This window comes from Arthrobacter sp. 10L430, from assembly GCF_056395245.1.
In genome coordinates this window covers 57,042-171,612 of sequence record NZ_JBFTJD010000005.1, presented here as the reverse complement: position 1 = coordinate 171,612, position 114,571 = coordinate 57,042, and the positions used below count along the sequence as shown (strand labels likewise).

General features: G+C 65.2%; 111 protein-coding genes and 3 pseudogenes (2 of these 114 only partly in view). 71 read left to right on the top strand and 43 right to left on the bottom strand.

Annotated elements, in window-relative coordinates; translation table 11 throughout:
• The 6 genes and pseudogenes from aroC to nusB form a co-directional block, all read left to right on the top strand.
• On the top strand, positions 1–891 hold the 3' portion of the coding sequence (aroC, locus tag AC1DDG_RS07280) for a chorismate synthase (RefSeq protein WP_230118002.1). 309 nt of this gene lie to the left of the window's left edge; only the last 891 of its 1,200 coding nucleotides appear in the window; its start codon lies beyond the left edge, outside the window; it ends in the stop codon at positions 889–891.
• 59 nt (positions 892–950) lie between these two features.
• Positions 951–1,445, top strand: a pseudogene (locus tag AC1DDG_RS07275) (shikimate kinase); the annotation flags it as partial.
• Positions 1,446–1,555: 110 nt separating this feature from the next.
• Complete coding sequence (aroB, locus tag AC1DDG_RS07270) at positions 1,556–2,644, top strand: 3-dehydroquinate synthase (protein ID WP_476875510.1); 1,089 nt, start codon at positions 1,556–1,558, stop codon at positions 2,642–2,644.
• Positions 2,644–3,162 (top strand): tetratricopeptide repeat protein, encoded by a 519-nt coding sequence (locus AC1DDG_RS07265; RefSeq protein WP_230118000.1) that lies wholly within the window; start codon positions 2,644–2,646, stop codon positions 3,160–3,162. The genes aroB and AC1DDG_RS07265 overlap by 1 nt, the downstream gene beginning before the upstream one ends.
• A 157-nt stretch (positions 3,163–3,319) precedes the next feature.
• A complete protein-coding gene (gene efp / locus AC1DDG_RS07260) occupies positions 3,320–3,883 on the top strand; it encodes an elongation factor P (RefSeq protein WP_230117999.1) in 564 nt (187 codons plus the stop codon).
• Complete coding sequence (gene nusB / locus AC1DDG_RS07255) at positions 3,883–4,293, top strand: transcription antitermination factor NusB (protein ID WP_056635239.1); 411 nt, start codon at positions 3,883–3,885, stop codon at positions 4,291–4,293. Before efp ends, nusB begins: the two co-directional genes overlap by 1 nt.
• A 96-nt stretch (positions 4,294–4,389) precedes the next feature.
• Here nusB and AC1DDG_RS07250 read toward each other — a convergent pair whose 3' ends face one another.
• Positions 4,390–5,658, bottom strand: a complete 1,269-nt coding sequence (locus AC1DDG_RS07250) for a PrsW family intramembrane metalloprotease (protein ID WP_230117998.1) — start codon at positions 5,656–5,658, stop codon at positions 4,390–4,392.
• A gap of 168 nt (positions 5,659–5,826) precedes the next feature.
• Here AC1DDG_RS07250 and pyrR point away from each other — a divergent pair, with 168 nt between their 5' ends.
• The 13 genes from pyrR to AC1DDG_RS07185 all read left to right on the top strand — a co-directional run bounded on the left by pyrR (position 5,827) and on the right by AC1DDG_RS07185 (position 21,005).
• Positions 5,827–6,411, top strand: a complete 585-nt coding sequence (gene pyrR / locus AC1DDG_RS07245) for a bifunctional pyr operon transcriptional regulator/uracil phosphoribosyltransferase PyrR (RefSeq protein ID WP_230117997.1) — start codon at positions 5,827–5,829, stop codon at positions 6,409–6,411.
• Entirely contained in the window at positions 6,408–7,403 is a 996-nt protein-coding gene (locus tag AC1DDG_RS07240; protein ID WP_476875509.1) for an aspartate carbamoyltransferase catalytic subunit, read from the top strand. Before pyrR ends, AC1DDG_RS07240 begins: the two co-directional genes overlap by 4 nt.
• Entirely contained in the window at positions 7,403–8,806 is a 1,404-nt protein-coding gene (locus AC1DDG_RS07235) for a dihydroorotase (RefSeq protein WP_230119687.1), read from the top strand. The genes AC1DDG_RS07240 and AC1DDG_RS07235 overlap by 1 nt, the downstream gene beginning before the upstream one ends.
• Complete coding sequence (locus AC1DDG_RS07230) at positions 8,806–9,327, top strand: PH-like domain-containing protein (protein ID WP_230119686.1); 522 nt, start codon at positions 8,806–8,808, stop codon at positions 9,325–9,327. The genes AC1DDG_RS07235 and AC1DDG_RS07230 overlap by 1 nt, the downstream gene beginning before the upstream one ends.
• On the top strand, positions 9,308–10,627 hold the full coding sequence (gene carA, locus AC1DDG_RS07225) for a glutamine-hydrolyzing carbamoyl-phosphate synthase small subunit (protein ID WP_230119685.1): 1,320 nt from the start codon (positions 9,308–9,310) through the stop codon (positions 10,625–10,627). The genes AC1DDG_RS07230 and carA overlap by 20 nt, the downstream gene beginning before the upstream one ends.
• The gene (carB, locus tag AC1DDG_RS07220; protein ID WP_230119684.1) at positions 10,627–13,941 is read left to right on the top strand and encodes a carbamoyl-phosphate synthase large subunit; all 3,315 of its coding nucleotides are present in this window, start codon (positions 10,627–10,629) and stop codon (positions 13,939–13,941) included. The genes carA and carB overlap by 1 nt, the downstream gene beginning before the upstream one ends.
• Positions 13,934–14,800: an orotidine-5'-phosphate decarboxylase gene (gene pyrF / locus AC1DDG_RS07215; protein WP_230119683.1), complete on the top strand. Its 867-nt coding sequence runs from the start codon at positions 13,934–13,936 to the stop codon at positions 14,798–14,800. The genes carB and pyrF overlap by 8 nt, the downstream gene beginning before the upstream one ends.
• Positions 14,801–14,898: 98 nt before the next feature.
• Positions 14,899–15,210: an integration host factor, actinobacterial type gene (gene mihF / locus AC1DDG_RS07210; RefSeq protein WP_476875672.1), complete on the top strand. Its 312-nt coding sequence runs from the start codon at positions 14,899–14,901 to the stop codon at positions 15,208–15,210.
• A 44-nt stretch (positions 15,211–15,254) separates the two neighbouring features.
• Positions 15,255–15,827 carry a guanylate kinase gene (gmk, locus tag AC1DDG_RS07205; protein WP_230119681.1) on the top strand — a complete coding sequence of 191 codons (573 nt, stop codon included), beginning with the start codon at positions 15,255–15,257 and terminating at the stop codon, positions 15,825–15,827.
• A gap of 39 nt (positions 15,828–15,866) precedes the next feature.
• The gene (gene rpoZ, locus AC1DDG_RS07200) at positions 15,867–16,127 is read left to right on the top strand and encodes a DNA-directed RNA polymerase subunit omega (protein WP_090581074.1); all 261 of its coding nucleotides are present in this window, start codon (positions 15,867–15,869) and stop codon (positions 16,125–16,127) included.
• 41 nt (positions 16,128–16,168) lie between these two features.
• Positions 16,169–17,431, top strand: coding sequence for a bifunctional phosphopantothenoylcysteine decarboxylase/phosphopantothenate--cysteine ligase CoaBC (gene coaBC / locus AC1DDG_RS07195; protein WP_230119680.1), 1,263 nt, complete (start codon positions 16,169–16,171; stop codon positions 17,429–17,431).
• A gap of 76 nt (positions 17,432–17,507) precedes the next feature.
• A complete protein-coding gene (gene metK, locus AC1DDG_RS07190) occupies positions 17,508–18,743 on the top strand; it encodes a methionine adenosyltransferase (protein WP_230119679.1) in 1,236 nt (411 codons plus the stop codon).
• Between the two features lie 114 nt (positions 18,744–18,857).
• Positions 18,858–21,005 (top strand): primosomal protein N', encoded by a 2,148-nt coding sequence (locus AC1DDG_RS07185; RefSeq protein WP_476875671.1) that lies wholly within the window; start codon positions 18,858–18,860, stop codon positions 21,003–21,005.
• On the opposite strand, the gene AC1DDG_RS07180 is transcribed toward AC1DDG_RS07185, so the two are convergent.
• The 4 genes from AC1DDG_RS07180 to AC1DDG_RS07165 form a co-directional block, all read right to left on the bottom strand.
• On the bottom strand, positions 21,002–22,087 hold the full coding sequence (locus tag AC1DDG_RS07180) for a glycosyltransferase family 4 protein (protein ID WP_476875508.1): 1,086 nt from the start codon (positions 22,085–22,087) through the stop codon (positions 21,002–21,004). The two genes, AC1DDG_RS07185 and AC1DDG_RS07180, sit on opposite strands and share 4 nt — an antisense overlap.
• Positions 22,084–23,013, bottom strand: coding sequence for an alpha/beta fold hydrolase (locus AC1DDG_RS07175; RefSeq protein WP_476875507.1), 930 nt, complete (start codon positions 23,011–23,013; stop codon positions 22,084–22,086). The genes AC1DDG_RS07180 and AC1DDG_RS07175 overlap by 4 nt, the downstream gene beginning before the upstream one ends.
• 14 nt (positions 23,014–23,027) lie before the next feature.
• A complete protein-coding gene (locus AC1DDG_RS07170; RefSeq protein WP_476875506.1) occupies positions 23,028–23,897 on the bottom strand; it encodes an aldo/keto reductase in 870 nt (289 codons plus the stop codon).
• Between the two features lie 70 nt (positions 23,898–23,967).
• Positions 23,968–24,930, bottom strand: a complete 963-nt coding sequence (locus tag AC1DDG_RS07165) for a sugar-binding transcriptional regulator (RefSeq protein ID WP_230119674.1) — start codon at positions 24,928–24,930, stop codon at positions 23,968–23,970.
• Positions 24,931–25,067: 137 nt separating this feature from the next.
• Here AC1DDG_RS07165 and AC1DDG_RS07160 point away from each other — a divergent pair, with 137 nt between their 5' ends.
• The 5 genes from AC1DDG_RS07160 to AC1DDG_RS07140 all read left to right on the top strand — a co-directional run bounded on the left by AC1DDG_RS07160 (position 25,068) and on the right by AC1DDG_RS07140 (position 33,358).
• Positions 25,068–26,858, top strand: coding sequence for a glycerol-3-phosphate dehydrogenase/oxidase (locus tag AC1DDG_RS07160; RefSeq protein ID WP_476875505.1), 1,791 nt, complete (start codon positions 25,068–25,070; stop codon positions 26,856–26,858).
• A 154-nt stretch (positions 26,859–27,012) separates the two neighbouring features.
• Positions 27,013–27,759 carry an MIP/aquaporin family protein gene (locus tag AC1DDG_RS07155; RefSeq protein WP_230119673.1) on the top strand — a complete coding sequence of 249 codons (747 nt, stop codon included), beginning with the start codon at positions 27,013–27,015 and terminating at the stop codon, positions 27,757–27,759.
• Between the two features lie 62 nt (positions 27,760–27,821).
• Positions 27,822–29,336 (top strand): glycerol kinase GlpK, encoded by a 1,515-nt coding sequence (glpK, locus tag AC1DDG_RS07150; protein WP_476875504.1) that lies wholly within the window; start codon positions 27,822–27,824, stop codon positions 29,334–29,336.
• Between the two features lie 333 nt (positions 29,337–29,669).
• Entirely contained in the window at positions 29,670–32,195 is a 2,526-nt protein-coding gene (leuS, locus tag AC1DDG_RS07145) for a leucine--tRNA ligase (RefSeq protein ID WP_230119688.1), read from the top strand.
• A 56-nt stretch (positions 32,196–32,251) separates the two neighbouring features.
• Positions 32,252–33,358 (top strand): DegV family protein, encoded by a 1,107-nt coding sequence (locus AC1DDG_RS07140; protein WP_230119671.1) that lies wholly within the window; start codon positions 32,252–32,254, stop codon positions 33,356–33,358.
• A gap of 24 nt (positions 33,359–33,382) precedes the next feature.
• On the opposite strand, the gene AC1DDG_RS07135 is transcribed toward AC1DDG_RS07140, so the two are convergent.
• Positions 33,383–33,868 (bottom strand): hypothetical protein, encoded by a 486-nt coding sequence (locus AC1DDG_RS07135; protein ID WP_230119670.1) that lies wholly within the window; start codon positions 33,866–33,868, stop codon positions 33,383–33,385.
• Positions 33,869–34,073: 205 nt separating this feature from the next.
• Between AC1DDG_RS07135 and AC1DDG_RS07130 the strand changes: the two genes are divergently transcribed.
• From AC1DDG_RS07130 to holA, 3 genes are all read left to right on the top strand, one after another.
• Entirely contained in the window at positions 34,074–35,105 is a 1,032-nt protein-coding gene (locus AC1DDG_RS07130) for a ComEA family DNA-binding protein (RefSeq protein WP_230119669.1), read from the top strand.
• 157 nt (positions 35,106–35,262) lie between these two features.
• The gene (locus AC1DDG_RS07125) at positions 35,263–37,140 is read left to right on the top strand and encodes a ComEC/Rec2 family competence protein (protein ID WP_476875503.1); all 1,878 of its coding nucleotides are present in this window, start codon (positions 35,263–35,265) and stop codon (positions 37,138–37,140) included.
• On the top strand, positions 37,074–38,090 hold the full coding sequence (gene holA / locus AC1DDG_RS07120) for a DNA polymerase III subunit delta (RefSeq protein WP_230119667.1): 1,017 nt from the start codon (positions 37,074–37,076) through the stop codon (positions 38,088–38,090). Before AC1DDG_RS07125 ends, holA begins: the two co-directional genes overlap by 67 nt.
• Before the next feature lie 112 nt (positions 38,091–38,202).
• Here holA and rpsT read toward each other — a convergent pair whose 3' ends face one another.
• Both rpsT and AC1DDG_RS07110 read right to left on the bottom strand, forming a co-directional pair.
• Positions 38,203–38,463, bottom strand: a complete 261-nt coding sequence (gene rpsT / locus AC1DDG_RS07115) for a 30S ribosomal protein S20 (protein WP_230119666.1) — start codon at positions 38,461–38,463, stop codon at positions 38,203–38,205.
• Positions 38,464–38,664: 201 nt separating this feature from the next.
• Positions 38,665–39,228 (bottom strand): type II toxin-antitoxin system PemK/MazF family toxin, encoded by a 564-nt coding sequence (locus AC1DDG_RS07110; RefSeq protein WP_230119665.1) that lies wholly within the window; start codon positions 39,226–39,228, stop codon positions 38,665–38,667.
• A gap of 180 nt (positions 39,229–39,408) precedes the next feature.
• On the opposite strand from AC1DDG_RS07110, the gene lepA reads away from it, so the two are divergent.
• Both lepA and hemW read left to right on the top strand, forming a co-directional pair.
• Positions 39,409–41,262 (top strand): translation elongation factor 4, encoded by a 1,854-nt coding sequence (gene lepA / locus AC1DDG_RS07105; protein WP_230119664.1) that lies wholly within the window; start codon positions 39,409–39,411, stop codon positions 41,260–41,262.
• 36 nt (positions 41,263–41,298) lie between these two features.
• Positions 41,299–42,528 (top strand): radical SAM family heme chaperone HemW, encoded by a 1,230-nt coding sequence (gene hemW, locus AC1DDG_RS07100; RefSeq protein WP_476875502.1) that lies wholly within the window; start codon positions 41,299–41,301, stop codon positions 42,526–42,528.
• Between the two features lie 96 nt (positions 42,529–42,624).
• Here the strand turns inward: hemW and AC1DDG_RS07095 are convergent, their stop codons facing one another.
• Together AC1DDG_RS07095 and AC1DDG_RS07090 are read right to left on the bottom strand one after the other, a co-directional pair.
• Positions 42,625–43,044, bottom strand: coding sequence for a DUF4870 domain-containing protein (locus AC1DDG_RS07095; protein WP_230119662.1), 420 nt, complete (start codon positions 43,042–43,044; stop codon positions 42,625–42,627).
• Positions 43,045–43,221: 177 nt separating this feature from the next.
• Positions 43,222–43,731 (bottom strand): mycothiol transferase, encoded by a 510-nt coding sequence (locus AC1DDG_RS07090; protein WP_230119661.1) that lies wholly within the window; start codon positions 43,729–43,731, stop codon positions 43,222–43,224.
• A 207-nt stretch (positions 43,732–43,938) separates the two neighbouring features.
• Here AC1DDG_RS07090 and AC1DDG_RS07085 point away from each other — a divergent pair, with 207 nt between their 5' ends.
• Complete coding sequence (locus AC1DDG_RS07085) at positions 43,939–44,214, top strand: helix-turn-helix domain-containing protein (RefSeq protein ID WP_476875501.1); 276 nt, start codon at positions 43,939–43,941, stop codon at positions 44,212–44,214.
• A gap of 198 nt (positions 44,215–44,412) precedes the next feature.
• Here the strand turns inward: AC1DDG_RS07085 and AC1DDG_RS07080 are convergent, their stop codons facing one another.
• The 4 genes from AC1DDG_RS07080 to AC1DDG_RS07065 form a co-directional block, all read right to left on the bottom strand.
• Entirely contained in the window at positions 44,413–44,814 is a 402-nt protein-coding gene (locus tag AC1DDG_RS07080; RefSeq protein WP_230119658.1) for a VOC family protein, read from the bottom strand.
• Positions 44,815–44,824: 10 nt separating this feature from the next.
• The gene (locus AC1DDG_RS07075; RefSeq protein ID WP_476875500.1) at positions 44,825–45,262 is read right to left on the bottom strand and encodes a helix-turn-helix transcriptional regulator; all 438 of its coding nucleotides are present in this window, start codon (positions 45,260–45,262) and stop codon (positions 44,825–44,827) included.
• Between the two features lie 335 nt (positions 45,263–45,597).
• Positions 45,598–46,107 carry a hypothetical protein gene (locus tag AC1DDG_RS07070; RefSeq protein WP_476875499.1) on the bottom strand — a complete coding sequence of 170 codons (510 nt, stop codon included), beginning with the start codon at positions 46,105–46,107 and terminating at the stop codon, positions 45,598–45,600.
• 93 nt (positions 46,108–46,200) lie between these two features.
• On the bottom strand, positions 46,201–47,025 hold the full coding sequence (locus AC1DDG_RS07065) for an SDR family NAD(P)-dependent oxidoreductase (RefSeq protein WP_476875498.1): 825 nt from the start codon (positions 47,023–47,025) through the stop codon (positions 46,201–46,203).
• A gap of 137 nt (positions 47,026–47,162) precedes the next feature.
• Between AC1DDG_RS07065 and AC1DDG_RS07060 the strand changes: the two genes are divergently transcribed.
• Complete coding sequence (locus AC1DDG_RS07060; RefSeq protein ID WP_476875497.1) at positions 47,163–48,110, top strand: alpha/beta fold hydrolase; 948 nt, start codon at positions 47,163–47,165, stop codon at positions 48,108–48,110.
• 50 nt (positions 48,111–48,160) lie between these two features.
• Here the strand turns inward: AC1DDG_RS07060 and AC1DDG_RS07055 are convergent, their stop codons facing one another.
• Positions 48,161–49,015 carry a DUF3097 domain-containing protein gene (locus AC1DDG_RS07055; RefSeq protein WP_476875496.1) on the bottom strand — a complete coding sequence of 285 codons (855 nt, stop codon included), beginning with the start codon at positions 49,013–49,015 and terminating at the stop codon, positions 48,161–48,163.
• 212 nt (positions 49,016–49,227) lie between these two features.
• Here AC1DDG_RS07055 and hrcA point away from each other — a divergent pair, with 212 nt between their 5' ends.
• From hrcA to AC1DDG_RS07040, 3 genes are read left to right on the top strand one after another with little or no spacing between them, the layout of a single operon-like run.
• On the top strand, positions 49,228–50,241 hold the full coding sequence (gene hrcA / locus AC1DDG_RS07050) for a heat-inducible transcriptional repressor HrcA (RefSeq protein WP_476875495.1): 1,014 nt from the start codon (positions 49,228–49,230) through the stop codon (positions 50,239–50,241).
• 58 nt (positions 50,242–50,299) lie between these two features.
• Positions 50,300–51,427: a molecular chaperone DnaJ gene (dnaJ, locus tag AC1DDG_RS07045; protein WP_476875494.1), complete on the top strand. Its 1,128-nt coding sequence runs from the start codon at positions 50,300–50,302 to the stop codon at positions 51,425–51,427.
• A gap of 2 nt (positions 51,428–51,429) precedes the next feature.
• Positions 51,430–52,200, top strand: coding sequence for a 16S rRNA (uracil(1498)-N(3))-methyltransferase (locus AC1DDG_RS07040; protein WP_476875493.1), 771 nt, complete (start codon positions 51,430–51,432; stop codon positions 52,198–52,200).
• A gap of 54 nt (positions 52,201–52,254) precedes the next feature.
• On the opposite strand, the gene AC1DDG_RS07035 is transcribed toward AC1DDG_RS07040, so the two are convergent.
• The gene (locus AC1DDG_RS07035; RefSeq protein ID WP_476875492.1) at positions 52,255–53,169 is read right to left on the bottom strand and encodes a GerMN domain-containing protein; all 915 of its coding nucleotides are present in this window, start codon (positions 53,167–53,169) and stop codon (positions 52,255–52,257) included.
• Between the two features lie 387 nt (positions 53,170–53,556).
• On the opposite strand from AC1DDG_RS07035, the gene AC1DDG_RS07030 reads away from it, so the two are divergent.
• From AC1DDG_RS07030 to AC1DDG_RS07010, 5 genes are all read left to right on the top strand, one after another.
• A complete protein-coding gene (locus AC1DDG_RS07030; protein ID WP_476875491.1) occupies positions 53,557–54,645 on the top strand; it encodes a PhoH family protein in 1,089 nt (362 codons plus the stop codon).
• A complete protein-coding gene (gene ybeY / locus AC1DDG_RS07025) occupies positions 54,642–55,115 on the top strand; it encodes an rRNA maturation RNase YbeY (RefSeq protein WP_230119647.1) in 474 nt (157 codons plus the stop codon). The genes AC1DDG_RS07030 and ybeY overlap by 4 nt, the downstream gene beginning before the upstream one ends.
• On the top strand, positions 55,112–56,455 hold the full coding sequence (locus AC1DDG_RS07020; protein WP_230119646.1) for a hemolysin family protein: 1,344 nt from the start codon (positions 55,112–55,114) through the stop codon (positions 56,453–56,455). Before ybeY ends, AC1DDG_RS07020 begins: the two co-directional genes overlap by 4 nt.
• Entirely contained in the window at positions 56,439–57,398 is a 960-nt protein-coding gene (era, locus tag AC1DDG_RS07015) for a GTPase Era (RefSeq protein WP_476875490.1), read from the top strand. Before AC1DDG_RS07020 ends, era begins: the two co-directional genes overlap by 17 nt.
• A gap of 137 nt (positions 57,399–57,535) precedes the next feature.
• Complete coding sequence (locus AC1DDG_RS07010; protein ID WP_476875489.1) at positions 57,536–59,116, top strand: LCP family protein; 1,581 nt, start codon at positions 57,536–57,538, stop codon at positions 59,114–59,116.
• Between the two features lie 84 nt (positions 59,117–59,200).
• On the opposite strand, the gene AC1DDG_RS07005 is transcribed toward AC1DDG_RS07010, so the two are convergent.
• Positions 59,201–61,153, bottom strand: a complete 1,953-nt coding sequence (locus AC1DDG_RS07005; RefSeq protein WP_476875488.1) for a M13 family metallopeptidase — start codon at positions 61,151–61,153, stop codon at positions 59,201–59,203.
• Between the two features lie 254 nt (positions 61,154–61,407).
• On the opposite strand from AC1DDG_RS07005, the gene leuA reads away from it, so the two are divergent.
• The 3 genes from leuA (at position 61,408) to AC1DDG_RS06990 (ending at position 64,839) form a co-directional block, all read left to right on the top strand.
• Positions 61,408–63,147 carry a 2-isopropylmalate synthase gene (gene leuA, locus AC1DDG_RS07000; protein ID WP_476875487.1) on the top strand — a complete coding sequence of 580 codons (1,740 nt, stop codon included), beginning with the start codon at positions 61,408–61,410 and terminating at the stop codon, positions 63,145–63,147.
• Between the two features lie 91 nt (positions 63,148–63,238).
• A complete protein-coding gene (gene recO, locus AC1DDG_RS06995; RefSeq protein ID WP_476875486.1) occupies positions 63,239–63,991 on the top strand; it encodes a DNA repair protein RecO in 753 nt (250 codons plus the stop codon).
• Positions 63,992–63,993: 2 nt separating this feature from the next.
• On the top strand, positions 63,994–64,839 hold the full coding sequence (locus AC1DDG_RS06990; protein ID WP_476875485.1) for an isoprenyl transferase: 846 nt from the start codon (positions 63,994–63,996) through the stop codon (positions 64,837–64,839).
• Between the two features lie 51 nt (positions 64,840–64,890).
• Here the strand turns inward: AC1DDG_RS06990 and AC1DDG_RS06985 are convergent, their stop codons facing one another.
• Positions 64,891–65,898: an alpha/beta hydrolase gene (locus AC1DDG_RS06985; protein WP_476875484.1), complete on the bottom strand. Its 1,008-nt coding sequence runs from the start codon at positions 65,896–65,898 to the stop codon at positions 64,891–64,893.
• 131 nt (positions 65,899–66,029) lie between these two features.
• Here AC1DDG_RS06985 and AC1DDG_RS06980 point away from each other — a divergent pair, with 131 nt between their 5' ends.
• Complete coding sequence (locus AC1DDG_RS06980; RefSeq protein WP_476875483.1) at positions 66,030–67,103, top strand: quinone-dependent dihydroorotate dehydrogenase; 1,074 nt, start codon at positions 66,030–66,032, stop codon at positions 67,101–67,103.
• Between the two features lie 186 nt (positions 67,104–67,289).
• Here the strand turns inward: AC1DDG_RS06980 and AC1DDG_RS06975 are convergent, their stop codons facing one another.
• A complete protein-coding gene (locus AC1DDG_RS06975) occupies positions 67,290–67,892 on the bottom strand; it encodes a DUF3043 domain-containing protein (protein ID WP_476875482.1) in 603 nt (200 codons plus the stop codon).
• A gap of 129 nt (positions 67,893–68,021) precedes the next feature.
• Between AC1DDG_RS06975 and AC1DDG_RS06970 the strand changes: the two genes are divergently transcribed.
• The 5 genes from AC1DDG_RS06970 (at position 68,022) to AC1DDG_RS06950 (ending at position 73,135) form a co-directional block, all read left to right on the top strand.
• Positions 68,022–69,452, top strand: a complete 1,431-nt coding sequence (locus AC1DDG_RS06970; protein WP_476875481.1) for a M20/M25/M40 family metallo-hydrolase — start codon at positions 68,022–68,024, stop codon at positions 69,450–69,452.
• Positions 69,453–69,638: 186 nt separating this feature from the next.
• Positions 69,639–70,058 carry a HesB/IscA family protein gene (locus tag AC1DDG_RS06965; protein WP_476875480.1) on the top strand — a complete coding sequence of 140 codons (420 nt, stop codon included), beginning with the start codon at positions 69,639–69,641 and terminating at the stop codon, positions 70,056–70,058.
• Between the two features lie 68 nt (positions 70,059–70,126).
• Complete coding sequence (gene ctaC, locus AC1DDG_RS06960; protein ID WP_476875479.1) at positions 70,127–70,999, top strand: aa3-type cytochrome oxidase subunit II; 873 nt, start codon at positions 70,127–70,129, stop codon at positions 70,997–70,999.
• 10 nt (positions 71,000–71,009) lie between these two features.
• Positions 71,010–72,737 (top strand): aa3-type cytochrome oxidase subunit I, encoded by a 1,728-nt coding sequence (gene ctaD, locus AC1DDG_RS06955; RefSeq protein WP_230119434.1) that lies wholly within the window; start codon positions 71,010–71,012, stop codon positions 72,735–72,737.
• On the top strand, positions 72,734–73,135 hold the full coding sequence (locus tag AC1DDG_RS06950) for a cytochrome c oxidase subunit 4 (RefSeq protein ID WP_230119433.1): 402 nt from the start codon (positions 72,734–72,736) through the stop codon (positions 73,133–73,135). Before ctaD ends, AC1DDG_RS06950 begins: the two co-directional genes overlap by 4 nt.
• A gap of 88 nt (positions 73,136–73,223) precedes the next feature.
• On the opposite strand, the gene AC1DDG_RS06945 is transcribed toward AC1DDG_RS06950, so the two are convergent.
• A complete protein-coding gene (locus AC1DDG_RS06945) occupies positions 73,224–73,526 on the bottom strand; it encodes an HPr family phosphocarrier protein (RefSeq protein WP_476875478.1) in 303 nt (100 codons plus the stop codon).
• A 163-nt stretch (positions 73,527–73,689) separates the two neighbouring features.
• Here AC1DDG_RS06945 and AC1DDG_RS06940 point away from each other — a divergent pair, with 163 nt between their 5' ends.
• On the top strand, positions 73,690–74,481 hold the full coding sequence (locus tag AC1DDG_RS06940) for a GntR family transcriptional regulator (RefSeq protein WP_476875477.1): 792 nt from the start codon (positions 73,690–73,692) through the stop codon (positions 74,479–74,481).
• A 146-nt stretch (positions 74,482–74,627) separates the two neighbouring features.
• On the opposite strand, the gene qcrB is transcribed toward AC1DDG_RS06940, so the two are convergent.
• The 4 genes from qcrB to ctaE form a co-directional block, all read right to left on the bottom strand.
• A complete protein-coding gene (qcrB, locus tag AC1DDG_RS06935) occupies positions 74,628–76,298 on the bottom strand; it encodes a cytochrome bc1 complex cytochrome b subunit (protein WP_476875476.1) in 1,671 nt (556 codons plus the stop codon).
• Complete coding sequence (gene qcrA / locus AC1DDG_RS06930) at positions 76,276–77,346, bottom strand: cytochrome bc1 complex Rieske iron-sulfur subunit (RefSeq protein WP_230119429.1); 1,071 nt, start codon at positions 77,344–77,346, stop codon at positions 76,276–76,278. Before qcrA ends, qcrB begins: the two co-directional genes overlap by 23 nt.
• Before the next feature lie 101 nt (positions 77,347–77,447).
• Positions 77,448–78,236, bottom strand: coding sequence for a cytochrome bc1 complex diheme cytochrome c subunit (gene qcrC, locus AC1DDG_RS06925; RefSeq protein WP_230119428.1), 789 nt, complete (start codon positions 78,234–78,236; stop codon positions 77,448–77,450).
• Between the two features lie 87 nt (positions 78,237–78,323).
• Positions 78,324–78,962 carry an aa3-type cytochrome oxidase subunit III gene (ctaE, locus tag AC1DDG_RS06920; RefSeq protein ID WP_230119427.1) on the bottom strand — a complete coding sequence of 213 codons (639 nt, stop codon included), beginning with the start codon at positions 78,960–78,962 and terminating at the stop codon, positions 78,324–78,326.
• A 148-nt stretch (positions 78,963–79,110) separates the two neighbouring features.
• On the opposite strand from ctaE, the gene trpD reads away from it, so the two are divergent.
• A complete protein-coding gene (gene trpD, locus AC1DDG_RS06915) occupies positions 79,111–80,169 on the top strand; it encodes an anthranilate phosphoribosyltransferase (protein ID WP_476875475.1) in 1,059 nt (352 codons plus the stop codon).
• Positions 80,170–80,249: 80 nt separating this feature from the next.
• Here trpD and AC1DDG_RS06910 read toward each other — a convergent pair whose 3' ends face one another.
• Both AC1DDG_RS06910 and AC1DDG_RS06905 read right to left on the bottom strand, forming a co-directional pair.
• Positions 80,250–80,531 carry an Lrp/AsnC family transcriptional regulator gene (locus AC1DDG_RS06910; RefSeq protein ID WP_230119425.1) on the bottom strand — a complete coding sequence of 94 codons (282 nt, stop codon included), beginning with the start codon at positions 80,529–80,531 and terminating at the stop codon, positions 80,250–80,252.
• Positions 80,532–80,602: 71 nt separating this feature from the next.
• Positions 80,603–81,019 (bottom strand): DUF3054 domain-containing protein, encoded by a 417-nt coding sequence (locus AC1DDG_RS06905; protein ID WP_476875474.1) that lies wholly within the window; start codon positions 81,017–81,019, stop codon positions 80,603–80,605.
• Positions 81,020–81,119: 100 nt separating this feature from the next.
• Between AC1DDG_RS06905 and AC1DDG_RS06900 the strand changes: the two genes are divergently transcribed.
• Positions 81,120–81,518 (top strand): VOC family protein, encoded by a 399-nt coding sequence (locus AC1DDG_RS06900; RefSeq protein WP_476875473.1) that lies wholly within the window; start codon positions 81,120–81,122, stop codon positions 81,516–81,518.
• 4 nt (positions 81,519–81,522) lie between these two features.
• Here AC1DDG_RS06900 and AC1DDG_RS06895 read toward each other — a convergent pair whose 3' ends face one another.
• Both AC1DDG_RS06895 and AC1DDG_RS06890 read right to left on the bottom strand, forming a co-directional pair.
• Positions 81,523–82,410 (bottom strand): universal stress protein, encoded by an 888-nt coding sequence (locus AC1DDG_RS06895; RefSeq protein ID WP_476875472.1) that lies wholly within the window; start codon positions 82,408–82,410, stop codon positions 81,523–81,525.
• Positions 82,403–82,912, bottom strand: coding sequence for a universal stress protein (locus tag AC1DDG_RS06890; protein ID WP_476875471.1), 510 nt, complete (start codon positions 82,910–82,912; stop codon positions 82,403–82,405). Before AC1DDG_RS06890 ends, AC1DDG_RS06895 begins: the two co-directional genes overlap by 8 nt.
• A gap of 364 nt (positions 82,913–83,276) precedes the next feature.
• On the opposite strand from AC1DDG_RS06890, the gene AC1DDG_RS06885 reads away from it, so the two are divergent.
• The 3 genes from AC1DDG_RS06885 to AC1DDG_RS06875 all read left to right on the top strand — a co-directional run bounded on the left by AC1DDG_RS06885 (position 83,277) and on the right by AC1DDG_RS06875 (position 84,964).
• Positions 83,277–83,831, top strand: a complete 555-nt coding sequence (locus AC1DDG_RS06885) for an isochorismatase family protein (protein WP_476875470.1) — start codon at positions 83,277–83,279, stop codon at positions 83,829–83,831.
• A 462-nt stretch (positions 83,832–84,293) separates the two neighbouring features.
• A complete protein-coding gene (locus tag AC1DDG_RS06880) occupies positions 84,294–84,497 on the top strand; it encodes a helix-turn-helix domain-containing protein (RefSeq protein WP_476875469.1) in 204 nt (67 codons plus the stop codon).
• An 8-nt stretch (positions 84,498–84,505) separates the two neighbouring features.
• Positions 84,506–84,964, top strand: a complete 459-nt coding sequence (locus AC1DDG_RS06875) for a Clp protease N-terminal domain-containing protein (protein WP_476875468.1) — start codon at positions 84,506–84,508, stop codon at positions 84,962–84,964.
• A gap of 25 nt (positions 84,965–84,989) precedes the next feature.
• Here AC1DDG_RS06875 and AC1DDG_RS06870 read toward each other — a convergent pair whose 3' ends face one another.
• Entirely contained in the window at positions 84,990–85,421 is a 432-nt protein-coding gene (locus AC1DDG_RS06870; RefSeq protein WP_476875670.1) for a DUF6596 domain-containing protein, read from the bottom strand.
• Between the two features lie 85 nt (positions 85,422–85,506).
• Between AC1DDG_RS06870 and AC1DDG_RS06865 the strand changes: the two genes are divergently transcribed.
• Entirely contained in the window at positions 85,507–85,809 is a 303-nt protein-coding gene (locus AC1DDG_RS06865) for a DUF4193 domain-containing protein (protein WP_230119415.1), read from the top strand.
• A gap of 408 nt (positions 85,810–86,217) precedes the next feature.
• On the opposite strand, the gene AC1DDG_RS06860 is transcribed toward AC1DDG_RS06865, so the two are convergent.
• Positions 86,218–86,463 (bottom strand): hypothetical protein, encoded by a 246-nt coding sequence (locus tag AC1DDG_RS06860; RefSeq protein ID WP_476875467.1) that lies wholly within the window; start codon positions 86,461–86,463, stop codon positions 86,218–86,220.
• A gap of 139 nt (positions 86,464–86,602) precedes the next feature.
• The gene (locus AC1DDG_RS06855; protein ID WP_476875466.1) at positions 86,603–87,517 is read right to left on the bottom strand and encodes a sugar phosphate isomerase/epimerase family protein; all 915 of its coding nucleotides are present in this window, start codon (positions 87,515–87,517) and stop codon (positions 86,603–86,605) included.
• Between the two features lie 247 nt (positions 87,518–87,764).
• On the opposite strand from AC1DDG_RS06855, the gene AC1DDG_RS06850 reads away from it, so the two are divergent.
• From AC1DDG_RS06850 to AC1DDG_RS06785, 14 genes are all read left to right on the top strand, one after another.
• Positions 87,765–88,757 (top strand): substrate-binding domain-containing protein, encoded by a 993-nt coding sequence (locus AC1DDG_RS06850; RefSeq protein WP_476875465.1) that lies wholly within the window; start codon positions 87,765–87,767, stop codon positions 88,755–88,757.
• A 70-nt stretch (positions 88,758–88,827) separates the two neighbouring features.
• A complete protein-coding gene (locus AC1DDG_RS06845) occupies positions 88,828–89,877 on the top strand; it encodes an ABC transporter permease (protein ID WP_476875464.1) in 1,050 nt (349 codons plus the stop codon).
• 12 nt (positions 89,878–89,889) lie between these two features.
• The gene (locus AC1DDG_RS06840) at positions 89,890–90,816 is read left to right on the top strand and encodes an ATP-binding cassette domain-containing protein (RefSeq protein ID WP_476875463.1); all 927 of its coding nucleotides are present in this window, start codon (positions 89,890–89,892) and stop codon (positions 90,814–90,816) included.
• Positions 90,817–90,847: 31 nt separating this feature from the next.
• Positions 90,848–92,278, top strand: a complete 1,431-nt coding sequence (locus AC1DDG_RS06835; RefSeq protein ID WP_476875462.1) for an aldehyde dehydrogenase family protein — start codon at positions 90,848–90,850, stop codon at positions 92,276–92,278.
• A 25-nt stretch (positions 92,279–92,303) separates the two neighbouring features.
• Complete coding sequence (iolD, locus tag AC1DDG_RS06830) at positions 92,304–94,253, top strand: 3D-(3,5/4)-trihydroxycyclohexane-1,2-dione acylhydrolase (decyclizing) (RefSeq protein WP_476875461.1); 1,950 nt, start codon at positions 92,304–92,306, stop codon at positions 94,251–94,253.
• Complete coding sequence (locus AC1DDG_RS06825; protein ID WP_476875460.1) at positions 94,250–95,023, top strand: HpcH/HpaI aldolase family protein; 774 nt, start codon at positions 94,250–94,252, stop codon at positions 95,021–95,023. The genes iolD and AC1DDG_RS06825 overlap by 4 nt, the downstream gene beginning before the upstream one ends.
• Before the next feature lie 26 nt (positions 95,024–95,049).
• Complete coding sequence (locus AC1DDG_RS06820) at positions 95,050–96,261, top strand: Gfo/Idh/MocA family protein (RefSeq protein ID WP_476875459.1); 1,212 nt, start codon at positions 95,050–95,052, stop codon at positions 96,259–96,261.
• Between the two features lie 2 nt (positions 96,262–96,263).
• Entirely contained in the window at positions 96,264–97,292 is a 1,029-nt protein-coding gene (locus AC1DDG_RS06815) for a LacI family DNA-binding transcriptional regulator (protein WP_476875458.1), read from the top strand.
• A 78-nt stretch (positions 97,293–97,370) separates the two neighbouring features.
• Complete coding sequence (locus AC1DDG_RS06810) at positions 97,371–98,303, top strand: NAD(P)-dependent oxidoreductase (protein WP_476875457.1); 933 nt, start codon at positions 97,371–97,373, stop codon at positions 98,301–98,303.
• A gap of 90 nt (positions 98,304–98,393) precedes the next feature.
• A complete protein-coding gene (gene iolG, locus AC1DDG_RS06805) occupies positions 98,394–99,407 on the top strand; it encodes an inositol 2-dehydrogenase (protein WP_476875456.1) in 1,014 nt (337 codons plus the stop codon).
• Positions 99,408–99,409: 2 nt separating this feature from the next.
• Complete coding sequence (locus AC1DDG_RS06800) at positions 99,410–100,195, top strand: SDR family oxidoreductase (protein WP_476875455.1); 786 nt, start codon at positions 99,410–99,412, stop codon at positions 100,193–100,195.
• A complete protein-coding gene (locus AC1DDG_RS06795) occupies positions 100,192–101,079 on the top strand; it encodes a sugar phosphate isomerase/epimerase family protein (protein ID WP_476875454.1) in 888 nt (295 codons plus the stop codon). The genes AC1DDG_RS06800 and AC1DDG_RS06795 overlap by 4 nt, the downstream gene beginning before the upstream one ends.
• Positions 101,076–102,101 (top strand): Gfo/Idh/MocA family protein, encoded by a 1,026-nt coding sequence (locus tag AC1DDG_RS06790; RefSeq protein WP_476875453.1) that lies wholly within the window; start codon positions 101,076–101,078, stop codon positions 102,099–102,101. Before AC1DDG_RS06795 ends, AC1DDG_RS06790 begins: the two co-directional genes overlap by 4 nt.
• A gap of 2 nt (positions 102,102–102,103) precedes the next feature.
• The gene (locus tag AC1DDG_RS06785) at positions 102,104–103,597 is read left to right on the top strand and encodes a CoA-acylating methylmalonate-semialdehyde dehydrogenase (RefSeq protein ID WP_476875452.1); all 1,494 of its coding nucleotides are present in this window, start codon (positions 102,104–102,106) and stop codon (positions 103,595–103,597) included.
• 291 nt (positions 103,598–103,888) lie between these two features.
• On the opposite strand, the gene AC1DDG_RS06780 is transcribed toward AC1DDG_RS06785, so the two are convergent.
• The 7 genes from AC1DDG_RS06780 to AC1DDG_RS06750 form a co-directional block, all read right to left on the bottom strand.
• Complete coding sequence (locus tag AC1DDG_RS06780) at positions 103,889–105,256, bottom strand: ferredoxin reductase family protein (protein WP_476875451.1); 1,368 nt, start codon at positions 105,254–105,256, stop codon at positions 103,889–103,891.
• Between the two features lie 358 nt (positions 105,257–105,614).
• Complete coding sequence (locus tag AC1DDG_RS06775) at positions 105,615–105,809, bottom strand: hypothetical protein (protein WP_476875450.1); 195 nt, start codon at positions 105,807–105,809, stop codon at positions 105,615–105,617.
• Between the two features lie 320 nt (positions 105,810–106,129).
• Complete coding sequence (locus AC1DDG_RS06770; RefSeq protein WP_476875449.1) at positions 106,130–106,486, bottom strand: hypothetical protein; 357 nt, start codon at positions 106,484–106,486, stop codon at positions 106,130–106,132.
• Positions 106,487–107,045: 559 nt separating this feature from the next.
• Positions 107,046–107,276 carry an aquaporin gene (locus AC1DDG_RS06765; RefSeq protein WP_476875669.1) on the bottom strand — a complete coding sequence of 77 codons (231 nt, stop codon included), beginning with the start codon at positions 107,274–107,276 and terminating at the stop codon, positions 107,046–107,048.
• Entirely contained in the window at positions 107,249–107,683 is a 435-nt protein-coding gene (locus AC1DDG_RS06760; protein WP_476875682.1) for a hypothetical protein, read from the bottom strand. The genes AC1DDG_RS06765 and AC1DDG_RS06760 overlap by 28 nt, the downstream gene beginning before the upstream one ends.
• Entirely contained in the window at positions 107,680–107,868 is a 189-nt protein-coding gene (locus AC1DDG_RS06755) for an HAD hydrolase family protein (RefSeq protein WP_476875448.1), read from the bottom strand. Before AC1DDG_RS06755 ends, AC1DDG_RS06760 begins: the two co-directional genes overlap by 4 nt.
• Positions 107,869–108,187: 319 nt before the next feature.
• Positions 108,188–108,403 carry a hypothetical protein gene (locus tag AC1DDG_RS06750; RefSeq protein WP_476875447.1) on the bottom strand — a complete coding sequence of 72 codons (216 nt, stop codon included), beginning with the start codon at positions 108,401–108,403 and terminating at the stop codon, positions 108,188–108,190.
• Between the two features lie 262 nt (positions 108,404–108,665).
• Here AC1DDG_RS06750 and AC1DDG_RS06745 point away from each other — a divergent pair, with 262 nt between their 5' ends.
• Positions 108,666–109,280, top strand: a complete 615-nt coding sequence (locus tag AC1DDG_RS06745) for a dihydrofolate reductase family protein (RefSeq protein WP_476875446.1) — start codon at positions 108,666–108,668, stop codon at positions 109,278–109,280.
• A 306-nt stretch (positions 109,281–109,586) separates the two neighbouring features.
• Positions 109,587–109,718 (top strand): annotated as a pseudogene (locus AC1DDG_RS06740) (histidine phosphatase family protein); the annotation flags it as partial.
• Between the two features lie 319 nt (positions 109,719–110,037).
• Here the strand turns inward: AC1DDG_RS06740 and AC1DDG_RS06735 are convergent.
• The 5 genes and pseudogenes from AC1DDG_RS06735 to AC1DDG_RS06715 form a co-directional block, all read right to left on the bottom strand.
• Complete coding sequence (locus AC1DDG_RS06735) at positions 110,038–111,543, bottom strand: glycoside hydrolase family 32 protein (RefSeq protein ID WP_476875445.1); 1,506 nt, start codon at positions 111,541–111,543, stop codon at positions 110,038–110,040.
• 157 nt (positions 111,544–111,700) lie between these two features.
• Positions 111,701–111,790, bottom strand: a pseudogene (locus AC1DDG_RS06730) (carbohydrate kinase); the annotation flags it as partial.
• A gap of 19 nt (positions 111,791–111,809) precedes the next feature.
• Positions 111,810–112,760: an ABC transporter ATP-binding protein gene (locus AC1DDG_RS06725; RefSeq protein WP_476875444.1), complete on the bottom strand. Its 951-nt coding sequence runs from the start codon at positions 112,758–112,760 to the stop codon at positions 111,810–111,812.
• Positions 112,757–113,794: an ABC transporter ATP-binding protein gene (locus AC1DDG_RS06720; protein ID WP_476875443.1), complete on the bottom strand. Its 1,038-nt coding sequence runs from the start codon at positions 113,792–113,794 to the stop codon at positions 112,757–112,759. Before AC1DDG_RS06720 ends, AC1DDG_RS06725 begins: the two co-directional genes overlap by 4 nt.
• A 3-nt stretch (positions 113,795–113,797) precedes the next feature.
• Positions 113,798–114,571: the 3' portion of an ABC transporter permease gene (locus AC1DDG_RS06715; RefSeq protein WP_230119409.1), read on the bottom strand. Its footprint extends 165 nt past the window's final position; 774 of the gene's 939 nt are visible here — the last part of the coding sequence; its start codon lies off the right edge, out of view — the gene reads right to left on this strand; its stop codon occupies positions 113,798–113,800.

Genomic DNA, 114,571 nt, shown 5'->3' with positions numbered 1-114,571 from the left:
CGCAATGCTCCGTTGACGCGGCCGCGTCCGGGCCATGCAGACTTCACCGGGATGCAGAAATACGGATTCGACGAGGCCCGGCCGGTGCTTGAGCGTGCCAGCGCCCGCGAGACGGCGACGCGCGTCGCCATGGGAACCGTTGCTGCGCAGTTCCTGAAGCAGCTGGGTATCGAACTCGTGAGCCACACTGTGTCCATCGCCAGCGTCACGGTGCCCGAGGGCAGGCCCCTGCCCCTTCCCGGAAACGTGATTGCGCTCGACGCCGATCCTCTCCGCTGCTTCGACCGCGAGACCTCCGACGCCATGGTCGCAGAGGTGGATGCCGCGCACAAGGAAGGCGAAACCCTCGGCGGAGTGGTGGAGGTGCTCGCCTACGGTCTTCCGCCGGGCCTCGGCAGCTACGTGCACTGGGACCGCAGGCTTGATTCGCGCCTAGCCGCTGCTCTCATGGGCATCCAAGCCATCAAGGGCGTGGAAGTGGGGGACGGATTCCTGACCGCTGCCCGCCGAGGATCGGCGGCCCACGACGAAATCGTCAAGGACGCCGACGGCCGGATCATCCGCACCAGCAACCGCGCCGGCGGCATTGAAGGCGGCATGAGCATCGGCGACGTCCTGCGCGTGCGGGCGGCCATGAAGCCGATCGCTACGGTGCCCCGCGCCCTGAAAACCATTGACGTCAGCACCGGCGAGGCCGCCAAGGCCCACCACCAGCGCTCGGACGTCTGTGCCGTCCCTGCCGCCGGCGTCGTGGCCGAGGCCATGGTTGCCCTGGTTTTGGCCGAAGCCGTCACCGAAAAGTTCGGCGGCGATTCCGTGGCCGAGACCGCCCGCAACATCAGGGGCTACCTCGAGAACATTCCGGCGTCGCTGGACTCGATCGGACGCTAGTGCCCGTCAGCAATACACCCTGTGCCGCGGGGGAGCGGCCAATTGTGCTCATTGGACCCATGGCGGTTGGCAAGTCGGCGATCGGGCAGCAGCTGGCACAGCAGCTTGGCGCCCCCTTTGTGGACACGGACGCCGTCATCGTTGAGAACCATGGTTCCATCGCTGACATCTTCGCGGGCCGCGGCGAGCGGGCGTTCCGGGAAATTGAGGCGCGGACGGTTGCCCGCGTGGTCGAGGAAGCGGCCGGCACAGCCACGGTGATTTCACTTGGCGGCGGCTCGGTGCTGGACTCCGGAACCCAGCAGCTGCTGGGGCGGTGCACGGTGGTCTACCTCGAATGCGACGCCGAGACCGTGGCCGCGAGGATCGCCAGAAACTCTGTCCGCCCACTTCTCGCCGGCGACGGAATCCACCGCTGGAAGGTGCTGTTTGCCACCAGGAAGCCCGTCTATGAGCGCCTTGCAAACATTGTCCTGGACGTCCGGCGCGGTTCAGTGCCTGAGCTGGGACGCCGGCTGGAAGCGGCCTTGCGTGCCTTCGCCGAAGGGGCCCAAACAGAAGATCCGGCTGCGGAAAACCCCGCCCCGGAGAACATAACCGCGGCGGACGCAGCCGCGACGACGGCGGCCGGCGACACCGCGGCCGCGAAACAGGAAGTTGAAAAGTGAGCGAATCAACGGTCATCAAGGTCACCGGCGAATCGGCCGGGGACAACTACGACGTCGTAGTCGGCCGCGGCCTGCTCGGCACCCTTCCGGAACTGCTCGGTGAGCGGGTACGGCGGGTCCTGGTCATCCACCCCCGGGCCCTGCGGCTCACGGGAGACACCGTCCGCGACGAGCTGGCGGCAGCGGGATTCACGGCCCTGACAGCTGAAATCCCCGATGCCGAGGAAGGCAAGCACATCCAGGTGGCCGCGTTCTGCTGGCAGGTGCTGGGACAGAACGACTTCACCCGCTCGGACGCCGTTGTATCGGTGGGCGGAGGGGCGGTTACCGACGTCGCAGGCTTCGTTGCCGCGACGTGGCTCCGGGGCGTCAAGGTCATCCACATGCCCACCAGCCTGCTGGGCATGGTTGACGCCTCCGTGGGCGGCAAGACCGGCATCAACACGGCCGAAGGAAAGAATCTTGTGGGTGCTTTCCACCCGCCGGCAGCCGTCCTTGCCGATCTGGACACCCTGAACACGCTGCCGAAGAACGAGATCATTTCCGGCATGGCGGAGGTCATCAAATGCGGCTTCATCGCTGATCCGGCCATCCTGGACCTCGTGGAGCAGCACCCCGAAGCCGTCACGGACCCACAGTCGGACACGCTGCGAGAACTCATTGAACGCGCCATCACCGTCAAGGCCCGTGTCGTGTCCGAGGACCTGAAGGAATCCGGGCTGCGCGAAATCCTGAACTACGGCCATACCCTGGGCCACGCCATCGAACTCGTGGAGCGGTATTCCTGGCGCCACGGCGCCGCGGTGTCGGTGGGCATGATGTTCGCCGCTGAGCTGTCCCGCAGCGTGGGAAGGCTGAGCGATGCCGACGCCGACCGGCACCGGACCATCCTCGAGTCCCTCGGGCTGCCCGTGACGTACCGCCGGGACCGCTGGCAGGGCCTGCTGGACGGCATGCGCCGCGACAAAAAGTCACGCGGCGACCTGCTCCGCTTCGTGGTGCTCGACGGCGTCGGAAAGCCCGGCATCCTCGACGTCCCGGACACGTCCCTGCTCTTTGCCGCCTACCAGGAGATTGCGTCCTGATGGGCGACATCAGCGGCGGAACCATTGAATGGCCGGACGGGGGCTTCCCTGGAATCAGGATCAACCCGGAATCCCTCATTCCGGAGATCACCAGCCCCGAGGCGTGCGCGGCAGCGCTTGAGGCGTCCACCGATCCCGCAGACCGTGTCTTCGTCCTGCTTGTGGAGGGCCATGCCGCCGACGCCGCCGAGCTGCTGGCCGAGGCGCGGTACAAGGACCCCGAATCGTTCCGGCTCCGGGCCTTCGAGGCTGAAGTATTACGCGTCTCGCACCGTCATGACCGGGCCGTTGAGCTGTTCAAACAGCTTCTGGCGGAAGTGCACGGAACGCCCAACGAGGCACTCGTGCACCAGTACCTCGGCAGGACCCACTTCGTCTCCGGCCATGTCGGGGCGGCCGTGGAGTCATTCGCCCGGGCACTGGACCTGCGGGTCGCGGAGTCGGCCGACGCGGCGCTCATCTATTCGTCGACTGTGGCGCTGCAGAGGGCGCGGGACGTCCTTGAACTGGCCTCCTGACGGACGCCCGAAGACCGGACCGAACGAGCCCGCCCGCAATTCCGCTAGAATGGTTCTTGGATTTTTGATAAATACACGCTGGCGGGCCGTTCGGCATGCCTGCTTGGCATAACCGGCTGGCAGCAAGAAGCAGTCACATAGAAACCAGAGGAAACCAGTGGCAACCACAAACGACATCAAGAACGGAACCGTCCTGAAGCTTGAGGGCCAGCTCTGGAACATCATCGAGTTCCAGCACGTCAAGCCGGGCAAGGGCGGGGCGTTCGTGCGCACCAAGATGCGGAACGTCATGTCCGGCAAGGTGGTCGACAAGACCTTCAACGCGGGCCTCAAGATCGAAACCGCCACGGTGGACCGCCGCGACTACCAGTACCTGTACCAGGACGGTGCGGACTTCGTCTTCATGGACACCCAGGACTACGACCAGATCACAGTCTCCGGCGCGACGGTGGGCGACGCCACCAACTTCATGCTGGAAAACCAGATGGTCAACATCGCCATCCACGAAGGCAACCCGCTCTACATCGAACTGCCGCCGAGCGTTGTCCTCGAAATCACCTACACCGAGCCGGGCCTGCAGGGCGACCGCTCCTCCGCCGGAACCAAGCCGGCCACCCTCGAAACCGGCTACGAGATCCAGGTGCCGCTGTTCGTCGAGAACAACACCAAGGTCAAGGTCGACACCCGTGACGGCAGCTACCTGGGCAGGGTCAGCGAGTAGTGAGCGCACGCGGTAAAGCCCGTAACAGGGCCCTTGATGTCCTCTTCGAGGCGGAACAGCGATCCGTCTCCGCCTTCGACGTGCTTCGCGCGCGGCGCGAGAGGACCGACCAGATCGTCAACCCCTACACGCTTGAAATCGTCGAAGGCGTGGTTTCGCTTCAGCCTGCCATCGATGAATTCCTCGAAACGTACTCGCAGGGCTGGACCCTGGAGCGCATGCCGTCCGTGGACCGCATCATCCTGCGGATCGGCACCTGGGAGCTGCTGTACAACGACGACGTCCCCGACGGCGTAGCCGTCAGCGAAGCGGTCGCACTGGCCAAAACGCTCTCAACGGACGAGTCGCCGTCGTTCATCAACGGCCTTCTCGGACGCCTCCAGCAGCTGAAGCCCTCGCTGCTGGCCTGACCCGACGCGCGGTCCGCAGACAGCAAGAGCCCCGGCCATTTGGCCGGGGCTTTTTTGCTCCCCGTCGCGGTGCGGTCTTATTGCCGGGCCGTTTTCTTACTGCCCGACGGCGGCGCGCAACGCGACCAGTTCGCGCAGCTGCTGCAGTTCGTCCTGCTGGTGGGCCAGGACATCCCTGCCGCTGAGGATCCGCTGGCGGGTGAAGGCGAGCCGTGTTGCGGCTTTAACGAAGTCCTTCATCTGGGGACCGCGGTTGTATGAGCCGGCCCAACGCACCGCCTGGCGCCTGCCTCCGGCGGTGGCCAGCATCCCCACTTCGGCCGGGGTGAACCAGCCTGCGGCGGAATACTCGAGCAGGCGCTGCCGGGTGAGGCGCGTCTCGGCGACCCGCAGCATCACGATGCACGCCACCGCCAGCAGGAAGATCGGGACCTGCACCAGCACATATTGGGCCAGGAAGTCCTGCCCCATGCTGTTCCAGCGGTTGTGCAGCACCATGGCCGGAATCAGGCCCACCACGAAGGCGGCTACGGAGACGCCAGGATGCCAGCGGCGGGCGGCGAAGCCCATGATCAGGCCGGTGGTGCCAGTAAAGATGGCGTGGGCGAAGGGCGACATGACGCCGCGAAGGAAGAAGATCTGGGCGAGGTCCGTCCCGGGCGTACTGGATTCGGCAATGGCCCGGCCGAAGTAGAGGATGTTCTCGGTGAAGGCGAAGCCCCCGGCGATGGTGAAGGCGAAAACCACGCCGTCCACGGGACCGTCGAAGTTCTTGCGTGCCAGCAGGAGCAGGAGCAGCAGGCCAAGGGATTTGGCGAATTCCTCCACAATCGGCGCCTGGACGGTGGTCATGAAGTCGCGGAAGGATGCTTCATCGGAGTACGGGGCCGCAAGCGCGAAGACCGGCTGGATCAGCAGTGTGACTGCGATGGACACGGCGGCGCCCCACGTAAACGCAAAAAGGAGCAGCCGCTTAGGTTCCGGTTCCCAGCGGTCGATGAGGTACACGGAAAACAGCACTGCGCCGAGCGGAATCAGTGAAGCGACGAACCCGGTCACGAAGCCGGTGACTCCCGTGTTGGCCAGCAGGAAAGGTACAACCAGGAAAAGGCTGACGAAGGCGAGGACCCCTCCGCCCAGGACCAGGGCGAGAACCCCTGACGACGGGCGGGCGGCGACGGTGGATGCCGCCTCCGGGATGACCTGGACCACTGACCCGCCGCTGTGCCCGGGCGCGGGCCTGTAGTTCTGCTGGTGCACGTGCCCCATCCAGCTGGGGTTGGTCTGCTCGTGGAACTGCCACTCCGGGTCGCCGGGGCGGGCACCTGACGGTCCGGGAGCAGGCTGCTGCGGGTTCATCGACATAGTCATGAGCCTAAATGGCGGCGCCCGCCTCGCCAAAGGCCCCTGCGCCGGATGTGACCGAAGACGCCCTCTGCCCGGGCAATGCTGGAACGCCCGTGTGGTAATTTTGGAAGGCAAATGTTCCTTTTTTAATTCCGTCCCGTGAGGCGGGGAAAGGGGAGACGAGCGTTGACTCCTGTCACACAGGCACCGGTACCGGCCAGGGTTGTACTCAACCAGGCGGACATTGACCGTGCACTCACTCGTATCGCCCATGAGATCCTCGAGGCCAACAAAGGTTCGCAGGACCTGGTGCTGCTGGGCATCCCGCGCCGCGGCTATCCGCTGGCAGTCCGGCTCGCCGAAAAGATCGCCGCCGCGGATCCGGCTGTGGACGCTTCCGCGATCGTCGGACAGCTCGACGTCACCATGTTCCGCGACGACCTCTCCCACCAGCCCACCAGGCCGCCGCACCATACGCAACTGCCGCGGACCGGCATCGACAACAAGGTCGTAGTCCTGATCGATGACGTTCTGTACTCGGGCCGCACCATCCGCGCCGCCCTGGACGCCCTGGTTGACCTGGGCCGGCCCCGCATTGTGCGCCTGGCCGTGCTGATCGACCGAGGGCACCGGGAGCTTCCCATCCGGGCTGACCACGTGGGAAAGAACCTGCCCACCTCCTCCGCCGAAAAAGTCCGGGTCCGCCTCGAGGAAACCGACGTCATTGACGGCCAGGCTGTCAATGAAGTGGTCATCGAGGCCGGCGCATGAAGCACCTGCTGTCCACCGAGGACCTGAGCCTCTCCAACGCCGTCCGCATCCTCGACACCGCCGAGGAGATGGCGGCCGTCGGCGACCGCGAGGTCAAGAAACTTCCTGCCCTGCGTGGCCGCACCGTGGTCAACCTCTTCTTCGAGGACTCCACGCGCACCCGCATTTCGTTTGAGGCAGCCGCCAAACGGCTTTCCGCGGACGTCATCAACTTCGCCGCCAAGGGATCGTCGGTGTCCAAGGGGGAGTCCCTCAAGGACACCGCCCAGACGCTGTCCGCGATGGGCGCTGACGCCGTCGTAATCCGCCACTGGGCCTCAGGCGCGCCGCACCGGCTCGCTGCAACCGACTGGATCGACGCTGCCGTCATCAACGCCGGTGACGGCACGCATGAACACCCCACGCAGGCGCTGCTGGACGCCTTCACCATGCGCCGGCACTGGGCAAAACTCGCCGGGCTGCCGTCCGCCGGCGCGGACCTCAAGGGCATGCGCGTGGCCATCGCAGGAGACGTCCTGCACTCCCGTGTCGCGCGCTCCAACGTCTGGCTGCTGCGCACGCTCGGCGCCGAGGTGACGCTCGTTGCCCCGCCCACCCTGCTGCCCATCGGCGTCGACAAGTGGCCGTGCAAGGTCAGCTACAACCTGGACGAAACGCTCGAAAAGGGCGTTGACGCCGTGATGATGCTCCGGGTCCAGGGCGAACGGATGAATGCGTCGTTCTTCCCCTCCACCCGCGAGTACTCGCGCCGCTGGGGCTTTGACGACAACCGGCTCCGCGCGCTGGACAGCCTGGGCCTCAAGGACACCATCATCATGCACCCCGGTCCCATGAACCGCGGGCTGGAAATTTCCGCCGCCGCCGCCGACTCGCCACGTTCCACCGTCCTCGCCCAGGTCCGGAACGGCGTGTCCATCCGCATGGCCGCCCTGTATCTGCTGCTCTCCGGGGACACCCGCGAACCAGCCGCCACCCTGAAAGAGAGCAAGTAATGGCTGAACAATCTGCCGACAACGGCGCCAACAGCAACGCCACCGCCGGAAGCAGCGAAACCTACCTCATCCGCGGAGCGGCCATCCTCGGAGCCGGAGCCGAGGACCTGCTCATCCGCGACGGCGTCATCACCGCGCGCGGCACGGACCTGTCGGAGACAGACACTGCCGACGGCGCCACCGTCATCGATGCCGACGGCCTCATCGCGCTGCCGGGCATGGTCGACGTCCACACTCACCTCCGCGAACCCGGCCGCGAAGACGCCGAAACCGTCGAGACCGGAACCCGGGCGGCGGCACTGGGCGGTTTCACCGCCGTACATGCCATGGCCAACAGCACCCCCGTTGCCGACACGGCCGGAGTGGTGGAGCAGGTCCACAGCCTGGGCCGCGCCGCCGGCTGGGTGGACGTCCGTCCGGTCGGCGCCGTCACAGTTGGCCTTGCCGGGGAGCAGCTGGCCGAACTCGGCGCCATGGCGGACTCCCGCGCCCAGGTCCGCATGTTCTCCGACGACGGCATCTGCGTCCATGATCCCGTCCTGATGCGCCGCGCCCTGGAATACGTCAAGGCGTTCGACGGCGTGGTGGCCCAGCACGCGCAGGAACCCCGCCTCACCGCCGGCGCCCAGATGAACGAAGGCGAAGTCTCCGCCGTCCTCGGGCTGACGGGCTGGCCGGCGGTCGCCGAGGAAAGCATCATCGCCCGAGACGTCCTGCTCGCCCAGCACGTGGGCTCCCGCCTCCACGTCTGCCACGTGTCCACCGCTGGGTCCGTGGAGATCATCCGCTGGGCCAAGGGCCGGGGCATCAACGTCACCGCCGAAGTGACCCCGCACCACCTCCTGCTCACCGACGAGCTGGTCCGCAGCTACGACCCCGTGTACAAGGTCAACCCGCCGCTGCGGACCGACGCCGACGTCCAGGCCCTGCGCGCCGCCCTCGCCGACGGGACCATCGACGTGGTGGGCACCGACCATGCTCCGCACCCGAGCGAACACAAGGAATGCGAGTGGGCGCAGGCGGCAATGGGCATGACCGGGCTGGAGACCGCCCTGTCCGTCGTCCAGCACGCCATGATCGAGACCGGCCTCATGACCTGGGCTGATTTCGCCAGGGCGACCTCCATTGCGCCGGCCGGGATCGGCCGCCTGGCGGACCAGGGCCGCCCCCTGGAGGAAGGCGAGCCCGCCAACATCATCCTGGTGGACCCGGCCGCGCGCTGGACCGTGGACCCGTCCGCCATGGCCACCATGGGACGCAACTCGCCGTTCCGCGGCATGGAGCTCCCGGGCAAGGTCGTGGCCACGTTCTTCAAGGGCCACCCCACCGTCCTGGACGGCAAGCTCAACACCCCCTACCGCTACCCGGCCGACGCCGCCACAGCGCCGGTGGGCGCGTACTGATGGACAATAAGACCCTGACGCTGGTCACCACGCTGCCGCTCATCGCCCTTGTGCTGGTCCTGATCGGCATCGGGTGGCGGAACCGTTTGCGGCGCCAGTCCGACGTCGAACAGCTGCCCCCCGTTCCGGCCGACCTGAGCATGCCGCTTGCAGCCGCGGACGGCCAGTACGTCGCGTCCACCACGGCCGGCGACTGGCTGGACCGGATCGCCGTGCACGGACTCGGCATCCGCACGAACGCGGAACTCACCGTCCACCCGGAGGGTGTGCTCTTTGAGCGGTCCGGAGCCGGGCCGCTGTTCATCCCCGCGGCCAGTCTGTCAGGCGTCCGCCAGGACAGCGGCATGGCCGGCAAGTTCGTCGAGAAAGACGGGCTGCTGGTGCTGAGCTGGACGCTCGGACAGCACGAACTGGACACCGGCTTCCGCACCCGGAGGGCCGCGGACAAACCGGCCCTCCTCCAAACACTTCAGGAATTGATCTCCGCAGGCCCTCAGGCAGATGCCCATAGTGGAAAGTAATACAGTGACGGACACCAACAAAGTGACAGCAAACGCAGGTACTGCGCCTCAAGCAGCAAGTTCCACCCCGGCCGCCCTGGTCCTCGAAGACGGCCGCATCTTCCGCGGCACGAGCTACGGCGCCCAGGGCACCGCCCTCGGCGAGGCGGTGTTTGCCACCGGCATGACCGGCTACCAGGAGACCATCACGGACCCGTCCTACGCCCGGCAGCTGGTGGTGCAGACGGCGCCGCACATCGGCAACACCGGTGTGAACAGCGAAGACGCCGAGTCGCGCCGGATCTGGGTGGCCGGCTACATCGTCCGCGACGCCGCGCGACGCCCGTCCAACTGGCGCTCTGAGCGCAGCCTGGACGATGAACTCGTGGAGCAGGGCATCGTCGGCATCCAGGGTGTGGACACCCGCGCCATCACCCGCCACCTGCGCGAACACAAGACCATGCGCGCCGGCATCTTCTCTGGCGGCGCAGCGCAGGCCACCGACAAGGAACTGGTCGACGCCGTGCTCGCCAGCGCGCCGATGGAAGGCGCCCGGCTGGCCGAAGAGGTCAGCATCGACGAGGCCTACGTCGTCGAGCCCAAGGACCACGGCTGGGACGGCGACCCCCGGTTCAGCATCGCGGCGATCGACCTCGGCATCAAAGCCATGACGCCGATCCGCTTCGCCGAGCGCGGCGTCCGCGTCCATGTCCTGCCCGCCACCGCCACCATGGAGGACGTCAAAGCCGTCAACCCGGACGGCTTCTTCATGTCCAACGGCCCGGGCGACCCCGCGACGGCAGACAACCAGGTGAAGCTGCTCCGCTCGGTGCTGGACGAGAAGCTGCCCTACTTCGGCATCTGCTTCGGCAACCAGATCCTGGGGCGGGCCCTTGGCTTCGGCACGTACAAACTCCGCTACGGCCACCGCGGCATCAACCAGCCGGTCATGGACCGCCGCACCGGAAAAGTGGAAATCACCTCGCAGAACCACGGCTTCGCCGTCGACGCGCCGCTCGACGGTCCCACCGCGGCGCCCGAAGAGCGCTACGGCCGGGTCGAGGTCAGCCACATCAGCCTGAACGACGACGTCGTGGAAGGGCTCGCGTGCCTCGACATCCCGGCGTTCTCGGTCCAGTACCACCCGGAGGCAGCAGCCGGCCCGCACGACGCCGCCTACCTGTTCGACCGCTTCATTGACCTGATGGAAGGCACACGGGACGGCAAGACCGCCGGACTCTCCGGTGAACCCGTGGACGCCGCGCACCCCGCCCAGGGACAGCACAACCCGATCGACAACAACACTGAGGACAAGAAGTAATGCCTAAGAGAACTGACCTTAAGAGCGTCCTGGTCATCGGTTCCGGCCCGATCGTCATCGGCCAGGCCGCCGAATTCGACTACTCCGGCACCCAGGCCCTTCGCGTCCTCAAGGAGGAGGGCCTGCGCGTCATCCTCGTCAACTCCAACCCGGCCACCATCATGACGGACCCCGAGTTCGCCGACGCCACGTACATTGAGCCGATCACCCCCGAGGTGGTCGAGAAGATCATCGCCAAGGAGCGGCCCGACGCCGTGCTGCCCACCCTGGGCGGCCAGACGGCCCTCAACACGGCCATTGCGCTCGACAAGAACGGCGTTCTCGAGAAGTACAACGTGGAACTGATCGGTGCGAACATCGCGGCGATCGAACTCGGCGAGGACCGCGAGAAGTTCAAGGGCGTGGTGGAGCGCTGCGGCGCCGAGTCCGCCCGCAGCCACATCATCCACTCCATGGACGAGGCACTGAAGGCAGCCGAAGACCTGGGCTACCCGATGGTGGTCCGCCCGTCCTTTACCATGGGCGGCTTGGGATCCGGCCTCGCCTACAACGAAGACGACCTGCGCCGGATCGTCGGCCAGGGCCTGCAGTACAGCCCTACCAGCGAGGTGCTGCTCGAGGAGAGCATCCTCGGCTGGAAGGAATACGAACTCGAAATGATGCGGGACAAGAACGACAACGTGGTTGTCGTCTGCTCCATCGAGAACTTCGATCCCGTAGGCGTCCACACCGGCGACTCCATCACCGTGGCCCCCGCACTGACCCTCACGGACCGTGAATACCAGCGGCTGCGCGACATCTCCATCGCCGTCATCCGCGAAGTGGGCGTAGACACCGGCGGCTGCAACATCCAGTTCGCCATCGAACCGGACACCGGCCGCGTGGTGGTCATCGAGATGAACCCGCGCGTGTCCCGCTCCTCGGCCCTGGCCTCCAAGGCCACCGGCTTCGCCATCGCCAAGATCGCCACCAAGCTGTCCCTCGGCTACACGCTGGATGAGATCCCCAACGACATCACGCAGAAGACGCCCGCGTCCTTCGAACCCACCCTGGACTACGTGGTGGTCAAGGTTCCGCGGTTCGCCTTCGAGAAGTTCCCGGCCGCCGACAACACGCTGACCACCACCATGAAATCCGTGGGCGAGGCCATGGCCATGGGCCGCAACTTCACCGAGGCCCTCCAGAAGGCGCTGCGGTCGCTGGAGCAGAAGGGCTCGCAGCTTGACTTCAGCTCCGTCCCGGAATGGGAAATCCCGGAGCTCATCGAAAAGGCCAAGCGCCCCACCACGGACCGCCTGCACCAGGTCCAGCGCGCCATGCTCGGCGGGGCCAGCGTCGAGGAACTCTACGAGGCCACCAAGATCGATCCCTGGTTCCTGGACCAGCTCCAGCTGCTGAACGAGATCTCCCGCGAGATCCGCCAGTCCGGTGCCCTGACCGTGGAGATGCTCCAGCGGGCCAAGCGCCACGGCTTCTCGGACGAGCAGATCGGCGCCCTCACGCACAACTCCGAAGCCGTGGTCCGCGGAGTCCGCCAGGCCCTGGGCATCCGCCCGGTCTACAAGACCGTGGACACCTGCGCCGCCGAGTTCGCCGCCTACACCCCGTACCACTATTCGTCCTACGACGAGGAGGACGAGGTTGCGCTGCACGCCAAGCCGTCCATCCTGATCCTCGGCTCCGGCCCCAACCGCATCGGCCAGGGCATCGAGTTCGACTACTCCTGCGTCCACGCCTCGATGGCGCTGCGCAAAGCCGGCTACGAGACCGTCATGGTCAACTGCAACCCGGAAACCGTCTCCACCGACTACGACGTCTCCACCCGCCTGTACTTCGAGCCGCTGACCCTGGAAGACGTCCTTGAGGTCATCGCCGCAGAGGAGCGCACCGGCGGCGTGATGGGCGTGTTCGTGCAGCTCGGCGGACAGACCCCGCTGAAGCTGGCCCAGCAGCTGGCGGACGCGGGCGTGCCCATCCTTGGCACTTCGCCGGAAGCGATCGACCTTGCCGAGCACCGCGGCGCCTTCGCCCGGGTACTGGACGAAGCCGGGCTCATTTCCCCGAAGAACGGCACGGCCGTGTCCTTCGAGGACGCCAAGAAGATCGCAGACGAAATCGGCTACCCCGTGCTGGTCCGTCCGTCGTACGTCCTGGGCGGCCGCGGCATGGAGATCGTCTATGACGAGCCCAACCTGTCCCGGTACATCGCCAACGCCACGGAGATCACCCCGGACCACCCGGTGCTGATCGACAGGTTCCTGGAAGACGCCGTTGAAATCGACGTCGACGCCTTGTTCGACGGCAAGGACATGTACCTTGGCGGCATCATGGAGCATATCGAGGAGGCCGGCATCCACTCCGGCGACTCAGCCTGCGTCCTGCCGCCGATTACCCTCGGCAACAACGTGCTGGAACGCGTCCGCACGGCCACCCGCGCCATCGCTGAAGGCGTCGGCGTCCGCGGCCTCATCAACATCCAGTTCGCGCTGGCGTCGGACGTCCTGTACGTGCTGGAAGCCAACCCGCGCGCCTCGCGGACCGTGCCGTTCGTGTCCAAGGCCACCGGCGTGCAGATGGCCAAGGCCGCAGCCCTCATCGGCACCGGCGTCACCATTAACCAGCTCCGCAGTGCCTACAAGATGCTGCCGGAAACCGGTGACGGCTCCACCCTGCCGCTGGACGCGCCCGTCTCGGTCAAGGAGGCAGTCCTGCCGTTCAGCCGCTTCCGCACCCCCGAAGGCAAGGTCGTGGACTCCCTGCTCGGCCCGGAAATGCGCTCCACTGGCGAAGTCATGGGCATCGACAAGCACTTCGACACCGCCTTCGCCAAAAGCCAGGCAGCCGCGAACAACGCGTTGCCCACGGAAGGCAAGATCTTCGTCTCCGTGGCCAACCGGGACAAGCGTTCGGTGATAATGGGCGTCAAGCGCCTGTCCGACCTCGGCTTCGAGATCGTCTCCACCGGCGGAACGGCCGACGTGCTGCGCCGCAACGGCATCCAGGCCACCCCGGTGCGCAAGGTTGCCGAGGGCAGCAGCGCCGAGGGCGAAGGCACCATCGCCGACCTCGTCATCGCCGGCGAAATCGACATGGTGTTCAACACCCCGTCCGGCGGCGAAGCCCGCAGCGACGGCTACGAACTCCGTGCCGCGGCCACGTCCATCGGCATCCCGTGCATCACCACGGTGGCCGAATTCAACGCGGCCGTCCAGGCCATCGAGGCGCTGCGCACCTACGAATGGTCCGTAACCAGCCTGCAGGAGCACGCCGCCGCCCTGGTGGCTTCACAGAACGCGGCAGCGCAGAATGCCTGAGCCAGAGGCAGCAGCCACGCCCGGCCGGGAGTCCTTCGGCTCCCGGCTGGGCCAGGCCATGGCCGACCGCGGGCCCCTGTGCGTCGGCATCGATCCGCACCCGGCGCTGTTGCAGGCCTGGGGACTGAACGACGACGCCGCGGGCCTGGAGCGCTTTTCACTGACAGTCCTGGAGGCCGTGGGTTCCCTCGCTGCCGCGGTGAAGCCGCAGGTGGCGCTCTACGAGCGACACGGCTCCGCCGGGATGGCCGCCCTGGAGCGGACGCTGGAGGCAGCGGCGGGGGCCGACGTGCTGAGCATCGCTGATGCCAAGCGCGGCGATATCGGCTCCACCATGGCCGCATACGCCGACGCCTGGCTTCGGGACGGCTCGTCCCTCGCCGCGGACTCCGTGACGTTGAGTCCGTACCTCGGGTTCGAGTCACTCCGCCCCGCCCTGGACCTCGCGGCGGAGTACGGCCGCGGCGTGTTTGTCCTGGCCCTGACCTCCAACCCGGAGGGGGCCTCGGTCCAGCACGTGGGCGGCAGCGACTCCGTCGCCCGCAGGATCGTGCAGGCAGCCGCCGCCGAAAATACGCGGTATGGGGCAACGCTTGGTTCCGTCGGCCTCGTAGTGGGCGCCACGGTGGGATCGGCCCTCACGGACCTCGGTCTTGACCTCGGAGCAGTCCGTGGACCCATTCTGGCCCCGGGCCTGGGTGCCCAGGGTGCCACGCCTGCAGATCTCCGGAAGACCTTCGGCACCGCCTATCCGCAGGTGTTGGGGACGTCCAGCCGGGACATCCTCAAGGCGGGTCCCGGTGTCCGGGATCTGGCTGATGCTGCCGCCCGCACGCTGGACGGTCTCCGCGCCGCATAGTCCATTGATTTCTGCAGCCGCCGAGGAGTAGGTTCAAGGACAAGTCCAACGGCCTCGGCCGTGGATCCATTGGCTACCCCCGGGGGATCACCGTGACCTTGCGACCCTTGTCAGCCCAGGAACGCGCTGATGCGCTGAAAAAAGCCGCCGCAGCGAGGGCCGCCCGGGCCGCTGCCAAGGAGAGGCTGAAAACCGGTGACCTGTCCATCGCAGAGGTGCTGGACTCGGGAGGCAGCGAGGAGGCCATTGCCCGGATGCGTGTCTCCGAGCTGCTCGAGGCCCTGCCCGGGATCGGAAAGGTCCGGGCAGCGGCGATCATGGAGGCCGTAGGCATCGCGGCTTCGAGGCGGGTGCGGGGACTGGGCGTGCACCAGCGCCGGGCGCTGGTAGATTTTATGAACGAGAAATAGATCCATCCGAACAGAGTCATCTGAAGACCGCCCAAAAGGAATACGTGAGCAAGAAACCCGGACTGACAGTCCTCGCAGGTCCTACGGCTGTTGGCAAAGGCACCGTGTCCACCTATATCCGCGACAACTACCCCGGGGTCTGGCTGTCCGTTTCAGCCACCACCCGCGCTCCGCGGCCCGGAGAGGTCGATGGGGTGCACTACTTCTTCAAGTCGAAGGAGGAGTTCGAGTCCCTGGTGGCCGCCGGCGAATTCCTGGAATGGGCAGTCGTGCATGGACAGAATACCTATGGCACGCTGAAGAGCACGGTAGACCAGGCAATCGCCGAAGGACGTTCAGTCCTGCTCGAAATCGACCTGCAGGGCGCACGCCAGGTCAAGGAAGCCGTTCCGGACGCACAGTTCGTCTTCCTGGCACCCCCCACGTGGGACGAAATGGTGCGCCGCCTGGTGGGCCGCGGCACCGAAAGCGCCGAGGAACAGCAGCGCAGGCTGGAAACCGCTAAACTAGAACTTGCCGCTGAGCCGGAGTTCGATCACACGGTCATCAATGATGACGTTCGACGGGCAGCGGACGAGCTTGTTTCACTCATGGGGCTGACCCCGAACCAGCGCTAGGCGCCGGATCGTGCCAGCCCGTTAGAATTTGGAGAATTCGTGTCCACGAACCTTGAAGGCATCATCAACCCGCCGATCGACGAGCTGCTGAAGGCTGCCGATTCCAAGTACGGTCTGGTGATCTTCGGTGCCAAGCGTGCACGTCAGATCAACGCTTACTACGCCCAGCTGCACGAGGGCCTGTTTGAGTACGTCGGCCCCCTCGTTGACACCAAGCTGAACGAGAAGTCGCTGTCCATCGCGCTGCGCGAGATCAACGAAGGCAAGCTGGTCTCCACACCGATCGAAGCTGCCGAGTAACTTCCGCAGAGTAAAACAGACTGCCTGTTGACGGAGGTCACGTGCGCATAGTCCTCGGAGTCGGGGGAGGGATTGCCGCCTACAAGGTGGCATCGCTCCTCCGGCTTTTTACTGAAGCCGGCCATGACGTCACCGTCATCCCCACCGAGTCGGCCACCCGTTTTGTCGGTGTGGCCACCTGGGAGGCGCTCTCCGGAAATCCGGTCAGCAACAGCGTCTTTGACGACGTCCATCTGGTGAACCATGTCAGGCTCGGCCATGAGGCGGACATGATCGTCGTAGCCCCGGCCACCGCCGACCTTCTGGCCCGCGCCGCAACCGGACAGGCCAACGACCTCCTCACCAACACGCTGCTGATGGCTGGCGGGCCCGTGCTCTTCGCCCCGGCCATGCACACGGAAATGTGGCAGCACGCCGCCACGCAGGCCAACGTGGAAACCCTGCGCAGCAGAGGCGTCACCGTCCTGGAGCCGGCCAGCGGCAGGCTGACAGGTTCCGACTCAGGCCCCGGCCGCCTGCCGGAACCGGAGGCAATCTTCGAAGCGGCCATGGCCTTGGCGCACGGACTGCACGAAGCCCCCCACGGCACTGGCGTGGCTGACGCTCCGCTCTTCCCCCTCGCCGGGCGGACAGTGACCATCAGCGCCGGCGGCACCCGTGAACCCCTGGACCCCGTGCGGTTCCTGGGCAACCGTTCCTCCGGAAAGCAGGGCGTCGCGCTGGCCGCTGCAGCCCGGGACGCCGGAGCCGCCGTGCGGCTGATAGCCGCCCACATGGAAGTGCCTGCTCCGGCGGGCGTGGAACTGGTGGAGGTCGAAACGGCCCTTCAACTCCGGGAAGCCGTGCTGTCGGCGGCGGTCGATTCCGACGTCGTCATCATGGCCGCGGCGGTAGCGGACTTCCGCCCCGCGGACATTTCCGGAACCAAAATCAAGAAACGGGACGATCAGGCAGACCCCGTCATCACACTGGTCCGGAACCCCGACATCCTCCACGAACTCGTCGCGGTCCGCGACGCCGGCGGAAGCAGCCAGCTCGTCGTGGGGTTCGCCGCCGAAACCGGGGATGCCCACGGCGACGTCCTCGAATACGCGGAGGCGAAGCTCAAGCGCAAGGGGTGCGACCTCCTGGTGGTCAACCATGTGGGTTCGGACAAGGTTTTCGGCCAGGACCACAACTCAGTAGTCATCCTGTCCCGGACCGGCTCCGAACCCCAGTCGGCGTCCGGCTCCAAGCAGGACGTCGCCGCCGTCGTCATTGACCGCGTCAGCGCCGAGCTGAGCAAGGTCTTCCCGCGAACCTGACAGGCGTAAGCAACGTCTCCTTAGCATGGGGACACACGCTGCCGCAGGCCCGTTTGCCAACAAGTAAGGTAGTTGAGTGACTTTACCGCTGCACATTCCTGAATCCCACGGGTCCGTACCCGCCCCGCTCCGGCTCTTCACGTCCGAGTCGGTGACTGAAGGCCACCCGGACAAGATCTGTGACCAGATCAGCGATGCGATCCTTGACGCCCTGCTGGCCAAGGATCCGGAGTCCCGTGTCGCCGTGGAAACCATGGCCACCACAGGCCTGGTCCACGTTGCCGGTGAGGTGACCACGGACGCCTATGTTGAAATTCCACAGATCGTCCGGGAAACCATCCTGGGGATCGGCTACGACTCATCCGCCAACGGATTCGACGGCGCCCGCTGCGGCGTGTCCGTGTCCATCGGCCAGCAGTCAAACGACATCGCCGGCGGAGTTTTCAATTCGCTGGAAGCCCGGGAAGGCCGTCAGGAAGACGACTACGACCTCCAGGGCGCCGGGGACCAGGGCCTCATGTTCGGCTACGCCAGCGACGAGACGCCGTCCTACATGCCCACGCCGATCTGGATCGCCCACCGGCTGTCCGAACGGCTTACCGAAGTCCGCAAGAGCGGCGAGCTCTCGTACCTCCGGCCCGACGGCAAGACCCAGGCAACGATCGGCTACGACGGCGACCGCCCGGTTTCTGTTGAGACCATCGTGATCTCCAGCCAGCACGCCGATGGATTCAGCCTCGACCAGCTCCGGGCCGACCTCGCGTCGCACGTGATTGATCCGGTGCTGGCCCTTGCGGACCTGGACATCTCCCGCACGGTCAACATTCTCAACCCTGCCGGCGCCTTCGTTATCGGCGGCCCCGTCGGCGATGCAGGCCTCACGGGCCGGAAGATCATCGTCGACACCTACGGCGGCATGGCTCGCCACGGCGGTGGCGCCTTCTCGGGCAAGGATCCGTCCAAGGTTGACCGCTCGGCCGCTTACGCCATGCGCTGGGTGGCGAAGAACGTCGTGGCCGCAGGGCTGGCCAAGCGCGCAGAGATCCAGATCGCCTACGCGATCGGCCAGGCCCGGCCGGTGGGCACTTACGTGGAGACGTTTGGAACCGAAACCGTTGATCCGGCCAAGATCAGCGCAGCGATCGCGGAGATTTTCGATCTCCGTCCCCGCGCCATCATCGACGCCCTCGACCTCAAGCGCCCCATCTATGCCAAGACGGCCGCGCACGGTCACTTCGGCCGCGACGATCCGGACTTCACGTGGGAGCGCCTGGACCGCGTGGACGACCTCAAGGCGTACTTCAACGCCTGAGCCGTTGGCCCGAAGCCGCCGGTGGCCTGAAATGTCGCACCCACGTGCTTGGCTGGTGGTTGATACAGGACGGAGGTAGGCGCCATGGCTTCGAAAGCAGCGGCTTCCAACAGCATGTCGTTCAACGCCGTCCAACCCGCGGCGGACGAGCCGCAGCAGCTGTCCCTGCTGCAGGGATTTCCGGCCAGTTCCAGAACTGCCACCGGACCGCCACTGGCGGCCAGCCTTCCGGTGGCCCGCGTCCTCATTGAATCGTCGCTGCCCCATCTGGACCGGCCCTTCGACTACAGCGTCCCCGCGGAACTGGATGATGCAGCCACGCCAGGCGTGCGGGTCAAGGTGAAGTTCAGCGGCCAGGAACTCAGCGGCTATATTCTCGAGCGGACCGCGGACTCCGACGCCGGCCATGATCTGGTAACGCTGCACAAGGTGGTGTCATCCGTTGCCGTGCTGACGCCCGGCCTGCAGGAACTCGCCGGCCGGGTCGCGGCACGGTATGCGGGGACGGTCAGCGACGTCCTGCGGGTAGCCATACCGCCCCGCGTGGTCAAAGTGGAGAAGGAGATTGCCGCCGGAGAGCCCCCTGCGCCGCAATCCGCTCCCGGGCCAGAAACCGGGTCACTGCCGCCATCACCCGCCCCCGGTCGGGGGTGGGTGGACTACCGGAACGGCAGTGCGTTCCTCCGCCACCTGAACGCCGGCGGCTCGCCGCGAGCGGCGCTCAGCGCCCTGCAGGGCTTCGGACCCCACGGCTGGCCGCGGCTCATCGCCGAGGCCGTGGTGGCTGTCCGGCAATCCGGACGCGGCGCGGTGGTTGTGCTTCCCGATTACCGGGACCTCGACAGGGTCCAGGCCGCCCTGGAGGAGCTCCTTCCTGCCGGTGACATCGCGCGGCTGACGGCGGACGACGGCCAGACGCCCCGCTACCGCAGCTACCTGCGCGTCCTCAACGGAACCGCCGGGGTCGCGGTGGGCACGCGCTCGGCGGCCTACGCGCCCGTCCGGAACCTGGGCCTCGTCGTGTGCTGGGACGATGGAGACGACCTCCACATCGAGCAGCGTTCTCCGTATGCCCACACCCGGGAAGTGCTCCTGCTCCGGGCGGAGCAGGACGCCGCCGCTTGCCTGCTGGCAGGGCACACGCGCAGCACCGAGGCGCAGCGCCTCGTGGAAGCAGGCTGGGCCATGCCCGTGGAAGCCGAACGCTCTGTGGTCCGACGCACTGTTCCGCGTGTCCTCAATACTGCCGACAGCTTTGAGCAGGAGCGCGACCCCCTGGCCCGGATCGCACGGCTGCCCGGAGCGGCGTGGCGGACGGCCAAGGAAGGCCTGGAACGCGGGCCCGTCCTGGTCCAGGTCGCCCGCTCCGGCTACGCGCCGTCCCTTGTGTGCGACACCTGCCGTGAGCCGGCCCGCTGCCAGTCCTGCCAGGGACCTCTGGCGATTGCCGGAGCCTCCGGCAGTTCCGCCGTGCCGCAGTGCCGGTGGTGTTCGACTCCGGCACCAGCCTGGCGCTGCAGCCATTGCAACAACACGAGGCTGCGCCGCGGTGCCACCGGAGTTCTCCGCACGGCGGAGGAGCTGGGCAGGGCTTTCCCCGGCAAAGCGGTCGTGACGTCGTCGGGTGACCACGTCAAAGCGACCGTTCCCGATACCGGGTCACTCGTGGTGGCCACCGTGGGCGCCGAGCCGGTTGCGGCCGGAGGCTACGCCGCCGCCCTGCTGCTCGACGGCGACTCCCTCCTCAGGCGCGAAAACCTCCGGGCCGGGGAAGACGCCGTCAGGCGCTGGTTCAACGCCGCGGCCCTGGTGCGCCCTGCGACGGAGGGCGGCATCGTGGTCATCACCGCCGACGACACCGCCGCCGTGGGGGCGCTGCTGCGGTGGGACGCCTCCGGCTATGCGCAGCGGGAACTGGCGCTGCGCACCGAACTTCTGCTTCCCCCGGCGGTCAGGGTCGCTTCCGTGACAGGCGGGCGCACCGCCGTAAGGCATTTCACGTCTTCAGTCACCGCGCTTCTGGCGGCGGAAGGGGTGGAGTTGCGCGTTGCCGGTCCTGCGCCGCTGCTGCCTGGACAGCAGCCGGCAGCGGGGAAGACCGCGGCGAACGCCGCCAGCGAGGACGTCCGCACCCTCCTCTTCATTCCCTACAGCCAGGCCGGCACAGTGACCCGCCTCCTCAGATCAGTAAAGGCCGCCAGCGCGGCAAAGCGCACTGACGATCCCGTGCAGCTGCGGCTCGACGGCGTGGACGTCCTCTAACGGGTACGCCTGCCGCGAAGAGCCATGACCTCCGCGGCCACGTCCACGAGCTGCCGCGCGGAGGCGTCCCAGCTGAAATCGTTGGCCCGTTCCACCGAGCGCCGTGACACCTCCTGCCAGTGCCGGTCGTCGTCGAGGCCGCGGGCCGCGGCGGCAAATGCAGCAGCCGAATCCGGATCCACATACGTTGCAACGTCGGCACCCACCTCGCGGAAGATCGGAATGTCGCTGGCAATGACCGGCGTGCCCAGAGACATGGCCTCAACCAGCGGCAGGCCGTACCCCTCCGCCTTCGAGAGGCTGACGAGGGCGGTGGTCCGTTTGAGCAGTCCGGTGTATTCGTCGTCGGTCACGCCATTGTGAAAGACCACCTTCGCGCCCGCCGGGATGAGGGCCTCCAGCTCGGCCCGGCGCTGCGGAGTGACCCGGCTCAGCAAGTGCAGCGTGTACTCAGGAAGTTCGGCCATGCCGGCCAGCATGGTCTCAACGTTCTTGTACGGCATGAACGAGCCCATGTAGAGCAGCGTCTTCTCAGCCCCCGCCGTCGGGTCGCGGGGATCTTGGGCCGGCTGCGGCGCGTTGCTGACAATCCGCACCGGGCGGCTGGTCAGCCGGTACTTGGCCATGAGGGCTTCTGTGGTGCGGCTGATGGTGGCCACCACGTCCGCCCGGTTGAGCAGGAGCCGCTGGGGCCAAAATGCCTTGTGGTAGAGCCGCCACAGGATCCGGACCGGAGCGGGCAGGAAGCCGGGCGGCGCCGGGTGCTCGTAATAGATCATGTCGTGCAACGTGAGCACCAGCCCGTACTTGCGGCCCCACGTGCCCATGGTCTGCATGGGGCATACCACCACGTCGGCGCCCAGCTCGTTGACCTTGCTGGCCACAAAGAGTTCAGCGGGGGAAAGCGGGCTGTTGATCAGTGTGTACGGCACGTCCGGCAGCAGGGCCAGCTGCTTGGGATCGCTGATGAGCATGGAAACGTCCGCGATTTTCGAGGCAGCGGCGATGAGGCTGGCGCCGTAGCGGCTGATGCCGTCATGGTGGTCCGTACGCGTGAAGCGGGCGTCGATGACAATTTTCACGCGGCGTGGTCCTTAAGGAAACGGCGGATGAATCCTGCGGCGGGCTCCGGGGTTTCGTAGTGGATCAGATGCCCGACGCCGGGGATCACCTCCAGCGTTCCGTCCGGAAGGAGAGCGGCGAGTTTGTTCTGGTCACGGAGCAGGGCGATTTCGTCCTTTTCTCCGGCCACGAGAAGTACGGGCAGCGTCAGCTTTGCGGCCACCTCTGAAACGTTGCTGCTGACGGACGCCGTAAAGGATTCCAGCAGACTCTCGCGGTTGGCGAACGCGCTGAAGTAGGCATGGTGCTGGCCGTGGATGAACCGCAGGAGTTCCTTGTCCTTGGTTTTCGCCATGGCCACGCTCATGACCCTGACGATGAGCCGGCTGCGCAGCAGGAGCAGCCCCAGGGTATGGGGGAGCCGGGCAGAGACACGGTAGTACAGCACCGCCAGCCGGGTCATGAGGCCCTTGGGCCCCTCCAGGGCTGGTGCTGCAATGGGATTGACCAGTATCAGCGGGCGGACCGCCTGCGGGTGATCGGCTACAAAGTGGGCAGCGATGATGGAACCGAATGAGTGCCCCAGCAAGACGGTGTCCGGCCCCAGGCCGAGAGCCTCCATGAAATCGCCGATGAACTGTCCGTAGCGGCGGACACTGTGTTCGCCGTCGACAAACGCCTCAGAGCTGCCGAACCCGGGCAGGTCCGGCATGATCAGGCGCATGTCGGGCAGCTGGTCGGCCACCCGCAGCAGCCCGTGGTGATCGCCGCGGAAGCCGTGGATGACCAGAATGCTGCGTGTTTCCGGTGTTGTCCGCACCGGCTCGTAGGTCCAGTACGCCACAGTGCCGCCGCGGAGACCGACGTCCGATGCCCTGGTCCGGGCAGCAAGGCTACTGCTGAAGAAGGACGGCGTGGTTGACGGCTCGGAGTCTGCTGTTCTCATGTGCTGGAGTGATCCTAGTTGACGTTGTCGGGGTGGGAGCCGGTGCGGTGGCCGCGGTCCAGGCCGGCGATGTCCGCCATGTCCAGCGCGGACAGTTCGAACCTGTAGATATCGAGGTTCTCCCTGATCCGGTCCCAGGAGCTTGCCTTGGGGATGGCGATGTTGCCCAGCTGCAGGTGCCACCGCAGAATGATCTGGGCCGCCGACACCTTGTGTTCGGCTGCGAGCGCCAGGATGTCGGGATCCTCCAGGACCTGCCCGCGGCCCAGCGGGCTCCATGCTTCCGTAAGAATGCCCAGCTCGCGGTGCTTTTCCCTCAGTTCTCCCTGCTGAAGCCATGGATGAAGCTCAATCTGGTTGACTGCGGGCACCACCTCTGCTGTCTCCAGCAGCCGGTCCAGATGCTGCGGCTGGAAGTTGGAAACGCCGATCGCGCGCACCTTGCCCTCGCGGTAGAGCGTTTCCAGCGCTCGGTACGTTTCCTGGAACAGTCCCCGCTTGGGGCAGGGCCAGTGGATGAGGTACATGTCCACGTATTCAAGGCCCAGGTTGATCATTGAGGTGTCGAAGGCCCGCAGGGTGGCATCGTAGCCCTGATCATCGTTCCAGACCTTCGTGGTGATAAACAGGTCTTCCCTGGAGGTTGGCGGAGCGGATTCGCCTGATCCGCCCGGGGCAGCCTCCACCCCGTACAGCGAAACGATTCCGCGTGCCACACCGGATTCATTGCCGTACATCGCCGCGGTGTCGAAATGCCGGTATCCCGCTTCGAGGGCCGTGGCCACCAGCCTCGCAGTGTCCTCCCGCGGGACCTTGTAGAGCCCGTAGCCCAACTGGTCGATCAGCACGCCGTTGTTCAGGCTGAGCCGGGGTGAGGTATTCATGGCTATGACTCTACCGATATGGCTCCGGATGACAGCAGAGGAGGCGAAATTCAGGCGTGCCACGTGCGGGTCAGTTCCCGCTGTCGAAACTGACAAGCCGGCGGGCTGACGCCTCGTCGAGGATCAGGTCGGTGGCGAGGCCGGCGGCCAGGGCGCCGCGGAGCCCGTTGATTTTGGATGCGCCGGACACCACACAGATCCGCCGGCGCACCTGGCGCAGCTGGTCGAGCGAGGGCCCGGTGGACCGTTCGTTCAGCGTGATGCCGTCCGAGGAACCGTCGGCCCGGAAGAAGACGGTGGCAACGTCGCCCACCACGTCGGAGCTGGCGAGGACGTTCAGGTCGTCCTCGTCGAGGTAGCCTCCGGCGTAAACATGGCTGGGATAGTCCGCGTCCACGGATCCGACACCGAAAATGGCGATGCTCATGCGTGCCTGCAGGTCAAGGATGCGCTGCACGCTCCGTTCATTCCACATGGCCGTCTTGGTGGCTGCGTGGTCGAAAAAAGCCGGTACCGGAAACTGTTCCACCCGGGCGCCGTAGGCACTGCCGAAGCGGCGCATGATGTCGCTGGCATAAGTGATGCCTGTGGTTTGCATGTTGCCGGCCCCGTTCAGCTGCACGACGACGGTGTCGTGCGTGATCTTTCGGGTCAGGTGCCTGCTCACGGCGCTCAGCGTGCTGCCCCAGGCGACGCCAATGATCGCATTTGAATCCACGAGTGGACCGATGGTCCGGGCGGCCTGCATGGCCACGCGGTCCAGTGTTTCCGCCTCATTCAGTGTGTCCAGCACGGGCACCACGTGCACATCCACCCTGTACTGGGACCGGATCAGCCGCTCCAATTCCGGCCCGGTGTCCAGCGGGCTGCGGATCTGGATCTGGACCAGTCCCGTGTCGCGGGCTGTTGAAAGGAGCCTCGACACCGTGGACCGGGACGTCCGAAGTTCCCGCGCGATGGCGTCCATGGTGAGGTCCTGGAGGTAATAGAGCTGGGCAGCCCGGAGGGCTTCGGAATGGCGGGGACGCGGCATGTCACTTTCCGTTCTGCACGTTTGTGCATAGTGCTTGACTCCATTTTCCATTACTTCGAAGAATAGTGGTGAAAGGCGGCGCGCCCTTACGGCGTGCCGCTTAGATCAGCCCAAGGACCAAACCCAAAGGAGCAGTTTTGGGACTCAAGGATTCACCCGGCCATCCGTTCAAATCCAGCGGAGGGGGCACTGAAGCACGTGCCTCTGTGGCAAGCCTCCGGCAGCGGCCCAACGCCCGCGTTCTGATCGTCGGCGGCGGCATCAACGGCGTTGGCACCTTCCGCGATCTCGCCCTTCAGGGTGTGGACGTGGCGCTGGTGGAACGCGGCGACTACTGCCAGGGCGCCAGTGGCGCATCCTCGCACATGATCCACGGCGGCATTCGCTACCTCGAAAACGGCGAGTTCCGTCTCGTGAAGGAATCCGTGGTGGAGCGCAACCGCCTTCTGCGGATCGCGCCCCACTACGTCAAGCCGCTGCAGACCACCATTCCGATATTCAGCACCTTCTCCGGAGTTCTCGCCGCACCCCTGCGCTTCCTCACCCACAAGCAGCAGGGCAAACCGAAGGAGCGCGGTGCTTTCCTCATCAAGCTTGGGCTCAGCCTGTACGACTCCTTTTCCCGCGACGGAGGCAGCGTCCCCCGCCACCAGTTCCGCGGGCGCAAGAAAGCGCTGGCCGAACTTCCCCTGCTGCACCCCGGCGTCAAATACACGGCCACCTACTTCGACGCCTCCGTCCACAACCCCGAACGCCTCACTCTCGACGTCCTCCAGGACGGCGAGAAAGCTGGCGCAGCGGAGGCGGCGGGCAGCGCCCGTGCCAGCAACTACCTCTCCCTGGCATCGGTCAAGGGCAACGCCCCCGGGTCCAGCACGGTGGAGCTGCGCGACGAGCTGACCGGGGAAGTCTTCGACTTCACCGCGGACGTCATCATCAACACCACGGGGGCCTGGGTCGACCTCACCAACCAGGCGATGGGCGCCGCGTCATCCTTCATGGGCGGCACCAAGGGATCACATATCGTCCTTGACCACCCGGGCCTGCTGGCGGCATGCAACGGCCGCGAAATCTTCTTTGAACACACGGACGGCCGGATTGTGCTGATCTACCCCATGGGAGACCGCGTCCTGGTGGGCACTACCGACGTCGACGCCGACATGTCCGAGGATGCCGTCTGCACTGAAGCCGAGATTGACTACTTCTTCGACCTCATAGGCCATGTCTTCCCGGACATCGCGGTGAACCGGGACCAGATCGTCTACACCTTCTCGGGGGTCCGCCCCCTGCCGAAGCACGACGCCACCCAGCCCGGCTTCGTTTCCCGCGATTACCGCATCGAACGGCGGACGCCGGAAGCCGGCGGCAGCGGCGCCGTCGTACTCAGTCTTGTGGGCGGCAAATGGACCACGTTCCGGGCGCTGGCCGAGCACCTGAGCAACGATGTCCTCGCCGAACTGGGCATGGAACGGAAGGTCTCGACGGCGAAACTCGCCATCGGAGGCGGCGCCGGCTTCCCGGACACGGACGCGGGAATCCAGCAGTGGATCAAGGCCCATATGAACGGCTCACGCGACGCCGACAGGGTGTCCGGACTCCTCACCAGGTACGGCACGCGTGCCGGGGAAGTCATCCGCCACCTCGACGCCGGCCCGGACAGCCTGCTGCATTCCACCCGCGAGCTCAGCGTCCGCGAACTGGAATTCATGGCAGCCAACGAGCAGATTGGCCACCTCGTGGATGTCTTGATCCGGCGGACCTCCCTCGCGTTCCGCGGACTGGTCACCGGTGAGCTTTTGAACGAGGTCGCAGACCTGCTGGCCGAGCCGCTCGGCTGGGATGCGGCGGACCGCGCCGCGGAGATCCACCACGCGCAGGAGGTGCTCAAGCGAAACCACGGCGTCGAGGTCCACAGCCTGGTCGCCTAAGACCTGGTGTCCGGGCAGGGCAGCCCGGGCGCAAGGGCAGGGACGGGTCCCGTGGCGGACCTGTCCCGGCCGCCGCCGTCAAGGCCAAAGCATTGGCGGCACAACCGTCCTTCAAACTCGCGAAGGACTGACAACAGAAAACAAGGAGTCAAAGATGTCTCTTGGATTGGTTTTTCTTTCCGAAGTCTTCGGAACCGGCATGCTGACCCTCCTGGGTTGCGGCGTCGTGGCCAACGTCGCACTCAAGGGCACAAAGGGCAACAATGGCGGGTTCCTCATGGTCACGTGGGGATGGGGCATCGCCGTTTTCTGCGGCGTGTACGTCGCCGCCCACTCCGGCGCCCACCTGAACCCGGCCGTCACCCTGGGCCAGCTCGTTCACCGCAACGCCGAATACGCCCCCGGCGTCCCGGTAGACGCTGCCTCCACCTTCACCTACTTCGGCGGGGAGCTCCTCGGGGCCTTCCTGGGCGCCGTGGTCACCTGGCTGGCGCACAAGCAGCACTTCGACGTCGAACCTGAGCCAGCCAGCAAGCTCGCGGTATTTTCCACCGGCCCGGCCATCCGCTCGACGCTCTGGAACCTGATCACCGAAATCATCGGCACCTTCGTGCTGGTCTTCGTGATCCTCACCTTCGGCGGGACCCCCTCGGGGCTTGGCCCGCTGGCTGTAGCCCTTCTGGTGGTCGGCATCGGCGTGTCCCTCGGCGGCCCCACGGGTTATGCGATCAACCCGGCCCGTGACCTCGGACCGCGCATCGCCCACGCCATCCTGCCCATCAAGGGCAAGGGCTCCAGCGACTGGAGCTACTCCTGGATTCCGGTGGTCGGCCCCCTGATCGGCGGAACGCTGGCAGGCCTGGCCGGTCTGCTCCCGATTGTGTTCAACGCCGCCACCTGATCCGAATGACAGCAGCCCCCTGATTCACAGCACTTTTCCTTCACAACGACAAGGACGTCATCATGAGCCAATACGTAATCGCCATCGACCAGGGCACCACCAGCACCCGCGCCATCGTGTTTGACCACAGCGGCAACATCGTGTCTTCGGGCCAGATGGAGCATGAGCAGATTTTCCCGCAGGCGGGCTGGGTGGAGCACGATCCCGCCGAGATCTGGAACAACACCCGCGAGGTGATTGGATCCGCGCTCTCCAAGGCGAACCTGACCCGGCACGACATCGCCGCAGTCGGCATCACCAACCAGCGTGAAACCGCAGTGGTCTGGGACAAGACCACCGGCGAGGCCGTCTACAACGCCATCGTTTGGCAGGACACGCGGACCCAGCCGATCGTGGATGAACTCGCGAAGGAAGGCGGAGCCGAGCGCTTCAAGCAAAAGGTGGGCCTGCCGCTGGCAACCTACTTCTCGGGCACGAAGATCAAGTGGATCCTGGACAACGTCGAAGGCGCCCGGGAAAAGGCCGAGGCCGGAAACCTGGTCTTTGGAAACACGGACTGCTGGGTGCTGTGGAACCTGACCGGCGGCGTGGACGGCGGCGTGCACGTCACCGACGTCACGAATGCTTCCCGGACGCTGTTCATGGACCTGGAATCGCTGCAGTGGGACCAAGAGATCCTGCGCATCTTCGGTGTTCCGGCGTCCATGATGCCGGCCATCAAGTCCTCCTCCGAGGTCTACGGCACCGTCCACACCTCGCAGCTGCTGCGGGAAGTTCCCGTGGCGGGCATCCTGGGCGACCAGCAGGCTGCCACGTTCGGTCAGGCCGCGTTCCAGACTGGTGAGGCCAAGAACACGTACGGCACCGGCTGCTTCCTCATCTTCAACACCGGCGAGGAGATCGTCCACTCCAAGAACGGACTGCTCACCACCGTGGGGTACAAACTGGGGGACGCAGCGCCGCACTACGCGCTGGAAGGGTCCATCGCCGTCACCGGCTCGCTCATTCAGTGGCTGCGCGACAACCTCGGCATGATCAGCACGGCGCCGGAGGTGGAGACCCTCGCTGCCTCGGTGAAGGACAACGGCGGCGTGTACATCGTTCCGGCCTTCTCGGGCCTGTTCGCGCCGTACTGGCGGTCAGACGCCCGTGGCGCCATTGTGGGTCTGACTCGGTTCGTCAACAAGAGCCACATCGCCAGGGCGGCCCTGGAGGCCACCGCCTTCCAGACCAGGGAGGTGCTGGATGCGGTCAACGCCGATTCCGGCGTTCCGCTCACCGAGCTGAAGGTCGACGGCGGCATGGTCGCCAACGATGCGCTCATGCAGTTCCAAGCGGACATCCTGGGCGTCCCCGTTATCCGTCCGAAGGTGGTGGAGACCACCGCACTCGGCGCGGCCTACGCGGCCGGCCTTGCCGTCGGGTTCTGGAAGGATCTCGACGAGCTGTCGGCTAACTGGTCCGAGGACAAGCGGTGGGAGCCGGCGCTGGAGCAGGCCGAGCAGGACCGCCAGATGCGGCTATGGAAGAAGGCCGTGACCAAGTCCATGGACTGGGTCGACGAGGACGTGAAGTAGGCCCAGGCAAGCCGTACCAGAACCAGGGGCCGGCCGTCTCTTTGGAGGCAGCCGGCCCCTGGTGCTGCGGGCGTCCGCGTCACATCACCGGCGGTGGTGGAGCGCAGAAATGGCGGCGTCGGTGCCGTCGCCCGTACCGTGCGCTAGAGTAGCTTTATGCGTGCGATCCTTCTGCTTAGCTAGCCGCCCGGTATCCCGGACATACGGACTACCGAGCGGCCGCCCCTCCATGTGGAGGGGCTTTTGTGTGTCCGGGACGCATTCCCGGCAGGCGGCGGGGGATCAGACCGTTGTGACAGGACAGACGTCATGACAGAACAGAAGAGGGCAGCAGTGAGCGTTCAGCCGGAGACCGAGACCGGAACAACAGCAGGTGCAGCGGAAAGCCCCGAGGAGGGCGCTTACAGCTTCGCGGCCATGGAGGCCCGGTGGCCACAGGTGTGGGAGGATCTCAAGGTCTTCACGCCTGCCGACGACGGTTCCCGGGAGCGCCGCTACGTCCTGGACATGTTCCCCTACCCTTCGGGCGACCTGCACATGGGCCACGCCGAGGCCTTCGCCATGGGCGACGTCGTGGCACGCTACTTGCGCCAGAAGGGCTACGACGTCTTGCACCCCATCGGCTGGGATTCCTTCGGCCTGCCGGCCGAGAACGCGGCGATCAAGCGCAACGCGCACCCGAGCGAGTGGACGTACGCCAACATCGACACGCAGGCCGCGTCGTTCAAGCGCTACGCCATCTCCGCTGACTGGTCCCGCCGCCTGCACACCTCCGATCCGGAGTACTACCGCTGGACCCAGTGGCTGTTCAAGCGCTTCTACGAGCGCGGCCTCGCTTACCGCAAGGACTCACCGGTCAACTGGTGTCCCAAGGACCTGACCGTGCTGGCCAACGAGCAGGTAGTCAACGGCGCCTGTGAGCGCTGCGGCACGGCCGTGACCAAGAAGTCGCTGAACCAGTGGTATTTCAAGATCACGGACTACGCGGACCGGCTGCTGGACGACATGTCCGAGCTGCAGGGGCACTGGCCCGAGCGAGTACTGGCGATGCAGCGAAACTGGATCGGCCGCTCGGAAGGCGCGCATGTCCGCTTCGTGATCGAGGCGTCTGACGGACGAGCCGAGCGTGACGTCACCGTCTTCACCACGCGTCCGGACACCCTGTACGGGGCCACGTTCTTTGTGGTGGCCGCTGACGCGCACCTGGCCCTGGACCTGGTTACCCCTGAACACCATGACGCACTTATGGCTTACCGCGAAAAGGTCAAGGCCCTTTCGGACATCGAACGCCAGTCCACCGAGCGGGATAAGACCGGTGTGTTCACCGGCCGCTACGCCATCAATCCTCTCAACGGTGAAAAGCTGCCCGTCTGGGCAGCGGACTACGTCCTGGCCGACTACGGCACGGGCGCCATCATGGCCGTCCCCGCGCACGACCAGCGCGACCTCGACTTCGCCAAGGAGTTCGGCCTGCCTGTGCGCGCGGTGCTGGACACCGGCGAGGAGGATCCGGCCGTTTCCGGCAAGGCAACGGCCGGGGAAGGCACGCTGATCAACTCCGGTCCTCTCGACGGCCTGCCCAAGGCAGAGGCCATTCCAGCCGCCATCGGTATCCTCGACAGGCAGGGCACCGGCGAGAAGTTCGTGAACTTCCGGCTGCGTGACTGGCTCCTGAGCCGCCAGCGGTTCTGGGGCACCCCGATCCCCATCATCCACTGCGCCGAATGCGGCGAAGTGCCGGTACCCGACGAGCAACTCCCGGTTAGGCTTCCCGAAGACCTGCGTGGCGAGGCACTGTCTCCGAGAGGCACCTCCCCGCTGGCCGCGGCGGCCGAATGGGTCAACGTCGACTGCCCGAACTGCGGACGTGCAGCCCAGCGGGACACGGACACCATGGACACCTTCGTGGACTCGTCCTGGTACTTCCTGCGCTTCGTCTCCCCGCACTACACCGACGGTCCGTTCGATCCTGCGAAGATCAACGAGTGGATGCCGGTCGGGCAGTATGTCGGCGGCGTCGAGCACGCCATCCTGCACCTGCTCTACGCCCGCTTCTTCACCAAGGTCATTCATGACATGGGCCTGCTGGCCGCCGACGAGCCCTTCAGCGCGCTGCTGAACCAGGGCCAGGTGCTCAACGGAGGCAAAGCAATGAGCAAGTCGCTGGGCAACGGAGTGGACCTGGGCGAACAGCTGGATAAGTTCGGCGTGGACGCCGTGCGTCTCACGATGATCTTTGCGTCACCGCCCGAGGACGACGTGGACTGGGCCGATGTCTCGCCCTCGGGCTCGGCCAAGTTCCTGGCGCGTGCCTGGCGCCTCGGCCAGGACGTCACGAGTGCCCCCGGTGCGGACGCCAGCACGGGCGACCGTGCGCTCCGCACCGTCACGCACCGGACCATCGCCGACGCCGCGGAACTGCTGGACAACAACAAGTTCAACGTGGTGGTGGCCAAGCTCATGGAGCTGGTCAACGCCACCCGCAAGACCATCGATTCCGGTGCCGGCGGCGCTGACCCTGCGGTCCGCGAGGCCGTCGAGGCGGTGGCTGTCATCCTCAGCCTCTTTGCTCCCTACACGGCCGAAGACCTGTGGAACGTCCTGGGCCACCCCGCCTCCGTGGCCAACGCGGGCTGGCCCGCGCACGATGACGCCCTGCTCGTGCAGGACACCATCACCGCCGTGGTCCAGGTCCAGGGCAAGGTCAGGGACCGGCTCGAGGTGTCGCCCGGCATCTCGGAGGATGAGCTGCGTGAACTGGCGCTGGCCTCGGAGAACGTCCAGCGTGCCCTCGACGGCCGTGGGATCCGCACGGTCATCGTGCGGGCACCTAAACTGGTCAACATCGTCCCGGCCTAGGCGGGGTTCCGGCCGCCGGTACTTCCGGCGGCCGGCCTAATTGCAGGAGGTGTGCCGTGATTGACCGCGAGCCGGCAGCCTGGCTGTGGTTGAAAGACCACCTGGCCCGCCTCCGCCAAGCCACCGTCCCGGGACCGGTGCCGCCTGCGGCGGAACCCGCCGTCGTCGTGCGTACCGCCGTCGTGACGGACTCTGCCGCGGCGCTTCCAGCTGACTGGGTGCGCGGTTTTTCCCTTGACGGCCGGCTGGCGGTGGTCCCGATGCCCGTCATGGTGGGTGCGGAAATCTACGGCGAGGGTGAGGACGATATCGCCGACACCATCGCGGTGGCACTCGCCGCGGCTACGCCGGTGAAGACCTCCCGGCCATCGCCCGGGCAGTTTGAGCAGGCGTACCTGGCGGCCGAACGGCGCGGCTATGAGGCTGTGGTGTCCATCCATATTTCCGGTGACCTCTCGGGCACGGCGGAGTCGGCGCGCCTGGCTGCCGCCCGTGTCGGGATCCCGGTGGAGGTGCTGGACACCCGGACGGTCGGCATGGCGCAGGGGCTGGCGGTGCAAGGCGCCGTGGTTGCCGCCGCTGACGGCCGCAGTGCCGCTGAAGTGCGGAAGTTCGCCGAGGAGCGCCTCGCGAAGACCAAGGTGTACTTCTATGTTCCGAGCCTGGAACAGCTGCGCCGCGGCGGACGGATCGGTGCCGCCGCGTCGCTTTTGGGCACCATGTTCTCGATCAAGCCGATTCTTGCAGTCGACGGCGGCAAAATCGTGCCGCTCGAGAAGATCCGATCCGCCGCGAGGGCCGTCGCCCGGCTGGAGGAAATCGTGGTGGCTGACGCCGCGGCCAGGCCGCAGGGGGAGGCCAGGCTGGCCATCCACCACTTCGGAAACCGGGCCGAGGCCGAGGTCCTTGCCTCCCGGCTCGCGGTGGCCCTGCCGGACACTCCGCCGGCGCAGATCAGCTCCCTCCCGGCCGTGCTCGCAGCCCACGCCGGACTCGGTGTCCTTGCCGTGATAGTCGGTGAAAGCACTACGTCGGCTGTGGCTGCACTCAGCCCGGTGCCGGCTTCCGGCCATGTTGCTGCGGCACCGGGACGCCTGGCGGATGGGGCGAGTCCAGCGCATCCGGAACGCACGGCTGATCCGGCCGCGGGAAAGAGCAGCTGAAAGCGCTTCTCACACCGGCGGAGTTCAGCCGTTTTTCGCGGGCTTCAAAACAACCGTCCAGCTGCCATCGGTTCGGGTAGAGGAGCACTCGAACGGTATGGGGCTGGAATTGCCGCCGTCGGTGTAGGAGCCGGCCGTGTCGAAGGTGCCGTCCGGCTTTTTGATCGTTGACTTCGTCCCGGGGCTGATGGTGGCGGTGGGGTACTTCTCAGTGAGCCGCATTTCGCAGACGGTGTTGGCCTCATCCACCAGCTCGGCGTCCTGCCCGGTGAGGGCATTCTGCGTGGGTGAGGCTTTCTGCGTGGGTGAGGTCACCTGGGTGCCGTCCGTGGCCTGGGTCGGCGCGGAAGGCTCAACGGACGCCCTGTCCTTTGCCCCTGCGTCCTCGCTTGCCCGGAATGCCTGGGTTGCCACGACGATGGCGATAACGGCAAGCAGGACAACGATTGCCGCGCCGATAGTCACGGTGCGCTTGCGGCTGGATTGGGCCCTCGGCGTCTCAGTGCTCATGGAAGAACCTCTCTCGAACCGGACCGGCTCATCACCGGTGAGGAGCAGGCGCGCCAATACTGCACCCGGCAGCGCACCTGCGTCGAATAATATCCGGTAGACCCTGCGATTTGGTTGGGACCACACGAACTGGCGGTTTGAGGCTATCCACATACGAGCGGCCCGCGCTGGTGGCACGGATGCCGGGTCGCCTACGGTGGAAGGCATGTCACGCCGGACCGCTGGACCTGCAGCCAGCGATCCGTCGCGCAGCCCGGCAGGCCTGCGTCCGCCCGAGGGGGCCGAGCCGGCGGCCCCTGCCTCGAGCCGGCAACCCGCCAGCCGCCTGGCGGCGAGGCTCGGTGCCCCGCAGGTCGGTGATCCCTTCACGGAGCGTGCCGGGCTGCTGGAAATGGGGGACGGCCGGGGATTCTCCTACCGTAGCGGAGACAGGGCAGCCCGTGACTTCCGGGATTCCCCCGCCTCCCACCCTTCCGGCACGGCCGAAGCCCGTGTCAGGTGGCGCCTGGGGGTCCGGGCCGCGGTGCTGCTGGGCATCATGTCATTGCTAGTAGGTGGTTGGTTCTGGTGGCGGGTTGCGGCCACGGAACCGGAAGTTGTCCCCTTGGGCGCCGTGACGACAGGGGTCGCGGCCACGCCTGATGCGGGTGCGGGCGGCGCGGAAGAGGACGTCAGCGACGACGCCGGCGGTCCGGCCGAATCCGGAGGCCCCGGATCTGGCCCGGCCTCGGACGCTCCTTCCGGAAGCGTGGTTGTACACGTTGCCGGCGCCGTGAAGAGAACCGGCGTGGTGAAGGTTCCGCGGGGCGGCCGGGTCCACGAGGCGATTGCGGCAGCCGGCGGCGGAACTGCGGACGCGGACCTTAACCGGCTCAACCTTGCTGCGGAACTGGAAGATGGCGAGAAGATCTACGTCCCACGCCGAGGGGAAGCAGCACCGCCCGAAGCAGTGCCGCAGGGGGCGCAGCCTGGCGGATCGGGATCGGGTTCTTCAGGGACCGGGTCCGGTGCGTCCGCAGCGGGAGGCAGGAGCGGCAGCACCGCGGCCAAAACCAACCTGAACAGTGCAAGCGCCGAGGAACTGGGAAGCCTGCCGCGGGTGGGTCCGGTGCTCGCCCAACGCATCGTTGACTGGCGCGCGGAGCACGGCCCGTTCAAGACAGTGGAGGAGCTTGACGCCGTGGACGGAGTAGGACCCAAAATGCTGGAAACGCTGCTCCCGCTGGTGACGGTCTGAGATGGACGGCAACCCTGCACGGAGGACCAGTAGATGGCACCGGTACGTGGAGGCGGCCGTCAGCCCGGCTTTCGGCGAACCGGCTGCCGGAGGCCCGCCCCGGCGCTCCGGCTTCCATCCGCCACCGTCCAATGGAGGGCCTCCGGCGGCTTCCGGAGTGGTTGGTTCCGGTGCGGTTGCTTCGGGACCGGTCCGGGCGACGGGTCCGCTTGGCCCAGCCCTCCTGCAGGGAATCCGGGACCAGCTGCGGGCACGGCTGTTGCCCGAGCAGCGAGCCACCGATTCGGCCGACGAGAGACGGCGACGGCTTGACCTCCGGCTGGTCCCGCCTGCCTTAGTCGTGTGGGCGGCTGCGGGAGCCGGCCTCTGGCTTAATCCGGCCTGGCTCCTTGGCCTGTGCTGTGCCCTGGCGGCGGGCGCCGGCGTCCTGCTCCTCCGTATTCTCCGGCGCCGCAAGGCGGGAGGGCGCCCTCACCGGAGCTTCCTGCTGACGATGATGGCGGCCCTGCTTTTGGCCGTGGCCGCCGCAGCCCACTCGGTTGTCTCCTCGGCGCAGAAGCATGACGGTCCGGTGGCAGGAGCCATTGCGGCACGCGCGTCCGTTGTGGCGGAAGTGGAAATAGCCGGCGCCCCGCACGCCCTCAGAAGGCCGGGGGCGTCCGGATTGTCCGAACGCTGGGCGGTCAATGCCACGGTCAAATCACTGACCGCCCGGGGCCAGCTGCTGCGGGCCGGCGCCGCGGTGGTCATCATGGGCGGGGAGGACTGGCAGCGTGTGGTCCCCGGCCAGCTGGTCCGTGCTGCCGGGAAGCTGCGCCCTCCCGATGCCGGAAAGGTGGAGGCCGGCATCCTTGCTGCGTCCTCGGCTCCCGTAACCATCAGGGCCGCGGACGTTTGGACGGCAGAACCTGCATCACTGGGCAGGCGATTCGCGGGGGCTGCCGCCTGGTTGGACGCCGATGCCAGAGGACTCCTGCCAGGCATGGTCACGGGTGACGCCAGCGGACTCGATGAACAGCTGAAAACAGCCATGAAGACTGTAGGACTGACCCACTTGACGGCCGTGAGCGGGGCGAACTGCAGCCTGATCCTGGGCGCCCTGCTCCTCGCGGCCCGCAGCCTCCGCCTCGCCAGGGTTCCGGCCGCGGCGCTTGCCCTGGCCGGCCTCGGACTGTTTGTGCTGATGGTGGGGCCGGATGCCAGCGTGCTGAGGGCCGCACTGATGGGGGCCATCGCCTTGGCTTCTCTTGCCGGCGGAAGAACCGGACGCGGCCTGAGCTTCCTGTGCCTGGCTGTCATCGGCCTCCTGCTCATAGACCCGGGACTCGGCACGAGCTTCGGATTCCTGCTGTCCGTACTGGCCACACTCGGCATCATCGTGCTGGGGCGGCAGATCGCGGACTGGATTCCGCGCGCCGTCCCGCGCTGGGTGGCCGCGGGCCTCGCCGTGCCTTTGTCGGCCCAACTGCTGTGCGGGCCTGTCGTCGTCCTGCTGCAGCCCCAGTTCGCCACCTACTCGCTGCCGGCCAATGTACTCGTGGCGCCGCTCGTTGCCCCGGTCACTATCCTGGGAACCGCTGCGGTGCCCCTGGTGCCGCTTGTTCCGTGGCTGGCCACGGCACTGATCGGCGTTGCCGGCTTCTTCGCGTCAGGCGTCGCCGGGGTGGCCAGGTTCGCCGCCGGTTTTCCCGGTGCGGCTCCGCCCTGGCCCGAGGGGGCGTTCGGGCTGCTCACCATGGTGCTGTTTTCTGCCTTGACCTTGATTGCCGTCTGGCAGGCTGCCCACCCGGCCCAAACACGAGGGCTCATTTTTGCCGCCCACCGCGCCACTGCAGCTTCGCTGGAGCAGGTGCTTCAACGAAGGACCCGACGGCGCGGCTCGGCCCGCTCCGCCCGGCGCGGCTTGGTGCAGCCGTTGCGCCGTGGCAGGCTTAGAGTCTGCAATCCGTATCCCGGGAGGAACCAACAGTGGCCGCTGCCCAGCCCCAACGATCCAAGACGTCGGCGACGAATTCGGCCACCTGGCGGGACGTGACGCCAGCGGGAGTGGTGCTGATCACGGGTCCGGAGGAATACCTGGGCATCCGTGCCATGGACCGGGTCCGCTCGCAGGTCCGGGCCGCCGCTCCGGACGTCGAGCTCTCCCGGCTCAACGCAGGAAATTATGAGCCCGGGTCGCTCGCCATGAACGTCAGTCCGTCCCTGTTCGGAGAGAGCAAGCTGATCGAGGTCGAAGGCCTGGAGTCGATGAACGACGCTTTTCTCGCTGACGGACTGACGTATCTGGCTCGCCCGGAACAGGACGCGGTTCTGGTCCTTCGGCACGGCGGGGGAGTCCGTGGCAAGAAGCTCTTGGACGCGGTCAAAGCAGGGGGATGGCCTGTTGTTGACTGCCAGCCGCTGAAGAAGGATGCGGAGAAGACCGCGTTCGTGGTGTCGGAGTTCAAGGCAGCATCCCGGCGCATCGAACCTGAAGCGGTGCAGTCCCTCGTGAACGCCGTTGGCGCCAGTCTGTCCGAACTCGCTGCGGCCTGCAGCCAGCTTATTTCCGACGCCTCGACGGCGGTGGACGCAGAAATGGTTGAGCGCTATTACGGCGGCCGGATCGAGGCCACCGCTTTCAAAGTGGCGGACGCAGCCATGGCCGGCAACGGGCCGGTGGCGCTGTCCACCCTGCGCCATGCTCTGGCCACGGGGGCTGACCCGGTTCCGCTGGTGGCGGCACTGGCCGCGAAGCTGCGGACCGTCGCCAAAGTAGCCGGCGCCCAAGGGTCCTCAGCGCAGATTGCCAAACACCTCGGCATGCAGCCGTGGCTCGTGGAACAGGCGCAGCGTGACGTCCGGAGATGGACGCCTGAAGGCCTGGCCCGTTCCATCCAGGTGACGGCAGAGGCCGACGCGCAGGTCAAGGGCCTCTCGCGTGACCCCGTCTACGCGGTGGAGCACGCTGTCACGGTGATCTCGACGGCTGCCCGCCGCCGCTAACCACCGCTCGCCGCCACCGTCACCGCCGCCGGAGGGGCTGGGCACGTTAAAGAGATGTGGCCGGCACCAATGGTGCCGGCCACAAGCATCAGTTCAGTTGAACTGGAAAACCTTAGAGTGCGTTGACCTTCTTGGAGATCGCCGACTTGCGGTTTGCAGCGTTGTTCTTGTGAAGAACACCCTTGCTGACAGCCTTGTCCAGCTTACGGCTGGCAGTAACGAGCGCAGTAGCAGCGGCATCCTTGTCGGTGGACTCAACGGCTGTGTTGACGGCGCGGATGGCCGTCTTCAGCTCGGACTTGACTGCGTTGTTGCGCAGGCGAGCCTTTTCGTTGGTCAGGATGCGCTTCTTCTGGGACTTGATATTTGCCACGTGTGAACTCTCTTTTTAATGCGGAAATGGTCTAGAGGGCTTTCAGGTTGGCCATTGACTGAGCGGCGTGGGGATACCTATGGCGACCAACCATGAGTGGCCGTCGACCTGCACGGACACACAGCTATGAATAGTAGCAGAATCCGTGCTGAAGACGCCATTTGTCCAGCTCCGGCGCGCCCAATCATCGATTCCGGGACATCACTTCCAGCCGTGGTGTTCCCTCAACGCATCGGCCACCAGGAAAAATTGGCTCCGGTCCAGAACTGCGCCCTCCCGCCTGATGTCCGAAGGGCGGATCTGGAGGACGCGGTTGAGTTTGGCCTCGCTGGGACGCCATTGCCGGTCCCACGGCCCTCTGCCGATGTCGACGTAGTCGCGGCTCCCGCGTGGATGGCCGTCGTGGTCCTTGCTGGTCAGCATCAGGCCGAGCAGATAGCGTCCGTGGTTTCCAACCAGCAGGACGGGGCGGTCCTTCCCGCGGGAATGGTCCTCTTCATAGGGGACCCAGGTCCACACCACCTCACCGGGATCGGGCCGGCCATCGGGGGAGGGGGAGTATCGCAGGGCCGCCGTGCCGCGGAAATCGCCCGGATATGGGGCCGACAAGCCCGCGGTTCCCGCCCGGGCACCCGCCTGCCCCGGTGCGTTGTTCCTCCCGGGCCGCGGTGTCCCCTTCGGGTCCGGCTTCCGGGCTGGGGAGCCGGCGAGGAAGCGAAGCGAAGCCCGGACGGCGTTGCCGAGGGTACGGAAGTTCAGAGCCATGCCGGCAACGATACCGCCGCCCTGTCAGTGCGCCCAGGACACCCACATCTGTGTGGCATGCGGAATGTACGGCGGGGGGCCCGAACGTGGGAGACTAGAGGTTCAGATATGCGGCAGCATCAGGATGGCCCGAGTACGGCCGGAATGACGCCGCGGAAATGCCAACAGTAAGGACCCTGCGTGTCTCCCATGGCCCGCACCGCCCCGGTGCCCGCCGCGACAGATCCGGCCATCATTCGGAACTTCTGCATCATTGCGCACATTGACCACGGTAAATCCACCCTGGCCGACCGCATGCTGCAGTACACCGGCGTCGTTCAGTCCCGCGACATGAAGGCCCAGTATCTGGACCGCATGGATATCGAACGTGAGCGCGGCATCACCATCAAGTCGCAGGCTGTCCGGATGCCGTGGGAAGTTGAGGGCACCAGCTACGCCCTGAACATGATTGACACGCCCGGCCACGTCGACTTCACCTACGAGGTCTCCCGATCGCTGGCCGCCTGCGAAGGCGCAGTCCTGCTCGTGGACGCGGCTCAGGGCATCGAGGCCCAGACCCTCGCCAACCTGTACCTGGCGATGGAGAACAACCTCACCATCATTCCGGTCCTCAACAAGATCGACCTCCCCGCGGCCCAGCCCGAGAAGTACGCGGCGGAACTCGCCAGCCTCATCGGCGGCGACCCGGACGATGTGCTCCGTGTCTCGGGCAAGACCGGCGCTGGCGTCGAGGTTCTGTTGGACAAGATCGTGCGAGATCTGCCCGCCCCCGTAGGCGATCCCAACGCCCCTGCCCGCGCCATGATTTTCGACTCTGTCTACGACACCTACCGCGGTGTCGTCACGTACGTCCGCGTGGTTGACGGCATGCTGCACCCGCGTGAGCGGATCCAGATGATGTCCACCCGCGCCACCCACGAACTCCTCGAGATCGGCGTGAGCGCCCCGGAGCCCACACCCTCCAAGGGCCTGGGCGTCGGCGAAGTGGGCTACCTGATCACCGGCGTGAAGGACGTCCGCCAGTCCAAGGTCGGCGACACCGTGACCAACCTGGCCAAGCCTGCCGCGGAGTCCCTCAGCGGCTATGCCGACGCCAAGCCCATGGTCTTCTCCGGCCTCTATCCGCTGGACGGCACCGACTACCCGGTGCTCCGCGATGCGTTGGAGAAGCTGATGCTCAACGACGCCGCGCTGATCTATGAGCCGGAAACCTCGGCCGCGCTGGGCTTCGGATTCCGTGTGGGCTTCCTGGGGCTGCTGCACCTGGAAATCACCCGTGAGCGCCTCGAACGCGAGTACAAGCTGGATCTGATCTCCACTGCCCCCAACGTGGAGTACGAAGTGACACTGGAGGACAAGAAGGTCGTCCATGTCACCAATCCCAGTGAATACCCCACCGGCAAGGTCGCTGAAGTCCGCGAGCCGATGGTGTCTGCCACCATTCTCGCCCCGAACGAGTTTGTCGGGGCCATCATGGAGCTGTGCCAGAGCCGCCGTGGCGTCATGGGCGGCATGGACTACCTCTCCGAGGACCGGGTGGAAATCCGGTACCGCCTGCCGTTGGCCGAAATCGTCTTTGACTTCTTCGACATCCTCAAGTCCAAGACGCGCGGCTACGGCTCGCTTGACTGGAAAGCCGACGGCGAGCAGGTGGCCGATCTGGTCAAGGTGGACATCATGCTCCAGGGCGAACAGGTGGATGCCTTCAGCGCCATCACCCACCGGGACAAGGCGTACGCCTACGGCGTGATGATGACCGGCAAGCTGCGCGAACTCATTCCCCGCCAGCAGTTCGAGGTGCCCATCCAGGCGGCCATCGGTTCCCGGATCATCGCCCGCGAAAGCATCCGCGCCATCCGCAAGGACGTCCTTGCCAAGTGCTACGGCGGTGACATCACCCGCAAGCGCAAACTGCTGGAAAAGCAGAAGGAAGGCAAGAAGCGCATGAAGATGGTGGGCCGTGTGGAAGTGCCGCAGGAAGCCTTCATCGCGGCTCTCACCACGGACGAATCCAAGGACAAGGCCAAGAAGTAGTGATGACCGTGGCCGGAACCTCCGGAGACTGCTCCAGTGCCTAGCGTTCTACCCCTCGGTGACCCCGCGCCGTCGGACGGCCTGCTCCCGCAGCAGGCTGCCGACGGCGCCGCCCGGCGGGGATTCGGGCTTTACGTCCATATCCCCTTCTGCGCCGTCCGTTGCGGCTACTGCGACTTCAATACCTACACGGCGACCGAGCTCGGCGGCGGGGCATCCCAGGATGCGTACGCGTCGACGGCCATTGCCGAGGTGGAGTTCGCCGCGCGGGCCCTGAAGGAGTCCGGTTTGCCGGAGCGCAAGCTCCGCACTGTCTTTTTTGGCGGGGGCACCCCCACGCTGCTGCCCGCGGAGGATTTGGCCAGAATTCTGGGCGCTGCCGTAAGCCAGTGGGGCATCGAACCCGGCGCCGAGGTGACCACGGAGGCCAATCCGGACTCCGTCACACCGGAATCACTCCAGCTCCTGGCCGACGCCGGCTTCACCCGGGTTTCGTTCGGAATGCAGTCGGCCGTGCCGCACGTCCTGAAGGTCCTCGACCGCACGCACACACCGAGCCGCGTGCCGCTGGTGGTGCAGTGGGCGCGGGACGCGGGACTCGCCGTCAGCCTCGACCTGATTTATGGCACGCCGGGTGAATCGCTGGAGGACTGGCGCTTTTCCGTGGAGACGGCGCTGTCCTACCGGCCCGATCACATCAGCGCCTACGCGCTGATCGTGGAGGACGGGACCAAGCTTGCGGCGCAGATCCGCCGGGGTGAAGTTCCCGGGATCGACGACGACGACCACGCCGCCAAGTATGAGCTCGCCGACCAGATGATCTCCGACGCCGGCCTCCACTGGTACGAGGTCAGCAACTGGTCCGCCACTCCCGGACAGGCGTGCCGGCACAACCTTGCCTACTGGCGCGGGGACGACTGGTGGGGGATCGGACCGGGCGCGCATTCCCACGTGGGCGGCGTGCGTTGGTGGAACGTCAAGCACCCCACCGCCTATGCGAACAGGCTGACCGCCGCAGTGTCGCCTGCTGCGGGACGCGAGACGCTCGACGCCGAAACGCGCGACGTGGAAAAAGTCATGCTGGAGGCCCGTCTCGCCTCGGGACTTGCGGTCAGCTCGCTGTCGGCCTCGGGAAAGCACGCTGTGGCCGGACTCATTGCCGACGGCCTCGTGGCACCCGCCGAAGCGTTCAAGGGCCGGCTGATCCTGACGCTCAAGGGCCGGCTCCTGGCTGATGCCGTCGTGCGCCGTATCCTGCCCGACTAAACCGCTGGAAGCCACACCCCCAGAAGGCGGAACCCGCTGAACAAAGCAGCGGCCCCTGACCCCGGACGGGGTCAGGGGCCGCTGCTGCCTGGGCGGCTACTTGATCCAGCGCAGGTTGTACTGGTAGCGGTGCGGCTGGCCCCGGTTGACGTGGATGCCGGCTGACACCGAGAAACAGGCAAGTGCAATCCAGATCAGCGTTGCGAGCACGGCGAACAGATTGCCCACCACAGGGAGCAGCACCAGGATGTTGGCCAGGAAGGCCGCGATGGTGGGAGGCAGCGTGAAGTTTAGGGCTTCCTTGGATTCCTGGGCGGTGAACGGCCCGCGGTCGCGGAAAATCAGGTAGATGAGCAGCGCCGGCACGCAGCCGAGGATGCCGCCGAAGTGGGCCAGTGTTGCCCACTGCCTGTCCTCGCTTGCGGTGAGCGGAAGCGCGTTGGCAGGAACGCCATGGTACTGGGGCAGGTCCGGGCCCGACTGGGGCTCCCTGCGGTCGCGAGCGTCTTCTGCCACGGTGTCTTCCTTAAACTTGCGTTGGTGCGATATTGCCGGTGGTTCAGGTTTGTGGCCGGCCGGTGGCACCGGACGGCGGCAGCGCAAAGGCGCCTTTCCAAGAATACTGGGTCCGGCGCGGAATGGACGACCGCCCAGCAGGGCCGTCGCCAGGCCAAGCCAAGCGCGACTGTTCCTCTAGCCGTGAGCGGCGTTCAACCCTTTGGCGTAGGCGGCCTGCCCCACGTGCTGGAGGCAATCGGCAATCGTGCTGACCAGCCGCACACCAAGAGTGACGGGCGGGTCCCAGCGCCTGTCAACGATGCGGTCGAGATCCTCGTCGCCGAGACTTCTTAGGAACTCCGCGGTCTGCCGGTGAACGGCCTCGTGGTACTCGAGCAACAGCTCCGGCGTCGCCTGCACCGCATCGACCTGGCCGGTCGAATGGCCGTAGCCGGTGTCACGTTCGGGCAGCGGCAGGCCGAACCGGGCGGCAAACCCCTGCGAGGTCCAGACTTGTTCCAGGCCGGCTGGGGAGGAGACCTGCGCGTCCTCCACCCGGCTGAGGTGCCAGATCAACCACGCGATCGAGTTTCCGGCGCCTCCGGGCCGACGGACCAGGGACTCGTCGTCGACCCCTTCAAGAGTGGCGGCGACGGTGTCACGGATCCGGACGAAGGCGTCCAGCAACAGTTCGTTGGATTTCATCGAGTCCCCTCACTCTGCACTTTCAGTGCCCTCATGCTTGCATGGAAGCGACATCACCGGATAGGGCCCCGCTTCGCGGCTCCGTCACGAAGTTTCGCCAGAAGCAGTCGATTCGACCTGCAGCCGGACCCGGTTCGGACCGGCGATTCGCTTACTTGACACGCCGTTTATCAATGACCTGCGGACAGAGCTGGACGAGGTGATCTGATGCCGATCGTCGTCGACATCGACGTGATGCTGGCCAAACGTAAGATGTCCGTGGGCACCCTCGCGGACCGCGTCGGAATCACGCCCGCCAACCTGGCGGTGCTCAAGAACGGTCGAGCCAAAGCGGTGCGCTTTACGACGCTCGCCGCACTGTGTGAGACGCTCGGCTGCCAGCCTGGAGACCTGCTGCGCTGGGAACCGGAGGATTCGGCGGACCTGACGTCAGCAGACGACGGCGGTGACCCGCCGCTCGCGCGTGGCAGCTCGGAATCGTGAGCTGCCCGGATTATTCATTGCCGGAGGTCCTCAAGAGCGGCATCATCATCCTGTCTTACAAGGTGCAGCACGACGGTAGGTGGTCATGGCGACGGAACGCCACCCTGGGCACCCGGCAAATTCAAGCCCACGGTGACGTCCCGTCGTCGTACTACTTCAGTGGCATTCGGAGCGGTGAGCGGGGCGCGCCCGCCCGATTCAGGCCTGGTTGAAGCGAATCATATTGCCGGAAGGGTCGCGGAATGCACAGTCGCGCGGGCCCCATGGCTGGACGATGGGTTCCTGGAGGACCTCCGCGCCGGCGGCCCGGACCGCCTCGAACGTGGCGTCGAGATCGTCCGTACGGAACACGATGTTGGGCAGGACGCCCTTGGTGAGCAGCTGCTGGTACGCGTCGCCGTCGTCCCGGGAGCGGCCGGCGTGCGGGACGGACAGCACGAGCTCCAGATCGGGCTGGGCAGCGCTGCCGAGAGTGACCCAGCGGTGTCCGTCGGAGCCGACGTCGTTGCGGACGTCCAGGCCGAGAACGTCACGGTAGAACGCGAGCGACTCGTCGAGGTCGTTGACTGTGATGTGTGAGTACTGAAGTGAAATGTTCATATCTCACACGCTATTGCAGGGTTCGCGGGGACGCTTCTTCAATCCTGCTCGGCTTGCGAGCGGGCCGTGTGTGCTGCCTGGCGATGCACGACGGCATAGCCTTCACGGCGTGGTGTTCGCGGGCCCGGTACGCGCTGGGTGTCATGCCCACGATCTCGGTGAAACGTGAGCTGAAGGAACCCAGCGAGGTGCAACCGACCTCCATGCAGGCATCGGTCACGCTCATCCCGGCGCGCAGCAGGGCCATGGCCCGCTCGATCCGCCGCGTCATGAGGTAGTTGTACGGGGTCTCGCTGTAGGCGGCCTTGAACTGGCGGGAGAAGTGCGCCGGGGACATGAGGGCGCCGGCGGCCATGGTGGGCACGTCAAGGGGTCGGGCGTACTCGCGGTCGATCAGGTCGCGGGCCCGGCGCAGATGGGCCAGGTTAGCGAGTTCCTGCGGCGTCATGCCGCCAGTCTAGCTAATCGGTGGCGTACGGTGTAGGCGACTTGGGGGCACTCACGCCGCCGGCCCGTCTCGCTCCGGACGAACCTGTCCGGAAACCATCCTGACGCCGGCGGCCTGAGCCCGAAGGGCTTCAACACTGCTTCCGCCCTCTTAACAGTCAACGCCTCATGCGTCTGCAGGGCACGCGTACTCTCTACCTGACTTTCTGCGCCTGCGGCTACGCATCTGCGCAGGCGGGCAGAACCGACCGGCCTCCATTCCAGAGGGGTCGCTCACGATTGGCGCACAGAAGTCCCATGAGTTGATGAGCCCGAGGATTGGCGACGATGGCTCAGTCAGCCAACGCGGCTTCTGAGTTGAATTGTCCGGGCCCGGTGGATAGCTGCCAGGGAAACGGCGCTGGCCGTGAGCCGGAGGGCGTGGACCCTGTACCACCGCCTCAACAGGGGTTTGCGGCGCAGCTCGCTGAGAGGTTGTGGACTGAAGAACAGGTCGGGGTTGATGAACCGAAGCAGATACACGGTAGCGGCCGCACCGGCCGTGGAGCTGGCGGCAGCCACTACCAGCCAGACCCTGCTGTTGGAATGATTCCACCCTGCAACGAGGGCAGCAATGGCCGCAGGGGCGTTGATCGGGGCGATCGGCGCGTAGTAGCGGCCGGGGCTTCCTGCTTCAAAGGGTGACCGAGGGAGTTCACGGCTTGCTTCAGAGGCCGCGACTCGGTGCGGGACTTTAACGAGGGCCTCATAGAGATTGCCGAAGAACCAGTGCGCGTGGCTGAACTCCGCGACACCCAAGAGCCGATCAGCGAGTAAATCTCGACGGCCTGACGCACTAGGTCCCATGCACACAATCTACCGCCGAGGCTCAGCTCCGGCCATGTAGTTCATGCGGGCGGTCGCCGGGACTGCGGCGTTTGGAGCGGCGGGGCGTGGAAACTATTGAACGTCATGGAGGTCCGCAAGTGTCAGCGCAGGCGGTGAATTTCCGTCGATGTCCAGTACGCCGAAATCCTTCGCAACCGCGGCGGCGACAAGCACCTGGCCGGTCCGCGCGATCAGCTTCGGGTCGTGGAACAGCGCATTGATCACGCGGCCGATGAACTCAGGACTTTCGCTGGTCGAGAGATCGAACGCACCACTTTCCGCCGCTGCCAGGACCGACTCGGTTCGAACCAAGCCGGGATAGAGCGAGATTACCGGAATAGCGAACGGTTTCAGCTCGACGGCCATGTCGGACGTCATCTTGTCCCTCGCTGCTTTTGCGATGCCGTAGATCGTGTTGCCGAGGTGACGCTGCGCGGACCAGAAGCTGATGTTGATGATCAAGCCGCGGTGCCGCGGCGTCATTAGGCGCGCCGCGTGCGACGAACATACAAATGCCGCCCGCACACCGGCGTCCATCATGCCGGTCCAGCGATGCGGCGGTTGATCCCAAAACGGCGCAGCCCACGTGAAGGCGCCCCCTTCGACCATCTTCTCGTAGCCGCCCCAGGCGCAGTTGACGAGGAGATCGAGGCCGCCGCACTCGGACCGGATCGCTTCAAACACACGTGCAGTCTCGTCGTCGTTGAGATGGTCGCATTGCAGGCGGCGTATCTCCAGCGGCAGGTCCGCCTGGTCGATCGAGCGGCCCGTGCCGTAAACGCGGAACCCTGCTGCCAGAAGGCCACGTGCGATGCCCCGGCCGACTCCCCGGCTTGCACCGGTCACGAGAGCAACGTTTCCCGCCGGCGCTTCGTTGCGTTCGTGATCGTTGGTCATGCTAACCGGCCCCGCTTACCTTCCATTCCGCGACCCATGATACGCCGGAGCTGGCGCCTTGGGCCGGCTCCGTTCATGGTTCGCTGCGATGGCCTGCCGACCGTGACAAGCGCCAATGTTCCCATATCGTTGAGCGGGTGATCGATGAGGGCGCGGAGACAACTAACGGCTGGGTGGACGTACCCCACGCGAAGATCTACTGGGAAGCCACAGGGGATCCCAAAGGTGTGCCGGTCCTGTACCTGCACGGAGGCCCAGGCGGCTCCCTTGGAAAAGGGGGCTACCGGAAGCGACACGACCCGGCCCGGTTTTGGACCATAGGTTTTGACCAGCGCGGGTGCGGAAAAAGCCTTCCGACAGTCCAGGACGACCTCGGCCGCCTGTCCCAGAACACCACGCAGGCCCTGCTCGACGACATCGAAGCGGTGCGCGGGCACCTCGGAATCCAGAAGTGGATTGTCACCGGCGTCTCGTGGGGCAGCACGCTCGCTCTCGCCTACGCGCTCAGGCACCCTGATCGCGTACTTGGCATCGGATTGGTGGCGGTCACAACGACAAGCCGCGATGAGGTGGGGTGGATCACCGACGGCGTCGGACGTATCTTCCCCGAAGCCTGGGAGGACTTCGCACATGCCGCCAAGGCAAACCCGGGCGAACGTGTAGTGGATGCCTACGCCCGCCGGCTGGCCGGTGTGGACCGCGACGACGCCCGGTCAGCCGCCTTGGCCTGGGAGCGCTGGGAATCCACGCACATTTCCCTGGACCCGTACTGGCAGCCCGGCCCCATGTTCGACGACGAGCGCGAGCGCATGACGTTCGCGCTGCTTGTCACCCACTATTGGTCCAACGACGGATTCCTGACTGAAGGGCAGGAAATCATGCGGCGGGTTCATGAGCTCGACGGAATTCCCGGCTACCTCATTCATGGTCGCCGGGACATCAGCGGCCCTGTCATCACCGCCTGGAAGCTTCACCAGCGCTGGAAAGGGAGCCATCTCGTCATCGTCGAGGGCGAGGGGCATGGTGGTCCTGAGTCCATGAAGGCTCTAGCCCAGGCTGTCGAAGAGATCGCGGCCGGGCAATAAACGGTCTTTGGATGGGGCCGGGCGTCGAAATCGGCGGTCCCGGCAGGTCCCTAGGGCACCGTAAGGAAGTCGATGACCTCTTCCACCCGGCCCAGCAGGGCCGGTTCCAGATCGGCGTAGGTCCGAACCGCACCGAGGAGCTTTTGCCAGCCCAGGCCGATGTCTTCCTTCGTGGAGTGCGGCCAGCCAAAGGCCGCGAGGATCCCGGTCTTCCAGTCGGTGCCCCTGGGGACCACCGGCCACTGCGCGATGCCCAGAACGGACGGCCTGATGGCCTGCCAGACATCCACGTACGGGTGGCCCACAATGAGCACGTTCCCGGCCGCACCGGGCGAGGCCATGACGGCTTCTGCGATCCTGGACTCCTTGGAATCCGGGACGAGGTGGTCCACAAGGACCCCCAGCCTCCGCCCGGGACCTGGGCGGAACGCCGCAACCGCACCGGCCAGGTCGTCGATGCCGTGCAGGGGCTCGACGACGATTCCCTCCACCCGGAGGTCGTCGCCCCAGACTTTTTCCACCAGTTCGGCGTCGTGCTTGCCTTCCACCCAGATGCGGCTGGCCTTGGCAACCTGGGCACGCTGGCCCTCCACCCGGACCGAACCCGAAGCCGTGCGGGTGGCCGTGGCGGAACCTGCGCGTTTGGCCGCCGGTGCCGGCGGCATTAGCCGGATGGGCCTGCCCTCCAGCAGGAACCCGAACCCCAGCCTGAAGGACCGTGATTTGCCGCGGCGGTCCTCGAGCGCCACGACGTGCATGCCGCCGGACTTCTCCACTCGCGTCACCGCCCCGACCCAGCCGGACTGGACGTCTTCCAGCACCATTCCGCGCTCGACCGGAACCTCCGGCAAATCGTTCTTGGCGGGCGCTGCAATGTCCTGCGGGCCCCAGGTCTGGTACTGCATAGTTCACACCGCTTTGCACTAGGAAGTTGCCACCACGGGCCTGGAACCGGCCTCCGGCGGAATCTGCCCGGAATTTCGCCCGGAGCGGTACCAATGCTAACAACGGGCGGTCTCATATTAGACTTGTTAGCACTTAGGCATGTCGAGTGCTAACGATGGGTTTGTCGGGCGCCCCCTGCCCCTGCCCAGTAACGGTCGATCGGAGGTGGACTATGAGCGAGCCACGCAAGCTCGAGGTGCTGCGCGCCATTGTCGAGGACTATGTCCATTCCCGGGAGCCCGTGGGATCCAAAGCCCTCGTCGAGCGCCACCATCTTGGGGTCTCAAGCGCCACCATCCGCAATGACATGGCGGCGCTCGAAGACGAGGGGCTCATCACCGCTCCGCACACCAGCGCCGGCAGGATTCCCACCGACAAGGGCTACCGGCTCTTCGTGGACCAGATTTCGGCCGTCAAACCTCTGTCTCAGGCCGAGCGCCGGGCCATCCAGTCACTGCTGGAGGGGGCCGACGACCTCGACGACGTCCTGGACCGGACGGTAAGGCTCCTCGCACAACTGACCAACCAGGTCGCCGTCGTGCAGTACCCGCACCTGAGCCGCGCCGTGGTGCGGCACATTGAATTTGTGCAGCTCGCCCCCCGGAAAGTCCTCATCGTGCTGATCGCCGACTCCGGGAAGGTCGAACAGCGGGTCATCGACGTCGGCCAGGAACTCGGCGACGACACGCTGACCGCGCTCCGGACCCGGTTCCTCACGGGCGTCGCCGGCACGGCACTGACAATGCTGCCGCACCACCTCGCCGCTGTCGTGGCGGGCTGCGCTCCGGCGGAGCGTCCGGCCGCCGTCGCCCTGAGCAAGGCCCTGGAAGGGCTCGCGCACAGCAGCAGGGAAGACCGGATGGTCATGGCCGGCACCGCGAACCTGGCCAGGTCCAACGTGGACTTCCCGCTCAGCATCGGACCCGTTCTCGAGGCCCTCGAGGAGCAGGTGGTCATGCTTCGCCTCCTCAGCGACATGGCGCAGGACCCCCGCGGAGTGGCCGTGAGCATCGGCAGGGAGAACCCTTACGACGGACTCGCGGAGGCGTCGGTGGTTGCCACCGGCTACGGACCGGACGCCACCGCGAAGATCGGCATCCTTGGGCCCACCCGGATGGACTATCCCACCACCATGGCCGCCGTCCGTGCGGTGGCCCGCTACCTTTCGAGGATTCTCGGACCGTGACCCCACGGCCCAGTGAACCCCGCACCCCAGGCAATACAACCAGGAAGAGATACGAACTTTGAGCAGCCACTACGACGTTCTTGGAGTCTCCCCGGAAGCCACCGGAGAAGAGATCAAAAAGGCCTACCGCAAGCTGGCCCGCACCCTGCACCCGGACGTCAACCCGGGGGAGGACGCCTCGGAACGGTTCAAGGCCGTCACCCACGCCTACGAAGTGCTGTCCGACCCGCAGAAGCGCAGGGTCTATGACACCACGGGCAACGAGAACGGCACGGACAACGGCTTCGGCGGCGGCAGTTACGCCGGCCAGGGCTTCGCGTTCCAGGATATATTCGACACCTTCTTCGGAGCCGGCGGAACCTCGGGCCCGGCTTCGCGGGTGCGCAGGGGACAGGACGCCCTCATCAGCGTTCGGATCGACCTGCGTGACGCAGTCTTCGGCGCCAATAAGAAGCTGGAAGTCGACACTGCCGTCACCTGCCCCACCTGCGAGGGTTCCTGCTGCCGCGAAGGCACACACCCTGAACGCTGCGACATTTGCGGCGGCAGCGGCCAGGTTCAGCGGGCAGTGCGCTCTATCCTCGGCCAGGTCATGACGACGGCCCCCTGTGGTTCCTGCGAAGGCTTTGGCACTGTCATCAAGGACCCTTGCAACGAGTGCAACGGCCAGGGCCGCATCCGCAGCCGCCGGTCGCTGACCATCAAGGTTCCTGCGGGCGTCGCCACCGGCACGCGCATCCAGCTTTCCGGGCAGGGCGAAGCCGGCCCGGCCGGCGGTCCTTCCGGCGACCTCTACGTGGAAATCCGGGTCAACAACGACCCCACCTACGTCCGCGACGGCGACGACCTCCACGCCACGCTCAACATCCCCATGACGGCTGCGGCCCTGGGCACAGAGATGAGCCTGGACACCTTCGACGGAAAGCAGGAAATCGACGTCAAGGCGGGTACCCAGTCCGGCGAGATCATCACCCTCCGCGGCCTCGGGGTCACGCACCTCCGGGGCTACGGCCGCGGCGACCTCAAGGTGCACCTGCAGGTCGAGACGCCATCCAAGCTCGATCCGGCCCAGGAAGACCTGATGCGTCAGCTGGCCAAGCTCCGCGGCGAGCAGTTCTCCGAGGGCAAGCTCGCCGCCAGCGGCGGCGTCTTCGCGAAGCTGCGGGACCGCCTCGGTAACCTGTAGCGGTGAGCAACCCCGTATTTTTCACCGCCGCCGGAACGCTCGACGGCGCCCATCCCGGCTCGCTGTTCGTGCTGGACGGAGCGGAAGCGCGGCACGCCGTGACAGTCAAACGGCTGGCCGTCGGGGAGGCGGTCGACATCGCCGACGGTGCCGGCCGGCGCCTCACCGGGACAGTGGAGCGGGTAGCGCCGGGAGAACTGACCGTGGAGTGTTCTTCCGTCACGATTGAAGACCGGCCCGGCGTTCGCCTGGTGCTGGTCCAGGCCCTTGCCAAGGGCGACCGTGACGAACTGGCGATCGAGACGTCCACGGAGCTTGGCATCGACGCAGTCGTCCCGTGGCAGTCGGAACGTTCGATCGTGAGGTGGAAGGCCGAGCGGGCGGCCAAGGCCCACGCCAAGTGGCAGTCCGCCGTGTCCGCCGCCGCCAAGCAGGCACGGCGGGCCTGGATCCCGGAGGTGCGTGCCGCCGTCGACACCCAGGGACTGGCGGCGCATGTGGCCGACGCCGCCCTTGCTGTGATCCTCCACGAAGATGCGGTGAAGCCACTGCGCGGGGTGCTGGAGGCCTGGCGTGCGGCCGGCCTGCCGGCGGATGGCCCTCAGGAGATACTCCTGATCGTAGGGCCCGAAGGGGGCATCAGCCCGCGCGAGGTCACCAAACTGTGCAGCGCCGGCGCCGTGACCGCTCTCCTGGGACCGCACGTGCTGCGGTCGTCCACGGCCGGGCCAGCCGGCGTCGTCATCGCAAGTGATGTTTTGGGCCGCTGGTAGCGGCGGTCAGGTAGTACACGCGATCCAGCAGCAGGCGCTGTCCGGCAGCAGCTGTCAGCGGACCGCGAAGCCCCGGGTGTCCACGTTGAGTTCGTCGTCTGCCTGCCTGCGATCGATCTGCGAGACGCGGATCTCGTAGTTTCCCGGGGCCAGGTTGACCGTCAGGCCGAAGACTCCTGAAGCATCCGCCGCCGCGGCCGCGGTGGCCTCGCCGTTCAGGTACTTCTCCTTGTCGCCGTTCTCCTGCACCTTCAGGATCTGCCAGCGCAGCTTGCCACCGGGAACCGTGCTGCGGCCGTTGACGTTGACGCGGCCGTCGGCGACATCCACCCCCTCCTGGGGGTCAATTATCCACACCGGGGCCACCATCCCGGCACTGCGTGCCATGGGGGCGCCAAGCTTGACGTGCCTGAACGCCAGGTAATCGGTGTGGCCATCCACAAGGATCACCACTTCAATCTGCTGGCCGGCGTCGATCAGGCCGGAGCTCGCCCCGGCAGCCGTCGCGGTGTACACGAGTTGCTGGATGGCCCGCTGCGCCATGTCGGCGTCGAGATTGCTGTTGAACGCGTCGGCGGAAACGTCCACGGTGATCACGTTCGTGCCGGAGATGGACGTGGCCAGGCTCTTGGGGTTTTGCCAGGGCGTAAAGAAGTCCGGATCAAGCGGAGTTTCGGACATCATGGCCCGGAGTGCCCTCGTGATGGGGTTTTCCTCGTCCGGCACATCCCGGAACTCCCGGTACAGGAAGACGTTGGTGTTGCTCCGCCCAATCCAGTAGACCGGCGCCTTGTTGGAGGACTGCATCGTTTCCAACGGGGCGCTGGTGGTGGGAACGCCGTCCGTGCCCGCCGCCTTCAGCGACTGGGAGGGAACGTTCGATGATGTGACCGCGGGATCAGGGTCGGCGACGCACCCCGACAGGAGCAAAGCGGCAGGAAGCAGCCCAAGCAGCAGCGCGGAACGCATCCGCGCTGCTGCTTTCGGGCCGGTGGTTCCTGGCTCCCTGATGTCCCTGATCCCTTCGAATGGCCGGTAGGCTGCCCGACATGTGCGGCCGGCACCCGGTGTCGCCGGCGGCTGCGGGCAGGCGGAACCAATGCCCGCCGTCTGTCATTCCAGCATTGCACAAGGCCCCCGGGCGCAGGGCGCCTTTGCCCGCCGGGGCCGGAACTGCAACGGGAACGATATGAGGCCGATACAAAGTTGATACCTAATTGCGGGAACCCCCTTACCGAAAAGGCTGCTGCCGTCGCTGCACCGGACGGTGAGGGCACCCGCACGCTGGCGTAAGATGGAAGGACTCAGAAGGGTTATTTCGAACTGGAGGGAACCAGAGGCCTGCGGGCCGGCACCATGACTGAATCAGCAAACGGAAAGCGCCGCCTCAACACCGGGGACCGCACCACAGGTGACTTCCCGCATACCCTGCCCGGTGTCCGGACGGAGGTGGTCATCTTCGACAACTCTGATCAGATGGTTCAGTCCCTCGGCAGCCACGACGAGGCCCTCCGCTTCATCGAAGAGCAGTACCCGGCCGTAAGTTTCCACGTCCGGGGCAACGAGCTCTCCATCAGCGGGCCTGCCGCCGACGTTCCGCGCATCATGCGGCTGCTCCACGAAGTGCGCGGTCTTGTGGCCCGCAGCACGGTGATCACCCCTGCCGTGCTCCAGCAGCTCGTCGTCCTGCTGCGCAGCCAGTCGCTGCAGAACCCGGTTGACGTCTTGACCCACGACATTCTGTCCAGCCGCGGCAAAACCATCCGGCCCAAGACGCTGAACCAGAAGAACTACGTGGACGCCATCGACACCAACACGGTGATCTTCGGCATCGGCCCGGCAGGTACGGGCAAGACCTACCTGGCGATGGCCAAGGCCGTGCAGGCGCTGCAGCAAAAGGAAGTCAGCCGGATCATCCTCACGCGCCCGGCAGTGGAAGCCGGCGAGCGGCTCGGGTTCCTGCCAGGCACGCTCAGCGACAAGATCGATCCCTACCTCAGGCCGCTGTACGACGCCCTGCACGACATGATTGATCCCGAATCCATCCCACGGCTCATGGCGGCGGGAACCATCGAGGTTGCCCCCCTTGCCTATATGAGGGGCCGTACGCTCAACGACGCCTTCATCATCCTGGACGAGGCCCAGAACACGACCCCGGAACAAATGAAGATGTTCCTCACCCGGCTCGGCTTCGGGTCCAAGATGGTGGTCACGGGTGACGTCACCCAGGTGGATCTGCCGTTCGGAACCCGCTCCGGCCTGCGGATTGTCGAAGAGATCCTGCAGGGCATAGACGACGTCAACTTTACCGTTCTGGACGCGGCGGACGTGGTGCGCCACCGGCTGGTCGGCGACATCGTCAACGCCTACAGCATCTGGGACGAAGTGCAGCGAAACCGGGTCAAGCATTCCGTTCCCCGGGAGCGGCGGGGAGAACACGCATGAGCATCGAGGTAAACAACGAATCCGGCGTCCAGGTGGACGAGGCGCAGCTGGTGGCGCTGTCCCGGTTCATCTTCGAGCAGCTGTACATCCACCCCCAGGCCGAGCTCTCCATACTGCTCGTGGATGAGCCCGCCATGGAGAAACTCCACATCGAGCTCATGGACGAGCCCGGCTCCACGGACGTGCTCTCCGTCCCGATGGACGAACTGACGCCCGGCACGCCGGACAAGCCCACGCCCCAGGGGATGCTGGGCGACATCGCCATCTGTCCCCAGGTTGCAGAGGTCCAGGCACGCAACGCCGGCCACTCCACCCAAGACGAGATGCTGCTGCTCGCCACGCACGGGATCCTGCACCTGCTTGGCTACGACCACGCGGAACCGGAAGAAAAAGAAGAGATGTTCGGCCTGCAGCGTGAGCTGCTCGCGACGTTCACCGGCAAAGAAGCTCCGTCCGAGACCATCAAGTGATATCCCTGCTCCTTGTCTGCATGGCGCTGGTGTTCCTCGCTGCCGCAGCACTGCTGACGGCCGCCGAGGCGGCGTTCAGTTTCCTTCCGCGCCATGATGGCGAACAAGCACTTCTGAAGAGCCGCGGCACCGCGCTCCGCCGGATCCTGGACCAGCCCATGACGCACATGCGCGCACTCCGGTTCTGGCGCATCTGGTTCGAAACGGCCTCTGCTGTTGCGGTTGCGGTGCTGCTTTACAGCCTGCTGGACAACGTCTGGCTCGCCGGACTGGCGGCGACAGGCATCATGGCAGTTCTCGGCTTCGTGATCGTCGGCGTCTCTCCGCGGCAGCTGGGCCGCACGCACTCGGCCGGAGTGGTGCTGTATTCAGCGCCGCTGATCAGGTTCCTCGCCTGGGTGCTCGGGCCCATTCCCGCCTGGCTCGTCAGGCTGGGCAGTGCTGTGGCCCCCGGCGCGCCCGGGGGAGACGAGGCGTTCTTCAGCGAAGAAGAGTTCCGTGAGCTCGTGGACCGGGCCACCGAGTCGGACATGATCGAGGACAACGAAGCCGAACTCATCCAGTCCGTCTTCGATTTCGGGGACACCCTGGTCCGCGCCGTCATGGTGCCGCGCACCGACATCCTGAGCATCGACGCCGGCTCCACCCTGCACCGGGCGATGTCGCTGTTCCTCCGTTCCGGATACTCTCGGATTCCCGTCATCGGAGAAAATACCGACCAGATCCTGGGCATCATCTATCTGAAGGACGTGGCAGCCGCCATCCACGCCCTGGCCCCGGAAGAGGAACCGCCACTGGTGGACGCGCTGGCCCGTGAGGTCCGGTACGTCCCCGACTCCAAGCCCGTGAGCGACCTCCTGCGGGAGCTGCAGAAGGAGTCCACGCACGTTGCCATCGTCATCGACGAGTACGGCGGAACGGCCGGCCTTGTCACGCTCGAGGACCTGATTGAAGAGCTTGTCGGCGAGATCGTGGACGAATACGACACCGAAAGCGCCGAAGTCGTGGACCTCGGCGACGGCACGTACCGGGTCAGCGCCCGGATGAGCATCGACGATCTCGGCGAGCTCTTCGACCTCGAACTCGACGACGACGAAGTGGACACCGTGGGCGGCCTGCTGGCCAAGGCCCTGGGCCGCGTCCCGATCGTCGGCAGCACCGTGGAAGTCGACGGCGTCTCGCTCCGGGCGGAGCGGCTGGAAGGCCGCCGAAACCGCGTCAGCCACATCATTGCGGCCGCCGTTCCAAAAGGCGCCGTTCCGAACGATACTGACCTTGAAGACCTTCTCGACAAGGCAGAACCATTGCAACAGGGAGTTCCACGTGAGCAAGCAGAATAAGGCCGACGGCGGCGCACCCTCCGGCGGTTTCCACGCCGGGTTCTCGGTTCTGGTAGGCCGGCCGAACGCCGGAAAATCAACGCTGACCAACGCGCTGGTAGGCAAGAAAGTCGCCATCACCTCCGCCAAGCCGCAGACCACCCGCCACACGATCAGGGGCATCGTCCACCGCGATGACGCCCAGCTGATCCTCGTCGACACGCCGGGCCTGCACCGTCCGCGCACCTTGCTTGGCAAGCGCCTCAACGAACTCGTTGCCGACACCCTCGCCGAGGTCGATGCGATCGGTTTCTGCCTGCCGGCCAACGAGAAGATCGGCCCGGGCGACAAGTTCATCGCCGCCCAACTCGCCGCCGTCGGCAACAAGCCCATCATAGCGATCGTGACCAAGGCCGACACCGTGGACCGCCAGGCCCTGACCGAGCAGTTGCTGGCCGTCGCCGCCCTGGGCCGTGAGGTCCTCGGCGAGGACGGCTGGAAGGACATCGTCCCGGTCTCGGCCACCGACGGCTTCCAGGTCGGAACCGTGGCCGACGTCCTGATCAGCCATATGCCGTCGTCGCCGCCGCTCTATCCGGACGGCCACCTGACGGACGAACCGGAGGCCGTGATGATCGCCGAACTCATCCGGGAAGCGGCGCTCGAAGGCGTCCGCGACGAATTGCCGCACTCCCTGGCAGTGGTCGTTGACGAGATCGTTCCGCGTGAAGGACGCCCCGAAGACCGGCCGTTCCTCGATGTCCGCGTCAATCTGTACGTGGAGCGGCCGTCCCAGAAGGCCATCATCATCGGCAAGGGCGGCGCCCGGCTCCGGGAGGTCGGGACCAACGCCCGCAAGGGGATTGAGGCGCTGCTCGGCGCCCGGATTTACCTTGATCTGCACGTCAAGGTGGCCAAGGACTGGCAGCGCGATCCGAAGCAGCTGGTCAAGCTCGGATTCTAGCCGCCCCTGCCCCCGCCGGGCCCCCGCCCGGTCCCTGCCAGGCGCTCCGGCACCGGTCCCACGGCACGCTTCCGGCGTTTTCCCAGCCTTGGCGACTAAAATAGGCCGGATCCCGTTTTTAGAGGAAGGTACACCCTGTGGTGCTACGCCGCGACAACCGCGCACAGGGGCCAGGCAAACCTGCCCGGCCCGAGCCAGCTGCCCGGCATGCCGAAGACGCCCGCCTGGGCGCTGCCCGGCATTTGAACATGCGCCACATGCCCCTGTGGCTGAAGGTGACTACCGCCGTCGTCTCCGTCATTCTGATCGGCGGCCTGGCGTTCGCCGGATACTGGTACATCAGGCTGCAGTCCAACATTTCGTCGTCCGCCCTTGGGGCCGGCAACAGCCGCACCGACACTACGGACGACGCCACCGGCAGGCTGCAGATCCTGATTCTGGGTTCCGACACCCGCGACGGCAAGAATTCGAATTACGGCAGCACCGAGGATTCCACCGGCTACGGCAATTCCGACGTCATGATGCTCATGGACATCTCGGAGGACAACAAGCGGGTCAACGTCATCAGCTTTCCGCGCGACCTGCTCGTCGACATCCCCAAGTGCACGGACCAGAAGACCGGCAAGCAGTACCCTGCCCGCACCGGCATCATGATCAATGAGGCAATGAAAGAGGCGGGCATCGGCTGCGCCGTGGACACCGTCAACAAGCTGACCGGGATGGAGGTGGACCACTTCATGATGGCCGACTTCAACGCCGTCAAGGAGCTGTCCAACGCCGTGGGCGGAGTGGAAGTCTGCATCAGCGACGCCGTCTTCGATCCCGACTCCCGCCTGCGGCTTCCCAAGGGCAAGTCCCAGGTGAAGGGCGAGCAGGCCCTTGCGTACCTCCGCACCCGTCACGCCTTCGGCGACGGCGGCGACCTTGGCCGCATCAAGGCCCAGCAGGGCTTCCTGTCCTCCCTCACCCGCAAAATCAAGGACGACGGCACCCTGTCGGACCCGGTCAAAATGCTGACCATCGCCGACGTCGTGACCAAGAACCTCACCGTCGACAACGGCCTTTCGTCCGTTCCGGCGATGATCACCATCGGCAACCGGCTCAAGAGCATCGATGTCAGCAAGGTGGCGTTTGTCGCTGTGCCGACCGTCCCCGCCACGAACGACCCCAACCGGCTGGAGGCGGCGCAGCCCGCCGCGTCCCAGCTGTTCGCGGCCCTGCGGAAGGACGTCGACCTGACGGATCCCGAGGGGAAGCAGAGCCCCTCGCCGTCGGCCACGCCGAAACCGAGCACCAGTGCTACGCCCTCCGCCACGCCCAAGCCGACCAAGCCCGCGGCGCCGTATGACAAAACACTGCAGCCGGTGACCGTGGCCAACGGGTCGGCGGTGCCTGCACGGACGCAGGAGATCGTGGAGGCGCTTGCCGCCGGCGGATTCACCCAGGTGGGCCAGCTGGAGGCAGAGCCCACGGCGAAGACCATGGTCTACTACGGGGCCGACTTTGCCGACGTGGCAGCGGACGTCGCGGCACTGTTCGGAATCCCTGCCAGCCAGGTGGCGCCGTCGCCGGGGATCGCCGGAGTGCAGATCTACCTCGGTGCGGACTTCGCCTCGGGCACCAAGTTCGGCAAGACAACGGTTCCCAAGGACATCGTCAACCAGACAGCCAAAGAGGCAACCTGCCAGACGGCCAACCCCGAGCTGATCGTTCAGTAGCGCCGCTGGGCGGAGGCGGAGCGTAACCGCCCCCACTGAAAATGCCGGGCCAACCAACGGTTGGCCCGGCACTTTTTTGCGAATTCACCAGATGTTGACGCGTTCCTCCGGGGACATCCACATTCCATCCTCTTCGGAGACGCTGAACGCGGCATGGAAGGAATCCAGGTTTTTGGCAATGGCGTTCGTGCGGAACTCGTTGGGGGAGTGGGGGTCCGTGGCCAGCCGCCGGATGGCTTCCTCCGGGCGGATCACCTGCCGCCAGCCGGCAGCCCAGGAGGCAAAAAAGCGCTGCTCGCCCGTCAGCCCGTCCAGCACCGGCGGTTCCTGGCCGTCGAGGCTGAGGCGGTACGCCTTGTGGGCGATGGTCAGGCCACCAAGGTCGCCGATGTTCTCGCCGAGGGTCAGCTTTCCGTTGACGGTATGCCCCGGCGCCGCAGAAGGAGACAGCGCATCGTATTGGGCCACGAGCCTGCCGGTCAGGGCCTCGAAGGCCTTGCGGTCGTCCTCGGTCCACCAGTTGCGGAGTTCCCCGGTGCCGTCGAACTGGGACCCCTGGTCGTCGAAGCCGTGGCCGATCTCATGCCCGATCACGGCTCCGATGCCCCCGTAGTTGACGGCGTCGTCAGCGTCCGCGGTGAAGAACGGCGGCTGGAGGATCGCCGCCGGGAAGACGATCTCATTCAGCATCGGGTGGTAATACGCGTTAACCGTCTGCGGGGTCATGAGCCACTTGTTCAGGTCCACGGGCTTGCCCACCTCGTCCAGGTGGCGGTCGACGTCGGCGTTGTGGGCACGTTCAACGTTGCCGAGCAGGTCCGCAGGATCGATCACGACAGCCGAGTAATCGATCCATTCCTCGGGGTAGCCGATCTTGGCGCGGAAGGCGCCAAGCTTGCGCAGTGCCTCGGCTTTGGTGTCCTCGCCCATCCACGCCAGATCCGTGATGCTCTGGCGGTAAGACTCGATCAGGTTGGCGACGAGGCTCTGCATCCGCGCCTTGTGGCTCTCGGGGAAGTGCCGGGCAACGTAAATCTGGCCTACGGCTTCTCCGAGTCCCCCCTCCACGACGGCGACTCCCCGCTTCCAGCGGTCCTTGTTCCGGGGTGTGCCGCTGATTTTGGTCCCGTAGAACGCGAAATTGGCATCCACGAAGGCGGCGGACAGGTAGGGGGCTGCAGAGTTGATGACCCGAAGCGCCAGCCATTCCTGCCAGATAGGCAGGGACTCCGAGACCAGCAGGGCGGCTGCGCCGGCGAAAAAGTCCGGTGTGCTGACCACGAGCTCCTGGCGCTTTTCGGGGACGATGTCCGCCGCGTCGAACCAGGTGTCCAGCAGGGGGAACAGCTCATTGGCCTGGTCAGCGGACTTCAGGTTGTACGTCTTTTGCGGGTCGCGGAGTGTGACGTTGTCCCAGTGGTGCGAGGCAAGGGCGGTCTCCAGGGCCACCACACGGGCCGCTGCGCCCGCCGGATCAGCGATGCCGGCCATGCCGAACATCGTGCCCACGTACTCGCGATAGGCCTGGACTGTCGGCGCAAACTTCTCTTCACGGTAGTAGGACTCGTCGGGGAGACCCAGCCCGCCCTGGCCGGTGTACAGCAGAACGCGTTCGGGGTTGCCCGCATCCGGGGCCGGGTAAATGTAGAACAGGCCGGATACATCGGCACGGAACAGGCGGCCGGCCAGGGCAATCAGTTCGCCAACAGTGGACGTGGCGAACACTTCGGCCAGCCGGTTCCGTATCGGGTCCATGCCCTTGGCCTCGATGGCGGCCTCATCCATGAAGCTGTTGTAGAGGTCGCCGATCTTTCGCTCGATGCCGCTGGCGGAAGCCCCCTTGCCTGCGGCCTCCTCGATGATTTCCTTGACGGCCAGCTCTGCCCCGTCGCGGAGCGCGGTAAAGGTTCCTTCCAGGGGACGGTCGTCCGGGATCGTCGTGCTCTTAAGCCATGCCCCGTTCACATGCTGGTACAGGTCGTCCTGCGGCCTGACGCTGTGGTCGATATTGGACAGGGCGATCCCCGAATGTGGCACAGGAGCTCCTTCGATGACGGGCTGCGGCCGGCGCTGGCACCGGTGCAGCGTCTGCATGGTGGACGTTGCTGGAGGTGTTGCTCCTTCATCTTACGCACCCGTGTTACTGTGAAATGGTGCGCGCAGAACTGCTTCTTCTTAGCTGCCGCGGCGAGGCCTCAGACGCGATCTAGCGCAAGGCCCACCCTCGTCGCGGAGTTTGTGTTGCCCGGCCACCCTTTCAAACAGGAACCACAGAAAAGGCCCCGATAGTAATGCGAAACGCACAGAAGCCCTCAGGAATGCCGGTCCACCGCTACGTACCGTTCCAGGACCAGATCACCGTCGAACTGCCGGACCGCACCTGGCCGGACAAGGTCATCACCAAGGCCCCCCGCTGGTGTGCCGTGGATCTGCGCGACGGCAACCAGGCGCTGATCGACCCCATGAGCCCGGCCCGCAAGATGAAGATGTTCGAACTGCTGGTCCGCATGGGCTACAAGGAAATCGAGGTCGGCTTCCCGTCCGCCTCGCAGACCGACTTCGACTTCGTCCGGCAGCTCATCGAAGGCAACCACATCCCGGATGACGTCACCATCCAGGTGCTGACCCAGGCCCGCGAGCACCTGATCGAGCGGACTTACGAATCCCTGGTCGGCGCGAAGCAGGCCATCGTGCACCTGTACAACTCGACGTCGGTCCTGCAGCGCCGTGTCGTTTTCAACCAGGACGAGGACGGCATCCTGGACATCGCGCTCCAGGGCGCACGCTTGTGCAAGAAGTACGAGGAAACGCTGGCGGACACGCACATCACGTACGAGTACTCGCCGGAATCGTTCACCGGGACCGAACTCGAATACGCCATCAGGGTCTGCAACGCGGTCGCGGACATCTTCGAGGCATCCGCCGACCGCCAGGTCATCATCAACCTGCCCGCCACGGTGGAGATGGCCACGCCGAACGTTTACGCCGATTCCATCGAGTGGATGAGCCGGAACCTGCACCCGCGTGAGGGAATCATTCTCTCCCTGCACCCGCACAACGACCGCGGCACAGGCGTCGCTGCGGCAGAGCTCGGCTACCTGGCCGGTGCCGACCGGATTGAAGGGTGCCTGTTCGGCAATGGCGAGCGGACCGGCAACGTTGACCTGGTCACCCTGGGGCTGAACATGTTCGTGCAGGGCATCGACCCGATGATCGATTTCTCCAACATCGATGACGTCCGGCGCACCGTGGAGTACTGCAACCAGCTGCCGGTGGCGGAGCGGGCGCCCTACGGCGGAGACCTCGTCTTCACCGCGTTCTCCGGTTCCCACCAGGATGCCATCAAGAAGGGTTTCGAAGCCCTGGAAAAGGACGCAGCCGCAGCAGGCATGGACGTCAGCGACTTCACCTGGCAGGTCCCGTACCTGCCGGTCGACCCGAAGGACCTGGGCCGAAGCTACGAGGCCGTCATCCGCGTCAACTCGCAGTCCGGCAAGGGCGGCGTCGCCTACCTGCTGAAGAACGAGCACAGTCTCGACCTGCCGCGACGTGCCCAGATTGAATTCTCCGGCGTCATCCAGCGCCGCACGGACACCGTGGGCGGCGAAGTCAGCGGCGCCCAGCTGTGGCAGCTCTTCCAGGACGAGTACCTGCCATCCGACTCGGCCGACCGCCAGTGGGGCCGGTATTCCCTCGGATCGGTCAAGACTGAGACCGATGAAGACGGCTCCATGACGCTGCACACCACGCTCACCGTGGACGGCGCCCAGGTCCGGCGCACAGGAACCGGCAACGGCCCCATCGCCGCGCTCCTGGACATCCTCGGCCAGGACGGCGTGGATGTCCGGGTGCTGGATTACAGCGAGCACGCCCTGTCGGAAGGCGGAAACGCCCGCGCCGCCGCCTACGTGGAATGCGCGGTCGGCGAGCGTGTTCTCTGGGGCATCGGCATCGATCCGAACACGAGCATGTCCTCGCTGAAGGCAGTCATCTCGGCCGTGAACCGCGCCGTTCGGGACGCCCAGGCCTGAGAGTCCTGACAGGTGCGCCGCCGCTTTCCTCCGGCGGCGCACCTGCAACCCGGAAAGCAGGGTTTTCCGGCAGACAGTGCGAAGATTAAGCGTGGTCCAACAGTCATTTGCAGCGCGTGCCTACCGCGATGATGCCGTGGTGCTGCGCACCCACAAGCTCGGCGAGGCGGACCGCATCATCACGCTGCTGACGAAGCATCACGGGCAGGTGAGGGCCGTCGCCAAAGGCGTCCGGCGCACCAGTAGCCGCTTTGGCGCCCGCCTGGAGCCGTTCATGGTGGCGGATTTACAGCTCGTGTCCGGCAAGACCCTGGACATTGTCACCCAGGCTGTTGCCAAGGGCGCCTACGGCGGGAACATCGCAGCCGACTACGGCAGGTACACGGTGGCTGCGGCCATGACGGAGACCGCCGAAAAGCTGACAGACGTTGACGGCGAAGCCGGAACCGCCCAGTACAACTTGCTCGTCGGCGCCCTGGCGTCACTCAGCCGCGGGGACCACACACCGGAACTGATCCTGGACTCCTACCTCCTGCGCGCCCTCGCCACTGGAGGCTGGGCTCCCAGCTTCACCAGCTGCGCGCGCTGCGGTGCGGCCGGGCCCCACACCGCGTTCTCGGCTCCGCTCGGCGGCATGGTCTGCAGCGACTGCCGGCCGCCGGGTTCACCGGCCCCGGCCGCCGAGACGGTCACGCTGCTGGGCGCACTGCTCACCGGAGACTGGACGACGGCGGATTCCTCGGTACCGCTGCACCGGCGGGAAGCCGCGGGCCTCGTGGCCAGTTATCTGCAATGGCACCTTGAACGTGTCCTGAAATCCCTCAAACTTGTGGAGCGTACCTAACAGTGTCCTTGGGAAAGAAGACCACTCCTGCCCGTCGCCGGACCGCCCCGGTGGTTCGCCCCTACCCCCATCCTTCGGGAGCAGTTGCTCCGGCGATCCCGGCCGAGTTCGTGCCACAGCATGTGGCGATCGTGATGGACGGGAACGGGCGGTGGGCCAACCAGCGGGGGCTGCCCCGCATTGAAGGCCACAAGGCAGGGGAGCCCGCCCTGCTGGATGTCGTGGCCGGGGCCATCGAGCTCGGCATCAAGTACGTCACGGTCTATGCATTCTCGACGGAGAACTGGCGGCGGTCCCCGGAGGAAGTGCGGTTCCTGATGGGATTTAACAAGGACGTGCTGCGGAGGCAGCGGAACCAGCTGGACGAATGGGGCGTGCGGGTGCGCTGGTCCGGCCGGCGGCCCAAGCTGTGGGGGTCCGTCATCCGTGAACTCGAGGAGGCCGAGGCGTACACCGTCGGAAATAGCACGTGCACGTTAACCATGTGTGTTAATTACGGCGGCCGCGCGGAGATAGCGGACGCAGTCTCTGCCATTGCCGAGGAAGTCGCCGCCGGCCGCCTTAAGCCCGGTGCCATCACGGAGAAAACCATCCAGAAGTACCTCGACGAACCGGACCTGCCCGACGTCGACCTTTTCCTGCGCAGTTCCGGCGAGCAGCGGCTGTCCAACTTCATGCTTTGGCAGTCTGCGTACGCGGAGTTCGTTTTCCTGGACACGCTCTGGCCGGACGTGGACCGCCGCACCCTCTGGGATGCTGTGGGGATCTATGCACAGCGGGACCGCCGCTACGGCGGCGCGGTGGATGCCGCGAAGAATCCGGTGGCCGCCGCCAACCAGCCGGGGTAGGACTTCAGCGGCACGGGGGAGGAGCTCTCCTGTTTCCCCGTTCCCCTTCGGTCACGGCAGCCGGCCGTCGAAGGTTTCGTCCTCCGCCGCGTAGCCGCGAATCCACGTGGCCAACCGCCGGTACGCGTCCGTGCGCACCTCAGTACGGGACAGGAAGACGTCGTGCAGGGCGCCGTCGATGCGTTCCACGGTCACGCTCCGGCCCAGCGAGAGGGCACGCACGGCGATGACGTTGACGTCCAGCACGGCGTCGGTCCTGCGCATTGCCTCGGTCCAGAACGGACCGTTGGCGCTGGCACCGGAAATCACGACCAGAATGGGAACCTCGATGCGGAGTCCGCGGGCAACCTGTGTGTGGCCGGCAAGGACGGCGCTCAGCCAGCCGGCCCGGACCGGGAAGGCCATGGGGGGCCGGTACTTGTCGTCCAGGGTCCATTCGCCTTCGGCCGAGCTGCTGATGCTCCGCCAGTAGAAGCCACGCTCGGGCAGCCGGAGCACAGCTTCCGGCCGCAGCCGGGCGAGGGGTTCGACCATGGTTCGGGCGGCCCGGCGGACCAGCGAGCTGCCGTGCATTTCCAGCCAGGGACTGTTCAGGACAAGCTGTGAAACCCTGCCCGGGTTGCGGCTCACCCACAGAGCTGCGACAAGGCCGCCGGTGGAATGTCCCATCAGGACAAGCGACATGGGCGCCGTGGGCCGCACCTCCGAAATCATGCTGACTGCGGTGTCGATTTCCGCGTCATAGTTCCCCAGATCGGCAACGTACCCGCCGTGCGTAGAGGGCTGCAGGCTGCGGCCGTGGTTGTGCATATCCAAGGCAAAGAACTCAAAGCCCTGGCCATCCCAGAAACGCGCCAGCTCCGCGTTGAAAAAGTAATCACTCCAACCATGGAGGAAAAGCACCGCGCGGCGTTTGGCTGCCGGCCCGGCTTCTGCGGTGCCGTCCTTCTGCGGGGCATAGCGGACGAGCGTTGCGGTGCGAGTGACGCCGTCACTGCCCGTGGCACCGAAGGCACAGGACTCGAAGCCGCCGCCCAGGATGTCGCTCTGCCACTCCATGGCACCAGCCTAGACTTTCCGGTCAGGCCCCGCGGCCGCAGCCGCGGCGGCAGAAGGCACCTCGGCCGTGGCGCGCACCCTTGTGTCGGTGCTGGTTTGGTCTCCACCGCCGAAGACGGAAAACTAGAGGCATGCGCGTATATCCGACTTTCTTCAGGCTGGCCTTTTCATGGATGGACGCCGAACGCGCCCACAAAATCGGATTCAAGGGCATCCGCCTGGCCCACATCACCGGCGCCGGGCGCCTGCTGGCACGCTTTACGGCCCCGCCCGCATCCCTGCAGACGAGTGCTTTTGGGCTGACGTTCCCGTCGCCGTTCGGGCTGGCCGCCGGCTTTGACAAGGAGGGCCACGGCATCGAGGCCCTGACTGAACTCGGTTTCGGCCACGTTGAGGTGGGGACCATCACCGGCCGCGCCCAGCCCGGCAACGAAAAGCCGAGGCTTTTTAGGCTTATCGATGACCGGGCAGTCATCAACCGGATGGGGTTCAACAACGACGGCGCCGCGGCGGTGGCACCCCGCCTCAAGTCTGCCCGGGCTGCCCTCCAGCGGCGGCATCCCAAGGTGCGCCCGCTCATAGGGGTGAACATCGGCAAGAGCAAGGTGGTGGAACTTGAGGACGCCGCGGAGGACTACCTGATCAGCGCGCGCAGCCTTGCTCCGGCAGCGGACTACCTTGTGGTGAACGTCAGTTCCCCGAATACGCCGGGCCTGCGGCTCCTGCAGAACGTGGAAACACTCCGGCCGCTCCTGGCAGCGGTGGGGGAGGAGGCCGACAAGGCGGCCGGACGCCACGTGCCGCTGCTGGTCAAGATCGCCCCGGATCTCAGCGATGAGGATGTGGACGACGTCGCGCTTCTTGCGCTGGATTTGGGCCTGGACGGCATTATCGCCACTAATACGACCATCGGACGCACAGGCCTCACGGCGGAGCCGGAAAAGATTGAAGCGTGCGGCGCGGGAGGCCTCTCGGGTGCTCCGCTGAAGGCCCGTTCCCTGGAGGTATTGCGCCGGCTCAAAGCCGCCACCGACGGCCGGCTGACGCTGGTATCCGTGGGCGGCGTTGAGACACCCCGGGATGTCCAGGACCGGCTGGACGCCGGTGCCACCCTGGTCCAGGGGTACACGGCGTTCCTTTACGAGGGGCCCTTCTGGGCAGCCCGCATAAACAGGCAGTTGGCAAAAAGCCGGCGCGGGGCCTGACACTGCCCCGTCCGGGGCGTCCGATGACCGTGGCGTCCAACACGGACCAACAGCAACGCAGTCACGGGAATGCAGTCACGGGAATGCTGTCACGGGAATGCAGAGCAGCCCCCGGCGGTCATACCGCCGGGGGCTGCTTCATTCTGAATCACGGCCGGGAACAGGGCCCGGAGAAATCGGAGGGGTTCAGGACGGGTACTGGCCGCGCCGGACCTGGGGCTTGGGGAGGCGCAGCTTCCGGAACTGCAGGGAGCGCATTGACCCATACCAGACGGTGCCGCGTTCCACGTCGCCGAACTTCTCGGTGAGCCGCTTGCGCAGTTTGCGGGACAGGATGAACACGTCCACGAAGACGGCCAGGAACATGACCCAGAACCCGCCCAGGACGTAAATCATCTGTTCACTCGTGGACGGCACCAGCAGGGAGATGATCACGAAGACCAGTGCGCCGAACATGAGATACTCGCCGAGGCTGAACCGCGCGTCCACATAGTCGCGGGCAAACCGTTTCTGCGGCCCTTTGTCACGGATCGGGAGGAACTTCTCGTCCCCCGTGTCGAGCGCTTGGCGCATCTTCAGACGCTGGTCCTGGACGGCGGCACGCTCTGCCGCCTTCGAGGCCTTGCGGTCCTCGGGCACCAGCGGCCGCTTGCGGGCTGCCTCCTGGGCCTTGCGCTTGGGCGTGGGCACACCCTTGCCGGCAGCCTCGGCCTGCCGGGAAGCTGCCTCGGCAGCTTGTTGGTCTACTACATCCTGCGCCGCTGGCGCTTCCTTTTTACGTCCGAACACGGAAACAGAATACCTTGCAGGGCCGGACTGCCCGTCATGCAGCCGGACAGGCAGAGCCGCAGGTGACGCGGACGGCGTGGGGTCGGGGCGTTATTTGTTGTGGTCTGTGACACAGGTAGTGTTTTGGCCATGACTTCAACATCAGCGGCGACCCCGCAACAATCTGTCGGTTCGGTGGCCGGCGTCGACACGGACGCCCTTCGGAACGCCGTCAGCGCAGCGTTTGGGACCACCATGTCCCAGCTGAAAGACCTGGTCAGTATTCCCGGTATTGCCTGGCCGAGTTTCGATCCCGCGCACCTTGACCACAGTGCCGAGGCCGTCGCCGCCCTCGTGCGGAGCACCGGCCTGGGTGACGTCCGGATACTTCGTTGCGACAAGGAGGACGGGACCCCCGGGGGGCCGGCCGTGGTTGCACGCCGCGAAGCAGCGGACGGCAAGCCGACCATCCTGCTCTATGCCCACCACGACGTCCAGCCGCCCGGCGATCCGGCGCTGTGGGAGTCAGAGCCGTTCACCGCCGTCGAACGCGACGGCCGTCTGTACGGTCGCGGGGCCGCTGACGATAAGGCCGGCATCATGGCCCACATCGCAGCCTACGGCGCCGTGACCCAGGTGCTCGGCGAAGAATTCGGCCTTGGTGTGACGCTTTTCTTCGAAGGCGAGGAAGAAGCGGGCTCACCGACCTTCCGGACCTTCCTGGAAACACACCGCGAGCTGCTCCGGGCCGACGTCATAGTGGTGGCCGATTCCAGCAACTGGAAGGTGGGGGTTCCGGCGCTCACCACCAGCCTCCGGGGCCTGATCGATGGAACCATCGAGGTACAGGTCCTGGAGCATGCAGTGCACTCGGGGATGTACGGCGGACCCGTGCTGGATGCGCCCACACTGCTGTCCCGCCTCATTGCGACCCTCCATGATGCCGAGGGGAGCGTCGCCATTGAGGGTCTTGTGGGACGCGACGAAGCCACGGTGGACCTGACCGAGGCGGAGTTCAGGGCGGACGCCTCGGTGCTCGACGGCGTGAAGCTGGCAGGCAGTGGGAGCATCGCATCGCGGATGTGGACCAAACCGGCACTTTCCATCATCGGCTTTGACGCGCCTGCCGTTGACGTAGCTTCGAACACACTGCTGCCCAGGGCACGTGCGAAGTTCAGCCTCCGGCTGGCCCCCGGCCAAGTGCCGGCAGACGCCATGGAGGCAGTCCGCCGCCACGTCGAGACCCACGCGCCGTTCGGTGCCAAGGTGGTCTTCACGCCCGGGGAGAGCGGGAACGCCTACCTCACGGACCGGAGTTCGGCTGCTGCGGCATTCGCCATGTGGGCGCTGGGGGAGTCGTGGGGCGTACCGGCAGTGGAAATGGGCATCGGCGGTTCCATTCCGTTCATTTCAGACCTGACGGACCTCTACCCGGAGGCCCAGATCTTGGTGACGGGAGTGGAAGACCCGGATTCCCGGGCCCACTCGGCCAACGAATCACTCCATATTGAAGACTTCCGGAATGCAGTCGTGGCCGAGGCGCTGCTGTTGGCACGCCTTAACAGCGAGGGTCTCGGCTGACCTCACCGGTCCTGGCGGCTGCCTGGCGCGGCCATTCCGGGAACAAGTCGGGGATGGCCACGGTTACGCCTGAAGTTAGAGCTACGCGTCTGATCGACGTAGCATGTAGCTATAGCCCATACCGTTTCCGTAGGGGCAGGCACCGTGCATGCGGGGCCGCCAGGACCGTCGTTAGAAGGTAGGCCAATGAGCACTACGACCAATGAAAACAGCACCGAATCCACCGGCACGGCCAGTGCCGAACTGGCGAGCCACGAGGTTCAGCTGACGGACGTTGCCGCAGGCAAGGTCCGCAGCCTCCTTGAGCAGGAAGGCCGTACCGACCTCCGCCTTCGCGTTGCCGTGCAGCCGGGCGGCTGCTCCGGACTGATTTACCAGCTCTACTTCGACGAGCGCCTCCTCGAGGGCGACGCCGTGCGCGACTACGACGGCGTCGAGGTCGTTGTCGACAAGATGAGCGTGCCGTACCTCAGCGGCGCCAGCATCGACTTTGAAGACACCATCTCCAAGCAGGGTTTCACCATCGCCGGTGATAACCGGCGCCGCCACACTGCGCGGACATGTGGGCGAAAACGCGCGGGGAGCGGTAAGCTCTACACCGAGTAGTAAAACCTTTAGTGTGCCGGGATGCCATAGGCCGCCCTGGCAACAGCAACAAGTAGGAAGGGCCGTCTGTGAGTTCGCAGAACCGAACCGGCAGCCGACGCAAAACGATCACTTCGATCTCTGGCTTGGCAATTGCCGGCGCGTTGGTTTTGACTGGATGTTCGTCAGAGGTAGAGAAGGGGTGGCTGCCCACTGAGCGTGGCACCACCAGTAACACTGACCGCATCATGGACCTCTGGGTCAACTCATGGATTGCCGCACTCGTGGTGGGCATTATCACCTGGGGCCTGATTGTCTGGTGCATCGTGGCCTACCGCCGCCGCAAGGGCACTGTCGGATTCCCCCGGCAGACCAGCTTCAACCTGCCCCTCGAGGTCTTCTACCTCACCATCCCGCTGTTCATGGTCCTGGTGTTCTTCTACTTCACCGACCGCGACCAGCAGGCCATCGACGACCGCTCCAAACCGGCCGACGTTGTAGTGGACGTCCGCGGCAAGCAGTGGGCCTGGGACTTCAACTACAAAAAGGGCGACGTCGTCACCGAGGACCTTCACGAAGCGGGTGTCCAGGCACACCTGACCGGCGAGGCCGTCGACAAGGAAAAGCTCCCCACCCTTTACCTGCCTGTCGGCAAGTCGGTGGACCTTGAACTGAACTCACGCGACGTTATCCACTCCTTCTGGGTACCTGCCTTCCTGCAGAAGCGGGACATGATCCCGGGCAAGACCAACTTCATCCGCTTGACGCCCACCAAAGAGGGCACGTATGACGGCAAGTGCGCCGAGCTCTGCGGCGAATACCACTCCGAAATGCTGTTCCGCGTAAAGGTGGTCTCCGAGTCCGAATTCCAGGCGCACATGAACCAGCTGCGCCAGGACGGCAACACGGGACTGCTCGGCGAAGAGTACGACCGCAACCCCGGCCTGATCGAATCGAAGTAAGGGGAGCGACGTGGCTACTTATACCCAATCCGCACCTGTCGGGACCCTCGAGGCTCCCGTAGTTCCGAAATCCAAGGGACGAATCGTCGTCAACTGGATCACCTCCACTGACCACAAGACCATCGGGTACATGTACCTGATCGCGTCCTTCGTGTTCTTCTGCTTCGGCGGCGTGATGGCGCTGCTGATCCGTGCCGAGCTGTTTGAGCCGGGCATGCAGATCCTGCAGACAAAGGAGCAGTACAACCAGCTGTTCACGATGCACGGCACCGTCATGCTGCTAATGTTCGCCACCCCGCTGTTTGCCGGGTTCGCGAACGTCATCATGCCCCTGCAGATCGGCGCCCCAGACGTCGCGTTCCCGCGACTGAACGCGCTGGCCTTCTGGTTCTTCCTGTTCGGCTCCACCATCGCCGTCTCCGGCTTCATCACCCCGCAGGGCGCGGCGTCCTTCGGCTGGTTCGCGTACGCACCGCTGTCCAACACCACGTTCAGCCCCGGCATCGGCGGGGACCTCTGGGTGTTCGGCCTGGCGCTGTCCGGTTTCGGCACCATCCTTGGCGCGGTCAACTTCATCACCACCATCATCTGCATGCGCGCCCCGGGCATGACCATGTGGCGCATGCCGATCTTCACCTGGAACACGCTGGTTACGGCGATCCTGGTTCTGATGGCGTTCCCGCCGCTGGCCGCAGCACTGTTCGCCCTCGGCGCCGACCGCCGGTTCGGTGCGCACATCTTCGATCCGGACAACGGCGGGGCCGTTCTGTGGCAGCACCTGTTCTGGTTCTTCGGCCATCCCGAGGTGTACATCATCGCGCTGCCGTTCTTCGGCATCGTCTCCGAGATCTTCCCGGTGTTCAGCCGCAAGCCGATCTTCGGCTACAAGGGCCTGGTCTACGCCACGATCGCCATCGCTGCACTCTCCGTGACCGTGTGGGCGCACCACATGTACGTCACCGGCTCGGTTCTGCTGCCGTTCTTCTCCTTCATGACCATGCTCATCGCGGTACCCACGGGCGTGAAGTTCTTCAACTGGATCGGCACCATGTGGCGCGGATCGATCACCTTTGAGACCCCCATGCTGTGGAGCATCGGCTTCCTCATCACGTTCCTCTTCGGCGGCCTCACCGGCATCATCCTGGCCTCGCCGCCGCTGGACTTCCACGTCTCGGACTCCTACTTCGTGGTGGCGCACTTCCACTACGTGGTGTTCGGCACCGTGGTGTTCGCGATGTTCGCCGGCTTCTACTTCTGGTGGCCGAAGTGGACAGGGAAGATGCTGAACGAACGGCTCGGCAAGATCCACTTCTGGATGCTGTTCCTCGGCTTCCACGGCACGTTCCTGATCCAGCACTGGCTCGGCGTCGAAGGCATGCCCCGGCGCTATGCGGACTACATGCCGCAGGACAACTTCACCTGGATGAACCAGTTCTCCACCATTTCCTCGTTCGTGCTCGGTGCGTCGCTGATCCCGTTCTTCTGGAACGTCTACATCACCGCCCGCAGTAACGAAAAAGTCATGGTCGATGACCCGTGGGGATTCGGCGCATCACTGGAGTGGGCGACGTCCTGCCCGCCGCCGCGGCACAACTTCACGTCCCTGCCGCGCATCCGCTCGGAGCGTCCGGCACTGGACCTGCACCACCCTGAGCTCTCCCAGTCACACACCATTGAGTCACCGGCACCGGCAGCAGCTGTGCTCGGTAACGCCGACCAGAAGGACACCGCGCAGTGAAGATCGAATCTTGGATTTTTGGAGCCGGAGTCTTCTTCTTCGTACCGGTGTCCCTGATTTACGGTTTCCTCACCAACTGGTCTGAGTGGGTAGGCATCCTGGGCATTCTCCTTGTGGGTGGCCTTGCCGGCATGATCGGCGCCTACCTAGGATTCACGGGCAAGCGTGTTGGCATGCGCCCCGAGGACCGCAGCGATGCCGAGATCCACGAGGGCGCAGGCGAGCAGGGGCACTTCAGCCCCTGGAGCTGGTGGCCGCTCGTGCTCGGCCTGTCCTGTGCAACGGGCTTCCTGGGTCTGGCCGTAGGATTCTGGATGGTCTTCATCGCGGCCGGCATGGCCCTCGTGGCCCTTGTCGGCTGGGTCTACGAGTACAGCCGCGGCGACCACGCGCACTAGGTTCTGAAACGGGCTGTAAAGAAGCCCAGTATCGACGGCGGGCCCCACCTCTCGGTGGGGCCCGCCGTCGTTCGTTTTCATTTTGGCCCTACAAGAGCTCAGCGGTCTTCTGCGACTCAATCAGCCTGGCAAGTCCTGTGAGGGCGTCTTCGGCGTCGATGAGGCTGCGGCCTGCTGGCAGCGCGGATTCAGTCACTCCCAGTTCCACTTCGCAGCCACAGTCAAAGTCAGCTGTCATGACCTCCAGCAGCGAGCGGGCATCCACGGCGGCAATGCCGTCCTTCCGGATGGTCACCGGCAAACCGGTCTCCGTCACGGCCCGGACAAATACCGCGGCAGGGCGGGCATGCAGGCCAATGGCTGCTGAAACGATTGCCTTACGAACTGGCAACAGGACTCCTCTATTCGGACGGATGACGCCGTCGTCTTCTACGTTCGTCCTTAAGAATATCCGTACGGCAGGGCTCCGGGCAGCGCTGGTGGTGGCTGGTCTAGACCTGACGGCGGATGGGCTTAACCTTGAGATGTGAACATGCATCCCAGGAGCGGCGGTCATGGCCGCTAATGCCTCCGGCATCGCCGGTGAGATCGACAGAAAAAGCGGCATCCCTATCTACGTCCAGCTGAGGGAGATCCTCAGGACGTACATTGCCACGTCCTGCCCGCCAGGCTCCGGCCTCCCGTCGGAGCGCGACCTGGCCGAACGTTTCGGGCTTGCCCGGATGACCGTCCGGCAGGCCATTGATGCGCTTGTGGGCGAGGAAGTCATTGAGCGCGTCGTGGGACTGGGTACCTTCGTGCGCAAACCTAAACTCGACCTCCAGGTCAAGCTCACCTCCTACAGCGAGGAAATGCAGCGCCGCGGCATGGTGCCGGCCGCCAAGGTGCTCAGCTTTGAGCAGATTGCCGCCAGTGCCTTCCTCGCGCGCGAACTCCAGCTGGAGGAAGGCACGCCCCTGGTGCGCTTCCGGCGGCTTCTGCTGGCCGATAACGAGCCAATGAGCGTGGACGAGAACTTCATCCCGGCCCACCGCGTGCCCGGTCTCCTGGACGGCGAACCACCCACCTCGCTGTACAACGTTCTGAGCGAACAGTTCGGGCTGGTAATGGAGTGGGGCGAGGACATGATCGAGGCCACCGCCGCCTCGCCGTCCACCGCACGGCTGCTGAACGTCGAAATCGGGTCACCGCTGCTGAAAATCCAACGGCACGCGTTCGTTGCCCGGGCCATGGTGGACTATTCCGTGTCCTTTTACCGCGCCGACAGATACAAGCTCTGGGTGCCGCTGCAGCGTCCCGGAGTAAGGCCCACGCGCAACTACGCGTCCGGGTACCGCCAGCAATAGTCACGCCGCCCTTGCAGGGCCGCCCGGCAAGGCCCGCCGGAAGGGGACGGACGCAGCACCGCCAGCCCTGCCGCCGACCGCACCAGATGCAGAAAGGCCCGGTCCCAAGGGACCGGGCCTTTCACTGCCAACCGCAGGGATTGCTCCTAGTGGCTGAGTGTCTTCTGGCTCTCGCCTGCTTCGACGGCCTCGTGGTGGCCATGGCCGGCTTCCAGCTCAGCCGGTGTGGCCGGGACAACCCGGTCCTCGAAGAACCACTGCGAAAGCTTCGCGCGGCGCTTTTCCTTGCGGTCAACGACGCCGTGCTCGTTGGGCTGCGCGGGGAGCGGTGCCAGAGACTCGAAGCCGACCAGCTTGAACCGCTTGTACTCGTCGAGAGGAGCGTGGACTTCGATGAACTCACCGTGCGGCAGGCGCACAATACGTCCGGTTTCACGCCCGTGCAGGGCGATTTCCCGGTCCTTGCGCTGCAGCGCCAGGGCGACACGCTTCGTCACTGCGAATGCGATGAACGGGCCGACGAAGAACAGCGCCCGCAGCCAGTACGTGACGTCGTTCAGCGCGACGTGGAAGTGCGTGGCGATGAGGTCCGATCCGGCGGCAGCCCACATGACGCAGTACCAGGTGAAGCCCGCTACACCGATCGCGGTGCGCGTGGGAGCGTTCCGGGGACGGTCCAGCACGTGGTGCTCCCGGTTGTCCTTGGTGATCCAGCGCTCGATCCACGGGTAGGTGAACAGCACGGTGAAGATGATGCCTGCCGGAACAAGCGCAGGCAACAGGACGTTCAGGGTCAGCACGTGGCCGAAGATGATGTACTCGAAATGGAAGTTTCCGATGACACCAGGCATGAGACGCAGGGCACCGTCAACGAAGCCGATGTACCAGTCAGGCTGGGTGCCTGCGGACACGGGGGAGGGATCGTAGGGTCCGTAGTTCCAGATCGGGTTGATGGTGAAGAACCCGGCCATGAGCGCAATTACACCGAAGACGATGAAGAAGAATCCGCCGGCCTTCGCCGCGTAGACCGGGCCGAGGGGGTAGCCGACGACGTTGTGGTCGTTGCGTCCCGGGCCGGGGTACTGGGTGTGCTTGTGCACAACCACCATGAACAGGTGGATGACGATCATCAGCAGGATGAGCGCAGGCACCAGCAGAATGTGGAGCGTGTACAGGCGGCTGATGATGGCAGTTCCGGGGAACTCGCCGCCGAAGAGGAAGAAGGAGGTGTACGTGCCGATGACCGGGATGGACTTGATGACGCCGTCGATGATCCGCAGGCCGTTACCGGACAGCAGGTCATCGGGAAGCGAGTAACCGGTGAAGCCTGCAGCCATGGCCAGGATCAGCAGGACGCCGCCCACCACCCAGTTCATTTCACGGGGCTTGCGGAAGGCGCCGGTGAAAAACACACGGAGCATGTGCACGGCCACGGAGGCCACGAACAGCAGGGCCGCCCAGTGGTGGACCTGGCGCATGAAGAGGCCGCCGCGGACGTCGAACGAGATATCCAGCGAGGAACTGTAGGCGACAGACATTTCGACGTTCTTCAGCGGAGTGTAAGAACCGGCGTAGTGGGTCTCGGCCATGGAGGGGTCGAAGAAGAATGTCAGGAACGTTCCGGACAAGAGCAGGGTGACGAAGGAGTACAGCGCCACTTCGCCGAACATGAACGACCAGTGGTCCGGGAAGACCTTGCGGCCAAACTCACGGAGAATGCCTGAGCCGCCGACGCGTTCGTCGACAAAATCAGTAAACCGCCCGGTCTTGGTGGTGGCTACGTAGGCGGGGGCTTCAGCTCTTGATGCTGCGCTCATGCTCATCACGCTCCCAGTAACTTGGTCCTACAGGTTCGTTGAAGTCGCTCGTAGCGACCAGGTAGCCCTCGTCATCAACCGCGATGGGCAGCTGGGGGAGAGGACGGCTGGCCGGGCCAAAGATAACCTTGCATTCCTGGGTCAGGTCGAAGGTTGACTGGTGGCACGGGCACAGCAGGTGGTGCGTCTGCTGCTCATAGAGGGCAACGGGGCAGCCAACGTGGGTGCAGATCTTTGAGTAGGCGACGATGCCGTTGTAGCCCCAGTTCTCGCGGCCCGCAGAAGGGTTGAGGGCCGCGGGATCGAGACGCATGAGCAGGACGACGGCCTTGGCCTTCTCGTTCAGCTTGCCCTCGTGGAGCTCGTTCAGGCCTTCCGGGATGACGTGGAAGGCGGATCCGATGGTGACGTCCGACGCCTTGATGGGCGTGCCGTCGGGGTCGCGGGTGAGGCGCTTGAGCTTGCCTTCCTGCGGGGCCCACATCGTGTGCGACAGCTTGTCATCGGGCCGCGGGCCAAGATCACCGAACACGGCAAGCGCAGGCAGCGGTGCGAGAGCAACGGCGCCGAGCAGGGTGTTCCGGATCAGGGGACGGCGCTTGATGCCCGTCTCCTCCACGATGTCGTCAACAATGCGCACCGCGGCCTGGCGGTCGTCTTCGGTGCGGATCGCATGACGTTCCTCGGAGACCTCGTGGTCCGGCATGAGGGCCTTGGCCCAGTGGACAATGCCGGTGCCGATGCCGAGCATGGCAAAGGCTGTACCCACGCCGAGCAGTGCATTCTGCAGCCTGATGGTAGCAATCGAGGAGTCATCGCCCAGATCGATAGCGAAGTACGCCACCAGGAAGATCACGGTGCCTACGACCGATGCGCCGAAGAGAACGGCAACCTGCCGTTCTGCTCGCTTTGCGGCCTTCGGGTCCGTGTCAGCCAGGCGCAAACGGTGCGGGGGAATTCCAGGATCCTGGAATTTCTCCACCTCATTCTGACCAGCCGTAGCTACGGTGCCCGAGTGGTTCGGACTGCCGTCACTATGGTTGCCCATGATTCGCCTCATCCTTCTCTCGTCTCGGCAATGCCGAGTTAATGTTCAATTTCAAACCTGCTGAACGGTCAGCAGGACATTCTTGTTGTGATCTGCGCGTGCTAGGACGAGCGGGACGTCAGCCAGATGGTGAAGGCGATGATGACGCCGAGGCCGGCGATCCAGACGAACAGGCCTTCCGATACAGGGCCGAGGGCGCCAAGGTCGGCGCCGCCGGGCGAGCCGTTGGCCTCGATCTGCTTGAGGAACGTAATGACGTCCCGCTTGCCCTCAGGGGAGATGTTCGCGTCATTGAAGACCGGCATGTTCTGCGGCCCGGTGACCATTGCTTCGTAGATGTGCTTGCCCGAGACATCGGCGAGGGCCGGAGCGAACTTGCCGCGGGTCAGGGCGCCGCCTGCTGCAGCAGCGTTGTGGCACATCGCACAGTTCGTGCGGAACAGCTCGCCGCCCTTGGCGGCGTCACCCTTCTCGTCGAGGACGCCGGCTTCAGGGATGGAGGGGCCGGGGCCCAGTGAGGCGACGTATGCGGCGAGCTGGTGGGTCTGCTGTTCGTTGAACTGGCCGGGCTTCTTGTAGGCCTGGGGACCATTCATCTGCATGGGCATGCGGCCGGTGCCTACCTGAAAGTCAACGGCAGCAGCGCCGACACCTACCAGGGACGGGCCGGCCTGCGATCCGCTGGCACCCATGCCATGGCAGGTGGCGCAGTTGGCGGCGAAGAGCTTTCCGCCTTGCTCCGCATCACTGGCGCTGAACTCGGCGGTGCTGGCTTTTGCCTGGTTGACGGTGGTGGCAACGGCGTACAGCCCACCAGTGAGGAGGAGCCCCATCAACAGCAGCGCAATGGCTGCCAGTGGGTGACGTCGCTTCTGCGAGAGTGCCTTCACGTGGTGGTTCCTTTATTCGATCGTGCGTCGGCTCCAGGAGCCGCTTCTTGAAATTCTGTCTCTTGTGGAAGAAGAGCCATGTCCTGGCTACTTGAGGACATAGATGACCAGGAAGAGGCCAATCCAGACGACGTCCACAAAGTGCCAGTAGTACGAGGTGACAATCGCCGACGTCGCCTCAAAGTGACCAAACTTCTTCGCGGCGAAGGATCGGCCAATGATGAGGAGGAAGGCGATCAGGCCGCCGATGACGTGCATGCCGTGGAAGCCGGTGGTCATGTAGAAGGCCGAACCGTAAGCGTTGGTCGAAAGGGTCACGTGCTCCGAAACGAGCATCGCGTATTCCGTCGACTGGCCGGCCACGAAGAACGAGCCCATGAGGAACGTCAGGGTGAACCACTCGTTCATGCCCCAGTGGGTGAACTGCAGCGGACCGCCGCTGCGTCGCGGCTGGAGCCGTTCTGCGGCGAAGACGCCCATCTGGCAGGTAAAGGAACTTGCCACGAGGACGATCGTGTTAACAAGCGCAAAGGGGAAGTTGAGCTTGGCCGTCTCTTCAGCCCACATCTGTCCGGAAGTTGACCGGAGTGTGAAGTACATGGCAAAGAGACCGGCGAAGAACATCAACTCGCTGGACAGCCAAACTACGGTTCCGACAGAAACCATATTGGGGCGGTTCAGCGTGGGGTGCGCCGGGGTACTGGGGGCATGGGTCGCAGATGTCACATAGACATTATGTCTGTAAAACTCCGTCCTGCCCAACGCAAACCGCCTTTTCGGGGGACTTTTTCTACAAAGACGCGAAATCGCGCGGAAAAGTTCCCGGAGGGGTTCACATTGGTTTTTGGAACCTGCACCTCGATAGCATCAGGAGGTGACTTCACAGGTATCGGCACAGGCGGCAGGTAACACCTGGCCGCGGCTCATTTCCGCACTGATGGACGGCAAGGACCTGACTGCGGACAACACGGCCTGGGCCATGGACACCATCATGTCGGGTGAGGCGACGCCTGCACAGATCGCCGGATTCCTGGTGGCACTGCGTGCCAAAGGGGAGACGGTAGACGAGATTGCCGGCCTGGTGGAGGCCATGGTTGCCCATGCGAACCCCATTGCCATCTCCGGCGAGAAGCTCGACATCGTAGGCACGGGCGGCGACCAGCTGAACACAGTGAACATCTCCACCATGGCTGCGCTTGTCTGCGCCGGAGCCGGGGCGAAAGTGGTCAAGCACGGCAACCGCGCGGCATCGTCGTCGTCGGGTTCGGCTGATGTGCTGGAAGCCCTTGGTGTCCGGCTGGACCTGCCCATCGCGGATGTGGCACGCAACGCTGAAGAGGCCGGAATCACTTTCTGCTTTGCCCAGGTTTTCCATCCGTCGTTCCGCCACACCGCCGTTCCGCGCCGGGAACTCGCCATCCCGACGGCGTTCAACTTCCTCGGACCGCTGACTAACCCGGCGCGGGTGCAGGCCTCTGCCGTTGGAGTTGCCAACGCGCGGATGGCGCCGCTGGTGGCCGGGGTACTGGCCAAGCGCGGCAGCCGGGGGCTCGTCTTCCGGGGAAGCGACGGCCTGGACGAGCTGACCACAACCGGTCCGTCAACTGTCTGGGAAATTCGCGGCGGTGAGGTCACCGAGCAGCTTTTTTCGCCGGCGGAGCTCGGCATCCGTCAGGCGACTGTTGAGGAACTCCGCGGCGGAGACGCCCAGGCAAATGCCGCCGTCGTCCGCCAGGTGCTGGCCGGTGCAGCCGGTCCCGCGCGCGACGCCGTACTGCTCAATGCCGCCGCCGGCCTGGTGGCCTATGACCTGGAAGCCGCGGGGACTTTGACCGAGCGCATGCGCCGGGCCCTGCACCGCGCCGCCGAGTCCATCGATTCAGGATCCGCCGCAGCAGTCCTCGACAAATGGGTCAGCCTGACGCGGGCATAAGACATAGAAGCAAAGAAGTGGCCGGCACGGTTGTGCCGGCCGCTGCTTCTTAATCACGTAGGTCCTGGCGGGGTGAGCGGCTACTCCTCGAAGCCCAGCGCAAAGGCGGCGTCGAGGTCGTGCTGGGAATACGCCCGGAAGGCAATATGGGTGGTGGTGTGCACCACGGCGGGCACCTTGGACAGCTTGTCCGCAATGACGTCCGCAAGCTCATCGTGCTGTGACACGCGGGCAACGGCGATGAGATCCCACTCTCCAGTGACGGAGTAGACCTCGCTGATGCCCGGGATGGCAGAAATCTCCTCGGCCGTTTCGGGGATTCGCGAGGCGTCTGTCTTGATCAGGACGAAGGCGGTGATCACTGGTAGCCCTTCCGGATTGTTGTGCCGTGGCGGTGCCCGGCGGGTGCGTGCTGTGCTGCCAGCCTAGTACATCAGCCTTGCCTCCGTGATCTCTGCCACCGCAGAAATCCGGCGACAAGCAGGCGGTAGCCAAGGAGGAAAACTGCGAGGCTGATCAGCGCCACGATGACGAACGGCAGCACCACTGTCTGCCCGGTGAGGGCCCGCAATGCCATGCCGACGCCCACCGTTCCGAGCCAGACGGCAACGCCGGCCGGCCACAGTGCCAGCGGGCCGTGCCAGAGCCGCAGGAGGAGCCAGGCGAGTGCCGCGCCGGCGAGGAACGGCCATGCTGTAAGCAAAGCGCCTGCTACCACGTCACCCCGTGCGTGTGCGTCGCGGCCGATTGCGGCGAAGGTGATGATAAGCAGCGCGTCCGCGGTTGCCGCGAATGCGATGACGGCGGGGGCGGAGTGCCTGGTCTTGGTCAGGTCTTCTTTGGAACGCATGCCTTTGAGCCTAGCCGTTTCGCGCAAACGTGTTGCCCCGGCCGGTTCGATCGGTGACGATTGCGGACAGGAACGCGTAACACTTACGTATGGAGGATCAATGAGGCTCATACAGGTCGCGCAGCGCGCCGAGGACCTTGACCGGGCGGCTGCGTTCTACTCGGCGTTGCTCGGCACCGCGCCGCAGGCGGTCTTTGATCCGCCTGGCCTGCTCTTCTTCGACCTCGGTGGCGTCCGGCTTCTGCTCGAGAGGGGCGCGCCGCCGTCGTTGATCTATCTGGAGGTCCCCGATATCAGGGCGCTCATGCCCGAACTGGAGGCCAGGGGAGTGGAAGTGGTTGCTGCTCCGCAGGTGATCTTCAGCCACGGGGACTCAAGGCTTGGCCCGGCAGGAACCGACGAATGGATGGCCTTCATCAGGGACAGCGAAGGCAACACAGTGGGACTTGTCAGCCAGTTGCCAGGCAGCGGGGCGGCCGGCAAGGGAGAAGCCCGGTAGGGGTCTACGGCGGCGGCGCAGGCCCCTCCTTTGGCTCATCAGCGGCGTGCCGCGAAACAAACACCGGACACCTGGCGTGGTGGAGAACGGCGTGCGCTGTGGATCCGATGGTTCCTCTGATGAGACCGTGGCCCTTGCTTCCCACCACCAGAACGCTCGCATCCGTGGCCATTTTGAGCAGACCGCGCGGAACGGACGAGTCCAGTACGAGTTCGTCACTGACGTCCGAGCCGGGAGCCAGGGCCTGCGCCGTCTGAATAGCTGAATCGAGCAACGCCCGGGATGTACTCAGGCTTTCACCTGCGGCGCCACCTGGCTTCCCGACGCTGAAGTGGATTCTGCGCACATGAACCAGCACCAGCCCAACGCCGGCGGCGGAAGCCAGAGCGCAGGCATCCGCCAGGGCCCCCGTGTTGCCGGGATGCTCCACCCCGACGACCACAGGACCCCCGGGGTTGTCCTCAGACCGGATTACCGCGACCGGGCAGTTTGAAGTGGCAGCCAGTTCCAGGCTGACGGAGCCCACGAGAAGTCCCATGAACCCGCCGATGCCCCGGCTACCGATCACCAGCATTGTGGCCCCCGCCGCCGCCCTTCGCAGGTGCTCCGCGGGCCAGCCGTAGAGCAGGCTGGTACGGATCTTCACCTGCGCGGCGGCAGATGTTGCATGGTCGAGGCCCTCAGCAAGGACAGCCTCCGAATAGTGCTGCAGCCCGCTGTCTGGGATGCCTTCGACCGGACCAAGGTCATGCGTCAGGAGTGGCCACAGGGAACAATGCACGAGATGAAGCTCACAGTGGCGCAGGTCAGCCTGGTGTGCAGCCCAGCGCACGGCCCGGCCTGCTTCAACGGATCCGTCGTAGCCGACCACGATGCTCTGAGTGCTAGGCATCGTCTTGACCTGGAGGGATGGGGCCGGACGCCGGAGCCGGCTGAGCCAACAATCCCGGCGGCAGTTCCGTGCCATGCGCAATCAGCACCGAGCACTTTGCGTGTTCGGCCACAGTGGCGCTGACGGCGCCGAGCAGGAGGCCTTCAAATCCGCCGTGGCCGCGGCTGCCCAGGATAAGCAGTTGCGCACGACTGCTTTCCTCCACGAGCACCTTGGCGGCGGCTCCCTGCCTGATCATCACTTCAACAGCGACGGCGGCCTTTGAGCCCAGCGCCTCGGTAACGGTCTGCGCACAGACCTTCCGCGCTTCCTCATCCGGCTCCCAGACGACCGGCTCAAAGGTTCCGAAGGCAATGTGGAACTGCCAGGCGGCCACGGCGACGATCCTGGCCGAGAGCAAGGGTGCGAGAGCGGATGCCCAGCGCAAAGCCAGGATGGATGAAGGACTCCCGTCGACCCCGACGACAATTGCGGCTTTAGGCTGGCCCTCCGGCGGGTTCATGATGCCGAGGCTACACACCTTCACGGCGTGCGCACAGACCGGCAGACAAAATCATCAGGTCGCTTCGATCACTTCTATCAGCTTCTGGAGCGGGGCAACCTCAGACTCGAGCGAGGAAGGAGTAGACCTCATGTGCGGGTCGGTTGATGGTGATCTCGTTCTCGGCGTGAGCCATCGTGTTCCTGTCGGATGAGCTTTCATTTTTGTAACGCTCGCCACAGGCGGCGCTGTAGTTCATGACCTTACGGGACAGCTGGTTCCGATGTGTTGGCCGCGCATGAAACGGGGGAGCAGTAGCGATCCGCGGCGGACCGGCCTAGCATAATTCGCGTGGCAGGAGCCGCCCGACTACTAGGAGATCGCCATGACAACGCTGTCAGGTCGCCCAAACACCGCGCTGATGGTCCTCGACGTCCAGGTGGGCGTTGTGGCCGAGGCCCACCATCGCGACGCGGTAGTCGCCAACATCGGCACGCTCATAGACAAGGCCCGCCAGGAGGGCGTCACGATCGTGTGGCTCCAGCATTCGGACGAGCACCTGGCGAAGGGGAGTGATGCCTGGGAGTGCGTTCCTGAACTGGTCCGCCGAGATTCGGAACCGTTGGTGCACAAGACGTTCAGCGACTCCTTCGAGGACACCGACCTGGAGGAAGTGTTGTCCAAGGCTGGGGTCGGCCGCCTGGTCGTGGCCGGAGCGCAGACGGATGAATGCATCCGGTCCACGATCCACGGCGCCCTCGTGCGTGGCTATGACGTGACGCTGGTCGGTGACGCGCACACTACGGAGGACCAGAGCGCCTGGGGCGCTCCGCCGCCGGACCAGGTCATCGCACACACGAATCTTTACTGGAAGTATCAGACGGCGCCCGGCCGCACCGCCGGCGTCACTGAGACGCAGGATGTGACGTTCAGCCGCTGAACCGACTTCGCAGCCGTGGACCCGAGACCATACGCTGCCGGCGATGGCATCCGCGGCGGCGACAACGGCGGTGTTCAGCTGGCCTGAGTAGGAAAGCACGCTGATTCCCAGAGGGATGTTGCCCTGCACCACACCGATCTGGAACAGCTCGCGCACCTGGCCGCCCGGCGAAGTAAACAGGCGCCGGTGAGCCCGGCGGGTTGCCCAGCAGAAGATTCACCAGCCGCTGGTGAAACATCGAACGGACCATCCATCGCTGCAGGAGGCGGCCGCCCGGTTGGTAGGGCGAATGCGGGCGCTGGGAGTTGGCGAAATCAGATGACATGGGGCCGGGAGCCGGTGGGTCCTTCAGAGCTGTGGCGTTGATGCAGACCGTGAAGGTCCCAGGCTGCGGTTAGGAAGATCGGCGAGCGCTTGTCAGTCTGAGTTGACAACTGCCGCTTGTCAATCCAGACTGACAGCATGAATGCTGATCAACTGTCCGCTCATATTCATTCAGTGGACCCGGCCGTTGGACTACGCGCCGTCGGCGCCCTTCGTCGCTTGGCAGAACAGGTCGAAGCCGTTCAGGTAAGAGCTGCCCGACAACAGGGGTGGACCTGGGAGCAAATCGGTGACGCCTTGGGCGTCTCGCGGCAGTCAGTACACGCCAAATACCGAGAGTGAGATGAACCATGTTTGAACGGTTTGCCGACGAAGCCCGCCGGATCGTTGGCTTTGCGATGGAGGAAGCCCGTTCCAGCGGCGACAAGCGACTGGGCACGGATCACCTGGTGCTGGGAGCGCTTCAGTTCTCCGGCCCGGCCGGCATTCTTGGGGTTACGCTCGATGACGCAAGGGCCGCGGCTTTAAAGCTTGACCAAGCCGCACTCGCGTCAATCGGAATAGACGCCCGGGGCTTTGAGCGGGCAATTACGCCTGGCCGAGGAAAGAAGCCACCTTTCAGCTCGGGTGCGCGGTCGGTCATGGAGGGCATGCTTCGGTACGCCGTCGAGCAGAAGTCACGACAGATCACCACTGCGAATCTTCTGTTGGCACTTCTGGACCGCGAAGAACATGATCCTGCGGCCGCGCTCCTTAGCGAATTGGGCGTCGACAAAGCCGAGGTCCGGCGCAGGGTCCTTTCCTCCTGATCCCGAGCTGGTTCGGTGCCATCGATCATTCGTAGGCAAGCACGCCGAAGGCGACTGGCCACACACGGCACGGGGGAGAGATCTCCGTGTTTCCTATTCGGCGATCTCGGATCAAGACCCTAGTTGGTCGCGGCGACGGGTCGAGGTTGACCAGCTGGTCATAGAGGGCGACGACCTGTGACCAGTCCGTCTCGCGTATGTCGCGGGCGGAGGTGTGCACGGCGTTAATCGCTGCGAGGATCTGGGAGGCACCCGGAGGGGTCCCGGTGGCCAGGCGCTCGCGCACCAGGCGATGGCCTTCGGCTACGAGCGCCGAGTCCCATGCTTCCCGGTCCTGCTCGTCAAGGGTGACGAGTTCGCCAGTGGCCGATATCCGGGTGGTGCGGCGGGCCTCGGTGAGGAGCATCAGGGCCAGCAGCCCGGCCACTTCGCCGTCCTCCGGCATGAGGGTGCGGATCAGGGGAACAATGGCGCAGTGGTATACGTTGCAGTCTCGTCAGACAAGTACGTCATAGAAAACGTCAGAAATGAGAATCACTTAAGTGGCAACCGATTACGACGAAGTCCGTTCCGACGTCAAGGAATCTCAGGACCGTTCTCTGGAGGCATTGCAGTCCGCGAATGCCCCGGATGCCCGCAGCGTCGTCAGCGAACTGGATGAAGCCGATGCATTGGACGAGGGCCTGACCCCGGGGGGAGAGATTGTCGCCGAGGAGCTCATCGTTCAGGTCATTCCGCAGGCCGCGGACGAGTTCACCTGCTACTCCTGTTTCCTGGTCCGGCACCGGTCCCAACTCGCGCGCGAGAGCAACGGGCACTCATACTGCATCGAGTGCGAAGGCTAAAGGCTGTGGTTCGCTGGGAGGACATAGCACGAAGGAAGAGTCTGAGACGAAGCCCAGCCCGAAAATGGTGTCGTTCAGCCAGGAACTCGACGCTTTAACGACTGTTGCACAGGAGCAGAGGGCTCTATGGCCGGAGGTTGGGATATCCCGTTGACTGCACCGAGAGCTCAGGCCGCGGGCAAGGCCCGCCCTCCTGATGCTAGCTTGACGTAACAAGATCGGAATGCGGCGTGGCCGGGACCCCATCCAGGTCACACCTCGTCGACTCTGTGGCCTGGTTACCTACCAGCACGTCATACAGGCTGTGGACGCTTCGGAAGTCACATGGCCCTGCGCGGCAACCTAGGCCTTTGAGCAGACGTTGGAGGGCTTGTCGACGACGAATCCTTAGTAGCAGGGTTCTCCTCGTTACTGCGGCTGGAGGCCCTTCGTGACCTTGTAGTGGAAGCCTGTGCGGTCCTCCGCTGCCCACACCTCATAGAACTCGGCCTTCTCGAACAGCCTACGGTCCTCAGCAGGAGGACGCAGCCAGAGGATGGTCCCGTCGTTGGTGACGGCATCAACGTAGCCGCTACAGACGGGACTACCCTGCTGTCGAATCTCGATGCTGGCTCCGGTGAGGAGAGTCCAGTCGGTGATGCGTCTAAGTTCCACGGGGTCAGTTGTCCTTTCGGAATGTAGGGGATTGATGTCCCCTGGCTGTCAGCGCACGCGGTCTGCGCCGGTGGAGGAGTTAGGCAATTTCGCGGGCTGCTCTGCACGCTCCAGCTGAATTTTCCCTGGTCGGACTGGGTTACTTCGCCGCCGTTTCGACTTTCTGAGAGGGATTTCCCCTGTGTGCGGTCTGGTCCGTTGGAAAGCAGGCCAGTGCCGTCGCATGGGCGTGCTGCAGTGCTTCCAGAACGGGAAGTGCGCGGTGTTCTTCCGACAGGATTTCCACGCCCCATGGGCCTTCGAAGCCCAGGGATTTCATTGTCCTGATAAACCCGGTGACATCCTGGTCACCTTGTCCGCACAGGCGGCGGTTGTCGCGGGTGTCTTCGAAAAGGGAACCCCTGATTTCCGCATCCGCGTCATTGAGCTCCACCCCGAAGATCTGTTTCGCCTCGAGGCTGCTGGACAGCTCTGCGAGGGTCGTTCCGGCACGGAAGACGTGCCAGTAGTCGACGACTAACCCGCACCCGGGCATATCGACCTTTCGGATCAGATCCGCTGCCGCAGGAATTCGTCCGACCATCGAGAACGGCATGGGTTCTAGGGCAATGCGCGTACCCCGGAGCGCGGCTTCGGCAGTCAGGCGCCGGAGGGGGTCCACGAGGAAGTCGAGGTCATCCAAGGGTTCGCCAATGGAAGTTCCGACCTTGATGAAGCGGGCGCCGAGTGTCTCTGCGGCATCGAGGAGGAGGTCGAACTGGGGCCGCCACCGGTGGGTGAGGCTCTCGTCCCACCAGTCGGTGAGGAGTTCAACTTCGACATAGCGGAGGCCAGCGGCGTCGATCAGGCCCCGAAGGGCCGGAAAGCCCAGTGTTGAGTGTGCTGCGGCCAGGTCGTCGTGAGCGAGCCCAAAACCTGACCAACCTGTGGAAGCCATCGCTTCCAGCCGGTCCGCGATTGGAACGGGGCTTGTCTCCGGGATTTGCAGGGGCGCTACGTCGCCGGCGCTGGTCCAGCAGGATGCGACAAGTTCCAGGGCAGAGGTCTTGGCCATCGTTCTCCTTTGAAACAAATGAGGGCCGCCGCCCGATCCGATGTGTGCGTTCTAGTATGTAACCACAAACTGTTGGAACGGTCTATTGACTTCTGCAACCCTTGCATTCTAGAGTTGGACCGTTCCACTGAGAGATGTGGATCACATCCGTTCACACAGCGACGGCCTCCCTTTTCCCTCCGTGCCGCGGCATGAGGCATAAGCGATCCCGAGGCCGAAAAATGGCACGAATCAAAGGAGATTTCACGTGGCAAAGTTCACTTGGCGTCGGGGCGTTATGGCTCTCGCCGTCGTCCCGCTTCTGACGTTGGCGGCATGCTCAAGCGGTGGCGGCAAGACCGAAACGGCATCTACGGGAGGCGGCGGCCAGGTTGCGGACACCGCGCGCATCAAGGTCGCGATGATCACGCACGCCGCTGCCGGCGACACGTTCTGGGACATCGTGCGAAAGGGAGCCGAGACCGCCGCGAAGAAGGACAACGTCGACCTCCTGTACAGCGGTGACGCTGAGGGCGGGCGGCAGGCGCAGCTGGTGCAGCAGGCCATCGACCAGAAAGTCGACGGTATCCTCGTTACTCTGGCGAAACCGGACGCGCTCAAGGACGTTGTAAAGAAAGCGGTGGACGCCGGGATTCCGGTGGTGAGCTTCAACGCCGGTGAAGATCAGTCCAAGGTGATGGGTGCAATGACCCACTTTGGGCAGAGCGATAAGCTCGCCGGTGTCACTGTCGGAAAGCGGCTTGCCTCTGAAGGCATCAAGCACCCGATCTGCGTGGTTCAGGAGCAGGGCCACGTCGGCCTTGAGAATCGCTGCGCCGGTATCAAAGAGAACGTCCCCGGCGCGGAGATCCTCAACGTAAATGGCGCCGACATGACGTCCGTCTCCTCCACGGTGACCGCTAAGCTGCAGGCCACCCCCGATGCGGACGCCATCGTCGGCCTGGGCGCCCCGTTCACGTTGACCATTGTCAAGGCTGTCAAGGAGACCGGAAGCAAGGTAAAGGTTGCATCCTTTGACCTCAACGGTGATCTGGCCAAGGCCATCGTGGACGGGAGTGTCGAATTCACCGTGGACCAGCAGCCATACCTTCAGGGCTACGGCGCGGTGGACGCCATCTGGCTGAACAAAGTCGGCGGTTTCAAGGTCGGCGGGGGGCAGCAGGTCTACACCGGCCCGGCCGTCGTGGACAAGACCAACGCAGCGGACGTCTCAAAATTCGCGCAGGCCGGCATCCGCTAGGTCACAGGATACCTGGCTGCGGGAAAACCGGTCCTGGTTCTCCCGCAGCCAGAACAACAAGGAGTTTTGTATGACACAGACGTTAGCAAAGCCGGCACCGCTGGTCGCGGATGAGCGGATTGGGCGCCGGAGCCCGCTTCAAAATCTGCTGGGACGCCCGGAAGTTGGCGCCCTGGTGGGTGCCGTTGTCCTGTTCGTTTTCTTCTCACTCGTATCTACTACTTTTATCCAGCCGAACGCTTTTGCCACGGTCCTGTATGGCAGTTCCACGATCGGGATCATGGCTGTGGGGGTGTCGTTGCTTATGATCGGCGGCGAGTTTGACCTTTCCACTGGCGTGGCTGTGATCAGCTCGGCGCTGACCGCGTCGATGTTCAGCTGGTTCTTCAGCGTGAACGTCTGGGTGGGCGTGGCCTTGGCGCTGGCCATGTCCCTGGCCATCGGTTTCATCAACGGCTGGATCCTGATGAAGACCAAGCTGCCCAGCTTTATCGTCACGCTGGCGACCTTCCTGATGCTCACAGGCCTGAACCTGGGCCTGACCCGTCTGATCGGCGGCGGGGTCTCCTCCCCTTCCATATCCGCCATGGACGGTTACAAGTCCGCGCAGGCCGTTTTCTCCTCCTCCGTGAACATAGGGGGTGTTGACGTGAAGAACACCGTCTTTATCTGGATCGCTCTGGTGGCTGTCGCGTCCTGGGTATTGCTGCGCACCAAAGTGGGCAACTGGATCTTCGCCGTTGGCGGGGACGAGAACGCGGCCCGTGCTGTGGGTGTTCCTGTCAAAGCCACAAAGATCGGCCTGTTTATGGGCGTTGGCTTCTGCGGCTGGATTCTGGGCATGCACAACCTCTTCGCCTTTGACGCGGTGCAGTCCGGTGAAGGCGTGGGCAATGAGTTCCTCTACATCATCGCGGCTGTCATCGGCGGGTGCCTCCTCACCGGTGGCTATGGTTCGGCAGTGGGCGGCGCGATCGGTGCTTTCATCTTTGGCATGGCCAACAAGGGCATCGTTTACGCGCAGTGGAACCCGGACTGGTTCAAGTTCTTCCTGGGCCTGATGCTGCTGCTGGCCACCATCGTCAACCTCATCGTCAAGCGCCGCGCAGAGCTCAAGTAAGGGGCGGAACACATGAATGCCAAACTGATCGACCAACAGACCCTGCTCAAGAATGAAAAAGACCCCCTCACCCACACCCCTGTCCACCTGCTCTCCCTTGAAGGCGTAGGCAAGCACTACGGCAACATCGTGGCGCTCAGCGACGTCACCATGGCTGTCGACAACGGCCGTGTAACCTGCGTTCTGGGCGACAACGGCGCAGGCAAGTCAACCCTGATCAAGATCATCGCCGGCCTGCACCAGCACGACGCCGGGATCCTCGACATCATGGGCGAGGAACGGAAGTTCAGCTCCCCCCGCGACGCCCTCGACGCCGGCATCGCGACCGTGTACCAGGACCTCGCCGTGGTGCCCCTGATGCCGATCTGGCGCAACTTCTTCCTCGGCTCCGAGCTGACGTCCGGCTTCGGCCCGTTCAAGAGCCTCGATGTCCAGCAGATGAAGGACATCACCAAGCATGAACTCGCCGAGATGGGCATCGACCTGCGCGACGTGGAACAGCCCATCGGCCAGCTCTCCGGCGGTGAACGCCAGTGCGTGGCCATCGCCCGTGCCGTGTACTTCGGCGCCAAGGTCCTGATCCTGGACGAACCGACGGCCGCCCTGGGCGTGAAGCAGTCCGGCGTAGTCCTGCGCTACATCCTCCAGGCCCGCGACCGCGGCCTCGGAGTAACCTTCATCACCCACAACCCGCACCACGCCTTCCCCGTCGGAGACCGGTTCCTGCTGCTCAAGCGCGGCAAGTCGATCGGCTACTACGACAAAAAAGACATCACCCTCGACGAACTGACGGCGCAGATGGCCGGCGGCGCCGAGCTCGCCGAACTCGCCCACGAACTCGAACAGCTCGGCGGCCACAACGAGGCCCTCAAAGAAGTCCAAGCCGAGGTCGCGGACGTCGCTGACGCAGCACACGAAAGCACCACCAAGCGCCACTGAGCGCAACCGTTTACAACCAGATGGAGCAACCATGCACATGCTAATCGCCGGAACATGGCGCGGTGCCGCCGACGGCAGGACCGAGGACGTCCGGTCACCCTTTGACGGCCGGATCATTGATACGGTTCCGGTCGCGACGGTCGAGGACGCCCAGGCCGCCGTGGACCGGGCCGAGATCGGCGCCCACCTGCAGCGGTCCACGCCGGCACACGTGCGTGTGGACATCCTCTTGCGCGCGGCTGCCCTGGCCGACGAGCGTGCCGAGGACATTGCCCAGGCCATCAGCGCGGAAACCGGGAAACCCATCACGGAGGCCAGGGGCGAAGCCAGCAGGTCGGGAAACATCATCCGCCTCGCCGCCTACGAGGGAAGCCAGCTTTACGGTTCGACTCTTCCGCTGGATGCCAACGCGGGTACCGGGCTGGACAAGATCGGCTTCACCCTGCGGCAGCCCGTGGGCATCGTGGTTGCCATCACACCGTTCAACTACCCCGCGTTGCTGGTGCTGCACAAAATTGCGCCGGCATTGGCTGCAGGTAATGCCGTGGTGCTGAAGCCAGCCCGAGCGACGCCGCTGACCGCGTTGAAGCTGGCGGAGTGCTTCGTCGACGCCGGCCTCCCGCCGGAGGCGCTGTCCGTGCTGACCGGACCCGGCAGCACCCTGGGCGATGTGCTCGTTACCGATCCCCGGGTACGGAAAGTCTCCTTCACCGGATCCACCGCCACAGGCACACGGATCAGTTCCATCGCGGGGGTCAAGAAACTGTCCCTGGAACTTGGCGCCTCATGCCCCGTGATCATCCTTCCGGACGCCGACCTTGAACTGGCTTCCAGCGCCGTGGCAGCAGGCGGCTTCATCAACGCCGGGCAGGTCTGCATCTCAGTGCAGCGGGTCATCGTGGACCGCCGCGTCGAAGCAGATTTCCTGGACGCCCTCGTGCCCAAGGTGGAGGCCATCGCTGTCGGCAACCCGAAGGAAGCCGACACCCGGCTCGGGTCTTTGATCTCCGAAGAGGAAGCGATCCGCGTCCACTCCTCGATCGGCGAAGCCCGGCACTCCGGCGCCAAAGTGCTCACCGGCGGGGACCGCGACGGCGCCGTCGTCACCCCGGCCGTTATTGCCGGCGTCGACCCCCGCTCCCCACTGAGCCGCAACGAACTGTTCGGACCCGCCGTCGCCGTTTCCTCCGCGACGGACATCGAATCAGCCATCGCCATGGCCAACGATAACGACTACGGTCTCGGCGCCGGCATCTTCACCAGCGACGTCGCCGGCAGCATCCGGGCCATGCGCCAGATCGACGCCGGCAACATCCACATCAACTGGACTCCGCTGTGGCGGGCCGACCTGATGCCCTACGGAGGACTCAAAGGCAGCGGCATCGGCAAGGAAGGCGTCCGTTCCGCAGTGAATGAAATGACCGAGGAAAAAACGGTCATCCTGCACGGACGCCCCTGGTAAACCCACCACCTACTGGAATAAGGCAATGACCACTAACTCACAGACCATCAGGCTCACTACAGCCCAGGCCCTCATCAAATACCTGTCGGTCCAGCACTCCGTTGCGGACGGCGTCAGGCGCCGCCTGGTCCCGGCCGCTCTGGGAATCTTCGGGCACGGCAACGTCGCCGGCCTCGGCCAGGCCTTTGACGAACTGGCCGATGACATGCCCTTCATCCAGGGCCGCCACGAACAATACATGGCCCACATTTCGACGGCGTTTGCCAAGGCGAGCCGCCGCCAGGCCGTCCTCGCCGTGACCGCATCCATCGGTCCGGGCGCCCTCAACCTCGTGACCGCCGCCGGACTGGCAACCGTCAACAGGCTTCCGCTGCTCCTCCTGCCCGGTGACACTTACGCAACGCGGCACCAGGGCCCGGTCCTGCAGCAGCTTGAACACCCTATCGAGGCTGACGCCACGGTGAACGACGCCTTCCGGCCCGTCTCCCGCTTCTTCGACAGGATCACCCGCCCGGAGCAGCTCCTGACCGCACTGCCGCAGGCCATGCGGGTACTGACCAGCCCCACCGATACCGGTGCCGTGGTCATTTCGCTGCCCCAGGATGTGCAGTCCCACGCGTACGATTTCCCGGCCGAATTCTTCGAACCCCGCGACTGGAAGATCCGCCGGCCGCTGCCGGACCCGGAAGAGGTCGACGACGTCGCCCGGCTTCTCCGCTCGGCGAAGCGCCCGGTGATCATCGCCGGCGGCGGTATCCACTACTCGGACGCCCACGCTGCACTTGAAGCGCTGGCCGGTCAGGTCGGAATTCCCGTGGTGGAGACCTTCGGCGGCAAGGGCGCCGTGACCAAGGATGAATGGTGGCAGGTGGGCGGTGTGGGCCTGGAAGGCAACTTTGCCTCCAATACCCTCGTCAAGCAGGCTGATTTGGTCCTGAACGTCGGCACCCGGCTCACCGACTTTGCCACCGGTTCACAGTCCATCTTCGAGAACCCGGACGTCCGTTTCGCCTCCCTGAACATTGTGGACGCCGACGCCCGCAAGCAGGGCGCCACCGGGATTCTCGCCGACGCACGCCTGGGACTTGAAGCCCTCGCCCAGGCGCTGGAGGGCTACAGCACCAGCGAAGCCTGGCAGGATACGGTCCAGACCGAGAAGGCCGGCTGGGCACCCATCCGGTCCAAGTGGCTCGACGCCGACACCGCGTATAACCCGGAAGACCACCCGGATGCGCCCGTCACCGGGGCCCTGCTGACCCAGCCTCAGCTGATTGGAATCATGCAGGAACACGCACGCTCCGGTGACACGGTCATCGCCGCTGCCGGCGGGGCTCCTGGCGACCTGCAGAAGGTCTGGGACGCCACCGGCAACCGGCACTGCCACCTGGAATTCGGGTTCTCTTGCATGGGATACGAAATCGCCGCCGGCATGGGCGTCCGCCTGGCCGAAGGCAACAATGACAACCGTGTGGTCACGTTCATCGGCGACGGTACGTTCCTGATGGCACCCACGGAGATCCTCACCGCGGCGCAGGAGGGGCTCAACGTCACCATCATCGTGTCCGAAAACCACGGCTATCAGGTCATCCACCGCCTGCAGATGAACCGCACCGGCAAGGAATTCGGCAATGAGTTCCGCTACCGCACCACCGGTGGCAGCGTCGCAGCCGCTGACGCCCCCAAGGCCCGGCTCGACGGCGACTACCTCAAGGTGGACCTGCGGCAGATCGCCGAAGGCCTCGGCGCTCTGGCCCTCCGCGCCACGTCGGCGGCCGAGGTCCGGGAGGCATTGTCCTCGACCCGGGACACCCAGGGTCCGGTGGTCATCGTGGTACCCACGGTGCCCCACGTTGACCTGCCCGGCGGCGACGTCTGGTGGGACGTTGCCCCGGCGGAAGTCTCCGAACAGGAATGGGTGCGCACACTCCGCACCGACTACGAGAAGGCACGCGGCAGCCAGCGGTGGTTCGGATGAGCCACGGACCACTGAACGCAGGCCAGCTGCGCCGGCGTCTTTCCGAGGGCGACGTCACGATCGGCACCTTCGTCGGACTGTCATCAGCGACGGCGGCCGAAGTCTGCGCCGCGGCCGGAGCCGACTGGATCCTGATCGACCTCGAACACGGAGCCGGCGGTGAAGAAGCCGTCCGGGACGGCGTAATCGCTGCCGGAAGCTACGGCGTCCCCACCATCGTCCGGGTCGAATCCGGAGACCGCATCCGCATCGGCCGCGTCCTGGACCAGGGCGCTGCCGGAATCATGGTTCCACGGCTGGACACGGTTGACCAGGCCGCGGAATCGGTCAGGCACATGCTGTATCCGCCCAAAGGGGACCGCGGCGTGGCCACCTACAACCGCTCCTGCCGCTGGGGCATGGACCGCCGAACGCTCACCGAACCGGACCAGGAAACCCTGGGAGTTATCCAGATCGAAACCCTCGAGGCACTGGAGTCCGTCGAAGACATCGCCGCCCAGGACGGCGTCGACGTCGTCTTCGTCGGACCCCTGGATCTCTCCTACGCCCTCGGGGTCCCGCTGCAGCTGGACAGCAACGTGTTCCAGGAGGCCCTGCAGCGCGTCGTAGCCGCGGCGCAGCTGCACAACAAAGCGGCCGGAATACTCGCCGTGGACGGCATGGGAGCAGCCAAATATGTCCGCCAGGGCTTCCGGTTCGTGGCCATCGGCTCGGACTCCACCATCATGGCGGCGGCGTTCCGCGACGCCTTCGACACCGCCCGCAACTGACCAACAACCAAAAGAAAGACAAGAACGTGAACGCAGAATCTCGCACCATCGGCGTCGGCCTCATCAGCGTCGGATGGATGGGAAAGCTCCACTCCCGGGCCTACCAAACCGTCCCCTACGCCTACCCGGAGCTTGGCCTGAAGACCAAGCTCGTCATCGCAGCCGACACGGCCCCCGGCCGCGTGGACTATGCCCGCGACGTCCTCGGCTTCGCGGAAGGCACCACCGACTACCACGACGTCCTGAACCACCCCGACGTGGACGTCGTCTCCATCTGCGCCCCCAACTTCCTCCACGCTGAAATCGGCATCGCCGCCGCCAAAGCCGGCAAGCACTTCTGGATCGAAAAGCCCGTCGGACGCGGCTACCAGGAAACCGCCGCCGTGCAGGAAGCCGCCGTGGATGCCGGCGTCGTCACGTCCATCGGCTACAACTACCGCCACGCCCCGGCAGTGGAGCACGCACGGAAATTGATTGCTGACGGCCGCCTCGGCCGGATCACCAACGTCCGGGCGGTATTCTTCTCCGGCTACGCCTCCGAGCCCAACGGCGCCCTGTCCTGGCGCTTCGACCGGAAACTCGCCGGCACCGGCGTCCTGGCCGACCTGTTCAGCCACGCCACCGACCTGTGCCAGTATGTAGTCGGACCCATCGCCGAGGTAACCGCGCTGACCAGCACCGTCTACACGCAGCGGCCCAAGCTCGCCATGGGATCCGGCACGCATTTCGCAGTGATTGAAAACGGTGACATGGGGGAGGTCGAAAATGAAGACTACGCAGCAGCGCTGGTCCGCTTCGGCCCGTCCGCGGTCGGCGCAGGAGCCGTCGGCACCATCGAGTCCTCCCGCGTCGCAGTGGGCCCAGAATGCGGTTACCAGATTGAGGTCTACGGCACCGAAGGCTCCCTCAAATGGGACTTTGAGCGCATGAACGAACTCAAGGTCTGCCTGGGACGCAACAACGAGGAGCAGGGCTACACCACCGTGAACGCCAGCCCGCGCCACGGCGACTATGCCTACTTCCAGCCCGGACCCGGCAACAGCATGGGTTTTGACGACCTCAAGGTGATCGAGGCGAAGAAGTTCCTCGTCGCCGTCGCCGGCGGAGCCCAGGACAACTCCAACATCCACGATGCCGCCTCCGCCGCCGCGATCGTCAGTGCCGCCGAAGCATCCTCACTCTCCGGCCAATGGCAGAAGATCGAGGAAATCCACGGCACCACGGCAGCGCGGGTGTAGCGATGACCACTGCATCCGCCCGTCGGCCCACGATCAAGGACGTCGCTGAACGCGCCGGCGTATCCAAGTCCTTGGTTTCCCTCGTCCTGCGCGACTCACCGCGCGTCAGCGACGAACGCCGACAGCGGGTGCTCAAGGTTGTTGAGGAGATGGGCTTCGAGCTGAACCTCGCGGCCCGCTCCCTGGCAACCCGGGACAACGGAACCATCGGCGTCCTGGTCAGCGACATGCACAACCCGTGGGCGTTTGACGTGGCCGACGCCGCCCGGACCGTTCTGGAAGAGGCCGGACACACCGTCCTCTTCAGCGCGGTCACGGCGGCCGGCAGGGGAGTGGACCAGTCCATCCTCCAGGCTTTCAGGGACCTGCGCGTGGCGGGCCTGCTTGTGGTGGGAACTGTCCCCGACAAGGCGCCGTTCAACCGGGCTGTGTCCGGCGGGGCCGTGGTCTTTGCCGGCGGCGGACCGGACTACATCGACACCGCCGATGTGGTCCGCAGCGATGATGCCCTCGGCATGAGCTTGGTTGTTGAGCACCTGATCGCCCAGGGGCACGAGAACATCGCGCATCTGGGCGGGCTTGGCGGCTCGGTGGGCCGGGCCCGCGTGGACGGATATTCCGCAGCCATGGAAGAACACGGGCTGGCCCGCCACATCCACGTCGTCGACGCGGACTTCTTCCAGGAGTCCGGCTACGTGGCCGCCCAGCGGGCGCTGGGCTCCTCGCGGTCCAGGCACCAGCGTCCCACGGCGCTGGCGTGCATCAACGACCTCGCCGCCTTCGGCGCGATGACTGCTGCCGATGAACGCGGCGTCGAAGTCGCCATCACCGGATACGACAACATCGCACTGGGTGCCATGCCACGCCTTGGTCTGACCACCGTTGACCCGGACAGCTCCGGCATCGGCGTCGCCGGGGCGAAAACGCTCCTGCAGCGCATCCAGGACCGCGACTCAGACGGCGGCGGCTTCGTCCACCAGCCCATCGTCCCTGAACTGGTCATACGCAAGTCCAGCCTGCTCGGCCTCTAAACACCTTCACTCCCATACCGTCACCCCGCAGGCTGCCAAGCCCTTCGGGAGTGCACCCTCACATCTTCAAGGATGACGATGGCTTCAATAACCACACCCCAAATACTCGTAGCTCTCGGCAGCGTAGAAGCCGGACTGGTCGAACCGGAACTGGCTCCGCACCAGCAAATCATCCACAACCCTACCGAGGATGACCTTGCCCGGGCTGATGCCGCCATTGTCCGCGCCGCTTACCGGGTGGACCGTGAACTCCTTGACCGCATGCCCGCACTGAAGGTCATCGCCAGGACCGGCGTCGGCACAGACCTTGTGGACGTCGCGGAGGCTAACCGCCGCGGCATCCCTGTGGTGATCACACCCGGGAGCAACACGGCGTCCGTCGCCGAAGGCGTGTTCTCCCACCTGCTGGCACTGGTCAAGAAGCTGTCGACGCTGACGTCTCTGGTCCGGGATGGCCGCTGGGACGAGCGGTCCGGGGTGGCCGTCGGGGACCTGGAGGGCTTCACCCTGGGCATCATCGGATACGGGCGCATCGGGCGCCGCGTGGCCCGGATCGCCGAGGCCTTCGACCTCAAGGTCCTGGCCTTCGATCCGTTCGCAGACGTCGCCGCCGCCATCCGCTGCGAATCCGTCGAGGAACTGCTGGGCCGCAGCGACTTCGTCACCCTGCACGTGCCTTTGACGCCGGAAAACCACAACCTCATCAGCGCCGATCGCCTCGCACTGATGCCCGCCGGGGCAATCCTCGTCAACTGCAGCAGGGGCGGACTCGTGGACCTGGATGCGGCCCACGAAGCCCTTCTCACAGGGCAGCTGGGCGGACTCGGTCTGGACGTCTACGACCCCGAACCGCCGGCCCACCACGCCGTCTTTGACCATGCGAATGTGGTCCTGACGCCCCACCTCATGGGATTCACCCGCCAGGGAATGGCCCACACGGTCCGCGACGCCGCCAAGGGCGCCGTCGACGTCCTCGCAGGCCGCTCCCCGGCAGCAGTGGCCGCCCCGTGACAAACAGGGGCGGCCCCACCAATCTCAACCATGCTCAATCAACCGCAGACGGATCAACCGCCGGCGGGAACCAGGAAAGGACCCTTACCCATGTCCAGTGAACGACCGCTCAAGGTTGCACTCTTCGGATCCGGCCGCATCGGTCAGGTCCACGCCCGGAACATCGCCGACCACCCCGATCTGGAACTGGCTTGGATCGCTGACCCGTTCATCAAGGGCGCGCAGGAACTCGCCGCCGCCACCGGAGCCCAGGCCGTCGAAACCGCCGATGAGGTTTTCGCCAACGCCGACCTGGACGCCATCATCATCGGCTCGCCGACGCCCACCCACGTCGACCTGATCTCCCGGGCAACGGCCGCCGGCGTCGCAGCGCTCTGCGAAAAGCCCATCGACCTGGACATCGACCGTGTCCGCGAGTGCCGGGACCAGATCCGCGGCACCACCAGCCCGCTGATGCTTGGTTTCAACCGCCGGTTCGACCCGAATTTCGCCTCGCTCCGAGCACGCGTTGAGGCCAGCGAAATCGGCCGCCTGGAACAGCTGACCATCATCAGCCGCGACCCGGCTCCCGCGCCCAAGGCGTACATCGAAACGTCCGGCGGGATCTTCCGGGACCAGAGCATCCACGACCTCGACATGGCCCGGTTCTTTGTCCCGGACATCATCGAAGTATCGGCAACCGGCTCGAACCTGTTCTGCGACTACATCGAAGAGGCCGGTGACTTCGACTCGGTGGTCATCAACCTCCGGGGACGCGGTGGCGAACAGATCACCATCATCAATTCCCGCCACAGCGCCTACGGCCACGACCAGCGGCTCGAAGCCTTCGGCAGCGAGGGCCTGCTGACCGCCGGCAACATGGCCCCCACCACCGTGCGCAAGTACAGCGCCGCCGGCACCGAAGAGTCCGACGCCTACCTGCCGTTCTTTCTGGAACGCTACGGCCAGGCCTACCGCAAGGAGCTGGACAGCTTCGTCAAGGCCATCCGCGGCGGTACCAGCTGCAGCCCCGGCTTCGACGACGGCGTCATGGCCCTCGTGCTGGCCAACGCTGCCGAGGAATCCGCCAGGTCCGGCCGCGTCGTCACCATCGGAAAGGAGTAGGGATGAACAGCCCGCTCCTCGCTGACAAGGTGGTCCTTGTTAGCGGCGGCACCCAAGGCCTGGGTGCCGGCATTGCCCGCCGGGCAGCAGCCGAAGGCGCCGCCGGAGTGGCCGTGACCGGCCGCAACGCCGACTCGGGCGAACGGCTCGCCGCCGAGCTGGAGAAGTCCGGCGTCAAGGCCCGCTTCATCAAGACCGATCTGGCAGATGTCGACCAGGCCCGGAACTCGGTCCTGGAAACCATCTCCGTGTTCGGACGGCTCGACTGCGCCGTGAACGCCGCAGGCCTGACCACACGCGGAACCATGCTGGACACAACACCGGAACTCTTCGATGCGCACATCGCCGTCAACCTGAAGTCCCCGTTCTTCATCATGGCCGAAACGATCAAACACCTCCGTGAACGAGGAGCTCCCGGCAGCATCCTGAACGTCATTTCCATCGCCGAACTCGGCGGCCAGTCTTACCTGGCGCCCTACGTGGCGGCGAAGGCCGGGCTGGCCGGTGCTACCCGGAACGCCGCCCACGCCCACCGCTGGGACAAGATCCGGATCAACGGCCTGGACATCGGCTGGACGGCCACGGAGGGCGAAGAAGAGACGCAGCGGAAATTTCATGGCGCAGGAGACGACTGGCTGGAAAAGGCCAACGCCTCGGTGCCGATGGGCAAGCTCGGCCAAGTGGACGAGATCGCCGAATTTGCAGTTTTTCTCCTCTCCAGCCGGAGCGGAGTGGTCACCGGCTCGGTCATTGACTGGGATCAGAACGTACTTGGAGGATCAGATTGAGCACCATCACCAGCCGCCTTGCCGCCGCCCCCATTTCCTGGGGAGTATGCGAAGTCCCCGGGTGGGGGCACCAGCTTGACGCAGACCGCGTCCTGTCCGAGATGACCGCGCTGGGCATCACCGCCACGGAATTCGGCCCGGCAGGCTTCCTGCCGGAGGAAGCCGCCGCACGCGCCGAGGTGCTGCAACGGCACAACCTGCAGGCCATCGGAGGATTCTTCCCGATCATCCTGCACGATGCCGCCAAAGACCCGCTCAAGGCGGTTTCGGCGGAACTGGACGCCTACCAGGCAGCAGGGGCCAGCATCATGGTGCTGGCCGCGGAGACCGGCGTCGCCGGGTACGATCAACGCCACGAGCTCGACGCCGATGGCTGGCAACTGTTCGGCCGGAACCTGGACACCATCGTCAAGGCCGCCGCGGATCAGGGCATCCAGGCAGTGGTGCACCCGCACGTAGGCACCATGATCGAGACAACGTCGGACGTCAACCGCGTCCTCAACGACACCGCCGCGAACCTTTGCCTGGACACCGGACACCTTCTGATCGGCGGCACGGATCCCGGGCAGCTCGCCCGGGACTACGCCTCACGCATCGGCCACACGCACCTCAAAGACGTGCGCAAGGCCGTCGCCGAGCGGGTCCAGAACGGTGCAATTTCCTACACCGACGGGGTCAAGGCCGGGATGTACGTGCCCCTGGGCCAGGGGGATGCCGGAATCGCCGACATCGTTCTGCACCTCCTGGAAGCAGGTTATGGCGGATGGTTCACGATGGAACAGGACACCATCCTGGAAGGCGCACCGGCAGGCGACGGGCCCGTGCGGGATGTCCGGCAGTCTGTGGCCTTCCTCCGTAACCTGGAAGCCGGGCTCGCCACATGAGCGCGGTGCGCTGGGGCGTTCTCACCACCGCCCGCATCGCCCAGGACAGGTTCCTGCCGGCCATGCACAAAGCCCGCAACGCCACCGCCTCGGCGATCAGCAGCCCGAACGGCCGCGCCGCCGAGGTCGCCGCCCGCTTCGGCATCCCGGCCGCCTACTCTTCACACGAGGAACTGCTCGCCGATCCGGCCATCGAGGCCGTCTACCTGCCGTTTCCCAATGGACTGCACGCCGAGTGGATCATCGCAGCGGCAGAGGCGGGCAAGGACATCCTCTGCGAGAAGCCACTGGTGGGAAGCCTCGAGGACTACGCCCGCGTCGTCGAGGCCTGCCAGAGCAACGGTGTGAGCCTGATGGAGGCGTTTATGTACCGTTTCCATCCGCAGCACCAGAAAGTCCGCGAGTTCATCGACGCGGGCCGGATCGGGCAGGTTATCTCGATGCATGCGCGCTTCCACTTTGTGATGGACCGCAGCCCGGGGGAGGTCCGGCTGGAGACGGGTCTTGAGGGAGGTGCCGTCAATGATGTGGGATGCTACGCCGTCGACATCATGAACATGGTGATGGGACGGGCTCCCGTCAGCGTATATGCCAAGGGAACAAGCCCCGCGGACCCTGTGGAGACCACCGTCGCCGCGATCCTTGATTACGACGGCGTCATCGGAACCCTGGACTGCGGCTTCGAAGGACCCCGCGTAAACACGTTCCAGATCATCGGCACCAAGGGACAGATAACGCTCGACAATGCGTTTGACCCGGACCCCGGGGACCCGGCACGGGTGACCGTTTCTCTCCGGGACGGCGGCACCGAGGCCTTCGATGTCATCGAAGACCCGTTCAAGGTCGAAATTGAACGGTTCAGCATCTGGGCCCGGAGCGCCGGGCAAGAGGTTGTCCATCAGGAACTGACCGAGCAGAACCTGGCCGTCCGGCTGGCCCTCCATGAATCTCTCGCCGCAGGCCTCCCACGGAACGTCGAACCGGTGCACGCCGTGGAACACCACTTACTTCAGGAGCAATAACAATGACCGTCATCAACCACTTCATCAGCGGATCCGAGGCCTCCGGCACCGGAACCGACACCAAGCCTGTCTACAACCCCGCTACGGGCGCCGTAACCGCAGAGCTGCGGCTGGCCAACCCGGCGGATCTTGACGCGACCGTCGCGGCAGCGAAGGCCGCGGCCGTCAGCTGGGGCGATATTTCCCTGGCCAAGCGCACCGCGGTGCTGTTCAAGTTCCGCGAACTCGTCGCCGCGCACGTGGATGACCTCGCCGAACTGATCACCGCCGAGCACGGCAAGGTCCTCTCCGACGCGAAGGGCGAGATCGGCCGCGGCCTGGAAGTCATCGAGTTCGCGTGCGGCATCCCCACCCTGCTCAAGGGCGACTACTCGGACCAGGTCTCCACCGGGATCGACGTGTTCTCCTTCCGCGAGCCGATCGGCGTCGTCGCTGGGATCACCCCGTTCAACTTCCCGGTCATGGTGCCTTTGTGGATGGCCCCGATGGCGATCGCGACCGGCAACGCCTTCATCCTCAAGCCCTCCCACCGGGTCCCCTCCGCGGCCATGCTGCTGGCCGCCCTCTTCAAGCAGGCAGGCCTGCCCGACGGCGTGTTCCAGGTCCTGCACGGCGACCGGGAGGTCGTTTCCGGCCTCCTGACCCACCCCGACGTGGACGGCATCTCCTTCGTCGGCTCCACCCCGGTGGCCAAGCACATCAATGAGGTAGCCACTGCGCATGGCAAGCGGGTCCAGGCCCTGGGCGGTGCGAAGAACCACGCGATCGTCCTGCCCGACGCCGACCTCGACAACGCCGCCGACCACCTCGCCGCCGCCGCATTCGGCTCCGCCGGCCAGCGGTGCATGGCCATCTCCGTCGCGGTCGCCGTCGGTGATGCCGCCGATCTGCTGGTGAAGAAGGTCGAGGAGCGCGCCGTGGCGGTCAAGGTCAAGAACGGCACAGAACCGGACGCCGACATGGGCCCGGTCATCAGCGCGGACTCCAGGAACTTCATCGTAAAGACCATCACCGAAGCGGAAGCCGCGGGAGCGGCGATGGTTGTCGACGGCCGCCACCTGGTGGTCCCCGGCCACGAAGACGGCTTCTGGGTCGGCCCCACCGTCATTGACCATGTAAAGACCGAAATGAGCGCCTACACCGAGGAGATCTTCGGCCCGGTCCTCGTGGTGGTCCGCGTGGAGGACCTGGAGGAGGGCATCAAGCTCATCAACGCCAACCCTTACGGCAACGGCACCGCTATCTTCACTTCCTCCGGCGCCAGCGCGCGGAAGTTCCAGCGCTCCGTCGACGTCGGAATGATCGGCATTAACGTGCCGCTGCCCGTACCCGTGGCCTACTACTCCTTCGGTGGCTGGAAGGCCTCGCTCTTCGGCGACAAGCACATCTACGGCCCCGAAGGTGTGTCCTTCTACACCCGCGGCAAGGTCATCACCTCCCGCTGGCCCGAAGCCAGCCACGCCTCCGGCGCTTCATACAACTTCCCCTCCAACTGACCGGATCCCGTATTGCGGGGGCCCGGCACGGGGAGACGCCCCTGTAGATCGGCCGCGCTAAGGGGCAGCGCGGCCGATCTTGGGGCTGCGGACAATCTACAGAGCCGTGACGCTTCCATGAAGCACGCGGGTTCGCTAGCACCCAACCGGACCACACAGACCCAATGCGGTACTACTGTCGGGATCTCTGAACGGCAGCCTGCACATTGCTTCTCGGCTTCTCGGTTTCCCGCGTGGTGGAAACCGGCTTTCCCGTGTGCGCGCCGGGTGGAGCTTGGCGTTGCAGGATAGCTAGAAGTTGAATTCCTCTTGGTGGAGTTGTCGCCGCGGCAGGCCGGCCTGCGTTAAGGCCATTGTCGCGGCGGAGGAGAACCTGGGTGATGCGCATATATAGACGTCCCGGGCTGCAAGATCCGGAACTATGGTCCTGAGGCTTTGGGCGGTGATTGCGTTGCGGGGGTCGGACGCCGGTCCAGTCAGGAAGATCAGCTGTGCTCCGCGGTGCCGGGCGATGTGTTCGAGCTCGTCGCGGAAGAGTATCTCGTCGGCGGAGGAGGCCCGGTACAGCAGGGTCAGTTCTCTTCCGGGGACTGGCAGTGTCTCAAAGAGGGCGCGCATCGGGGTGATTCCGACCCCACCGCCTATCAGGAGGACTCCCCGGCCTTGACGCCGCTCTTTCGTCATGGCACCGTACGGACCTGCCGCGAGGACTCTTGTACCCGTTCGCACTGAGTGGATCAATCGCGTTCCGTCGCCGACCGCTTTGACGGTTATTCGCAGAAACTGGTTGTGGGGCGGGGCCGAAAGTGAGAAGGGGTGGGACGATCGCCACAGCGTCCTGGTCAGGAATCTCCAGCGGAAAAATTGTCCGGATTCGGCGTTGAGCTCGTGGAGGTGACGGCCCCGAAGAATGATGCTGACCACTCCGGCTCCCTCATCGACTATATGATCCACACGCAGCCTGTGGCGCCATACCTGTGTGAGCGGGGCCAGAACCCTGTACCGCAGGATCAGCCCGAAGCTGAGCGTGTAGAGGAGGCTCCATGCCACCTGAACGAGGGGGAGGCCGGCCAAGTCGGGGCCAGCCAGCTCGTGGAAGAAGGACAAAGCGATCGCCAGGTAGGTCAGCAGGTGAAGGAAGTGCCAGGTTTCGTACCTTAGCCTTCGGCGCATGCTCTGCGCCGAAATGATTCCAACGGCGAGAAAGATCACCGTTCCCGCTGTGGCCGCGATGAGTCCCGGCATGCGGAGGACATCGATGGTTGCGGCCACCAACGAGGTGCCTTGGCCCATAGCCCAGGCCGCGGTCGCGGCAACGCCGTGGATAAGGATCAGGCAGACGATGGCCCTGCCGCCTACGCCGTGCCATCGGGCCAGCCGGTCTGCACCGACTCCCCGTTCCAGGGCTGGTGCACGGGACATCAGGGCCACCATTACTGTTACTCCGTAACCGGCAAGCAGGCCGGAGGTGTGGGCCAGGAGGGGCAGATTGAACCGCAGCGGCTGGGGAGCGCTAACGTCGGCCAGGGCAGTGGCCGCGATGGCGCCGGCTGTAATCAGCCAGAGCACCACAGCAGGCGGGACAGTCCGCGGAGCAGTCTCCGAGGGCACACCCGGGAGTGTTGATACGTCCCATTGACGGTCGGCTGACAGGGTCATCGTCTTCTTCCTTCGAGGCGGCCAGGTGGCTGGACTCGCCTATGTGTTGTTTTGATGGGCAATCCTCAACGTCCTCCCCGGCCGCGGCCGCGGGCCGTCCTGTCCCTGGCGGGCGCTGGGACTGGTTGTTGATTCGGTGCGGCAAGTACAAAGGAGTCGTTCGCGGTCGCCACGGAGACGGCGGTGGGCTGAACGGGCGAGACGGCTGGTGCGTTCAGGCCGAGCTGCAGACCGGTGATGGCGGCAGCGCCGATGACCGTCACGGACAGTGCCCGCTGGAGCCGGGCCCATGCCCGAGATCGGCCTCGTGTTGGTGGCCGGACTGGTCCGGGTCTCGGACGCGCGGGTGCTGCGGTGCTCACGGCTGGTTCCGGCCGGCCACGACCGGGTACGCGTTCCCCGCAGTTTCTGCGGTGATGTCCGGTGCTGCTGACGATTCGTTCGAGATCTGCCAGGTGGTGCCAAGCACAGCCGTCAATGCCATGGCGGCCAACGCCGACGTAAGGCCCGGGCGGCCGGTGGTCAGTGGGGCGATGGGGCGGTAGGTGATCATCAGGGTCCTCCTTGGAACGGGTGTTCCGGTAACCGCTCTACTGCGGTGGAATAGTAGGGGACTTAGCGAGACCTTTGTCCTGGGGTGCAGTGGCGAGGTGGTCGGGACGGCCCAGCCCCGGTGACCCCACCAGGCCCAGAAGTGAGATGTTCCGGACACATGTTCCGCTGCGGTCCTGCCGCCCATTCAGGTTTGAGCGCGGACCGCGACGCTGTTTGGCTCCGTGCGCGGCCGCGCGGCCCGACGGTCAGATTTGCGAGGCTAAAGGGCCTTCGGGCGGACGCAGCAGTGCAGCGTCCGCCCGAAGGAGTACGGCAGGATCAGTGGCCGCCGTTGCCGCCGGTTTCGGTGACGGTGAAGTTGGCGTCGAGTTTGACGGTGGCGTGAGTGCCGTCGGTTTTGGTGATGTGGGCTTCGTAGGCGGCGCTGCCGTCGCCCTCGGTTTCCATGCGGTCAACGGTGGCGCCAGTGTAGGCAGCAAGCACCGCGGCCTTGACCTTGGTCGCCGTGTCACCGGTGAGTTCCGTTTCGTTCCCGGTGTTTGACCCGTCGGAGGCTGCCGTTGATGTGTTGGTGGTGGCGGCGTTGGCAGGCAGGGACATGGCCGTGAGGGCGCCGCCGCCGATGAGGGCGCCGACCAGGGTGGCGCCTGCCGCGATTTTCCGGACGTTGTTCACAGTTATGCTCCTTGCTGGTCCACTCCGGATTTCGAAGCTGTTCCAATCCTCAGGTGGAAATCTGTCGGACCACTATCACCCTGCTGTGCGCATACTGTGAGCTTTTCGGGTTGGACGTTGTCCGCCGTGAGGGTGTGGATGACGACCGCGTCGCCCAACGTCAGGTTCGTCCGGGTGAGGCCGTGCTGACGGTTCGAAGAACAATGCCGGCCTTTGCCAACCGAATCTCGGCACCGGGATGCTGATCTCCGTACCTTGGTTTGCGGGCCGCCACGAACACTCAGGCCACGCCAGCCACACGTCCTTGGCAGGGCGTGGCTATGGGAGGGTTCCTTGGGCGGCCTTGCGCCCGGTGGGTCCACCTCCCGGGCCACGAAGGATGTACGCGATTCCGACGGCGAGTAAGGCATCAATGAGCGGTCCGTCGACGTAGATCCAGGTATGGGTGACATCACCACGTACCAGGTCGGGTCTATGCCCCCACAGCGAAGGCAGAGAGCGTTCCCACGTTCTGGGCTCCCGAAGGCGCCCCCGAGAATCGTGCTGACCAGCCCCAGGGTCAGCAGGATCTCGATGGCCAGGCACTGCGGATCGGTGAAGCCCGGCCCCGGGACGGTGGCCCCGTTGTCCCCTTGGAGCCGAAGATCCCGCGCAACACAGCCGCGGCCAGGCCGGCCCCGGCCGTCTGGGCAAGGATGTAGCCCGGTACGCGGCGCCATTGGAAGTCTCCGCATAACGCGAAGGCTATGCTGACCACCGGGTTCAGGTGGGCTCCGGAGATGGCACCCATGAAGAGAATGATCGCGAACACCATCTCAAATACACCACAATCATTGCCAGCAGAGCCAGAAAGAACGGGACAGGCAACGGGGCAAATCCCAGCACATCGCAAGCGGGGACAGCGGGAGAAAGACGGTGTCGGCCACCACGCCCAGGGAGGCGGCCGGGAGGCCTGCCGAGGGCCGGCTGCGCAGGAACGGGACCCTCCTGGTCCACATGGCCAAAATGATCAGCGTCTGGGTGGGTTCCTGTGTCGACACGGTCGCCGGGGATGGCCAGCTGCCCGGTGTCATAGAGGAGGTTGTTCAGCAGGATCTGCCCGGGCAGCATGGGCAGGAAACTCAGGACCACGGCAGCGACGGCGGCGCTGAACATGTTGCCGAAGTTACTGGAGGTTCCAACGACGACATATTTCATCGTGTTCGCGAAGATCCGTCGTTCTTCATCACTCCTTCGGCCAGCACGCCGAGGTCCTTTTCCAGGAGCACGACGTCGGCCGCGTCCTTGGCGTCGTCCGTGGCGCTGTCCACGGACAGGCCTATGTCGGCATGGTGCAGGGCAAGCGCATCGTTAACGCCGTCCCCAAGGAAGCCAACGGCCACGCCGTCTTAGCGAAGCAGCCGGACCAGCCGGGCCTTTTGTCCCGGGAGACCCTGGCAAATATGCCCGTTTGCCGGGCGGCGGCCCGGAGCTCCGGATCCGACAGGTTTTCGATCTGTGTACCGGTCAGCGTTCCGCCTGAGACCAGCCCCAGATCGGAACAGACCTTCTCGGCCACCCGGGGGTTGTAGCCCGTGGCGACCTTGACGGCGATTCCCAACGAAGCGAGCTTTCCACGGATGGATACGGGTCCAGCATTGAAATGGCCCCGCGCGGCAACCTGGGCCTTTGCGCAGTCGAGGTTCACGGGAGTCGGTGCCGTCAGCGCTTGTCGCGGTCGTTGAATTCTTCGTCCAGTTCGTAGTGGCGGAATTCCGTTTCAGGGTCGGGTTCGCCGTCAACCACGACTTCGTGGTCGAGCTGGCGTTGGACCTGACTGTCCAGGACCTGTAGTTCGTGGTCCAGGACCTTGCCCAGATCCTCCGGGAACGCGTCTTCCGGAGTGAGGTGCAGCTTTTCGATCATTGAGTCCGCCATGCTTTCATACTGTGCCTTGTTTTGTTCAGTGTAGCTGTGATGAACAGAAGGCGTGTCCGCCCTTTCTGTTGGCATAGCTACGCACGGTTCGGATTCCGTGCCCCCGCGGTTCCGACTGCTCAGCGTCTCCGCCCGCGTCCATCTCTCGACCTGCCGTCCGCTCGTCGCTAATGTGGCACGCAGTGATATCGATTCCGGGCTATCCCGATCGACGCACAGGCAGAGGCGGCATCTGGTCGCCGTTCACGCGAAGGAGCGCACCATGGGAATCCTCTCAGTCGATCTGTTCATCACCCTCGACGGCGTGTACCAGGCGCCGGGCGGCCCCGACGAGGACCGCGAGGGCGGCTTCGAGTTCGGTGGCTGGCAGGCAGCGTATTCCGACGACGAGACCGGCGAGGCGATCGTCGCCGGCATCAACCGCATGGACGCACTGTTGCTCGGACGCAAAACCTACGACATCTTCGCGGCGTTCTGGCCCACCCGGGGCAACGACGACCCGATCGCGGTGACGTTCAACGCCTTGCCGAAGTTCGTCGTGTCGCGCTCCCTGACCGACCCGGCATGGGACGGAACCACAGCGCTGTCGGATGTCGCGGAGGTGGCCGCGCTGAAAGACCGGTTCGACGACATCCACGTCATCGGCAGCGGAGGCCTCGCACGGTCGCTGCTCGAGGCCGACCTCGTCGACCGGCTGAACCTCTTCCTCTACCCGCTCACTTTCGGATCGGGTAAGCGGCTGTTCGCCGACGGCACCGGCGTGCCGGCAGCATTCCGCGTCGCGCAGCCGCCGCGGGCCTTCCCCAAAGGCGCGATCTCGCTCGCATACGAGCGCGCGGGCGCGCCGATCACGGGCATCGACATCAGCCAAGGGTAGCGGCGCCCGGCCCTCGGGCAGGTGTCGCGCCCTCGGCATCCGCTAAGCCATGGCCTGTTGCATGCTTATGCGCATAGCAAAGGCGTCTACGGCCCGTCCTCGATCCGGTGACACGGGCAGCATGCAGTTGGCAGAACGAGCAGACCATAATCTGCGGGCAAGCCGAGCCGCAGGTCTCCTGTCGGGCGTTGCCATTCAGCGGACTGGCTCTGGGAAACGGTCGTTCATGCGAGAACTCCGTGCTGGATGCGAATCGGCCCTTTCGCGTAACCGCAGTTTCCAAAGCCTGCCGGCTGTCAGGCCAGAATGAACCGCATGACCCTTACGACGTTCGCCCTCATCCGCCATGGCCAGACTGACTGGAATGCGCAGCGCCGGCTGCAGGGATCCAGCGACATTCCGCTCAACGGCATCGGCCGCGGCCAGGCGTCCAACGCCGCAAAGTAGAAATCAGGCCCTACTCTGACAAGCTTTGGTCGGCCGACCTGGCGTCCGGTTGAGGTGTGCCCTAACTGGAACGCAATACCGGGACTGGACTCGTCCAGGTCAGGGGCGACCGGTGGCGGTGCGCGTGAGTGACCGCCAGCAAGACCACCTGACCGCGATCACCAGGCCGTTCTCGATGAGGCAGGAAACGTATGCCGGTGGCGCGACCTGTACAGCTACTCCGGCACCCGCGGCATCGTCGTGATCTTCTCCAATCCTGGGCATCGTGAATTCTGAAGCCGGCAAGTCATCCATTTGCGGCAGGCCGGGTCTATATCAAGGGCGTGATCGTCAGGCTCTCGAGTGTTGCCGAGCCGCCGTGGGCGTAGATGGAGACTCCGGTGCTTGTTTTGTCCGGGAAGATCAGGTCGGTGAGCACCAGCTCGCCGTGTTGGGCGAAGACCTCAACAGAGCAGTGGTCGACGTAGATCTTCAGCCTGTATCGGCCGTCCCAGGCGTTGATGGGCGCGGTGTCGACGGAAGGGAATCCATCATGGAAGCCCGTGTCACCCGAGGCGGTCCGGTCAAGGATGAGGCGGCCCTGGGCGGGGTTGATGCCGATTCGGGTTCCTTCCGTGCCGCTCCCACGAACGATGAGGCCGAATTCCTCGGCCGTCCCGGCCGTAAAGTCGGCTTCGATGAGCTGAACCGTGCCCGTGGCGGCGGGGATCGGGCGTGTTTCCCCGGCCAAATGGATGGGGCCGGACTGAACTGCCGGCACCTCACCGCGGCAGACGGCTTCCTCGACGACATTCTGGACTAATCTGGTGCGGCCGCCAACGGTGGCCAGGGAGAGTTCCCGGGGCAGAGACATGGGGCTGCGCCACGGTGACGTCGGGATCTGATTGGCATAGTCCCAGTTGTTCATCCAGCCGATCATGATACGCCTGCCGTCGGGGGCGTCGCTGAAGGAGACGGCGGCGTAATAGTCCCGTCCCCAGTCCAGCCAGTGGTACTCCTGAAGGCGGTCGGGGTCCTGCGCCCCGCTGGTGATGGTGGAGTCGGAGGTGAATGTGACGCCGTCGAAGTCTCCTGTGAAGTACTGCCCGGCTGAACCGCCGTTCGGGCCGCCGGGATTCAAATTCACCGTCAGAACCCATTTCAGCTCCTGTGGATTGCCGTCCACCGGCAGGGCAAACAGGTCCGGACATTCCCAGATGCCGCCGGTGGCGTTGGCGGGGCCGAAATCGCTGAGGTGTTCCCAGGCTTTCAGGTCCTCGGACTTGTAGAGGACTACTTTGTAGTTTTCGGCTTCGACGGCCGCCATCACCCAGTAGGAGCCGGCCCCGCCGTCGTAGCGGAAAACTTTTGGGTCACGGAAGTTGGCCGAGTTACGGCTGAGCACGGGATTGCCCGCGTATTTTTCCCACGTGAAGCCGCCGTCCAGACTGTAGGCCAGTGACTGCGCCTGGACGCCGTGCAACGGCGAGGCATTCTTGTAGGCGCTGGTGTAGACGGCTACCAGCGGGGGCGCCGTTGCGGTGCCGAACCCGCTGCTGTTTTGGCTGTCGAATACTATGCTGCCGGAGAAGATGTCCTCCTGCTCGTCGCAGGCAATCGCGACAGGCTGTTCGGTCCAGTCGGCGAGGTTTTCCGAGGTCGCGTGGCCCCAGGACATGTTTCCCCAGGTGTTTCCGAAAGGATTGTTTTGATAGTAGAGGTGGTACACGCCCTGATGGTGGATCAGCCCGTTGGGATCATTGAGCCAGGTGTTTCGGGCCGTGTAATGCAGGGCGGGCCGGAAGGTTTCAGAGTGTGTGGTGGTCACGGCCGTCATGGGAGGTGTCTCGTTTCAGGTTCGGGATGAGGCAAGGAAAGGGCCTGGATCGTGCGGTGATCGGCAGGTTTGCGGCGGTGTTGGGGCGCGAGAGCCGTGGTTGGTGGTCAGCTGACCAGGCTTGCCCCCGCACTTCGGACGCGGAGGGGACGCTGATTTCCGGGCCGATTGAGGTCAGGAACCCTGTCGAAACATCCAGACGGGCGAGTCCGTAGGCCACATTCGCCGGTGAGCCCCCGGGGTGGTCGGTGGCGGGCTGGGGGCGGTCAGGCGGCAGATCCTGGCACTTTGAGCGCCCAATGGAATTCGCTGAGGGTGACACGTTCGCCGCTTCCCCGATTGGCGTTCCGTTCCGTGGCATTCCTCTTCGGCGGGCGGACGGTCTGGGTCCTGCGGGCGTCGGGGACGGCGGAGAGCAGCAACTGTGTGTACGGGTGATGGGGGGCGGCCATCAGCTCGATGCTCTCACCGCCCTCGACCAGATCCCCGGCGCACATCACCAGGGTTGTGTCCGCGATGTAGCGTGCGGATGCGAGGTCGTGGGTGATGTATAGCATGGACACGCCCCGTTCATCGCGGAGTTTGCGCATCAGATTGAGAATTCCGATGCGGACCGAGACGTCGAGCATTGAGGTGGGTTCGTCGGCCAGTATGATTTCCGGTTCCACGGCCAGGGCTCTGGCGATGGCGACGCGCTGCCGTTGTCCGCCGGACAGCTGGTGGGGGTAGCGGTCCAGCATCTGCTCGCCCAGGCCGACCGTTGCCATGAGTTCACGCAGTTTGACTTTGAGGGCCTTCGGGCTGTCGTTTTCTCCGTGAAGCTGTAGCGGACGTGTCAGGAAGTGCTCGATGCGGTGTGCCGGGTTGAGGGATCCGAAGGGGTCCTGGAAGACCATCTGGACCTTGCTCCGGTATTTCATTGATGCCTTGCGCCGTTCGGAGGCAAAGATGTCTTGTCCGTCGATGATGAGTTGGCCGCCGGTGGGCTGCTCAAGGCGGGCGAGAATGCGGGCGATGGTGCTTTTTCCGCTGCCGGATTCCCCGACAAGTGCCACAATCTCGCCGTGGTTGATGTCAAAGGAGACGTCGTTTACCGCGCGTACGGTCGAACGGAAGGGAAAGCTTCCCAGATGATAGTCCTTGCTCAGGTTGCGTACCTGGACCAGGGGCTCGGTCGCCCTTTCGGGGCGGGATGAGGTGCTGTGTGCGGGGCTCATCGGCGTGACCTTACGCGGGGGACGACGTATTCGGGTAGGAGTAGGCACGCTGCGTCGTGGTTTTCGGCTTTTGGAAGGAGCGGTGGCGCGACGGTGCGGCACGCGTCGATAGCGAGCGGGCACCGGGGGTGGAAGCGGCAGCCGGTGGGAGGGTGGGCCATGTTCGGCGGGGCGTCCGGGATGCCTGTCAACTCAACTCTCGGGCCGGTCAGCGGCGGAAACGCTCCCATGAGGGCGTTGGTGTAGGGGTGAAGCGGGTTCTCCAGCATGTCCTTGGAGGGAGCGACCTCGACCAGCTTTCCCGCATACATCACGGCCATGCGGTGGGAGAGCTCGACCATGAGTGAGATGTCGTGGGTGATGAACAGAATGGAAAACCCCAGCCGCTGCTGAAGTTCTTTGATCTGGTGCATGATGTCCTGCTGAACCACCACGTCCAGGGCCGTGGTGGGTTCGTCCATGATGAGAAGGGAGGGTTTGAGCGCCAGCGCGATCGCGATCACTGCCCGCTGGCGCATTCCGCCGGAGAGCTGGTGCGGGTAGGACTTGAGGCGGTCGGGGCTGATGTCGACAAGTTTCAGCAGCTCCGCGGCACGTTCGCGGGCGGCTTTCTTGGGCATCCTTTCATGCGTGGTAAAGACGTCGACGATCTGATCTCCGATGGTCATGACGGGGTTCAGGGAGTTCATCGCGCTTTGGAAGACCATCGCCACGTCGCGCCAGCGGGTGCGTCGCAGTTCTTCTTCGCCCAGGTCCAGGAGATTCTTTCCGTTGAGCTCGATGGAGCCGCCTGTGATTTTTGCCGGGGTCTGCAGGAGCCGCATGACCGCGTTTGCGATGGTGGACTTGCCGCAGCCTGATTCACCGGCGAGGCCGAACACTTCTCCTGCGCCGATGTCGAAGCTGACACCATCGACGGCGGTAACGTTTCCGATTTCTGCCGTGTATTGGACCTGCAGGTTTTTCACGCTCAGCACGGGAGCGGCGGCGGTCCGGCCGATGTTTCCCCGGTCCTGTTCAGTTAGGGTTTCCATCTGTCAGCCTTTCTTTTCCACGCGCAGGCGGGGGTTGGTGATTTCATCAACGGCGTAGTTGATCAGGGCCAGGGCAAATGCGACGACGGCGATGGCTACGCCCGAGGGCAGGAGCACCCACCAGTCGCCGGTCATCAGGGCGCCGTCGTTGTTTGCCCAATAGAGGTTGGTTCCCCAGCTGACCGAGCCGGTATCGCCGAGCCCCAGGAACTCCAGGCCTGCCTGGGCGCCGATGCCGTAAATGACGCAGCCGAGCAGGGTGCTCATGACGATGGAGGCCATGTTGGGCAGGATTTCCCGGAACATGATGCGCCAGGCTTTCTCACCGGTCACCACGGCCGCGGCGACGAAGTCCTTGCTGCGCAGAGACAGTGCCTGGGAGCGGAGCACACGAGCGCTGCCGGCCCAGCCGGTGATGACCAGGACGATGACGACAGTGGCGGGGCCCGGGGGCAGGAAGGCGGCGAGGACCACCAGGAGTGGAAGTCCGGGGATGAGCAGGAAAATGTTGGTCAGCAGCGAGAGTAGTTCGTCGATGGCCTTGCCGAAGTACGCGGAGGCGATGCCGACGAGGCAGCCGATGAAGGTCGCCGCTATGCCCACGATGAATCCGACCGTCAGTGAGCTTCGCGATCCCCACAGGGTCAAAGCGAGCACGTCCTGGCCTTTGGAGGTGGTTCCGAGCAGGTGGGCCGCGGATGGCGCCAGGGATGCTTCGGGGCCGAAGTCGGAGGGGTTTCCCGGGGCCAGGAGGGGTGCCAGCAGTGCCAGGAGGGC

Coding starts and splice junctions, on each gene's coding strand:
- AC1DDG_RS07265 (WP_230118000.1), top strand. CDS start 2,644: ATGGGCGACATCAGCGGCGGAACCATTGAATGGCCGGACGGGGGCTTC.
- AC1DDG_RS07250 (WP_230117998.1), bottom strand. CDS start 5,658: ATGTCGATGAACCCGCAGCAGCCTGCTCCCGGACCGTCAGGTGCCCGC.
- AC1DDG_RS07240 (WP_476875509.1), top strand. CDS start 6,408: ATGAAGCACCTGCTGTCCACCGAGGACCTGAGCCTCTCCAACGCCGTC.
- AC1DDG_RS07235 (WP_230119687.1), top strand. CDS start 7,403: ATGGCTGAACAATCTGCCGACAACGGCGCCAACAGCAACGCCACCGCC.
- AC1DDG_RS07230 (WP_230119686.1), top strand. CDS start 8,806: ATGGACAATAAGACCCTGACGCTGGTCACCACGCTGCCGCTCATCGCC.
- carA (WP_230119685.1), top strand. CDS start 9,308: ATGCCCATAGTGGAAAGTAATACAGTGACGGACACCAACAAAGTGACA.
- carB (WP_230119684.1), top strand. CDS start 10,627: ATGCCTAAGAGAACTGACCTTAAGAGCGTCCTGGTCATCGGTTCCGGC.
- pyrF (WP_230119683.1), top strand. CDS start 13,934: ATGCCTGAGCCAGAGGCAGCAGCCACGCCCGGCCGGGAGTCCTTCGGC.
- AC1DDG_RS07185 (WP_476875671.1), top strand. CDS start 18,858: ATGTCGTTCAACGCCGTCCAACCCGCGGCGGACGAGCCGCAGCAGCTG.
- AC1DDG_RS07175 (WP_476875507.1), bottom strand. CDS start 23,013: ATGAGAACAGCAGACTCCGAGCCGTCAACCACGCCGTCCTTCTTCAGC.
- AC1DDG_RS07170 (WP_476875506.1), bottom strand. CDS start 23,897: ATGAATACCTCACCCCGGCTCAGCCTGAACAACGGCGTGCTGATCGAC.
- AC1DDG_RS07165 (WP_230119674.1), bottom strand. CDS start 24,930: ATGCCGCGTCCCCGCCATTCCGAAGCCCTCCGGGCTGCCCAGCTCTAT.
- AC1DDG_RS07155 (WP_230119673.1), top strand. CDS start 27,013: ATGTCTCTTGGATTGGTTTTTCTTTCCGAAGTCTTCGGAACCGGCATG.
- glpK (WP_476875504.1), top strand. CDS start 27,822: ATGAGCCAATACGTAATCGCCATCGACCAGGGCACCACCAGCACCCGC.
- AC1DDG_RS07135 (WP_230119670.1), bottom strand. CDS start 33,868: ATGAGCACTGAGACGCCGAGGGCCCAATCCAGCCGCAAGCGCACCGTG.
- AC1DDG_RS07130 (WP_230119669.1), top strand. CDS start 34,074: ATGTCACGCCGGACCGCTGGACCTGCAGCCAGCGATCCGTCGCGCAGC.
- AC1DDG_RS07110 (WP_230119665.1), bottom strand. CDS start 39,228: ATGGCTCTGAACTTCCGTACCCTCGGCAACGCCGTCCGGGCTTCGCTT.
- AC1DDG_RS07090 (WP_230119661.1), bottom strand. CDS start 43,731: ATGAAATCCAACGAACTGTTGCTGGACGCCTTCGTCCGGATCCGTGAC.
- AC1DDG_RS07085 (WP_476875501.1), top strand. CDS start 43,939: ATGCCGATCGTCGTCGACATCGACGTGATGCTGGCCAAACGTAAGATG.
- AC1DDG_RS07080 (WP_230119658.1), bottom strand. CDS start 44,814: ATGAACATTTCACTTCAGTACTCACACATCACAGTCAACGACCTCGAC.
- AC1DDG_RS07075 (WP_476875500.1), bottom strand. CDS start 45,262: ATGACGCCGCAGGAACTCGCTAACCTGGCCCATCTGCGCCGGGCCCGC.
- AC1DDG_RS07070 (WP_476875499.1), bottom strand. CDS start 46,107: ATGGGACCTAGTGCGTCAGGCCGTCGAGATTTACTCGCTGATCGGCTC.
- AC1DDG_RS07065 (WP_476875498.1), bottom strand. CDS start 47,025: ATGACCAACGATCACGAACGCAACGAAGCGCCGGCGGGAAACGTTGCT.
- AC1DDG_RS07055 (WP_476875496.1), bottom strand. CDS start 49,015: ATGCAGTACCAGACCTGGGGCCCGCAGGACATTGCAGCGCCCGCCAAG.
- hrcA (WP_476875495.1), top strand. CDS start 49,228: ATGAGCGAGCCACGCAAGCTCGAGGTGCTGCGCGCCATTGTCGAGGAC.
- AC1DDG_RS07035 (WP_476875492.1), bottom strand. CDS start 53,169: ATGCGTTCCGCGCTGCTGCTTGGGCTGCTTCCTGCCGCTTTGCTCCTG.
- AC1DDG_RS07030 (WP_476875491.1), top strand. CDS start 53,557: ATGACTGAATCAGCAAACGGAAAGCGCCGCCTCAACACCGGGGACCGC.
- ybeY (WP_230119647.1), top strand. CDS start 54,642: ATGAGCATCGAGGTAAACAACGAATCCGGCGTCCAGGTGGACGAGGCG.
- leuA (WP_476875487.1), top strand. CDS start 61,408: ATGCGAAACGCACAGAAGCCCTCAGGAATGCCGGTCCACCGCTACGTA.
- AC1DDG_RS06985 (WP_476875484.1), bottom strand. CDS start 65,898: ATGGAGTGGCAGAGCGACATCCTGGGCGGCGGCTTCGAGTCCTGTGCC.
- AC1DDG_RS06980 (WP_476875483.1), top strand. CDS start 66,030: ATGCGCGTATATCCGACTTTCTTCAGGCTGGCCTTTTCATGGATGGAC.
- AC1DDG_RS06970 (WP_476875481.1), top strand. CDS start 68,022: ATGACTTCAACATCAGCGGCGACCCCGCAACAATCTGTCGGTTCGGTG.
- AC1DDG_RS06965 (WP_476875480.1), top strand. CDS start 69,639: ATGAGCACTACGACCAATGAAAACAGCACCGAATCCACCGGCACGGCC.
- AC1DDG_RS06940 (WP_476875477.1), top strand. CDS start 73,690: ATGGCCGCTAATGCCTCCGGCATCGCCGGTGAGATCGACAGAAAAAGC.
- qcrB (WP_476875476.1), bottom strand. CDS start 76,298: ATGAGCGCAGCATCAAGAGCTGAAGCCCCCGCCTACGTAGCCACCACC.
- qcrA (WP_230119429.1), bottom strand. CDS start 77,346: ATGGGCAACCATAGTGACGGCAGTCCGAACCACTCGGGCACCGTAGCT.
- AC1DDG_RS06905 (WP_476875474.1), bottom strand. CDS start 81,019: ATGCGTTCCAAAGAAGACCTGACCAAGACCAGGCACTCCGCCCCCGCC.
- AC1DDG_RS06900 (WP_476875473.1), top strand. CDS start 81,120: ATGAGGCTCATACAGGTCGCGCAGCGCGCCGAGGACCTTGACCGGGCG.
- AC1DDG_RS06895 (WP_476875472.1), bottom strand. CDS start 82,410: ATGCCTAGCACTCAGAGCATCGTGGTCGGCTACGACGGATCCGTTGAA.
- AC1DDG_RS06890 (WP_476875471.1), bottom strand. CDS start 82,912: ATGAACCCGCCGGAGGGCCAGCCTAAAGCCGCAATTGTCGTCGGGGTC.
- AC1DDG_RS06885 (WP_476875470.1), top strand. CDS start 83,277: ATGACAACGCTGTCAGGTCGCCCAAACACCGCGCTGATGGTCCTCGAC.
- AC1DDG_RS06880 (WP_476875469.1), top strand. CDS start 84,294: ATGAATGCTGATCAACTGTCCGCTCATATTCATTCAGTGGACCCGGCC.
- AC1DDG_RS06875 (WP_476875468.1), top strand. CDS start 84,506: ATGTTTGAACGGTTTGCCGACGAAGCCCGCCGGATCGTTGGCTTTGCG.
- AC1DDG_RS06855 (WP_476875466.1), bottom strand. CDS start 87,517: ATGGCCAAGACCTCTGCCCTGGAACTTGTCGCATCCTGCTGGACCAGC.
- AC1DDG_RS06845 (WP_476875464.1), top strand. CDS start 88,828: ATGACACAGACGTTAGCAAAGCCGGCACCGCTGGTCGCGGATGAGCGG.
- AC1DDG_RS06840 (WP_476875463.1), top strand. CDS start 89,890: ATGAATGCCAAACTGATCGACCAACAGACCCTGCTCAAGAATGAAAAA.
- AC1DDG_RS06835 (WP_476875462.1), top strand. CDS start 90,848: ATGCACATGCTAATCGCCGGAACATGGCGCGGTGCCGCCGACGGCAGG.
- iolD (WP_476875461.1), top strand. CDS start 92,304: ATGACCACTAACTCACAGACCATCAGGCTCACTACAGCCCAGGCCCTC.
- AC1DDG_RS06825 (WP_476875460.1), top strand. CDS start 94,250: ATGAGCCACGGACCACTGAACGCAGGCCAGCTGCGCCGGCGTCTTTCC.
- AC1DDG_RS06815 (WP_476875458.1), top strand. CDS start 96,264: ATGACCACTGCATCCGCCCGTCGGCCCACGATCAAGGACGTCGCTGAA.
- AC1DDG_RS06810 (WP_476875457.1), top strand. CDS start 97,371: ATGGCTTCAATAACCACACCCCAAATACTCGTAGCTCTCGGCAGCGTA.
- iolG (WP_476875456.1), top strand. CDS start 98,394: ATGTCCAGTGAACGACCGCTCAAGGTTGCACTCTTCGGATCCGGCCGC.
- AC1DDG_RS06800 (WP_476875455.1), top strand. CDS start 99,410: ATGAACAGCCCGCTCCTCGCTGACAAGGTGGTCCTTGTTAGCGGCGGC.
- AC1DDG_RS06790 (WP_476875453.1), top strand. CDS start 101,076: ATGAGCGCGGTGCGCTGGGGCGTTCTCACCACCGCCCGCATCGCCCAG.
- AC1DDG_RS06785 (WP_476875452.1), top strand. CDS start 102,104: ATGACCGTCATCAACCACTTCATCAGCGGATCCGAGGCCTCCGGCACC.
- AC1DDG_RS06780 (WP_476875451.1), bottom strand. CDS start 105,256: ATGACCCTGTCAGCCGACCGTCAATGGGACGTATCAACACTCCCGGGT.
- AC1DDG_RS06775 (WP_476875450.1), bottom strand. CDS start 105,809: ATGATCACCTACCGCCCCATCGCCCCACTGACCACCGGCCGCCCGGGC.
- AC1DDG_RS06765 (WP_476875669.1), bottom strand. CDS start 107,276: ATGGGTGCCATCTCCGGAGCCCACCTGAACCCGGTGGTCAGCATAGCC.
- AC1DDG_RS06760 (WP_476875682.1), bottom strand. CDS start 107,683: ATGAAATATGTCGTCGTTGGAACCTCCAGTAACTTCGGCAACATGTTC.
- AC1DDG_RS06750 (WP_476875447.1), bottom strand. CDS start 108,403: ATGGCGGACTCAATGATCGAAAAGCTGCACCTCACTCCGGAAGACGCG.
- AC1DDG_RS06745 (WP_476875446.1), top strand. CDS start 108,666: ATGGGAATCCTCTCAGTCGATCTGTTCATCACCCTCGACGGCGTGTAC.
- AC1DDG_RS06735 (WP_476875445.1), bottom strand. CDS start 111,543: ATGACGGCCGTGACCACCACACACTCTGAAACCTTCCGGCCCGCCCTG.
- AC1DDG_RS06725 (WP_476875444.1), bottom strand. CDS start 112,760: ATGAGCCCCGCACACAGCACCTCATCCCGCCCCGAAAGGGCGACCGAG.
- AC1DDG_RS06720 (WP_476875443.1), bottom strand. CDS start 113,794: ATGGAAACCCTAACTGAACAGGACCGGGGAAACATCGGCCGGACCGCC.